At 51.3% G+C, this 113453-nt stretch carries 116 protein-coding genes, 2 pseudogenes and 2 riboswitches (2 of these 120 cut by a window edge); of the genes and pseudogenes, 37 read left to right on the forward strand and 81 right to left on the reverse strand.

The annotated features are described in order from the left end of the window. From NST23_RS22845 to cysK, 12 genes are all read right to left on the reverse strand, one after another. Positions 1-367, reverse strand: partial view of a peptide ABC transporter substrate-binding protein gene (locus tag NST23_RS22845; RefSeq protein ID WP_340964637.1) — the start only. The gene continues 1292 nt to the left of window position 1, outside the view; 367 of the gene's 1659 nt are visible here — the first part of the coding sequence; it begins with the start codon at positions 365-367; the stop codon falls past the left edge of the window. 94 nt (positions 368-461) lie between these two features. After that, positions 462-1445, reverse strand: a complete 984-nt coding sequence (locus tag NST23_RS22850; RefSeq protein ID WP_063227392.1) for an ABC transporter ATP-binding protein — start codon at positions 1443-1445, stop codon at positions 462-464. Further along, a complete protein-coding gene (locus NST23_RS22855) occupies positions 1445-2443 on the reverse strand; it encodes an ABC transporter ATP-binding protein (protein WP_122964517.1) in 999 nt (332 codons plus the stop codon). The genes NST23_RS22850 and NST23_RS22855 overlap by 1 nt, the downstream gene beginning before the upstream one ends. Positions 2444-2457: 14 nt before the next feature. Then, positions 2458-3327 (reverse strand): ABC transporter permease, encoded by an 870-nt coding sequence (locus tag NST23_RS22860; protein ID WP_122964744.1) that lies wholly within the window; start codon positions 3325-3327, stop codon positions 2458-2460. 120 nt (positions 3328-3447) lie between these two features. Next, positions 3448-4374, reverse strand: coding sequence for an ABC transporter permease (locus NST23_RS22865; protein ID WP_122964516.1), 927 nt, complete (start codon positions 4372-4374; stop codon positions 3448-3450). Positions 4375-4387: 13 nt separating this feature from the next. Continuing rightward, a complete protein-coding gene (locus NST23_RS22870; RefSeq protein WP_141254219.1) occupies positions 4388-5686 on the reverse strand; it encodes a hypothetical protein in 1299 nt (432 codons plus the stop codon). 420 nt (positions 5687-6106) lie between these two features. Then, positions 6107-6448, reverse strand: coding sequence for a hypothetical protein (locus NST23_RS22875; protein WP_063227388.1), 342 nt, complete (start codon positions 6446-6448; stop codon positions 6107-6109). A gap of 254 nt (positions 6449-6702) precedes the next feature. Beyond that, entirely contained in the window at positions 6703-7596 is an 894-nt protein-coding gene (locus NST23_RS22880) for a hypothetical protein (RefSeq protein WP_340964640.1), read from the reverse strand. Between the two features lie 200 nt (positions 7597-7796). Next, positions 7797-9011 carry a hypothetical protein gene (locus tag NST23_RS22885; RefSeq protein WP_340964643.1) on the reverse strand — a complete coding sequence of 405 codons (1215 nt, stop codon included), beginning with the start codon at positions 9009-9011 and terminating at the stop codon, positions 7797-7799. A 140-nt stretch (positions 9012-9151) separates the two neighbouring features. Beyond that, positions 9152-9487, reverse strand: coding sequence for a YuzD family protein (locus NST23_RS22890; protein ID WP_063227385.1), 336 nt, complete (start codon positions 9485-9487; stop codon positions 9152-9154). Between the two features lie 54 nt (positions 9488-9541). After that, positions 9542-10675: a bifunctional cystathionine gamma-lyase/homocysteine desulfhydrase gene (locus tag NST23_RS22895; RefSeq protein ID WP_340964645.1), complete on the reverse strand. Its 1134-nt coding sequence runs from the start codon at positions 10673-10675 to the stop codon at positions 9542-9544. A gap of 1 nt (position 10676) precedes the next feature. Then, the gene (gene cysK, locus NST23_RS22900) at positions 10677-11600 is read right to left on the reverse strand and encodes a cysteine synthase A (protein ID WP_063227383.1); all 924 of its coding nucleotides are present in this window, start codon (positions 11598-11600) and stop codon (positions 10677-10679) included. A 193-nt stretch (positions 11601-11793) separates the two neighbouring features. Here cysK and NST23_RS22905 point away from each other — a divergent pair, with 193 nt between their 5' ends. After that, positions 11794-12015: a NifU family protein gene (locus NST23_RS22905; RefSeq protein ID WP_122964743.1), complete on the forward strand. Its 222-nt coding sequence runs from the start codon at positions 11794-11796 to the stop codon at positions 12013-12015. Between the two features lie 52 nt (positions 12016-12067). Here NST23_RS22905 and NST23_RS22910 read toward each other — a convergent pair whose 3' ends face one another. Genes NST23_RS22910 through NST23_RS22920 form a run of 3 tightly spaced genes read right to left on the reverse strand, consistent with a single transcriptional unit; the run spans position 12068 to position 15016 of the window. Then, a complete protein-coding gene (locus NST23_RS22910; RefSeq protein WP_122964511.1) occupies positions 12068-13018 on the reverse strand; it encodes an alpha/beta hydrolase in 951 nt (316 codons plus the stop codon). Further along, a complete protein-coding gene (locus NST23_RS22915) occupies positions 13015-13974 on the reverse strand; it encodes a 2-hydroxyacid dehydrogenase (protein ID WP_340964649.1) in 960 nt (319 codons plus the stop codon). Before NST23_RS22915 ends, NST23_RS22910 begins: the two co-directional genes overlap by 4 nt. After that, complete coding sequence (locus tag NST23_RS22920) at positions 13931-15016, reverse strand: hypothetical protein (protein WP_274874328.1); 1086 nt, start codon at positions 15014-15016, stop codon at positions 13931-13933. Before NST23_RS22920 ends, NST23_RS22915 begins: the two co-directional genes overlap by 44 nt. A 120-nt stretch (positions 15017-15136) precedes the next feature. Between NST23_RS22920 and NST23_RS22925 the strand changes: the two genes are divergently transcribed. Next, positions 15137-15658: a phosphatidylglycerophosphatase A family protein gene (locus NST23_RS22925; RefSeq protein ID WP_122964508.1), complete on the forward strand. Its 522-nt coding sequence runs from the start codon at positions 15137-15139 to the stop codon at positions 15656-15658. Here the strand turns inward: NST23_RS22925 and NST23_RS22930 are convergent. The 4 genes from NST23_RS22930 to NST23_RS22945 form a co-directional block, all read right to left on the reverse strand. Further along, positions 15641-16420, reverse strand: coding sequence for a TIGR01457 family HAD-type hydrolase (locus NST23_RS22930; protein ID WP_340964651.1), 780 nt, complete (start codon positions 16418-16420; stop codon positions 15641-15643). The two genes, NST23_RS22925 and NST23_RS22930, sit on opposite strands and share 18 nt — an antisense overlap. A gap of 140 nt (positions 16421-16560) precedes the next feature. Further along, positions 16561-17187 carry a helix-turn-helix transcriptional regulator gene (locus NST23_RS22935; protein ID WP_122964506.1) on the reverse strand — a complete coding sequence of 209 codons (627 nt, stop codon included), beginning with the start codon at positions 17185-17187 and terminating at the stop codon, positions 16561-16563. A gap of 94 nt (positions 17188-17281) precedes the next feature. Further along, a complete protein-coding gene (locus NST23_RS22940) occupies positions 17282-17716 on the reverse strand; it encodes a DUF86 domain-containing protein (protein ID WP_340964653.1) in 435 nt (144 codons plus the stop codon). 10 nt (positions 17717-17726) lie between these two features. Beyond that, on the reverse strand, positions 17727-17843 hold the full coding sequence (locus tag NST23_RS22945; protein ID WP_007777847.1) for a hypothetical protein: 117 nt from the start codon (positions 17841-17843) through the stop codon (positions 17727-17729). Between the two features lie 111 nt (positions 17844-17954). Here NST23_RS22945 and glpX point away from each other — a divergent pair, with 111 nt between their 5' ends. The 3 genes from glpX (at position 17955) to NST23_RS22960 (ending at position 19614) form a co-directional block, all read left to right on the forward strand. Beyond that, positions 17955-18929: a class II fructose-bisphosphatase gene (glpX, locus tag NST23_RS22950; RefSeq protein WP_173596751.1), complete on the forward strand. Its 975-nt coding sequence runs from the start codon at positions 17955-17957 to the stop codon at positions 18927-18929. Between the two features lie 12 nt (positions 18930-18941). Further along, positions 18942-19211 carry a DUF3055 domain-containing protein gene (locus NST23_RS22955; RefSeq protein WP_122964503.1) on the forward strand — a complete coding sequence of 90 codons (270 nt, stop codon included), beginning with the start codon at positions 18942-18944 and terminating at the stop codon, positions 19209-19211. Positions 19212-19362: 151 nt separating this feature from the next. Beyond that, positions 19363-19614 carry a hypothetical protein gene (locus NST23_RS22960; protein ID WP_122964502.1) on the forward strand — a complete coding sequence of 84 codons (252 nt, stop codon included), beginning with the start codon at positions 19363-19365 and terminating at the stop codon, positions 19612-19614. Between the two features lie 62 nt (positions 19615-19676). Here NST23_RS22960 and NST23_RS22965 read toward each other — a convergent pair whose 3' ends face one another. Further along, positions 19677-20315 carry a YutD family protein gene (locus NST23_RS22965; RefSeq protein WP_229049743.1) on the reverse strand — a complete coding sequence of 213 codons (639 nt, stop codon included), beginning with the start codon at positions 20313-20315 and terminating at the stop codon, positions 19677-19679. A gap of 116 nt (positions 20316-20431) precedes the next feature. Here NST23_RS22965 and NST23_RS22970 point away from each other — a divergent pair, with 116 nt between their 5' ends. Beyond that, positions 20432-21337 carry a YhcN/YlaJ family sporulation lipoprotein gene (locus tag NST23_RS22970; RefSeq protein ID WP_229049744.1) on the forward strand — a complete coding sequence of 302 codons (906 nt, stop codon included), beginning with the start codon at positions 20432-20434 and terminating at the stop codon, positions 21335-21337. A gap of 75 nt (positions 21338-21412) precedes the next feature. On the opposite strand, the gene lipA is transcribed toward NST23_RS22970, so the two are convergent. The 3 genes from lipA to NST23_RS22985 all read right to left on the reverse strand — a co-directional run bounded on the left by lipA (position 21413) and on the right by NST23_RS22985 (position 25767). Beyond that, the gene (lipA, locus tag NST23_RS22975) at positions 21413-22318 is read right to left on the reverse strand and encodes a lipoyl synthase (protein ID WP_122964499.1); all 906 of its coding nucleotides are present in this window, start codon (positions 22316-22318) and stop codon (positions 21413-21415) included. A 99-nt stretch (positions 22319-22417) separates the two neighbouring features. Beyond that, positions 22418-24646 (reverse strand): ATP-binding protein, encoded by a 2229-nt coding sequence (locus NST23_RS22980; protein ID WP_173599629.1) that lies wholly within the window; start codon positions 24644-24646, stop codon positions 22418-22420. Beyond that, a complete protein-coding gene (locus tag NST23_RS22985) occupies positions 24643-25767 on the reverse strand; it encodes a metallophosphoesterase family protein (protein WP_287102604.1) in 1125 nt (374 codons plus the stop codon). Before NST23_RS22985 ends, NST23_RS22980 begins: the two co-directional genes overlap by 4 nt. Before the next feature lie 132 nt (positions 25768-25899). On the opposite strand from NST23_RS22985, the gene NST23_RS22990 reads away from it, so the two are divergent. Beyond that, complete coding sequence (locus NST23_RS22990) at positions 25900-26661, forward strand: LarC family nickel insertion protein (RefSeq protein ID WP_173596746.1); 762 nt, start codon at positions 25900-25902, stop codon at positions 26659-26661. A 74-nt stretch (positions 26662-26735) separates the two neighbouring features. Here NST23_RS22990 and NST23_RS22995 read toward each other — a convergent pair whose 3' ends face one another. Together NST23_RS22995 and larC are read right to left on the reverse strand one after the other, a co-directional pair. Then, positions 26736-27287, reverse strand: a complete 552-nt coding sequence (locus tag NST23_RS22995; RefSeq protein ID WP_173596745.1) for a DJ-1/PfpI family protein — start codon at positions 27285-27287, stop codon at positions 26736-26738. A gap of 47 nt (positions 27288-27334) precedes the next feature. After that, positions 27335-28369, reverse strand: coding sequence for a nickel insertion protein (gene larC / locus NST23_RS23000; RefSeq protein WP_340964654.1), 1035 nt, complete (start codon positions 28367-28369; stop codon positions 27335-27337). Positions 28370-28529: 160 nt separating this feature from the next. Here larC and NST23_RS23005 point away from each other — a divergent pair, with 160 nt between their 5' ends. The 3 genes from NST23_RS23005 to NST23_RS23015 all read left to right on the forward strand — a co-directional run bounded on the left by NST23_RS23005 (position 28530) and on the right by NST23_RS23015 (position 31815). Beyond that, complete coding sequence (locus tag NST23_RS23005) at positions 28530-29537, forward strand: M23 family metallopeptidase (RefSeq protein ID WP_340964656.1); 1008 nt, start codon at positions 28530-28532, stop codon at positions 29535-29537. Between the two features lie 109 nt (positions 29538-29646). After that, positions 29647-30270 carry a TetR/AcrR family transcriptional regulator gene (locus NST23_RS23010; protein ID WP_173596743.1) on the forward strand — a complete coding sequence of 208 codons (624 nt, stop codon included), beginning with the start codon at positions 29647-29649 and terminating at the stop codon, positions 30268-30270. A 15-nt stretch (positions 30271-30285) separates the two neighbouring features. Next, positions 30286-31815, forward strand: a complete 1530-nt coding sequence (locus NST23_RS23015) for an aldehyde dehydrogenase family protein (RefSeq protein WP_445662503.1) — start codon at positions 30286-30288, stop codon at positions 31813-31815. Between the two features lie 15 nt (positions 31816-31830). Here the strand turns inward: NST23_RS23015 and NST23_RS23020 are convergent, their stop codons facing one another. The 8 genes from NST23_RS23020 to NST23_RS23055 all read right to left on the reverse strand — a co-directional run bounded on the left by NST23_RS23020 (position 31831) and on the right by NST23_RS23055 (position 40514). Continuing rightward, the gene (locus tag NST23_RS23020; protein ID WP_340964661.1) at positions 31831-32952 is read right to left on the reverse strand and encodes a Ger(x)C family spore germination protein; all 1122 of its coding nucleotides are present in this window, start codon (positions 32950-32952) and stop codon (positions 31831-31833) included. After that, positions 32949-34037: a GerAB/ArcD/ProY family transporter gene (locus NST23_RS23025; RefSeq protein WP_287102607.1), complete on the reverse strand. Its 1089-nt coding sequence runs from the start codon at positions 34035-34037 to the stop codon at positions 32949-32951. Before NST23_RS23025 ends, NST23_RS23020 begins: the two co-directional genes overlap by 4 nt. Positions 34038-34041: 4 nt before the next feature. Beyond that, entirely contained in the window at positions 34042-35541 is a 1500-nt protein-coding gene (locus tag NST23_RS23030; protein WP_173596740.1) for a spore germination protein, read from the reverse strand. Between the two features lie 142 nt (positions 35542-35683). Further along, complete coding sequence (gene ribH / locus NST23_RS23035) at positions 35684-36148, reverse strand: 6,7-dimethyl-8-ribityllumazine synthase (protein WP_122964489.1); 465 nt, start codon at positions 36146-36148, stop codon at positions 35684-35686. A gap of 20 nt (positions 36149-36168) precedes the next feature. Beyond that, positions 36169-37362: a bifunctional 3,4-dihydroxy-2-butanone-4-phosphate synthase/GTP cyclohydrolase II gene (locus NST23_RS23040; protein WP_173596739.1), complete on the reverse strand. Its 1194-nt coding sequence runs from the start codon at positions 37360-37362 to the stop codon at positions 36169-36171. Between the two features lie 17 nt (positions 37363-37379). After that, entirely contained in the window at positions 37380-38042 is a 663-nt protein-coding gene (locus NST23_RS23045) for a riboflavin synthase (RefSeq protein ID WP_122964487.1), read from the reverse strand. A gap of 97 nt (positions 38043-38139) precedes the next feature. Then, positions 38140-39237: a bifunctional diaminohydroxyphosphoribosylaminopyrimidine deaminase/5-amino-6-(5-phosphoribosylamino)uracil reductase RibD gene (gene ribD, locus NST23_RS23050; RefSeq protein WP_274874338.1), complete on the reverse strand. Its 1098-nt coding sequence runs from the start codon at positions 39235-39237 to the stop codon at positions 38140-38142. 129 nt (positions 39238-39366) lie between these two features. Further along, a riboswitch (FMN riboswitch) is annotated at positions 39367-39513 on the reverse strand. A gap of 114 nt (positions 39514-39627) precedes the next feature. Continuing rightward, positions 39628-39774, reverse strand: a riboswitch (FMN riboswitch). 89 nt (positions 39775-39863) lie between these two features. Then, complete coding sequence (locus NST23_RS23055) at positions 39864-40514, reverse strand: HAD family hydrolase (protein ID WP_314304513.1); 651 nt, start codon at positions 40512-40514, stop codon at positions 39864-39866. A 112-nt stretch (positions 40515-40626) separates the two neighbouring features. Between NST23_RS23055 and NST23_RS23060 the strand changes: the two genes are divergently transcribed. Continuing rightward, positions 40627-40773 carry a hypothetical protein gene (locus tag NST23_RS23060; protein ID WP_340964663.1) on the forward strand — a complete coding sequence of 49 codons (147 nt, stop codon included), beginning with the start codon at positions 40627-40629 and terminating at the stop codon, positions 40771-40773. A gap of 86 nt (positions 40774-40859) precedes the next feature. On the opposite strand, the gene yunB is transcribed toward NST23_RS23060, so the two are convergent. Further along, the gene (gene yunB, locus NST23_RS23065) at positions 40860-41585 is read right to left on the reverse strand and encodes a sporulation protein YunB (protein ID WP_122964484.1); all 726 of its coding nucleotides are present in this window, start codon (positions 41583-41585) and stop codon (positions 40860-40862) included. A gap of 42 nt (positions 41586-41627) precedes the next feature. Next, positions 41628-42815, reverse strand: coding sequence for an MFS transporter (locus NST23_RS23070; RefSeq protein ID WP_340964666.1), 1188 nt, complete (start codon positions 42813-42815; stop codon positions 41628-41630). 334 nt (positions 42816-43149) lie between these two features. Between NST23_RS23070 and NST23_RS23075 the strand changes: the two genes are divergently transcribed. Then, on the forward strand, positions 43150-43629 hold the full coding sequence (locus NST23_RS23075; protein WP_173596735.1) for a cysteine dioxygenase: 480 nt from the start codon (positions 43150-43152) through the stop codon (positions 43627-43629). Positions 43630-43693: 64 nt separating this feature from the next. On the opposite strand, the gene NST23_RS23080 is transcribed toward NST23_RS23075, so the two are convergent. Further along, a complete protein-coding gene (locus NST23_RS23080; protein WP_122964481.1) occupies positions 43694-45010 on the reverse strand; it encodes a globin-coupled sensor protein in 1317 nt (438 codons plus the stop codon). A 181-nt stretch (positions 45011-45191) separates the two neighbouring features. Next, positions 45192-45980, reverse strand: coding sequence for a hypothetical protein (locus NST23_RS23085; protein WP_280648568.1), 789 nt, complete (start codon positions 45978-45980; stop codon positions 45192-45194). A 216-nt stretch (positions 45981-46196) separates the two neighbouring features. Between NST23_RS23085 and NST23_RS23090 the strand changes: the two genes are divergently transcribed. Both NST23_RS23090 and corA read left to right on the forward strand, forming a co-directional pair. Continuing rightward, a complete protein-coding gene (locus NST23_RS23090; RefSeq protein WP_141254221.1) occupies positions 46197-46382 on the forward strand; it encodes a hypothetical protein in 186 nt (61 codons plus the stop codon). Beyond that, positions 46336-47271 carry a magnesium/cobalt transporter CorA gene (gene corA / locus NST23_RS23095; protein WP_122964480.1) on the forward strand — a complete coding sequence of 312 codons (936 nt, stop codon included), beginning with the start codon at positions 46336-46338 and terminating at the stop codon, positions 47269-47271. Before NST23_RS23090 ends, corA begins: the two co-directional genes overlap by 47 nt. A 9-nt stretch (positions 47272-47280) precedes the next feature. Here the strand turns inward: corA and NST23_RS23100 are convergent, their stop codons facing one another. Next, entirely contained in the window at positions 47281-48375 is a 1095-nt protein-coding gene (locus NST23_RS23100) for an HD-GYP domain-containing protein (RefSeq protein WP_173596733.1), read from the reverse strand. Positions 48376-49501: 1126 nt separating this feature from the next. Continuing rightward, positions 49502-50413, reverse strand: a complete 912-nt coding sequence (locus NST23_RS23105; RefSeq protein WP_328140089.1) for a LysR family transcriptional regulator — start codon at positions 50411-50413, stop codon at positions 49502-49504. 208 nt (positions 50414-50621) lie between these two features. Here NST23_RS23105 and NST23_RS23110 point away from each other — a divergent pair, with 208 nt between their 5' ends. Both NST23_RS23110 and NST23_RS23115 read left to right on the forward strand, forming a co-directional pair. Continuing rightward, positions 50622-51086 (forward strand): DinB family protein, encoded by a 465-nt coding sequence (locus NST23_RS23110; RefSeq protein ID WP_217022236.1) that lies wholly within the window; start codon positions 50622-50624, stop codon positions 51084-51086. Positions 51087-51129: 43 nt separating this feature from the next. Next, positions 51130-51535: pseudogene (locus tag NST23_RS23115) on the forward strand (nuclear transport factor 2 family protein). A gap of 169 nt (positions 51536-51704) precedes the next feature. On the opposite strand, the gene NST23_RS23120 reads toward NST23_RS23115, so the two are convergent. The 5 genes from NST23_RS23120 to NST23_RS23140 form a co-directional block, all read right to left on the reverse strand. Then, positions 51705-52007 carry a YunC family protein gene (locus NST23_RS23120; protein ID WP_173599644.1) on the reverse strand — a complete coding sequence of 101 codons (303 nt, stop codon included), beginning with the start codon at positions 52005-52007 and terminating at the stop codon, positions 51705-51707. 70 nt (positions 52008-52077) lie between these two features. Next, positions 52078-52317, reverse strand: a complete 240-nt coding sequence (locus NST23_RS23125; RefSeq protein WP_122964475.1) for a DUF6154 family protein — start codon at positions 52315-52317, stop codon at positions 52078-52080. 17 nt (positions 52318-52334) lie between these two features. Further along, positions 52335-53792, reverse strand: a complete 1458-nt coding sequence (locus NST23_RS23130; protein WP_274874343.1) for a bifunctional metallophosphatase/5'-nucleotidase — start codon at positions 53790-53792, stop codon at positions 52335-52337. A gap of 28 nt (positions 53793-53820) precedes the next feature. After that, positions 53821-54645 (reverse strand): sulfite exporter TauE/SafE family protein, encoded by an 825-nt coding sequence (locus NST23_RS23135; RefSeq protein WP_122964473.1) that lies wholly within the window; start codon positions 54643-54645, stop codon positions 53821-53823. A 22-nt stretch (positions 54646-54667) separates the two neighbouring features. Then, positions 54668-55519, reverse strand: coding sequence for a DUF72 domain-containing protein (locus NST23_RS23140; RefSeq protein ID WP_242774449.1), 852 nt, complete (start codon positions 55517-55519; stop codon positions 54668-54670). A gap of 53 nt (positions 55520-55572) precedes the next feature. On the opposite strand from NST23_RS23140, the gene NST23_RS23145 reads away from it, so the two are divergent. Further along, on the forward strand, positions 55573-56076 hold the full coding sequence (locus NST23_RS23145; protein ID WP_173599646.1) for a M67 family metallopeptidase: 504 nt from the start codon (positions 55573-55575) through the stop codon (positions 56074-56076). Here NST23_RS23145 and NST23_RS23150 read toward each other — a convergent pair. Next, positions 55998-57410 (reverse strand): aspartate kinase, encoded by a 1413-nt coding sequence (locus NST23_RS23150; protein WP_173599647.1) that lies wholly within the window; start codon positions 57408-57410, stop codon positions 55998-56000. The genes NST23_RS23145 and NST23_RS23150 overlap by 79 nt on opposite strands. Before the next feature lie 174 nt (positions 57411-57584). Between NST23_RS23150 and NST23_RS23155 the strand changes: the two genes are divergently transcribed. Further along, a complete protein-coding gene (locus NST23_RS23155; RefSeq protein ID WP_122964469.1) occupies positions 57585-58340 on the forward strand; it encodes a polysaccharide deacetylase family protein in 756 nt (251 codons plus the stop codon). 55 nt (positions 58341-58395) lie between these two features. Here NST23_RS23155 and NST23_RS23160 read toward each other — a convergent pair whose 3' ends face one another. The 3 genes from NST23_RS23160 to NST23_RS23170 form a co-directional block, all read right to left on the reverse strand. Further along, positions 58396-59982, reverse strand: coding sequence for a flotillin family protein (locus tag NST23_RS23160; RefSeq protein WP_173599648.1), 1587 nt, complete (start codon positions 59980-59982; stop codon positions 58396-58398). A 19-nt stretch (positions 59983-60001) separates the two neighbouring features. After that, the gene (locus NST23_RS23165; protein ID WP_122964467.1) at positions 60002-60523 is read right to left on the reverse strand and encodes a serine protease; all 522 of its coding nucleotides are present in this window, start codon (positions 60521-60523) and stop codon (positions 60002-60004) included. A 109-nt stretch (positions 60524-60632) separates the two neighbouring features. Then, positions 60633-61988, reverse strand: coding sequence for an Nramp family divalent metal transporter (locus NST23_RS23170; protein ID WP_122964466.1), 1356 nt, complete (start codon positions 61986-61988; stop codon positions 60633-60635). 214 nt (positions 61989-62202) lie between these two features. Here NST23_RS23170 and NST23_RS23175 point away from each other — a divergent pair, with 214 nt between their 5' ends. The 3 genes from NST23_RS23175 to NST23_RS23185 are packed head-to-tail and all read left to right on the forward strand — an operon-like array spanning position 62203 to position 65848. Next, complete coding sequence (locus tag NST23_RS23175; RefSeq protein WP_340964669.1) at positions 62203-63606, forward strand: spore germination protein; 1404 nt, start codon at positions 62203-62205, stop codon at positions 63604-63606. Positions 63607-63608: 2 nt separating this feature from the next. Further along, positions 63609-64700: a GerAB/ArcD/ProY family transporter gene (locus NST23_RS23180; protein WP_274874344.1), complete on the forward strand. Its 1092-nt coding sequence runs from the start codon at positions 63609-63611 to the stop codon at positions 64698-64700. Continuing rightward, on the forward strand, positions 64697-65848 hold the full coding sequence (locus NST23_RS23185; RefSeq protein ID WP_340964671.1) for a Ger(x)C family spore germination protein: 1152 nt from the start codon (positions 64697-64699) through the stop codon (positions 65846-65848). The genes NST23_RS23180 and NST23_RS23185 overlap by 4 nt, the downstream gene beginning before the upstream one ends. Here NST23_RS23185 and NST23_RS23190 read toward each other — a convergent pair. Then, entirely contained in the window at positions 65841-66056 is a 216-nt protein-coding gene (locus NST23_RS23190) for a CLC_0170 family protein (RefSeq protein ID WP_122964463.1), read from the reverse strand. The genes NST23_RS23185 and NST23_RS23190 overlap by 8 nt on opposite strands. A gap of 59 nt (positions 66057-66115) precedes the next feature. Beyond that, on the reverse strand, positions 66116-67552 hold the full coding sequence (locus tag NST23_RS23195) for an aminotransferase-like domain-containing protein (RefSeq protein WP_340964673.1): 1437 nt from the start codon (positions 67550-67552) through the stop codon (positions 66116-66118). A 234-nt stretch (positions 67553-67786) separates the two neighbouring features. Here NST23_RS23195 and NST23_RS23200 point away from each other — a divergent pair, with 234 nt between their 5' ends. Beyond that, entirely contained in the window at positions 67787-68686 is a 900-nt protein-coding gene (locus NST23_RS23200; protein WP_340965211.1) for a DMT family transporter, read from the forward strand. Positions 68687-68871: 185 nt separating this feature from the next. On the opposite strand, the gene NST23_RS23205 is transcribed toward NST23_RS23200, so the two are convergent. After that, the gene (locus tag NST23_RS23205; protein ID WP_122964461.1) at positions 68872-69336 is read right to left on the reverse strand and encodes an NUDIX domain-containing protein; all 465 of its coding nucleotides are present in this window, start codon (positions 69334-69336) and stop codon (positions 68872-68874) included. Between the two features lie 16 nt (positions 69337-69352). Further along, entirely contained in the window at positions 69353-69889 is a 537-nt protein-coding gene (locus NST23_RS23210) for a suppressor of fused domain protein (RefSeq protein WP_122964460.1), read from the reverse strand. Positions 69890-70181: 292 nt separating this feature from the next. Between NST23_RS23210 and NST23_RS28500 the strand changes: the two are divergent. After that, positions 70182-70631, forward strand: a pseudogene (locus NST23_RS28500) (protoglobin domain-containing protein); the annotation flags it as partial. A gap of 159 nt (positions 70632-70790) precedes the next feature. After that, a complete protein-coding gene (locus NST23_RS28505; protein ID WP_420840588.1) occupies positions 70791-71153 on the forward strand; it encodes a methyl-accepting chemotaxis protein in 363 nt (120 codons plus the stop codon). 168 nt (positions 71154-71321) lie between these two features. Here the strand turns inward: NST23_RS28505 and NST23_RS23220 are convergent, their stop codons facing one another. The 3 genes from NST23_RS23220 to NST23_RS23230 form a co-directional block, all read right to left on the reverse strand. Then, the gene (locus NST23_RS23220; RefSeq protein WP_173596723.1) at positions 71322-71867 is read right to left on the reverse strand and encodes a hemoblobin-interacting domain-containing protein; all 546 of its coding nucleotides are present in this window, start codon (positions 71865-71867) and stop codon (positions 71322-71324) included. A gap of 228 nt (positions 71868-72095) precedes the next feature. Then, positions 72096-74426 (reverse strand): M56 family metallopeptidase, encoded by a 2331-nt coding sequence (locus NST23_RS23225; RefSeq protein ID WP_340964676.1) that lies wholly within the window; start codon positions 74424-74426, stop codon positions 72096-72098. 104 nt (positions 74427-74530) lie between these two features. Further along, positions 74531-74668 (reverse strand): BlaI/MecI/CopY family transcriptional regulator, encoded by a 138-nt coding sequence (locus tag NST23_RS23230; protein WP_141254154.1) that lies wholly within the window; start codon positions 74666-74668, stop codon positions 74531-74533. A 278-nt stretch (positions 74669-74946) separates the two neighbouring features. On the opposite strand from NST23_RS23230, the gene NST23_RS23235 reads away from it, so the two are divergent. The 5 genes from NST23_RS23235 to NST23_RS23255 all read left to right on the forward strand — a co-directional run bounded on the left by NST23_RS23235 (position 74947) and on the right by NST23_RS23255 (position 78617). Continuing rightward, positions 74947-76197, forward strand: a complete 1251-nt coding sequence (locus NST23_RS23235; protein WP_122964737.1) for a helix-turn-helix domain-containing protein — start codon at positions 74947-74949, stop codon at positions 76195-76197. 23 nt (positions 76198-76220) lie between these two features. After that, a complete protein-coding gene (locus NST23_RS23240; RefSeq protein ID WP_255679174.1) occupies positions 76221-76343 on the forward strand; it encodes a hypothetical protein in 123 nt (40 codons plus the stop codon). Positions 76344-76917: 574 nt separating this feature from the next. Further along, positions 76918-77514 (forward strand): matrixin family metalloprotease, encoded by a 597-nt coding sequence (locus NST23_RS23245; protein ID WP_280648572.1) that lies wholly within the window; start codon positions 76918-76920, stop codon positions 77512-77514. Between the two features lie 34 nt (positions 77515-77548). Next, positions 77549-78148 carry a hypothetical protein gene (locus NST23_RS23250; protein WP_122964453.1) on the forward strand — a complete coding sequence of 200 codons (600 nt, stop codon included), beginning with the start codon at positions 77549-77551 and terminating at the stop codon, positions 78146-78148. A gap of 133 nt (positions 78149-78281) precedes the next feature. After that, positions 78282-78617: a site-specific integrase gene (locus tag NST23_RS23255; RefSeq protein WP_233454093.1), complete on the forward strand. Its 336-nt coding sequence runs from the start codon at positions 78282-78284 to the stop codon at positions 78615-78617. A gap of 461 nt (positions 78618-79078) precedes the next feature. Here the strand turns inward: NST23_RS23255 and NST23_RS23260 are convergent, their stop codons facing one another. The 4 genes from NST23_RS23260 to NST23_RS23275 form a co-directional block, all read right to left on the reverse strand. Then, entirely contained in the window at positions 79079-80278 is a 1200-nt protein-coding gene (locus NST23_RS23260) for a restriction endonuclease subunit S (RefSeq protein ID WP_122964452.1), read from the reverse strand. Between the two features lie 2 nt (positions 80279-80280). Then, on the reverse strand, positions 80281-81834 hold the full coding sequence (locus tag NST23_RS23265; RefSeq protein ID WP_122964451.1) for a type I restriction-modification system subunit M: 1554 nt from the start codon (positions 81832-81834) through the stop codon (positions 80281-80283). Between the two features lie 26 nt (positions 81835-81860). Beyond that, complete coding sequence (locus tag NST23_RS23270; RefSeq protein ID WP_122964450.1) at positions 81861-82451, reverse strand: restriction endonuclease subunit S; 591 nt, start codon at positions 82449-82451, stop codon at positions 81861-81863. Between the two features lie 168 nt (positions 82452-82619). Next, complete coding sequence (locus NST23_RS23275) at positions 82620-85373, reverse strand: type I restriction endonuclease subunit R (RefSeq protein ID WP_280648573.1); 2754 nt, start codon at positions 85371-85373, stop codon at positions 82620-82622. A gap of 158 nt (positions 85374-85531) precedes the next feature. On the opposite strand from NST23_RS23275, the gene NST23_RS23280 reads away from it, so the two are divergent. Further along, on the forward strand, positions 85532-85966 hold the full coding sequence (locus NST23_RS23280; protein ID WP_280648574.1) for a tyrosine-type recombinase/integrase: 435 nt from the start codon (positions 85532-85534) through the stop codon (positions 85964-85966). Positions 85967-86005: 39 nt separating this feature from the next. Continuing rightward, positions 86006-86239: a tyrosine-type recombinase/integrase gene (locus NST23_RS23285; protein WP_280648620.1), complete on the forward strand. Its 234-nt coding sequence runs from the start codon at positions 86006-86008 to the stop codon at positions 86237-86239. 132 nt (positions 86240-86371) lie between these two features. On the opposite strand, the gene sufB is transcribed toward NST23_RS23285, so the two are convergent. From sufB to NST23_RS23335, 10 genes are all read right to left on the reverse strand, one after another. Continuing rightward, positions 86372-87769, reverse strand: a complete 1398-nt coding sequence (sufB, locus tag NST23_RS23290; protein WP_122964446.1) for a Fe-S cluster assembly protein SufB — start codon at positions 87767-87769, stop codon at positions 86372-86374. A gap of 39 nt (positions 87770-87808) precedes the next feature. Continuing rightward, positions 87809-88246, reverse strand: a complete 438-nt coding sequence (gene sufU, locus NST23_RS23295) for a Fe-S cluster assembly sulfur transfer protein SufU (protein ID WP_122964445.1) — start codon at positions 88244-88246, stop codon at positions 87809-87811. Next, positions 88233-89459 carry a cysteine desulfurase gene (locus NST23_RS23300; protein WP_063227330.1) on the reverse strand — a complete coding sequence of 409 codons (1227 nt, stop codon included), beginning with the start codon at positions 89457-89459 and terminating at the stop codon, positions 88233-88235. Before NST23_RS23300 ends, sufU begins: the two co-directional genes overlap by 14 nt. Further along, complete coding sequence (gene sufD / locus NST23_RS23305) at positions 89459-90757, reverse strand: Fe-S cluster assembly protein SufD (RefSeq protein WP_122964444.1); 1299 nt, start codon at positions 90755-90757, stop codon at positions 89459-89461. The genes NST23_RS23300 and sufD overlap by 1 nt, the downstream gene beginning before the upstream one ends. Before the next feature lie 21 nt (positions 90758-90778). Next, on the reverse strand, positions 90779-91567 hold the full coding sequence (sufC, locus tag NST23_RS23310; RefSeq protein WP_122964443.1) for a Fe-S cluster assembly ATPase SufC: 789 nt from the start codon (positions 91565-91567) through the stop codon (positions 90779-90781). 424 nt (positions 91568-91991) lie between these two features. Continuing rightward, on the reverse strand, positions 91992-93572 hold the full coding sequence (gene pckA, locus NST23_RS23315) for a phosphoenolpyruvate carboxykinase (ATP) (protein ID WP_340964679.1): 1581 nt from the start codon (positions 93570-93572) through the stop codon (positions 91992-91994). A 255-nt stretch (positions 93573-93827) separates the two neighbouring features. After that, positions 93828-94988: a M20 peptidase aminoacylase family protein gene (locus tag NST23_RS23320; RefSeq protein ID WP_217022226.1), complete on the reverse strand. Its 1161-nt coding sequence runs from the start codon at positions 94986-94988 to the stop codon at positions 93828-93830. Positions 94989-95076: 88 nt separating this feature from the next. Continuing rightward, the gene (locus NST23_RS23325; protein ID WP_233454092.1) at positions 95077-95556 is read right to left on the reverse strand and encodes an SCP-2 sterol transfer family protein; all 480 of its coding nucleotides are present in this window, start codon (positions 95554-95556) and stop codon (positions 95077-95079) included. Positions 95557-95603: 47 nt separating this feature from the next. After that, positions 95604-95996: a VOC family protein gene (locus NST23_RS23330; protein WP_063227324.1), complete on the reverse strand. Its 393-nt coding sequence runs from the start codon at positions 95994-95996 to the stop codon at positions 95604-95606. 28 nt (positions 95997-96024) lie between these two features. Further along, the gene (locus tag NST23_RS23335) at positions 96025-96459 is read right to left on the reverse strand and encodes a hypothetical protein (protein ID WP_063227323.1); all 435 of its coding nucleotides are present in this window, start codon (positions 96457-96459) and stop codon (positions 96025-96027) included. Between the two features lie 311 nt (positions 96460-96770). Here NST23_RS23335 and NST23_RS23340 point away from each other — a divergent pair, with 311 nt between their 5' ends. Further along, complete coding sequence (locus tag NST23_RS23340) at positions 96771-98825, forward strand: methyl-accepting chemotaxis protein (RefSeq protein ID WP_217022225.1); 2055 nt, start codon at positions 96771-96773, stop codon at positions 98823-98825. A 441-nt stretch (positions 98826-99266) separates the two neighbouring features. On the opposite strand, the gene gcvH is transcribed toward NST23_RS23340, so the two are convergent. The 5 genes from gcvH to NST23_RS23365 form a co-directional block, all read right to left on the reverse strand. Next, positions 99267-99647, reverse strand: a complete 381-nt coding sequence (gene gcvH / locus NST23_RS23345; protein WP_122964439.1) for a glycine cleavage system protein GcvH — start codon at positions 99645-99647, stop codon at positions 99267-99269. Positions 99648-99706: 59 nt separating this feature from the next. After that, positions 99707-100159, reverse strand: a complete 453-nt coding sequence (locus NST23_RS23350) for a redoxin domain-containing protein (protein ID WP_063227320.1) — start codon at positions 100157-100159, stop codon at positions 99707-99709. Positions 100160-100274: 115 nt separating this feature from the next. Continuing rightward, positions 100275-100823, reverse strand: a complete 549-nt coding sequence (locus NST23_RS23355) for a peroxiredoxin (protein WP_063227319.1) — start codon at positions 100821-100823, stop codon at positions 100275-100277. Between the two features lie 168 nt (positions 100824-100991). Further along, positions 100992-102179: an aminotransferase class I/II-fold pyridoxal phosphate-dependent enzyme gene (locus tag NST23_RS23360; protein WP_340964681.1), complete on the reverse strand. Its 1188-nt coding sequence runs from the start codon at positions 102177-102179 to the stop codon at positions 100992-100994. Positions 102180-102182: 3 nt separating this feature from the next. After that, positions 102183-102545, reverse strand: a complete 363-nt coding sequence (locus tag NST23_RS23365) for an arsenate reductase family protein (protein WP_122964437.1) — start codon at positions 102543-102545, stop codon at positions 102183-102185. A gap of 524 nt (positions 102546-103069) precedes the next feature. Here NST23_RS23365 and NST23_RS23370 point away from each other — a divergent pair. Continuing rightward, complete coding sequence (locus NST23_RS23370) at positions 103070-103960, forward strand: GNAT family N-acetyltransferase (protein ID WP_173596717.1); 891 nt, start codon at positions 103070-103072, stop codon at positions 103958-103960. A 75-nt stretch (positions 103961-104035) separates the two neighbouring features. On the opposite strand, the gene NST23_RS23375 is transcribed toward NST23_RS23370, so the two are convergent. Further along, a complete protein-coding gene (locus NST23_RS23375) occupies positions 104036-104209 on the reverse strand; it encodes a hypothetical protein (RefSeq protein WP_173596716.1) in 174 nt (57 codons plus the stop codon). Positions 104210-104266: 57 nt separating this feature from the next. Then, complete coding sequence (locus NST23_RS23380) at positions 104267-105079, reverse strand: DUF2797 domain-containing protein (protein WP_122964435.1); 813 nt, start codon at positions 105077-105079, stop codon at positions 104267-104269. Positions 105080-105220: 141 nt separating this feature from the next. On the opposite strand from NST23_RS23380, the gene NST23_RS23385 reads away from it, so the two are divergent. After that, a complete protein-coding gene (locus NST23_RS23385; protein ID WP_122964434.1) occupies positions 105221-105922 on the forward strand; it encodes a polysaccharide deacetylase family protein in 702 nt (233 codons plus the stop codon). A gap of 48 nt (positions 105923-105970) precedes the next feature. Here the strand turns inward: NST23_RS23385 and NST23_RS23390 are convergent, their stop codons facing one another. Further along, positions 105971-106699: an amino acid ABC transporter ATP-binding protein gene (locus tag NST23_RS23390; RefSeq protein ID WP_217365093.1), complete on the reverse strand. Its 729-nt coding sequence runs from the start codon at positions 106697-106699 to the stop codon at positions 105971-105973. A 184-nt stretch (positions 106700-106883) separates the two neighbouring features. Between NST23_RS23390 and sppA the strand changes: the two genes are divergently transcribed. The 3 genes from sppA (at position 106884) to NST23_RS23405 (ending at position 109484) form a co-directional block, all read left to right on the forward strand. After that, positions 106884-107855: a signal peptide peptidase SppA gene (gene sppA, locus NST23_RS23395; protein ID WP_122964433.1), complete on the forward strand. Its 972-nt coding sequence runs from the start codon at positions 106884-106886 to the stop codon at positions 107853-107855. A gap of 16 nt (positions 107856-107871) precedes the next feature. Continuing rightward, on the forward strand, positions 107872-108342 hold the full coding sequence (locus NST23_RS23400) for an RDD family protein (protein ID WP_173596715.1): 471 nt from the start codon (positions 107872-107874) through the stop codon (positions 108340-108342). Positions 108343-108473: 131 nt separating this feature from the next. Then, positions 108474-109484 (forward strand): CAP domain-containing protein, encoded by a 1011-nt coding sequence (locus tag NST23_RS23405; RefSeq protein WP_122964431.1) that lies wholly within the window; start codon positions 108474-108476, stop codon positions 109482-109484. Positions 109485-109616: 132 nt separating this feature from the next. On the opposite strand, the gene NST23_RS23410 is transcribed toward NST23_RS23405, so the two are convergent. From NST23_RS23410 to NST23_RS23425, 4 genes are all read right to left on the reverse strand, one after another. Further along, complete coding sequence (locus NST23_RS23410; protein ID WP_122964430.1) at positions 109617-109799, reverse strand: hypothetical protein; 183 nt, start codon at positions 109797-109799, stop codon at positions 109617-109619. Positions 109800-109895: 96 nt separating this feature from the next. Beyond that, on the reverse strand, positions 109896-111116 hold the full coding sequence (locus NST23_RS23415) for an MFS transporter (protein WP_255679265.1): 1221 nt from the start codon (positions 111114-111116) through the stop codon (positions 109896-109898). Beyond that, on the reverse strand, positions 111113-113209 hold the full coding sequence (locus tag NST23_RS23420) for an ABC transporter transmembrane domain-containing protein (RefSeq protein ID WP_173596714.1): 2097 nt from the start codon (positions 113207-113209) through the stop codon (positions 111113-111115). Before NST23_RS23420 ends, NST23_RS23415 begins: the two co-directional genes overlap by 4 nt. A gap of 28 nt (positions 113210-113237) precedes the next feature. Next, positions 113238-113453: the final stretch of an ABC transporter ATP-binding protein gene (locus tag NST23_RS23425; RefSeq protein ID WP_122964427.1), read on the reverse strand. Its footprint extends 1527 nt past the window's final position; 216 of the gene's 1743 nt are visible here — the last part of the coding sequence; its start codon lies off the right edge, out of view; the stop codon is at positions 113238-113240.

A 113453-nucleotide genomic window follows, 5' to 3' on the forward strand; every position in this document is an offset into this window, starting at 1 on the left:
ACCATTTGGCATTTTTGTCGATTTTAAAAGTGTACTTGGTGCCTGTCGCATCCAGCTCATACCCTTCGGCAAGTGACGGCACGGGCTTTTTTCCGGATTCATCGATTTTATAAAGACCGCGGAACAAGTTTTGCAACACGATGGACGAGCGCGCGTACACGTTCAGTGTCGGGTCCATCTCCTCCGGTTCTTTGCTCAACGCATAAATGATTTTTTGCTCGGCAGCAGGCTTCTCGCCCTCCGCTTTCGGCGCGGTCTGCTGTCCTTGATTCTCTCCCTGCGGTGCCGTGCCTGAGCTGCTACATCCGGCTGTGACTGATGTGATCGCAAGTAGCGCCGCCAAAACGATGCCCAACCTCTTTTTCATACTCGTCCCCCCATTTTTTGCATTTATATGAGCCGTCCGAAAACACGGCATTCATATCTCGCTGGTGAAAAGCGAAAAGATGGCGAAAAGACTGTCAATCGAGCAAATGGCAAGCAACGAGGTGGCCGTTGCCGCTGTCTTTTAAAGCAGGCTTCTCTTCTGCGCAGCGGTGCAGCGCATGTGGACAACGTGTCCGAAACGCACAGCCGCTCGGTGGATTCAGCGGGCTGGGCACATCACCCTGGAGGTGGATGCGCTCGCTCCCTTCTGCCGTGTCCGGGTCGGCAATCGGTACCGCAGACAACAACGCCCGCGTGTACGGATGCTGCATGTTCGTGTACAAATCGTGCACGCTCGCGTATTCGACCAGGCTCCCCAGGTACATGACGCCGACTTTGTGGGAAATGTGCCGAACCATCGACAAGTCGTGGGAGACGAACAAGTAGGTCAGCCCGAATCGTTCCTGCAACTCTTCCAGCATGTTGACGACCTGCGCCTGAATCGAGACGTCCAGGGCAGAAATCGGTTCGTCGCAAATAATGAACTCCGGCTCGACGGCCAGAGCGCGAGCGATCCCGATCCGCTGACGCTGGCCCCCGGAAAATTCATGCGGATACCGATTGAGGTGATCCGCTTTCAATCCGACCAGCTCGATCAGCTCCTTGACCCGATCCACTCGGTCCTTTCCGCGATAAATGTTATGTACCGCCAGCGGATCTCCGATAATCTGCGCGATCGTCATGCGCGGGTCGAGCGAAGCGTACGGGTCTTGGAAAATCATTTGCATTTTTTTGCGGTAGGGCAACATTTCTTTGTGCGTGAGCCGGGTGATTGGCTGGCCGTCGAAAATGATCTCGCCAGCAGTTGGCTCGTACAGCTTCAACAGCGTCCTGCCGATCGTCGATTTGCCGCACCCGGATTCTCCGACCAGTCCGAATGTCTCCCCTCTGAAAATCGTAAAGCTGACGTCGTCTACTGCCTTGAGCAGCGTAGAGCTGCGGCCGAGGAAGCTCTTTTGCACCTCGAAATGCTTTTTCAAATTCCGCACTTCTACCAGCGCCGAAGCGGGCTTTGCCATTAGCCGATCACCTCCCGCATATGGTTGGCCGCTTTTGGATGCATCAGCCAACAGGCGGCCTGGTGGGTTTCAGACAGCGCGACGGACTGCGGCGGCTGCTTTTCGCAAACTTTCATTGCGTACGGACAGCGCGACGTGAAGGCACATCCGGCAGGCGGGCGGAGCAAATCGGGCGGGCTGCCCGGGATGGAGATGAGCTTTTTCTTTTCCCCTTCCGTAAACTGCGGGATGGAACGCAACAGCCCCCACGTATACGGATGGCGCGGTTTGTAAAAAATTTCGCGAGTCGTTCCTTGCTCAACAATCGTGCCGCCGTACATGACGATGATCCGGTTGCACATGTTGGCAATTACACCGAGATCGTGCGTAATCATCACAATCGAGACGTTCAGCTTGTCTTTCAAATCGCGCATCAGATCGAGGATTTGCGCCTGAATCGTCACATCGAGCGCGGTCGTCGGCTCGTCGGCAATCAGCAGCTTGGGCGAACAGGACAGGGCGATGGCAATCATGACGCGCTGCCGCATGCCGCCGGAAAATTCGTGCGGATACTGCTTCAATCGCTTTTCGGGACTGGGGATTTCCACCATGCGCAAAATCTCGATCGCTCTTTGCCGCGCCGCTTCCTTCGACAGCTTTTGGTGAATGCGCAGCGGCTCGATGATTTGCTCGCCGACGGTAAACAGCGGATTCAGCGACGTCATCGGGTCTTGAAAAATCATGCCAATGTCGCGCCCGAGCATTTTGCGCATCGCTTTTTGACTCGTATTGACCATCTGCGCGCCGTCAAACAAGATGTTGTCCGCTGTCAATGTGGCGTTGTCCGGCAGCAGCTTCAAAAGGGAGAGCATCGACACGCTTTTGCCCGAACCGGATTCTCCCACGATGCCGATGGACTCGCCTTTTTCGACGTGAAAGGAAATCCCGCGGACGGCTTGCACCTGTCCTGCGTCGATGTGAAATGTCGTTTTCAAGTTTTCTACCTGGAGCAATTTCACGTTATCACCCGCCTTTATTTCTTTAGCCTTGGGTCCAGCGCATCGCGCAAGCCGTCACCGATGAAGTTCAGTGCAAACATCGTAATGCTGATCGCGAGTGCCGGGAACAGCATCTGATACGGCTGGGTAAACAAAGTCGGAATCGCATCGTTGACGAGCGTGCCCCAGCTTGCCATCGGCACCTGAATCCCGATCCCCAAAAAGCTGAGAAACGCTTCCGTGAAGATCGCCGACGGCACGAGAAACGTAACGGTCACGATAATCGGGCCCATGCTGTTCGGAATCAGATGCTTGAACAAAATGCGCATGTTGGAAGAGCCTGTAGCCCGCGCCGCCAGCACAAACTCCTGATGCTTGAGCGTGATAACCTGGGAGCGAACCATCCGCGCCGTCCCGATCCAGTACGTCAGCGACATCGCAATCAGGATGCTCTCGATCGTATTGCCGAGGAACATCATCAGCAAAATAATGTACAGCAGCTCGGGCACGCCGATCATGATGTCGACAATCCGCATCATCACCATGTCGACCTTGCCGCCGAGATAGCCGGAGATTCCGCCGTAAATAACGCCGATTACGAGATTGATCGCCGCAGCCGCTACCCCGATCGTCAGGCTGATTTGCGCACCGTACAGGGCACGCACGAAAATGTCCCGCCCGAATTTGTCCGTTCCGAACCAATGCTCCGCAGACGGCCCCTGATTTTGATTGGCAATATCCTGTCCATCGTACGTGTACGCGGAAAACAGCGGGCCGACGATCGCCGCAACGGCAATGACCACAATCGTGCACAAACCGATCATCGCCAGCGGGTCTTTCCGAAAACGGCTCCACGCGTCTTGCCAGTACGATTTGCTCGGACGCGAGATCGTCTCGCTTTGCATCGTGCCAGCGTCCAGTCTGGCGAAATCCTCATCGGGAATATCCGCCCACTCCTGCTCCCTGTCTCCGCGCAGATTGGCCCCCTCGCTCCCCTTCCAGGCGTAATTCATGTTCGTCATCACCTACTCCTCGATTTTTACCCGCCGGTCGATAATCGCGTACAAAACGTCCACGATAAAGTTTGCCACGATGATGAAAAGCCCGAGAAAGACGGTCAGCCCCAAAATAACCGAGTAATCCCGGTCGCTGATGCCCGTCACGAAGTCCCTGCCGATGCCCGGGATGGAAAACACGCGCTCCACGATGAAGCTCCCCGTTAACAAGGCGGCGACCAGCGGCCCCAAATACGTGACGATCGGGATAATCGCGTTTTTCAGTGCGTGCTTGAAAATGACGCGGTATTCCGGGACGCCTTTGGCCCGCGCTGTCAAAATGTAGTCCTGGCGCATCACTTCCAGCATGCTGGAACGCATCAACCTGGCGATATAAGCGATCGGGCCAAAGGCAAGACCGATGACAGGCAAAATGTAATGCTTCCAGCTGGACAATCCGTAGGTAGGCAAAAGCTTCAGGACAACGGCGAACAGAAACAGCATCAGCACGGTAATGACGAAATTCGGAATGGAGATGCCGACTGTGGCAAAGATCATCGATGCCCAATCCGCCCATTTTCCGCGCTTGATCGCTGACGTAATGCCAAGCAGCATCCCGACGATGAGCGCTACGACGATCGCCACCAGCCCGACTTTTGCGGAGACAGGGAAGCCGCGTGAGATCAATTCATTCACCGTCACATCGGACTGCTTGAAGGAAAAGCCGAGATCGCCCTGGGCAATGCTTTTCAAGTAATTCACGTACTGGACGCTCAGTGGTTCATTCAAGCCGAATTTTTCCTCCATCTTTTCCATGACGCTTTTGGGCACTTTCCGTTCCTCCGCCGGGCTGAAAGGCCCTCCCGGCACGGCGTGCATCAGAAAAAACGTGATCGTGATGAGGACAAACATCGTCAATATGCTCGCAAAAAACCGCTTCACGATATAGCCAGCCATCTCAAACCTCCTTTTAAACGTCTTTCGGGTCGTGCCGCACTTTTACTTCCAGAGACAGCTTGTGCAGATCGATGCGATAAATCGGCCTCGGCCTGCCTCGCTGACTCATCGATTCCGTGCCGATGACTTCGGCTATCCCTTTTTCCTTCATCTTCTGCACCATCCTCGCTGCATTGCGCTCCCCCGTGTTCATTCCGACGCTAATTTCCCGTGTCGTCACCTCGTTTTTCTGGATGAGCTGGAGCCAGGAAAACAGCTTGCGAATCGACGTCGAGACAAAATCGCCCCGCTCTTCGCCGATGAGGGAATAATCGAGCGTGTTGCGCGTGCCGAGCGGACCGAGCACCTTCATCTGGTCGTCGATGAGATAGGCGCTGTTGCCCGGGTTGCGAAAAGCAAATTCGACGGCGCGATTGGCATTGTACAAAGCCCGCTCGACTGTCTCGCCCATGCCGATGCCCAGGTTCATCGTTCCCAGCTCTCCGCTGCTGTTTTTCAGGACGGGAAAGCTGGAAAAGTCTTTGGTCACTTTTTCCACGATCCCCCGCGTGGTATACAACGTGTACTGCCCCGGATCGGCGCTCGTCATCGACGCAAACAGCCGTTTGCTGAACTCCGTCACTTTCTTTTGATATTTGTCGAGCGCATCGCCAAGCTGTTCGCCCTCGGCAGGCTCGATCCGAAATTGCAGCACCGTAATTTGCGCCAGTTGCTTTTTCTGATCCCGCGCCAGCCACAGTGCTTTATTGATCGTGTCGCGAATGAGCTGCTTCGTGCTTTTGATGAAAAAGACCGGGACGTGCTCACCCTTCAAGCGCTCGTAGACGGAGTGAATGCTGGTGGCAACGACTTGCGCCTTGCCCTCTTGCCATAGCGTCAGATGATGCTCGTACAGCTCCTCCGAATTTTGGAAGCCGTCCATGTTTTTCGAGAACCAATGCACTCCTTTCGCTTCAATCTCGTCAAAAAACTCTTGCAAGTGCTTGGCTGGAATACCGTCAAAGCTGATGGTCGGGAAAAAGTGATAGTGGCGATAAATCTGGAAGATCGCTCTGTACAGATCAGTTCCTTCGAAGGGGATGAAAATCGAGCACGAATGGGGCGGGATCAGGTCCTGGGAGAGAAGGAACGGCACATCGCCGCTGAAAAAGTAGACATCGTAAACTTCCATGCATTCCTGGAGCAGCTCCCGCACACTCTTTTCCGAATCGTAAATGAGCCTGATCGGTTCGATATGCGGAAACTCCGCGAGCACGGTGCAAATATCTTCGACTAGCAACCTGGGACCAATGACAGCGAATGTTAGGTTCAATTAATCACCTTCTACTTGTTCTTTAATTAGTCTGCTATTCGTAAAGATAAAAGGATTTGGCAATAAAATCCAATTTAACGAGCAGTCAAGCAGTGACTTTTCGACATTTTTCGTTCTGTAATATGTCTGTAATTCGAGTTAAATTAATATTATTTATAAAAATCAGAATTGTCAATCTATATTAGGTATCATTTTTTTGTTGGGAGGAGGGGGGTGGGTATAAGGAATTGCTATAGAAGAAAGTCGAGGGAGCACCCCTGCCTAGGGCGTCGCTCGCCTATTTGCCCACACAAAAAAAGCTTATTCTCACACGCTCATTGCGCTGGAATAAGCTCTTATCCGCTTTGCTGTTCCTTTTATAGTGCGCTTTTTAAATTACACTGTTTTTACCGCTCGCTGCTGCCTAACGGAAATTCCCCCTCACAACTTCTGCACCCGCAGCACAGGCACCTTTTTCTGCTCATATGTGCCTTCCAGTATCTTCTCGTGAATCACATTCAGTTTAAGCAGACTGGCAATTTTCCCGGTGTCCGCCCGCGACATGAGCCGCCAAAGAGACGGGTCGGGCAACGAATTGTACAAGCGATCGTCGCTGTAGTCTCGCCGCTCCTGGTAGCTGATCAACAGCTTGAAGTCACCTTCCTCGGCGCTTCCGGCTTCCGCGTAGGCGTCGAGCAGCTTGCTTCGCAGCGCGCCAAGTTCATCCTCTACCTGCTTCTGGATTTCTTTCAATTCATAAAAGCGGGCGATTAGCTGTTCCATCGGCTCGTCCTCCTTGATTTAGGCTCTTCCAAAGAAGGATATGTGCGACCGCTGGACGATAGAACACCAACACCTTTTGGCCGGGAAAAAGCAGCGAGGGGCCGCCCCAAAAAGACGAACAAAAAAGCCCAAAACCCGAACCACAGTTTCCCTACGTTTTGTCAGTTTTGTCACACGAAAAAAGGAGCGTCTCCTGGTCGGAAAATCGACTTTGGAGACACCCCCTCTGTTGTGGCATAGGCAAGGCAAGTATGTTATTTGCCGATCATTGTGTTGATCGCTTCGCCTGGATGCTTGATCAGGAAGGTAGAGTATTCCACTTCCCAAGGATTCCATTTGCCCTCGCCCTGATAGCCCCATACGGAGTTGATGCGGGACACGGTATCTGTGTTGTTCATGCCCACGATTCGCTGTTCTCCTACAAGTTCAAACGTTCCGTTTCCATCCATGTCGACTGGCGTAAGCGAGCCGAACGGATACGAAAAGACGTTTACATCGTCGCCGTTTGCCTGCACTTTGCCTGCTTTGTCGTACAGCTTCGCTGCGACATATACGTCCTGATTCGCACTCACGTCAATGGTCAGCGGCTTGTCCAGCTTGGAGCCTTTGCCCTCTACTTTAAAGCCATCCACGAACTTGCCTTCATAGCGGATGCCCTCGTTTTCCTTTTCGCCAAAAATGACAGCGGGCTTGTTGTTTGCGAAAGTGGCAATGACGTGGCTGTAAATGCCACCGCTGCCGCCCGTTGCGGTTTTTACAAACGCATCTGCTACGTGATCTCCGGTAAAGTCTACGAGAGTCAGTTCGCCTTCGTAGCCGCCCAGTTCCTTGAGGTCTGTTGTACTGTACGCTTTCGATTTGCCGTCTTGTACAACAATGTTCATGTTGGAAGCGTAGATGTCGTCTGCCTTTTCTTTTTGTCCAACCAGAAATACTTTATCTTCAACCTTGTCGCCGTTCACATCGGCGGACTTTACATCGATGACGTACGTGTTTTTGTCGAGCTTCAAGTCTGCTGCCGCTGCGAACAGCTTGCCTTTTTCCGAATCAGCGTGCGCCACTTTCGTTCCTGCCATATTCAAACCTGCAACTCCTACTACTCCTGCCAATACGAGGAATGCAGCGGGCTTCATCCATTTTTTATTCATTGTTTTTTCCTCCCAAGTTGTTCTTGTCTTCATGTACAACTATAGGACGAAGCCCATCTTAATTCGTTACAAACGGTTTACGAATCAAAAACAAAGAGGTAAAAACTTTCTGTGCAGGGGCGGGCAACCAGTTGCAGAAAGTGCGCCGCTTTCTCGCTCTGTTCCCTTCCCGGCAGGCAAAAAAGCGCCTGTGCCACAGCTTACTTGACGTTGTCGAGCACGCTTTTCACATTCGCAGCCGAGTCTTGGCGAATGCTCAGATTATAGTGCGCTCGCACCGCCTGATACACAGCGTTCAAGTTTTGGCTGCTCTTGTTTTTGCGGTAGGCGGCGACCTGCTTGGCGAATGTCGGATGGTGGATCACGTCCCGGCTCCAATCCCAGACGCGCGGCTTCAGCGCATCTTTGCGCGCTTGCTCAAGCAATTGCGGGAAGCGCTGAACGAAATGCTGGGCGATTTTTCTGCTGGCATTTTGGTATTCGTTCGTCTGTTCAATCGAGTAGTTCTCTGCTCCCTCTGCAAAAGGCTTGCCGTTGACCGAGATGATCTCTCGCGGCTGCACAGGCGCCATTCCGGGCAGCAGCTTCACTTGATAGTACGCCCAGCCGCTTGCTGTCTTTTTCCCTGGCAAAATCAGCTGAACAAACTGAAAGACACGGTCATAGGCATACGTCTCCGGGAAATTTTTCTCTCCTGGTTCCAGATCGAGCGGTGACTGCGGGAACACAAATCCTTTGCTGTCTACGGGAAAACCTGGCAGCCCACTCTCCACCGCCCAGCGCACGGCTTCATTCTCCGAGTCTTTCAGGTCAATGCCTCCGTGGTAAGGACGCACATCTTTGAATGCACGATAAAACACCGTCGCGACAAATTCTCTTGTCGCAATCCCGTCATCGATTTCCTCCGGTTTGACATACCCGGCATGGATGAGTGGCTGTATTCGGGCGTTCAGCTCCAGCTCGGCACGCGCCTTCCTCGCCTGTAGCCCTTCAGGGGAATAGCCATCCAAAGTATCGATTTGCCGATCCAGTTCAGCAAGTTTCCCACCCTCTGGATACGCAGGCGGAAAAATCCCGATCATCTGATAAAAGTTCCACAGGAAGCCTTTTTTGGATGTGACAAACTTTCGGTTGTCGTCAAACTCCAATTTGTAATGGTCGAGATTCCCCGTCGAGTCAACCAAATACTGTTTGATCGGATACTCCCGCACTGTCGCAGGCGTCTGCGGGTTCGCGAGCGAAACCATCTGCACATTCAAAAACAAATACTTCTCTGGATTAGCCGGGAGCTTGTATGTGATTTTATAACCAGGAGCAGCCGCTGCGGCTATGTCCAGAGCGGGCGACACAACTGACACAGCCGAGAGACAAAGCGTGCACGTCAGCAGGCTAAAAACAAACTGTTTTCCTTGCATGGTCAAAATCATCCTTTTTTCATGTCATACCAATATGGACGCGGAAAGAAATGGAAAGTAACATATCAACATAAAAAAACCGACCAGATGCTTCTCATCTGATCGGTTTGTATCCACCTGGTCGAGCTTTTGGCGATAGCTTATTCGCTCTCAGTCTGGACAGCTACCGGGGCAACCCCCATGCTTTCCAGCTTTTCGTAAATATCTTTCAGCTTAGGATTTCCCTCGCCGACAATTTCCCCGGAAATTACGACAAGCGGATACCATAAATCTTCCTCAATGATGCGTGTCGCCCAGCTTTTGTCATCGTCTGTCTGCGGCTGTTGAAAGTCGCTGTACACGATGCGGATGCTGTCGCTTCCGTATTTGCGAGAAAGGGCAGCCTGCAACCATTCTGCTGTCTCTTTGGCAGATGGCAAATTGACGCAGCTTGCGCAAAGCTGTTCGGTTCCGAATACCTTGATTTCCACACTCATCTCATCCGCCTCCTCGCGAGTCCGTCCGTAGCTGAGTTGCATTCGTTATGCGATTTAGGACAGAGCCTGATCCAGATCTTCAATCAGGTCTTGCACATCTTCGATTCCCACGGAAATGCGAACCAGTCCATCTGTGATGCCCAACTCGGCGCGGCGTTCTGCCGGGATGGAAGCATGCGTCATACGAGCAGGCACGCTGATCAGGCTTTCTACTGCCCCGAGCGATTCTGCCAATGTGTAATACTTCACTTTTGCCAAAACTTCATCGGCACGCTCTGCGCTGCCAACGTCGAAGGAGATCATGCCGCCAAAGCCGCGAGCCTGTTTTTGGATCAGCTCGTGACCGGAGTGATTGGACAAGCCAGGATAGATGACACGTTTGATGTCGCTGCGCTCAGACAGCCATTTTGCTATCGTGCGGGCGTTGTGCTCATGCTCTTCCATGCGGATTCCGAGCGTTTTCATCCCGCGCAGAAGCAGCCAGGAATCTTGTGGGCCGAGGACGCCGCCAATCGCATTTTGCACGAAATGCAGGTCTTCGCCAAGCTGCGCATCTTTTGCAACGACCAGACCAGCGACCACATCGCTATGTCCGCCCAAATACTTCGTTGCGCTGTGGAACACGATGTCTGCGCCCAGATCGAGCGGATTTTGCCAGTATGGAGTCATGAACGTGTTGTCGACTACGAGCAGCACGTCTTTTGCTTTGGCGATGTCTGCCAGCGCACGGATGTCGCTTACTTTGAGCAATGGGTTGGTCGGCGTTTCCATGATGATCGCCTTTGTTTCCGGGCGAATGGCTGCCTCTACCGCTTCCAGGTTGCTCGTGTCGACGTAGCTTGCTTCCAGACCCATACGGGAAAATACGCGGGTTACGACGCGATATGTACCGCCGTACACATCGTCACCCACTACAAGATGATCGCCTTTGCTGAACAAAGACAAAATCGTGGACAAAGCCGCCATCCCGGAGCCAAAAGCAAAGCCGCGCGCTCCGCCTTCGATCTCGGCAATGTACGTTTCCAGCGCGTGACGCGTCGGGTTGCCCGTACGGGAGTATTCGAAGCCTTTGTGCACGCCAATCGCTTCCTGTTTGTACGTGCTCACTTGGTAAATCGGAACGGAAACCGCTCCTGTATGTGGATCTCCATCGATACCGCCGTGGATCAGACGAGTTTTAATGCGCATCTTAGATTCCCCCCTGGTAGATTTTTTTGCTCAGATAGCGTTCGCTGCCATCGGCAAACAGCGTGACGATGTTGGTACCCGGCGCTGCTTCTTTCGCTTCGCGCAAAGCTGCTGCCATCGCTGCTCCGGCAGAGCTTCCGACGAGCAAGCCTTCTTTGGCTGCGAGCTGCTTGACCAGATCAAATGCTTCCACATCGAGAATCGTGTGAATCGCATTGAAATAGCTAGTGTCCATAAATGGCGGCAAAAATTCCATGCCGATCCCTTCCGTTTTGTGCGGACCGGATTCTCCCCCGTTCAAAATCGAACCTTCTGGCTCCACGATGACGGTTTTGACGTTCGGGTTTTGCTCCTTCAGGTAGCGGGCAGCCCCCATGAACGTACCACCAGACCCGGCGCCTGCAACGAACACGTCTACTTGTCCGTCCATCTGGCTCCAGATTTCAGGGCCTGTCGTCTTGTAGTGGGCGTCAGGGTTTGCCGGGTTAGCGAACTGCTGCGGCACGAATGAGCCCGGAATCGATGCTGCCAGCTCTTGTGCTTTGGCAATCGCTCCCTTGATCCCCAGTTCAGTCGGGGTATTTACAACCTCGGCTCCAAGTGCGCGCATCAACTCTTGCTTTTCCTCGGAAAATTTGGCTGGTACGCAAAAAATGACTTTATAGCCGGTTCCTACAGCGGCCAGTGCTACGCCAATCCCTGTATTCCCTGCTGTCGGTTCGATAATGGTGCCGCCTGGCTTCAGCTGGCCGCTCTCTTCAGCGGCGCGAATCAATTCCATGCCCAGTCTGTCTTTTACGCTGCCACCTGGGTTAAAGTATTCCAGTTTGGCGAACAAGCGCACTCCTTCTGGAAGCTCAAACTGTGTAATTTCGACGATTGGTGTATTGCCAATCAGTTCCTTCACATTGCGAAATACGTTCACGAAGATCTGACTCCTTATGTTGAAGTACTTGCTTTTTCATTATAACATGCTGCTATTGCAAAAAGTCCATGCCAGCCCACTTTGATTATACTTCTCCCAGGAAAGTGTCGACAGGGCATGTAAGCCATGGATTTATCACCGGCGTACGATTATAATAAAGGAGAGGTTGGAAAGGAGTGAATCGACCATGGATATGATGGATCAAGTACAAGAAGTTCTCGATAAACTGCGCCCTTACCTGCAACGTGACGGTGGCGACGTACAACTCGTTGACGTAGAAGAAGGCATCGTAAAGCTGCGCCTGATGGGTGCATGCGGCAGCTGCCCTTCGTCCACCATTACCCTGAAAGCAGGGATTGAACGTGCACTGGTGGAAGAAATCCCAGGCATCAAGGAAGTTCAACAAGTATTCTAATCCAGGCGCACAGCCATGAAAGCAGCTATCCGCTTACGCGTAGCTGCTTTTTTCATTTTCCCAAGATCGATGCCTTGCCACTTTGCCCCGTTTTCGCCATGCCTCTTTCCAAAAAGGCGATGACCCGCTCTGCGTACTCGTCGGGAATCAAAGCAAAGCTGCGTACGTGCCCAGCGTGCGGCACCAGCCAAATTTGCGAATCCTCGTCTTCTGCCAGAGCGTGCAGCCGCTTGCTGTTTTCCGCAGGCACCGTATGATCTCCCGTGCCATGAATGAACAGGATCGGCTTTTTCGCTTGGCGAACGATCTCAAAAGGCTTGACATGACGCGGATTCGCCCTGAGAAAAACCGGACTCAGCGTCAAGATCAGCCAGTTGAAAGGAAAGCGCGGGAGGCCCGTCCATTGCGGCAAATTTTCTTCCAAATACTCGCTGAGCGAATAAAAGGGAGAGTCCGCCACCACTGCCGCAATCCGCTCATCTCTTCCCCCGACGAGCAAAGAAGTCGCCGCGCCCATGGAGAAACCGACGAGTCCAATGGTTTGTTCGGGATGCTTCGCCGCCACAAAATCAATCGCGCCGAGCAAGTCATGCTGCTCGCGCAAACCGATTGTGGTCAAAGCCGGAGTCGACTCCCCGCTGTTACGAAAATCGAACATCAACACATCGTAGCCCGCCTGAACGAGTTTGCTTGCGAGCGCCAGAGCGGGAAGGTGCGGCTCTTGCCTGTTTTGGCTGTAGCCATGGGCAAAAATCAGCGTCCGGCCATTCGGCGTGCGCCCGTTTCGGGCAGCGGAATGATACCAGCCCGAGAGCGAAATAGTTGTCTCCCGACTGGGAAAAACAACCGCTTCCGCCGCCACCAGTCCGAAGTCCTCCGGGTTCATGTCAATCGGTTTGCGCACCGGATGCGTCAAGCGCCACGTCACATGCAAAGCGACGGCGGAAGCGGCCAGAATCCCCAGCAGCAAAAGGCTCGCCACGATGATCAACACGGTGCTCATAAAGCGGTCAACGGCTCCTTTCCACTCAGTACAGCGACAATATTGGCGGCGGCCAGCGACGCCATCTCATTGCGCGTCTGGATCGTGGCACTGCCAATGTGCGGGAGCGCCACCACATTTTTCAGCGCCAAAAGCGGATGATCGAGCGGAACTGGCTCCTGGGCAAATACGTCCAGCCCCGCCGCCCAAATCTGTCCAGTGGTCAAAGCATGATACAAAGCGGCTTCATCGACGGTTCCGCCACGGGAAACGTTCACGAAGACCGCCGATTTTTTCATCAGGGAAAATTCACGCGCTCCCATCAGGTGCTTCGTTTCCGCTGTCAGCGGCGTCAGCAGCACGACGTAATCCGCTTCCTGAAGCAATTCCTCCAGCCCAACCAGCCGCGCTCCCGTCTTGGCCTCCGCCTCTTCCTTGCGATTGCGGTTATGGTACAAAATGCGCATGTTGAACCCGGCTGCTCGCCGTGCGACCGCTTCCCCGATTCTCCCCATGCCGATAATGCCAAGCGTAGCTCCGTACACGCTTTGTCCTGCCATCAAGTACGGGCTCCATGACGTCCACTCGCCTGCGAGCAAAAAGCGGTTGGCTTCCGTCACTCTCCGGCCAGTCGCAAGCAGCAGGGCGAATGCCAGGTCTGCGGTCGCTTCCGTCAAAACATCTGGCGTATTGGTCACCGCGATCCCGCGTCTTTTGCAGGCAGGCACATCGATATTGTCATAGCCCACAGCCATATTCGCGACGACTCGCAGCTTTTTGGCACGAGCCAAAAGCTCCTCGTCCACCCGTTCCGTCAGCATGGTCAGCACCGCATCGGCGTGCTCGATCTCTTCGAGCAGCTTTTCGCGCGGCACAGGAGTGTCCTCCTCCCATTGCTTCACATCGGCTACCGTCTCCAGCATGGCTATGACTTCATTGGTCAGTTTCCTCGTGACGAATACTTGTGGCTTGCTCATTGTTTTGCCTCCACAGCCAATCGATTTGTGGAATGGTGACGCCATAATGATCTGCGACCAGACGGGGATAGCGCCGGAGTCCTTCTTCCATTTTCGCAAGCTCGTCTTCCAGTTGGGATTGCCAGCCTTCCGCGTTTACTTCCTGCCGCTCCTCCAGCGGAAGCTCCTTGTACGACTCCACGAGCTTCAAAAAACGGCCAGGGTAGAGCATGAGGGCGTAAATGACGGCGTACTCTCCTGTCAGCAACGGCGCAACACTGTTGTAGCCGTCCAAAAAGTGAATCACGGCTTCGTCGTCCCAACCGTTGCGCTTCGTTTCGGCTTTCAGCCATTGCCCAAGATCGCGAGCCCGCATGTCGAGAACCCAGTTCCATTCTCCCGCCATCAGGCGTACATCCTTCTCATTCCATAGCATATACCCTTGATCAAAATTTTGGTAGGCTACTTTTCCAAGTCCTGCCGTTTCTTTCACGACTTTGTCGTAGCCCGCTTCCAGCAAGTATTGCACAGATATTTCCCCAAGCTGATGCACGTACGTGTAGCAAGTCAAAAGCAGCTCATCCATCGGCGTCAGCTCGGCATCGGACTCATCCAGTTCATCGCGGTACTCGTTGTAATGCCGCAATTTCCGTCTCCACGTACTCGGCCAGTTTCCAAGCGAGCTGTACGGGATGAACAGTTTTTCGCCGGAAAAATTTTTCGTCGCCTGGTGGAACTGCGCCAACGACTGTCCGCTGGCGTAAAACGAATTTTCCGGAACCGACTCGCGCACTCCCCGATACAAGTAGTATAGCTGTTCATCCTCGACAAAATGGGGCTGCCCGCCCGTCGTCTTGACCAGCTTGAGCATCCGAATGTCTTTTTGCTGCTCCAGATGCTTGCGCACTTTCTCGATGAATTTGCTTTTGTATCGATACCCTGCCGGCGCTTCAAACATGTAATACAAGCCCTGGTCGGTTTCGAGCACTTTGCTGGCGCCCGTCACCCGATAATTTTGCAGTTGGAATCCATACTGCTCCTGAAGCAGTTCTTTTTCCTCCATACAGGTCAGCCTCCTTGCACACCTTCTCTAGGCGCATTGTATGTCGCCAAGCCGGGATAGGTGCCTATCTGGCTGCAGATACTAGGAGCACCCATGTTTGCCAGAAAAGGAGGAATACCGATGGTCGAACACCCGCTGAACAGCGAAAGCTGCCTGGAGGCGGTCATTGAGCTTTTGACGAAACGCGGCGTTTCCCTCGACGACATCGCCGAGATTGTCTTTTTCCTGCAAGAACAATACGTCCCTGATCTGACGATGCAGCTGTGTCTGGAGAGCGTGCAGGCCGTTCTGAACAAGCGCGAGGTGCAAAATGCCTTGCTGACTGGCATTCAGCTGGACATGCTCGCCGAACAAAAACAGCTGCTGCCCCCGCTCCAGTCGATTATTGAAGCGGACGAGCCTTTGTATGGCGTAGATGAAGTGCTGGCGCTCGCCATCGTGAATTTGTACGGCAGCATCGGCTTTACCAACTTCGGCTATGTCGACAAGCTTAAACACGGCAAGCTCGCCCAGCTCAACGACAAAAGCTTCGGCGTCCACACGTTTTTGGACGACCTCGTAGGAGCGGTAGCCGCAGCAGCTTCGAGCCGGATTGCCCATCGCCAAAAGCAGCAGGAAGAGTGTCTAGAGCGAGATTCGTAGCTGCCATTCCGGCAAATCGCTGGCGACATACGTCGGCTTTGCCGTATGGCTGGCGGCTTCCTCACGCGTAGAGTAGCCAGTCAAAACGAGCAGGCTGTCCAACCCGCTGTTTGCTCCGGCTTCAATATCGGTAAACAGGTTATCGCCGACAATTAACGTCTCGGAAGCTTTTGTCCCGAGCACTTCCAGCGCATAGCGCACGATGATGGACTCCGGTTTGCCAATCACAATCGGTTTGGTGGCGGATGCAACGGAAACAGCCGCTACCAACGAGCCGTTCCCCGGGAATAGCCCCGCGTCAGTAGGCAAAGCAGCGTCGGCATTGGTTGCGATAAAAGTGGCTCCTGAACGGATCGCGCGCGCAGCCACTGCGAGCTTTTCGTAGGTAAAGGCACGGTCGATTCCGACAATGACGTAGTCCGGATCAGCTTCGGTCAGGCGATAGCCTGCTGCTTCCAGTTGTGTCAGCAAGCCTTCCTCCCCGATCGCGTATACGTTTGCCCCGGCGGGCGCCTGCTCTTGTAAATACTGGACAGTCGCCATGCTTGTCGTGTAAACGTCACGGGCAGCCGCCTCGATTCCCATCCCCGTCAACCGATCCGCCACTCGTTCAGCCGATGTCGAAGAGTTGTTGGTTAAAAACAGGTACGGAATCTGCTTGTCCTGCAAATAGCGGACAAACTCGGCAGCCCCTGGGATCGCTTCATGACCACGGTAAATCGTTCCGTCCAAATCGAGCAAATAGCCTTTGTATGGTTTCATGTCTGATCTCCTCCACCCTGTTGTACCCATTTACCATACCCGCTTTTTCATCGTTTGACGAGTCGGCTGTATGTTTTTTCAACAGCAAAAAACCACCCTCGCACGCAATCGTACAAAAGTGGCTATCACTGACACTGTATTTACGCTTTTTTGATTTCAAACACGCACTTGTCTCCGCCTTTTGCCATGCAGGAGGTTTGCTCCACATCGGCGTTCAGCACGCGGCGGAACAAGGAAAGCTCACAGGTACAAGCCTGGTTGAACTCGCGCGCGACTTGGGCGATCGGACAGTTGAACTCCTGAATGCGGTACGTGTTGCCGTCGGCGTCCGCTTCCCATTCCACCATGTAGCCTTTTTCGTTTTGCAGCTCCGCCAGCTTCGCTACGCGGTCCTTCAACTCCCCTTGCACTTGGGAGCGATACGATTCCTCCAGGCGATTTTCGCGGCGGCGAAACAGCATCTCGACTTTGCCCATTCCGTCGATGTCTTTCAAATCTTGCAGGAAATCCAGTGTCAAATGAGAATAATTGCGCGGAAACAGCTCATCTGCTTCCTGCGACAAGGAATATACATTCGTCGGTCGTCCCATTGCTTGTCTTACAAGCGTGGACTTGATCAGATTGTCTCTCTCCAAAGTATTCAGATGGCGTCTGACCGCCATTTCAGTAATGCCAAGCTCGACGGCCATGTCGCTGACAGAGAGTGAGCCTTTTACCTTGAGCATGTGCAGGATTTGGTCACGAGTGGACGTCCCCTCGTTTGTCATACGTATCACCGTCCTTTCTACTTATTGTAGCGGATCGGCACGCTTTAGTAAACAAACGAAAGTGTTTTGTATAAAAAATCCGCTTCTCCATTTTCTAGAACAATTCTTTCTGCAAAAAAGCGCGAACTTGCGGGTCAAACTGGCGCATCGCTGCGACTGCCTCTTCTGCCAGCGCAAACATTTCTCCAGCCGGAACGCTTGTGTAGTCAATCACCAGATGCTTGCGGAAATCAACGATGCGCGTCAAGACGACCGCTTGCTCATCTGTAATGACTTGTTCGTCACGCAAAATTTCTACGATGTCGCTATAGCTGCCAGGGTCACGCATGATAAAGCCGTCGATCAACGCATTCCCTACATCGACAATTCCTTCGATGGACAAGTGCAGGGCTCGCTCCATCGCTGCAACAGCCACTTCATCCGCCAAAACCGCCTCGGCTCCTCGTTCCCTGAGCTTGTCCAGCAGATCAAGCATGAGAGACATATATGCTAAAACTTGGTCAATTCGCTTTGTATTCACGTCGTACATAAGATTCTCCTTATTTTCGCTTTTTGGCTTTTCGTTTCGCATAATAGGTAGTAAACACAAATGTCAGCACCAGGACGAGAAGGACCAATTCCCCTTCCTGCAAATAGGAATTGCTCACGGCTTTCACCTCTTTTCCTCCAACAGTATACCAAATTTGTCCCTGCTGTCACGAATCAGCTTGTACTTTGTGTTACAATGATGGGGTGAATTTTGCCGGCATAAAGGGAGGAACACAACTGTGGAACGCGAACTGGCATTGGAAATCGTGCGGGTGACGGAAATGGCTGCCCTCGCCTCGTCTCACTGGATGGGTCGGGGAAAGAAAAATGAAGCGGACGGAGCGGCGACAAGCGCCATGCGCGCCATGTTCGACACCATCAACATGCGGGGAACCGTCGTGATTGGCGAAGGAGAGCTGGATGAAGCGCCGATGCTGTACATTGGCGAAAAACTCGGTCACCCCGAAGCTGGCGGCCCGGAGGTTGATGTCGCTGTCGACCCGCTGGAAGGAACCACGATCGTCGCCAAAGGCCACAACAATGCCATGTCGGTCATCGCGATCGGTGACCGCGGAACGCTGCTTCATGCCCCTGACATGTACATGATGAAAATGGCTGTGGGCAAACGGGCTGCGGGACAAATCAACTTGCTTGATCCCGTGGATAAAATGATTGAAGTGGTAGCGAAAGCGAACAACAAGCGCGTTTCCGACGTGACTGTGATCGTTCAGGAACGGGAGCGGCACCAGCACATCATCGACACGGTGCGGGAAAAAGGCGCGCGCGTCAAACTGTTCGGCGATGGCGATGTAGGCGCAGCGATTGCCGCCTGTCTGCCACATACAGGGATCGACCTGTTTCTCGGGATCGGCGGAGCACCGGAAGGCGTCATTAGCGCGGCGGCGATCAAATGCCTCGGCGGAGACATGCAGGCGATGCTCAAGCCGCAAAATGACGGGGAACGCGAACGCTGTATCAAGATGGGCCTGACCAATCCGGAGCAGTTGTTGACCTTGAACGATATGGTAAAAGGAGACGACGCCATTTTTGCCGCCACAGGCGTATCGGACGGCGAGCTGCTTCAAGGAGTTCGCTACCTGGGCGACGATATGGTGGAGACGCATTCCATCGTCATGCGCGCCCAAACGAAAACGATCCGTTTTGTCCGCGCTTTGCACAATATCGAACACAAACCAAATCTGTTATGGAAGTAGAGGAGCGTATTTATGGTGAATGACCTGTTTTTCTTGTACGACGAACCGGAGGACACGAAAACCCGCTTCGTCAGCTTTATGGGCGAAGCTACCCGATTCGATCTGGCTATCACGACGACAAACCGTTTTTACGGCAAAAAAATCGTCATCAACATCCAAAACGGCCGCTCTGCCATTATCGGGCACGACGATCTCGAAGAAGAAGGCTACCTCGAATTTGCCTTCAATCTGAACGAGCGGGAAGCAGAAGAGCTGAAAACTTTTTTGGAGACTGTCGTTTAATTCCGCTTTTTGGGCCTATCCCGCTCTTGACACAAGAGCCCGGGGATAGGCTTTTTTGCTGCCCATTTCCATCGGGACAACGCTCCTTGCAGGCGGATGTCTCGTATACTGCTACTGCACATACAGACACTGAGAGGAGTGCAGTCGCAATATGCAACCGTATCAAGCTGACGAAAACCAGTTGCAGGGCCATCAGGCGGACGAACAATACCAGATGATTCCGGAAGACCAGGCGCATCCCGTCTTCTTTCGCCGAAGAAGAGACGAAGGAATTGGCCCTGTGATCATTCCGCTCCCTTATAGCTACTATCCGCCTTATTACTATCCATACCCGTATCCATACTCCTATCCCTACTACCCGTACCCGTATCAGCCCTTTCCGTTTTACGGCGGCGGCTTTTGATGAAGCAAGATTTATGTACAGCAAAACAGCCCCTAGTCCCGGGGCTGTTTGCTTTTGTCTTTCTATGTGTCACGCTTGGGCGTGTTCTGACCAGTCGGAACTTTGTCGCGCTCCCGGTTGGGACGCATCTGGTTCGGACGTTTTTCCCGCGAGGAAGAGTCCTTGCCGTTTTTGTCCTGCTTTTCTTTGTGGAACTTGGGCTTGTCTGACCGATCGTTGCGACCAGCACCGGAACGGTCGTGGGAAGCTCCGTTATTGTTTCGCTCCTGGCGATCCTGCTTGTTTTGCCGGGGGTTAAAACGACGTCGGTCCTTGCGTTCGACAATGACAGCCGAACTTTCTCCCCTTGACGCGTCATGGCGAATATCGAGAATCGTGTCCGGATTATCGTCGTTGCCTTCGTGCTCTCCACCGCTATGTCCAATGGCATCCTTCACTTTGCGCAAGACGAAGTACGGGCAGCCAAAGTTGCAAAACTCGTGCAGGTACTCATCCAAAGCGGCGATCCTCTGCTCGAACGGTACTTTGCGATTGGCATCTGTATAAAATCCCCGCAGACGAAGCTGTCCGTAGCCCCAGTCCCCTACGATGTAATCGTATTTATCGAGGATATCGCTGTAACGCTCCCTGAATGCTTCCGGATTCCAGCCGTCGCGATTTTCTTCCATGACTTCATAAGTACCGGCTTGCGTGCGAATCAAGTCCGCTTCCTCCTTACACTTGTTTACTTTTGTACATCTTACCATATTTCAAACAGCAAGAGATAAAATTCCCACGAAAACTGCACCTGCCCCCTGGACATTCTATCGTGTAGGGGGTGTTACCATTGAAAAAGACATGGTTGTATCCTGCGATTGCAGGCATTGCTCTCTTGGCTTCCGCTTGCGCAAACAACGCTGCGCCGAACTACACGCATCCGAATCAGGCTGCTCCTCACGTAACGAATGTTGACGGGCTGCATGTCCGCAACTACGACGGTGTGCGCTCCGCAAACTTTGACGGACTGCACGTGCGTAACGGGGTCGGTCTGAACAACGCGCCTGGCGTCGATAATGGCCTGCATCCGAACGGGACGTATCCACGGGCGAACGTCAACAATTACAATGCCTACACAAGTGGCATGCGACCGTACAACGCCTTTACCGACCACAACGCCGGAGCGTTGGGCACGCCGAATGGAATGAATCATTCCATTTATCAAAAGCGGGCCTGGAATCGTGCAGGAGCTGGCATCATGCAAACCGGCATGCCGAAAATGGGCTACGTCCAGACGAACCGGGCCAGCATGAAGACCGCTGGCGCCCAAAACGTCTATGTAGACCGTGATGCGCTGGCGCAAGCAGTCGGCAACGTCACAACGAGCTGCCCCGGCGTTCAGCAATCTACTGTCCTGGTGACGGATGAAGAAATCTTCGTCGGCCTGAACACGCAGGGAGCTGACGCCCGCACCGCCAAAAACCAGGCGAAAATGAATGCGCAGTCGATTTCACCACGTTACTACAAAGTGTACGTAACGGACAATCCGAACGACATTCAGGAAATCGCCCGTGTCGCCAGCCGCTCAAGCAATCTGCATACGGCGCGTAACGAAGACGCAGCCAGCATCGATACGCTGATCAAGCGAATGGGCGGCATGACGGATCGCGAGCAAGGAACCAGCACAAAAGCGCAAACGAACGCGCATGCAACCCACAAAGCTAACATGGGTACAACCAGTCGCTAGTGCGAATCTCCCCTGTACGTAAAAAGAACCCCTTTTGCCGCGACTCGTCTCGCTTGCAGGAGGGGTTCTTCCCTGTTATTGCGCCTGTGGCATTGCTGTTTCCTTGGCGATGGTTTCCTTCGCTGCATTGGCCTGTTCGTGGGCATGGTAAGAGCTGCGTACGAGCGGCCCTGCTTCGACGTGGCTGAAGCCCCGCTTCATGCCCTCTTCCTTCAGGCGGGCAAATTCATCCGGATGGTAATAGTGCTCTACCTTCAGGTGCTTTTTCGTCGGTTGCAGGTACTGACCGATTGTCATGATGTTGACATCTGCGGAACGCAAATCGTCCATTGTCTCGATCACTTCTTCGAGCGTCTCGCCTACGCCGATCATCAGGCTGGACTTCGTTGGAATGTTTGGCTGAAATTCCTTCGCCTTTTTCAACAGTTCCAAAGTCCGGTCGTACTTGGCGCGCGCCCGCACGCGATCGGACAGGCGGCGAACAGCCTCAATATTGTGGTTCAGCACGTCTGGCTTCGCGTCCATGACGAGCTTCAATGCATCCCAGTTTCCTTGGAAATCGGGAATCAATACTTCCACAGAGGCAAACGGCAGACGACGGCGAATCGCCCGGATCGTCTCTGCGAAAATTTGTGCGCCTCCGTCTTTCAGGTCGTCGCGGGCAACAGAAGTCACGACAACATGTCGCAAACGCATCTGCTCGGCTGCTTCTGCCACGCGTTCCGGTTCGGCCACATCAAGCTCCGTCGGCAATCCGGTTTTTACTGCGCAAAACCGACAGGCACGGGTACATATATCACCCAAAATCATGAACGTAGCTGTTCCGCTGGCCCAGCATTCATGAATGTTGGGGCATTTGGCTTCTTCGCAAACAGTATGTAGCGTCTTGCTGCGCATCGTTTGCTTCAACTCTTTGAAGCTGGCGAGTTCTGGTCCTGAAACAAGGTTGATCTTGAGCCACTCCGGCTTGCGTTGCGTCATAGGGCCCACTCCTCATGTATCTTGGTACGAGACATAATCAATCTCCATTATAGAGGTTGGATATACAAGGGGCAACCTCTTTCACAATTGAGGTAACAATTACCCGATCCGATGCACTTTATGCCGAGCCCCTCCAGACAGCAACGATTCCAGCATGCGCCGCTCGCGCTCGTGGCAAGTAAACAAAAACACTTGCTGCTCCGCTGCCAGCTCGGCAACGTACGCCAATGTTCTTCGCAGCCGCTCGTCGTCATAATGGACAAAATGGTCGTCCAAAAACAGCGGCAACGGTTCCGTCCGCTTGCTCACATGATGCAGCAGAGCCAGCCTTTGCGCCAAATAAAGCTGGTCGGCGGTTCCCGTGGAGCATTGCTCCTGGCTGACAATTTGCTTGCGGGATGGCTCCAGCAGGCGTACGGCAAAGCCTTCGCCCGGATCGAGCCTCACGTCGCAATAAGCCCCCGCTGTAATTTGGCTCATCACCTCGGAAGCAATCCGGTTTACGTCCGGCGTGACGTCCCGCTTCCACTCCCCTTGTGCTTCCAAAAGAGTATCCCGCGCCAGTTGCAGCGCATCTCTGCGTTGCTGCAGTTGGCGCAGCCCCTGCACGGCTTGCTCGTATTCGTCTCTGGCACTCGCTACGGATTCGCTTTCATGCGCATTCATTTCGCCATGCGCCCTCGCCGTTTTTTCCCGCAGCTCCTGCAACTCGGCTTCGATGTGCGCTAACTGCGCCAGACAGTCGCTCCCCGCTTCCTCGCACTGTCGCTTTTCCCGTTTTAAAATCGCACGCAGCGCCTCGCCCCAGCTTTCCGCAAGCAGTTCCTCCCGCCTTGTTTTGGCCAGATCGTTCTCCAGCGCAACAGTCCGCTGCTCCTGCACGCTTCGTTGTAGCTCTTCCCTTTTTGCCAGAAAAGTATCCCAATCCGAAACGCCATAACGCCCCACCAGCTCCGCCAACTCGGCGTCCAAGGCGGCGATCTCCTGTTGTAGCTGCTCTCCCTCCAGCGCTTGCTGGCTGTCGATGGCTGCGGCGGGACTGCTGCTGTTTGCGCCCCCTTTTGCCCGTAGCACAACTACGCCGAGCGCGGCCAAAAGCAAAGCCAGACCAATGGCACTGCCTCCAAGGACAGGATGCTCCGTCGCCAAACCGACTGCACCCAAGCTGGCAAACACCCCGGCGACACCCCACAGACGCAGGACGCCTTTCCTCCGCTTCGCCTGGTTCCCTTGCCTTTGCGCGCGTCCTTGCCCTTGTCCCTGCCCCCGGCTGCGCGTTCCCGTGGACAAGGCGAGAACCGCCAGCTCGGCGAGTCGCAAATGCCGCTGCTCCCGCTGTTTGCGAAGCGCAACCCCTCGCTCGTAATCGGCCGCAAGCTCGTTCAGCGCTTGGTCGGGCATCGCTTCTGGCGCGGCGGCAGTTCGCGGTTCGCCCCACTTTTCCACTTCTTTGCGCGCCTGATGGTGCAGTTGCCGCTCTTCTTCGCTGCCAGCAGACTGCTCCCACCAGTCCCACTCTTGCCTGTCGACTGCGGTAAAGCTTCGCTGCCAGCGCTCCTGCAAAAGCTGTTCCTGCTCCTGCCACTTTTGCATGCGCGCCTGCAACCTGATTCGCCGCTGCTCCAGCCCTTGGCGCTCCTCCTCCCAGCCGCGGATCGACTGCGCAAGTTGGGTAATCATGCGCCAGGCGGCTTCGGCATCAGCCAGCTCCTGTTCTTTGCGGGCGACCCGCGATGCTGCCTTGCCCATTTGCGTATTTTCCGCCCGCTCTTTTTTGCCGATGCTCGTCAAGTCGCGATCCAACTCCGCCAAAATCGTGTGGACAAGCGGGCTTGCCTCCTGCACATCCGCAAACGAAGGCAACAGATGCTCGGCGGCCTCCAAAGGCTCCCGTCTGATCCAGGTCAAATCGGTGAACAAGCTGCGGGTAAGCCCCAGATGCTTTTCGAGAAAGTTCCGTTCCTTGCGGCGATCCTCCAGGTAGATGTCTGTCAGCTCCGTCCATTCCGGGTCGAGAAAAAGCCGCGCCTGTTCCCGCTCTTTCAAAAGCGTCCGGTGCAAGCGGTACGTCTTGCCCCCGAGCTGGTACGTAATGATCGTTTCATACTCTCCCTGATGCCAGGGGCGGTATTTTTCGTATTCAGGCAAATACCTTGCCGTCTTCACGTAGTCGCGCTTCATCCCGTACAGGGCGGCGAAAATCGCTTGCAGCAGCGTGGACTTTCCCGCTTCGTTGGGGGCGTAGAACAAATTCAGCCCGGGAGCGAAGCGAAAAGCAGCTCCTTGCCATTTTCCGAACCCGGTTACGGTCAGCTCCTCGATTCTCATCGCATGCTCCCCCCAATCCGCGCAAGCGCTTCTTGCTTCGCCAGTCTCGCTATTTCCCGCTCTTCTTCGCTGCGGGCATTCGCCTCGATCTGCGCCAGCTTGGCGAGCCATTTTCCCCAAATGCTGTCCTCGGCCATCAGCTTCTGCGCATCGATGTCCGGCCACGTCTCATCCGTAATTGCAAACAGAAAAAACCGCGAAAATCGCTGCTCCAGAACGGGAATCGAGGGAACAAAATGCGCCGCTCTCTCTCCTGTCAAAGTCACATACACGAGATCACGGTCGGCGATCCTGCCAAGCTGTGCCTCCATCCCTGCGATTAGCTGTTCCGCCGTTTCCGCTCCTTGCGCGTGAATGGTCAGTTTATGAATCTGCCGCTGACTGACCGGGATCGCTTGCAAGGTCAATTTTCCCGCGTCGTCCAGCTCGCCGTGCAACACGCAGCGCTCTCCCGTTTCCTTATTGGTCAATCCTTCCGGCGAACCGGGATAGGCGGCAAGCGGCTGCTTTTTGAGCGGATGCACGAATTGTTCCGGCTTGTGGATGTGCCCGAGAGCGACGTAGTCTACATCCGCCTGGACAAGCTCCTGCAAGCTCATAGGTGCGTAAGGCTGGTGCTCGTCTTTCGTCGCGTTCAAGATCGTGCCGTGCAGAACCATCAGGTGATGCCGATAGCCATCCAGCTTGCCCGGAAAAGTCGCAAGCGGCGATTCGTAGACGTGCGGCTGTCCAAAGCCCCAGCCGTAGATGACACACGACTTTTCCGGAAATTCGTATACGCCCCATTCCGGGGTAAACCAGTAGACGTTGCCAGGCCAGTCCATCGTCTGGTAAAACGAATCCGCGCGCCACGGATCGTGGTTGCCCGGCGCGATGCAAACGGGAATCGGAGCGACACTTTCGAACAGATCGCGCAAAAATACAGCCGTCGCTCTTCTGCCCCCGTGGTATTCCAGCAAATCTCCGGCGATCAGCCAAAAGTCGACCTGTCTGGACACGACCAGGTCGCGAATCGTTTGCAGCGTGCGGCGAACATCATCCTGCCTAAGCTCGTAACGATCCGCCAGCATATGTAAAGGCGCGTCCAGATGGACGTCCGCCGTATGAATGAATGACAACACGAAGCGCTCAACTCCTTGCATGACAAACTGAATCGGCAAATGGTACACTTTGGACAAACAATCGCCAATCAGACGAACATACTTTCCCTATATGATACAGAGGAAATCATTGGTTGAAAAGGAGTGTTTCTTGTGCGCATCGCGTATTTGGACTGTTTTTCGGGGATCAGCGGAGACATGCTGCTCGCCGCATTGGTGGACGCAGGAGCCAATCGCGAGCGGATCGAACAGGAGTTGCGCAAGCTGTCTCCGGGAGATTTTCGCCTGGAGTGGAGAACCGTCGTCAAAGCTGGCGTTTCCGCTTTGAAGCTGGACGTCATCGATGAAAGCCACGCTCCCTCGCTGCCGCAGAAGCCTTTGAAAGTGCTGGGAAACGACCACACACACCGCAGCCACAAAGACATTGTGGCGATGATCCAGGCTGCCGGACTGGCGCCGCGCGTAACTCGCCGCTCTCTGGCTATTTTTGAAAAAATCGCGATCGCCGAAGCGAAAATTCACAATGTCCCTGTGGATACGGTCCATTTTCATGAGGTAGGCGCACTCGATTCCATCGTCGATATCGTCGGGATCGCTTTAGGACTGGAAGAGCTGGACATCGAGCAGCTTTACTGCGGGCCGATCCCGACCGGAAACGGCTACGTGCGCTGCGCTCACGGACTGTACCCGGTTCCCGCTCCGGCGACCATGGAGCTGTTGCTCGGCATACCGCTGCGCGAGACGAGCATCCAAAAGGAATTGACCACCCCTACCGGAGCAGGAGTGGCTGCCGCCCTAGTCGAACAGTTCGGTTCGTTGCCGTCGATGACCGTGGAGTCCATCGGCTACGGCGCAGGCACACGCGACCTGCCCGATCAGCCAAACGTGTTGCGGCTGTTGGTCGGACACAAGTAAACGAAAAAAACTTCCGCCGATGTGCTTTGTCGGCGGAAGTTTTTATTTAGGCAAGGGCAAAGGCTAGGATAGGCTTATCGCAGCAGACGCAAAAACTCACGCATAAAGCCGGGCAAATCCGGCCACGCATGACCAGAAACTAGGTTGCCGTCTACGTGAAGGGTTTCTTTTTCGTAAATCGCCCCCATCGCCTCGACGTCTGGCCTGCATGCCTGATAGGCCGTCAGCGTACGGCCAGCGAGATGCTCGGAGACGATTGCCAGCACCTGTGAACCGTGGCAAATCGCGGCAACAGGCTTGTTCGCTTCAAAGAAGTGCGAGACGATCGGCTTCAAGTTTTCGTTCAGCCTGATGTACTCGGGTGCTCTACCGCCCGGAATGATCAAGGCGTCGAACGCTTCCGGATTGACGTCGGCAAAAGCGGCGTGCGCAGGCAGCTGATAAGCCGGCTTTTCCGTATACGTCTCGCTGTGTGCTTCAAAATCGTGGCAAACGGTGTGCAGCGTCTTCACGCTGGGCGCAGCAATCACGGCTTCGTAACCCTCTTCCAGCAAACGGTAATACGGGTAGAACACCTCCAAGGCTTCTACGGCATCCCCTGTAACGATCAACACTTTTTTGCTCATCACACAGCCACCTCCATACGGTTTTGGGGTTTGGATACTCCACGTTTTCAATTCTTTGGCGGCTCGGCTTGCTCCTGCTCGTCTGCCCATATTTTTACAGAACTTTTACGGGCGGCCAGTTCCACAGCTTCCTGATAAACTTGCTGCAAAGGTACGCCGTTGGCTCTGGCAAGCTGCGCGCAGTGCTCGTATTCCGGCGCAATCTGCACCCGCTCGCCCCTGTGATAGCCGAGTTTGACCGCAACATCTCCCCACCTCGTCTGGACAGTGATGAATCGCCTTGCCAGACGGTGACACGCTACAGGAAAAGAGCGAATGCCAAACGTCGTCGTCTCCTTGAACAAAATCGTTTTCATCGCCTCAAGCTGGCTCTGATAGCACATGACTTGCACCAGTGTCGCGGCTCTGCTCTTTTTCATCGTCACCGGCAAAAAATGCACATCGTTCGCCCCTGCCCAAAAGCATTGCTCCATCAGATAGGAAAGCCACTCCGGGCTTGCGTCATCTATGTTCGCTTGCAATATCACCATGCCTTCGTCGATATGCTCGTCGGCGTGCTGCCTTTGCTCGTACCCGACAGGTATGCCGTCTGCTCGCGCTGTTTCAACGCCTGGCTTCAGCAAAATTGCTGCCACGTTGTTTTCGCCTTCCACCTGCACCAGTTCGCCTGCAAGCCCGCGCATCGGCTTTGCTCCCACTTCCTTCAGCCAGAGCACGGCGAGCGGCGAAAAGTCGCGACGCGGCTCCAACTGTTCCGTCTCCCGGATCGCCAGCCCGGACAGAAGCGACAGGGCGGCGAGCGGCAAACCGAACGGGACGGCGATTGTTTCCACATACAGCTTGCCCCGGCACCAGTCAGTCAAAGGGCTTGTCATCAGCTCGCGCAAGGCTGCTGCTTCCCGTTGCCAACGTTCCTGATCCATGCCCTCCCGATACCACTCCGCCAAATCGTGCATGCACCCGGCGAATTTCGCGGCGGCAGGCTCAGCTGCACCGATCCCTTGCTTGCTCGCAATCCGTTGCAGCGGCTTCACCAATGATTCCAGCATGATCGGACCTTCTGCCCGAATGACCAGCTTCATTTTTTCCCCTCCGAACTTTGCTTGTTTCTTCTTGCATCATACATCAAATGCCCGTGCCTCCGGAGAAAAGTTGCTCGCCTGCTTCCAAAAAGTATCGTGGATAATCCGCTCAGACTGGCAGAAACTACAACGGAAACTACCCTGGCTGGAGGGAGTCGGCATGCGAGTTTTCCGCCTAATCATTCAGATCAGCTTGTGCGTGGCAGCAATCTTTTTGCCGCTGGAATCAGGCTTTGCCAAAGGCTCTGCTGCCAAACAGACAGATCCTCTGCTAAAAGAGCGCCTGCAGCTTTTTTTGCGCATGGAGTCTTTGTACGGCATTCCGTGGAACTATTTGGCCGCGATTGACCAGTACGAGCGCACGATGAAAATACGCAAAAAACAAGCCAATACGCAAGAATCGAACGCGCGGCTCACGGCTGTTGATATCCCGCAGGAGTGCTGGTCAGGCGTGATGAACCCCGATCCGGAAGATACCAACCCGGCATCGATTCAGTTTTTTGACGGGCTGGGAATGGACGGCGACGGAGATGGGATCGCCGACCGCAACAACGATTTGGATGCACTCACTACGCTTATTCATTACCTGTCCGCTTACGGCTTTTCGGCGGATGACTGGCAAATCGGCGTCTGGTCTTACTACCAGCGCGATCGCTCGGTAAAAACGATCCGGCAATTCGCCCAGGTGTACGACAAATACCAGCACCTGCAACTGGACGAGCGTCATTTTCCCATTCCTGCCCGGTACGACTACAGCTACCGCAGCACATGGGGAGACGCTCGCGGCTGGGGAGGACGCCGCATTCACGAAGGCACAGACATTTTCGCCAGCTACGGCACGCCCGTCCTGTCGACCGCCTACGGAGTCATCGAGGTCATTGGCTGGAACCGCTACGGCGGCTGGCGAATCGGCATGCGGGACATGGGCAACGTGTATCATTACTTCGCGCATTTGTCCTCGTTTAAAAAAGGGTTGAAGCCAGGCGACATCGTCGAGCCAGGGCAATTGCTCGGGTATGTCGGCAGCTCCGGCTACGGAAAGCCCGGGACGGCGGGTAAATTTCCGCCCCACTTGCATTACGGCATGTACCGGGAGACAGGGGGAGCCGATTGGGCTTTTGACCCTTATCCGTATCTCAAGCGTTGGGAACGTCAAAGGAAGCGGTGATGCAGCCGCTTCTTTTTGGCATGTTCTCGATTTCCATTGACAGAGCGCACAGCAGCGAATTACAATCAAATCAAAATTTGGACGATCGTCCAAAAACGAGGTGCACAGCATGACTCCCCCTTCCAAAAGCCAAGCGAAAGCAGAAGCGAAGCGAGCCTTCCTGATCGAACAGGCAACGGCCTGTCTGGCGGAAAAAGGCTACGCCAACGTGTCTTTGCGCGATATCGCCAAGGAATCCGGCGTCTCGCTCGGCATCCTGCATTACTACTTCGCCAGCAAGGAAGATTTGCTGCTCGCTGTCATCGCAAGCTACAAGGAACGCTTGATCGACGAGTTGGAACGCGAAGTAGTCGCTGCTCCCCTGGACAGTTGGCTCCCCGCACTCGTGACGGTTCTCGGGCGCAGTCTCCAAGAAGACCGCAAGCTGCATCGGCTCTGGTACGATTTGCAAGCGCAGGCTTTGTACACCCCCGTCTTTCTCGAACAAGTCCACCGCATTCGCGCCCGGCTGCACGACTTGATTGTGCGCATGCTCAGACGGCTGCAAACAGAGCGGCAAGCACCGCTCGCAATGGACGAGAACGCTGCCAGCTCGATCGTTTACTCCTTGATTGACGGCATGATCTTGCAAAGCTTGCTGGACGAAGACAAACCCGCAGCCGAAGCTTTGGCCCTTTTCCAGTTTGCAGTGCAGCATTTTCTTGCGTCGCTTTTTCCGCTTGATCAAAAATGAATGAGGTGATCCATGATGTCCGTCCTCTCTTTGCGCAATCCTGCGACTGGTGAAGTTTTTGGTTCGGTAACGGAGGCCAGCCCGGCCGAGGTTGATGCCGCCGTAGCAAAAGCACGGCGCGCCTTTGCTGCCTGGTCCGCTACATCCCTCGCTGAGCGGCTGCGCTATCTCACTTCCCTGCGCCACTATCTCGTCGAGCACGGCGAGGAGCTGGCGCAAAAAATCAGCCAGGCAACGGGAAAAGTAACGCTTGAGGCGTACATGACCGAGATTTTTGTCACCGCTGATACGATCCGTTTTTACGAAAAGCACGCACAGCAAATGCTGTCTCCCCAGCCTGTTCCCACCCCGCTCGTGCTCTGGCCGAAAAAATCGTACATCCACTACAAGCCGATGGGCGTTGTCGCGGTCATCTCGCCGTGGAACTATCCGTTTCAGCTTGCCATCATTCCGATGCTATCCGCGCTTGTCGCCGGAAATATCGTCATTCTCAAGCCGTCAGAAGTCACCCCGTCCACTGGCCTGTTGATCGAAGAACTGTTCGGGATTGTTGGACTGCCTGAAGGCGTCGTCACTGTCCTGCACGGCGGGCGGGAGGTCGGCAGTCGGCTTGTATCCGCCCGGCCTGACAAAATCTTTTTCACAGGTTCGGTCGCCACTGGCAAAAAAATCATGGCAGCCGCAGCGGAGCATTTGATCCCCGTAGAATTGGAATTGGGCGGAAAAGACCCGATGATCGTTTTCGACGATGCCCATCTGGAGCGCGCCGCAAACGGAGCCGTCTGGGGTGCTTTCACCAACTCCGGTCAAGTATGCATGTCCGTCGAGCGCCTGTATGTCCACGAGCGCGTGTATTCCGAATTTTTGCGCTTGGTCACCGAAAAAACAAAAGCGCTGCGCCAAGGCTTTCCCGAGCAGGCAGAAGTCGGTTCGATGACGTCGCCGCAGCAAATCGGGATCGTCCGCGCGCACATCGACGACGCGCTCGCCGCGGGAGCCACAGCTGTCACTGGCGGAGCGATCCAAACGGACAGCATGTTCCTTGCCCCGACCATCCTGACAGGCGTCACACCGGAAATGAAAATCATGCGCGAAGAGACATTCGGCCCTGTCCTGCCGATCGTCACCTTTTCCGATGAAGCAGAAGTCATCCGTCTGGTCAATGAATCGCCCTACGGCTTGAATGCCTCTGTCTGGTCAGCCGACAAAGCAAAAGCGCAGCGCGTGGCGGAAAAGCTGTTGAGCGGAAACGTGTGCATCAACGACGTCATCATCAGCTATGCCAATCCGCACCTCCCTTTTGGCGGGGTCAAGGATAGCGGCATCGGCCGTTACCGCGGCCCGGTTGGACTGCAAGCTTTCACCCACAGCATCTCGATCATTCACGATCCCGGCTCGAAAAAGCGCGAGTTCAACTGGTATCCGTACACGCCAGACCAGCAGCTGATGTTTTCCGGGCTGACCCATCTGCTCTACGGAAAAAGGCCAAAATGGAATCTTCCCACGCTGAAAGCCATCTGGCGGGAGCTGAAACGACTGCGTTAGCAAGCCTGCTCCCCCTTATTTGATGGTTCCGTAGCCGAGAATGTCCAGTTTGACCTTGATGTTGAGATCGGCCTTCTTGTAGAGGGCCAATCCTTTTTCCCGCGTCCATTTCCCATGGTATTTCTGCCGGAGGCTTTCCTCCAAGCCAGCCGGATCGACGCCCCATTTTTGATAGTTTTTCAGCATGGTTTTCGTTTCACTTTGAATCCGCTTTTCCATTTGTTTGACCAGCTTGGTGATCTGCGGACGCTTATCCAAGTTTTTCTTTCCATCATAGCCGACGACCACGCCGCGCAGTTCCAGGTCGATATGAATGACCGGCTTTTTCGTATTGCCATTGCTCCGCACTTTTGATTTCGACCAGACGAAGTCGAAAATGATCTCTTCCATGTCGGCGTTCTCCTCCGCAGCGTCCGGGTCGCCAAACCCGAACTTGACGCGGGGGAGCCGCTTGCGTCCCAACAAACATTGCACCAGCTTCCCTTCGCGCTGCGAGTACAGGCCAATCATCTTGTCCTTTCGCAATAACGCAACTTGGGCAATCTCGATGCTCCCGTCTTGCTTGACCAAATACGGCAAATTCGGATCGCCTATATTGCTGGTCATCATGAAGACAAAATCGTGAATCGTGGAAAAAGACGAAAACGCCGTCTCCACTCTCGGACGCAGCAAGTCGTTCAAATACGTGTTGATTTCCGGCTTGTTCTTGTACTTCCCTCTGATGACATCCTCTACTTTGCCTTTGACGATGGCGATAAACACGTTTTCGCCCACAATCGGATTCCGGTACAAATCGAGCACGACTTTGCCAATCCCGCTTTTTCGGGCAAGTTCCTCGCTGAACAAAATGACGCGCAGCTGCGATAAAGTAATCGTCCGCTCCACTTTGGGAGCCAACGCCAGCATCGCTTCACTGGTCATCGAAGCCTGGGTCGCATAAATTTGCGTCGTTTCCTTGCCTTTTGCCGGAACCGGAATGGAGACCAGCACCTTCATTTGCGTATCATCGACATAGTCGAACCCCATCACGCCGATCATCGCCATGTCTTCAAGCGCCGGACGTTCATATTCGGCGGCACAGCCCGCAAGCGTGCAGGAAAGGAGTGCGATCAAAAAGAGCCAGCTGCCCCATCTCATGACACCTTCTCCCCCTTTCCTCGCCGCAAAGCGTGCAGCATCAGCAAAAAGATCGGCCACAAGATCAAGCCGTACGCGAAGTAAACAGTCAGCTGGTCATACAGGTAGCGTTGCGCTTCCACGGACAGAGGGCCGTGAATCATAAAGTAAGAAATCGCGGACGGCAACAAGAGATGCCATAAGCGACGTTTCCCCGCCAATTGTTCCATCCCCGTACGCGCCATCCACAAGTACGCGGTCGACGTGCTGAGAATGAGAAATACCCACAGACCGATTCCCAAATTTTCTACCCGCTCCAAAAAGGACAGCTCGACAGCCTTGAACAGATTCAAAATCGGGTAGACGAGATTCGCCACCTGCCATTCGGAAAAATACGCCACACTCGTGAGCAGCACCAACACGTAGAAGAAAACGACCGTCCATACGCCGATCAACACATGGCGCCGCGCTCTGTTCTTTTCGATGATAAACGGGTAGTAAATCAACAAAATTTCGTACCCCAGCATACTGCCTGAGGATTGGTTAAGCGCATCAAGCACACTGGCCAGATCGGTATTGAAAAGCGGAAAAATATGCGACAGCCCGCCTTTTTGAAAACCGTAATGCAGCAACACCAGCATCCACCCCGTAAAAAACAAGGCCAGCAGGCAAAATCTCGCCACGAGCTTGATTCCGCCGTTCGTAATGTACATCATGACGAGTGTCAAGCCAAGCAACGGCATGGTGATCGTCTGGTTGTTGAGCATCGAGGTTTGCAAAAGCCGGACGTATCCTTCATTCGCTGTCGATGTGTTCAGGATGGCGTAGACGATGACCAGGACGTTCAGGCAGCTGCCCAGCCACTTCCCCAGCAACTTTTCATGAATCCCGAACAGCGTATCTCCCGGGTAGCGGCTGCACAGCGCGATCATCGGAAAGACCGTCAGCGTCACAATGATTCCGAGCAAAATCGGCGCCATCCACAAGTTATAGCCCATTTTGCTGGCAAAATGAGAAAGCGACAGCAGATTGACGCCGACCATTGAATTGATGATCAGCCCGATTACATGGATCGGATTCAGGCTGTGAATCTTTCCTCTGTCCATCTATCTACTCCTCACCAACGGGCCGCGCCTGTTTGCGTTTTGCTCTGGACATGCGGTTGCGATAGACGATGAACTTCATCGGCGCGCGCACCAGGCCATTAAACAAATCCGTCCACTGGCGCGGCACACCCGGAGCCATGTAAGGAGTGCCCAAAGAGGTCAGGTTGAGCAAATGCGCAAACAAAAAAGCAAGCATCAGCATCTGACCGTACATCCCCATCATGCCTGCCATCAAAATAAAACCGTAACGAACGAGACGAATCGCGTTGCTCATCAAAAAATTGGGCGGAACAAACGAAAGCAGGGCCGAGACGGAGACGAGAACAATCAAGATGTTGCTGGCCAATCCCGCTTGAACGGACGCTGTTCCGATGACAATCCCGCCCACGATCCCGATCGTCTGACCGATTTTCGTCGGCATGCGTATCCCGGCTTCACGCAAAATCTCGATAACCAGCTCGATGAAGATCACTTCGATGACCGGAGGAAAAGGCACCTGGCTGCGCGATTCAGACAAAATCGTCAGCAAGGCGGGAGGGAGCATTTCCGGGTGAAAAGTCAGGACGGATACGTAGCTGGAAGTAAGCAAAATCGTCACAAACAGCCCGAAAAAGCGGATCATTCGCAGCAAGCTCGCCGTTAACCAGCGATTGTAGAAATCCTCGGGGCTGCTGAACATCTCCAGAAAAGAGGCCGGGCAGATCGCCGCTTCAGGGCTTCCGTTCAGCATAATGATGATTCTGCCATCCAGCAGTGCCGCTGCCACATTGTCCGGGCGACTGGTCAGCCCGAACTGGGGAAACGGCGAGTACGGCTTGTCTTCGAGCATTTGTTTCAAAACAGGCAGTCCGACGAAGCCCTGATACTCGACGTTTTGGATGCGTGTCTTCACGCGTTCGACGTTGATCTCGTTCGCGATATTTTCCAGGTACAGGACCGCTACCCGGTTTTGCGTCTCTGTGCCGATCGTGTAGGCGACAATTTTCAGGTTGGGCGTCGTCAATCTGCGGCGCAAGAGCGACAGGTTGATCTCCAGCATCTCCACAAACGAATCCTGCGGGCCGAGAACCGTCGCCTCGCTCTCCGACTTGGTAATCGCACGATGCTCGACCTGAAACGTATTGACGTGCAAAATAAGCTCCCGTTCCAGAAAAAACAGGATCGTATGGCCGCGCAGCAAATTGGCAAGCAGCAAGTCCAGGTTGCCTTCGCGACACGGCTGCGCGTAAGGAAGCACGGTCAACGGATCTCTGCCGTCCGAGCGCTGCAACGGCAAAAACACGTTTTCATACAACTGCGCCAGTTCCACCATCGTATCTAGAAAAAAAACGTGAACCTCTTCGTCATTGATCGTCAAAGCCAGGCTGCTGAGGTCATCCACGTTGTGCATTTGCTGTTTGATCATTTCCGGCGTGATTCGCTCGCCACGCGAAGGCGACGCGCCACCGCTCTTGGCTTGTGCCACTTTGAATACTTGCGCTCTCCACCAATCTGTCGGCTCCATCTTGAATCCCCCGATCTACAGGAAAATCCTTCTTACTTTGACCGATAGGTGGTGATTTTATCCATCCATAGGCGTTTTTATCCATGCAAAAACGGGAGCCTCAGCCCCCGCTTCTCGCCTTCTCATGCTATACTGTTCTCGTTTAGGCAAACTGCTTCGACAGATTCGCCATTTCAATCGCAGCCGCAGCGGCCTCCCAGCCTTTGTTGCCTGCTTTCGTTCCAGCACGCTCAATCGCTTGCTCAATATTGTCTGTCGTCAGCACGCCGAAAATAACCGGAATCCCTGTGGACAGCGACAAGGAAGCAACTCCTTTGGCCGCTTCGTTGCACACGTAATCAAAGTGCGGAGTTGCGCCGCGAATCACGGCGCCCAGCGTCACTACCGCGTCGTAACGGCCGGATTCCGCCATTTTTTTGGCAATCAGCGGAATTTCAAATGCGCCTGGCACCCATGCCACATCGACGTTTTCCTCTTCCACACCGTGGCGCTTCAAAGCATCGAGAGCGCCGCCAACCAGCTTGCTGACGATCAGTTCGTTAAATCGCCCTGCTACAATCCCTACGCGCAGTCCTGTCCCTACCAGATGTCCTTCAAATGTTCTCATTCCGTTCACTCTCCTTTGCATTATAGGTGGAGCAAGTGCCCCAGCTTCGTTTGCTTGGTTGTCAAATATCGCTGATTGTGCGGTTGCACCTGCATTTGCAACGGCACTCTTTCTTCTACTTTCAGCCCGTAGCCGTCCAGCCCGCGAATTTTGCGAGGATTGTTGGTCAAAAGGCGCATCCTGCGCACTCCGAGGTCGCGAAGAATTTGCGCACCAATCCCGTACTCTCGCAAATCGGCCGCAAAGCCCAGCTTTTCGTTTGCTTCCACCGTATCAAGCCCTTCCTCCTGGAGCTTGTACGCCTTGAGCTTGTTAATCAGCCCGATGCCGCGTCCTTCTTGGCGCATGTACAAAAGAATGCCCGCGCCCTCCGCCTCGATTTGCGCAAGCGCAGCATGCAGTTGCGGCCCGCAGTCGCATCGCTCGGAGCCAAAAATATCCCCGGTCAGGCATTCGGAGTGCACCCGGACGAGAACCGGCTTGTCCGAGTCGATCTCGCCCTTGATGAGCGCTACGTGTTCTTTGCCATCTACTTCGTTCGTATAGGCCGCGATCCGAAAATCGCCGAAGCTCGTCGGGAGATTCACTTCGATTTCTTTGTGCACATGCGATTCCGTGCGCATCCGATACGCGATCAAATCGGCAATCGTGATCAGCTTCAGCTCAAACCGCCGCGCAATCTCTACCAACTGCGGCAACCGGGCCATCGAGCCGTCTTCATTCATAATCTCGCAAATCACGCCTGCCGCAGCACTGCCAGCCATCTCCGCGAGATCGACGGCCGCCTCCGTGTGACCAGCCCGGCGCAACACGCCGCCCGCTTTTGCTATCAACGGAAAAATATGCCCCGGCTTGCGGAAATCTTCGGCTGTCTTCTGCTCATCCAGCATCGCCAGCACTGTCTGCGAACGCTCATGGGCTGAGATTCCCGTATGCGTGCTCGCCTCATCAATCGAGACGGTAAAAGCCGTCCCTTGCTTGTCTGTGTTGTCTTCGACCATCGGAGCAAGCTTCAATCTGGCCGCGCGCTGTTGCGTAATCGGCACGCAGACCAGCCCGCGCCCATGCGTTGCCATGAAGTTGATCATCTCCGGTGTCGCCGCTTCCGCCAGGCAGACGAAATCGCCTTCGTTTTCCCGATCTTCGTCATCCACTACGATAATCGCTTTCCCTTGGCGCAAATCTTCCAATGCCTCTTCTATCTGATGAAACATGGGACTTCCCTCCTCGTTCAGACAAATCCATTTTCCTGCAAAAAAGCCATGCTGATCGTCGAGCCTGCCGCTTGCCCGCTCCTTTGCTGGCCGCGATCGCCCAAAAGCCGCTCTACATACTTGCCGATGACGTCTGTCTCCAGATTCACCTGATCGCCTGCGCGCCGATCCTGCAAGCTGGTCTGCGCCAGCGTGTGCGGGATGATCGACACGCTGAAATGCGTATCCGCAGCTTCCACCACAGTAAGACTGATGCCATCCACGCAAATCGAGCCGCGCTCGATGACGTATTTCAACAGCTCCGCGCTCGCTTCGATCGTAAACAGCACAGCGTTGGCGTGCGGCTGTCGCGACACGATCGTGCCTGTCCCGTCCACGTGCCCGGAGACGATATGCCCGCCAAAACGGTCGCCCAAGCGCATCGCCCGCTCCAGGTTGACTCGCTGGCCCGCTCGCAGATGGCGCAGGCTCGTCTTTTTCATCGTTTCCGGCATGACGTCGACCTGAAAATGCCGCTGCGTAAACGAAGTAACCGTCAGGCAAATCCCGTTGACTGCGATGCTGTCGCCCAGTTGCACACCTTCGAGCACCCGCTGCGCCCGGATCACGAGCTGACTCGCCTGATCGTTGCCCGTGAGCGATTCCACCGTGCCCAGCTCTTCTACCAGTCCGGTAAACATCGGCTTTCCTCCTCTTTTTACACGGTTTATAACATCGGAAAGCAGCCATCGGCCTCGGCAAAACAAAGCCGTCTGTCTCCGATTCGCTTTTTTGTCCTCACTCCCACTGTGGATAGCCGCTGATCCGCAAGTCCAGCTCATCCAGTTGCTCAACGGTCGGATTCGCCAGCTTGACCGCCTGATCCATCGTGGAAAAGCCTTGTCCTCCAAACGGTGTCGGCGCCTGGCCACCGCCAATCATTTTCAGCGACACGTAGCTGATCACTTTTTGAATCGCCCGCGCCTGCAAAAACGCTCCGTTGACCGCGGCCCCGCCTTCGACGAGAAGCGAAGTGATTCCCCATTCGCCCAGCGTGTCCAGCACCTCGTCCACCCTAATCTGCTCATCTGCCACGAACAGCCGGATACCTTTTTCCGCAAAAGCCTCCTGCTTCGCTTGCGCCGCAGCTTTCGTCGTAAAAATCCAGGTGGGCGCATCCGCATTTTGAATCACGTTGGCCCCGAGCGGCGTGCGCAGCTGACTGTCCCAGATGATACGCACAGGCTGTCGCCCATGCGCTTGCCCGTCCAGTCTCGCCGTCAAAAGCGGATCGTCCGCAAGCACCGTGCCTACTCCGACCAGGATCGCGTCGTGCTGTCTGCGCAGCTCGTGCACTTCCCCCCGCGCCCGCGCACCCGTTATCCAGCGACTGTGCCCGCTTTCGGTAGCGATCTTGCCATCCAGCGTGCTCGCTGTTTTGATCGTCACAAACGGACGCCGCGTCGTGATGAAGTGGAAAAAGACTTCATTCAGCTTTTTCGCTTCCGCTTCATGCACGCCGACAACCACTTCCACGCCTGCTGCCCGCAGCTTCTCCGCGCCTTTTCCCGCGACGAGCGGATTCGGGTCCAGCGTGGCGATCACGGCACGCCGGATGCCAGCCGCGATCACCGCTTCGGCGCACGGAGGCGTTTTGCCGTGATGACTGCACGGCTCCAATGTGACATACAGCGTAGCGCCAGCCGCTTTTTGCCCTGCCATCCGCAGAGCGTGCACTTCTGCATGAGGTTCGCCTGCACGCAAATGCGCTCCCATGCCTACTACTTCTCCGTTGTTTACCAGGACTGCACCGACGAGCGGATTGGGGCTCGTCTGACCGTTTGCCGAGCGCGCCAAATCCAGTGCCAGCGCCATGAACCGCATGTCCTGCTCCATGTAAACCTCCTCTTTCATGCACGGATTCCAGCCAATGCAAAAAGCCCTCGAAACCACTAGCGGCTCAGGGCATAAGGAAAGAAGCCTTATCGCATCCGTTTTTTGCAAAAGGGATGCCAAAAAGCATGGTCAGCTCTTCTTCCATCCGGACTTTACCGTCGGCTCTGGATTTGCACCAGATCAGTCGCTGACCGTAACGATCAGCGAGTCGCGGGCTTTAGACGTACATACGTCATTACCGCCGGTCGGGAATTTCACCCTGCCCTGAAGATTTTTGCGCTATGCAGTTTTCCAATAAAAAACGCCCACGAGCAAACGATACTCAGGGCGTAGGGAAACAAGCCTCGTGACAGTTCTGTTTTTGAAAAAACAGCCGCCGAAGCTATTGTAAGACACCTTCTCCCATCCGGACTTTACCGTCGGCCTTGGATTTGCACCAAGTCAGTCGCTATCCATACAGCAATAGCGAGTCGCGGGCTCAGACGTGCGTTCGTCATTACCGCCGGTCGGGAATTTCACCCTACCCTGAAGGCTGGTATTCAGTTAGGCACAGTATAGCACACATTTCTCGTCAACTGTCACTTTTTTAGGTGGAAGTGTCCTTTTCCTGCTCTCCGCGAGCGCGGCTACAAAATGTCCAGCAGTTCGCGCAAGTCCGTGATGTACGCTCGCGGCGAAACTTCGTTGCGCTCCATGTCCGCCCGCTCTCCCTGATACGCGATAAACGCCACTTCCCCGCCGTGCGCCGCTTTTCCGTCAATCCAGGAATCTCCGACCATCGTCCAGGCCGTGGCAGACCAGTTGGGGTATTGGGCGCGGATGTAGTGAATCCCGGACGGATGCGGTTTGAGTGTCGTCATCTGCTCGCGCGCGACAATCTCCTGGAAACAATCGGCGATTCCCGTATGATTCAGCGCTTCCTCGGCGGCTGCGTAGGCATTGTTGGTCAAAATGAACAAATGATACCGTTCCTTTAGGTGGGCGAGCACTTCCTTGACGTGGTCTTCCAGGACAGCCTCGTGCATCCCTGCTTTTTCAATCGCGGTTACAGCCTCCCACATCGTTTGCTCAAGCTGACTCGTCATCCGGCCCGACTTTCTGCCCATTTCGATCAATTGCGAAGCGGTGTGGCTGCGCCAGTCAAAAGTCGGCTCGCACAGCCCGTGCTCAGCCCACAAGCGAAAAATGGCCTGCTTCATTTCCAAAAAGTTGATTTTGGATTGCAGCAACGTATTGTCCATATCGAAAATGATGCCTTTTATCGACGCTCTGGTCATTGTCGGATCTCTCCCCCTTTTGCCAATGATTATTTGGTCAAGTATACCAAATTAATAACGTTCGACTAGATGCGAAAACGGGAATCAGGACTTTTTCCAATCGCAAAAGCTCGTGAACGACGCCCAGACGATCGACGATAAAAACATCATCATCCAGGGACAGGACCAGGAAAAAAACACATCATGGAGCATGATCGACGGACCGCTCAGCAGCCAGGAGGGCGTGATTGAGCTGACCGTCACCTGGGGTGAGCCGTAGATTTCCCCGACACCTTTTCACGGAACGAAAAAAGCGACAGCCCGCTGCTGCCGCTTTTTTGTTTTTCCCGCCATTCGCCAAGTCCGCTATGGCGCATCGTCTGCCCCTTCCATTTGCGCCCGGGGCACATCCGGCTTGCCCTCCGGATTGTTGTACAAATACTGCGGCACATCCCCGATAATCAGTGAATGCGTGATCGGGATTTTCGTGGTGATCGTCTGCTCCTCGGTGGCAAACGGGATGACGATCTGCAAGTCGACCTCCACGAAAATGTAGACGGTTGCGAGCACCATGTTGATGCCCGCCTCCTTCAACTCTGTCTCCAGCTTTGTTTTCACAGAGCCGATCGGTACAAAAGTGACAGGCAAATTCGGTCCCATCTGCGCCAAAAACGTATTTCCTGTCGCCAAGCCAAGCGGAATGGTGCGATCGACTTTTTCCGTCTCAAATTCCTGAAGCTTGTTCTGCACTCGTGAAGTAGTCTCGCCGACAATTCTCGCGTATTCCCTGAAGTTAAACTGGTATGCCTGAATCTGCCCTTCGTTGTTCTTCTCGATCTTGACGATCTGGTTGAAATCGACGCCCTGCTGGGAAATTCGTTTGGTGACTGCGTCCGTAATCGCTTCTTTTGCCAATTGCTCTGCTTTTTGGGTTGCCAGGATCAAGAGCGTCGGTTCCAGCCGTTGCTGCAAAAAGACGAGCGACTGAATCGACAAAACCACAAAAATTACCAGCGCAATCAAAAACGCTTTCGTTCGAGAAAGCGGGTTCCTCCAACGCCGACGGGGTCGAAATATGGCCAATCCCGTCACCTCCCAATTGGTACATCCTATGGTAGGAGAAGGGAAAAAAGACTATCCGCGACGAGAGTCGGCAACACCCCCGCTTTTCTGCACGTACACGCCCAGTCCGACGAGCGCAAAAATCAGCAGCACCTGTGCACAGACAACCAATCCGAACAAGCCGCACGCCGCCGTTAACAGCGGTGCGCCAAGAAAACCGATAAAAAAGCCGCTGCGGCCGAGAAAGCCCTGCACCCCGAGCACCTTGCCGCGCACTTCATTTTTGGCCTGCTGCAAAAGCGTGCCCTCGTACACCTGTGCCGCCCCGCTCAAAAGCCCGGCGCAACCGAGCAACAACAGCACCGCCGCCGTCCAATCGGCAGCAAACGCCGCCACGACCAGCAGCGCCATCAGCCCGTATGCGCCAAGCAAGCCACGCCAAAAATCAACGGAAAAACGGACGGCGAAGTAAGCGCCAACCAGCCCGCCTGCGCTCATCGCGGACCACATCAGCCCGTGCAGGGTAGCATCGCCACGGCTTAGCCCATCGGCCAAAAACGGCAAGCCGTAGTTGTGCGCGGCCGTACTGATCGCCAGCGGCGCAGCCAGCAGACTGACCGCGAGCAGCACAGGCGCTCCTTGCAAATACACAAAAGCTGCGCGCATCCCGCCGCTTGCCGTTTCTTTCTCTTCGGCTTTTTCCGCCTTGTCCGGCGTAGCTCTGCTCTCCCAGCGCATCCGCGTCAAAATTGCTGCCGAAAACAAAAAGCTCGCAGCGTCTGCTCCAATGACGAGTGCATAGCCGGCATGATCGGTTAACAAGCCGCCCAAAAGGAAGCCGACAATGCCGACAAACGATTCCAGCCTCACCTTGAGACTGTTCACCCAAGCCAATTTTTCCGGTCCAAACATCTGCGGCAATGACGCCTGGAAGCTGATCGCAAACAGCGTGTACAGCATCCCTTTGAGAAAAGCCGCCGCGACGACAACGTATGGATGCGGAATGAGCAAAATCGCCAGCAAAGCCAGCCCCGCTCCGATGTCGCTTGCGATCATCGCCTGTCTTCTGTCCATCCGGTCTGCCAATATGCCAGCAAACGGGCTGAACAGCATTCCGCCCACCTGTCTGGCGACAAAAAAAGCCATCAGCCAAAACGCGCTATGTTCAAACGTAAAAATCAAGGCGCTGCACGCGATCAAGTCCATTCGCGATCCGAGCGAGGACAGCGCATTGACGTACAAATACTTTTTCATGTTCATGTGTACCAAACCTCCTGGTGATCACAGGCGGTTCAGACTGACGCCCCCATCTACGGGGTGCGTACACTGATTATGGCAGTTGACATGCGCATGCCTCCTCGTGTGTAAGTGTGTAAAATCATGACTCGTTTTTGTTCTGTCACTGTCGACGGGGGCCGTTCCTTAACCGTCTATGTGCGGCAACTCATGCCGTACTCTCATCATAACGAGACGCTCCTATCTTGTCATGAAAAACGGGAAAACCTTCGCAAAAAAATGGCGCTTCTCCTACGTCAGACTGCATCTGTCTTTCATATGGTAAGGGGGAAGATCTTTTTTGCCCTGGAGGTTTGTCATGAATCTGGAACGATTGGAACGTGCCTTTGGCTCCCTTGTTTGCCCCAGTCCTACCGAATTGAGGCAGGCTGTCGCTTCACTCGCGCTCTGCCCAGACGATATCGCGTCACTCGTTCCCCAACCGGAACAGCTTCCATATGGCCGCAAAATTTTGTATCTCACGCCTCACGTAGAGGTCGTTCTCATCCATCTTCCTGCCAGGCAGGAGTCCATCCCGCACAACCATGGCGACTCGTTTGGCTGGGAGTGGGTCATATCCGGCACGCTCACCAATGTCGTCTACCTCCCGGCTGACCGCGAAGACGAAGTTTTTCGGGCACAAACGACCCATGTCAGCGCAGGAGATTGCTATTACGTCGCTCCCGGCGAGATTCACGCCATTCGCAACAACACAGACGGACCTGTCCTCTCGCTCAATGTGTATACGCCCCCGCTGCAAAACTCCCGCCAGTACCGCGCCGTCCAATCCCCCACGTAGGATTGGAAAAGTTACAAAAAAACCAGTACACCGCCAAAAGAGCGGTCGTACTGGTTTTTCGCGTCTACAAATTTTCCGTAATCTCGGACAGCTCATCAGCAGAGCTGGCTACTTGCGCCACTGCCTGGTTCATGTCTTCCATGACTTTGAAGAAGTTTTCCAGTTCTTTTTGAATGTGCGTGCTTTGCTCCTTGCTGTCTGCTACAGCGCCGATAATTCCTTCGAAAAACGCGTTCGTCTCATCGGTCATTTTGCTGCTCGACTGAACAAGCCCTTGAATTTCCAGAACGACCGAAGACAGCACTGTTGTTTGCTGGTTCGTTTTCTCAATCAGCTCCCGCACGCCGAAGACAGACTTCTTCGTCTGCTCCGCCAGCTTGCGCACCTCGTCGGCCACGACCGCAAAGCCTCGTCCCTGTTCGCCCGCTCTCGCCGCCTCAATCGCAGCGTTTAGGGCAAGCAGATTCGTCTGCTCGGCTATCGCCGTTACCACATCGACGATCCCGCGAATTTTTTCGGCATTGTCCTCCAGCGTGTTCATTTCCCCGGAGATTTGCCTCACGCTTTGCTGAATCAATCCCATCTGCTCTTGCTGCTTTTCCAGCTTTTCCTTGCCCTCCCGGGACAGCTCCTGCGCCTTGCTGGAAAATCCGGTGCCGTTTTCGGCATAGCGCAGCATCTCGCGCGACTGCTCCGTCAACTGCTCGACGGACGCGCTGTTTTCTTCCGATACCGCTGCCAGCTCATGGGCGGAATTGGTCAGCATGATCCGCAGCTCATCTTTTTTGTCCTGCTCGGCACGCCGAACACGCTCATGTTCGTTCTCGTACTCTTCCAGCACAATTTGCTGCTCGATGTTGAGAATTTTGGTCACCGCCGTAAGGGCCACCATCAGCTCGTTCTTGTCGGCAATATGCTTGTTCAAGATGTCCATAATCGAAACGAGCAGATTTTGGAACGCGCTCATGTACCATTTCGGTTCCAGTCCGATTCGCATATGTATGATGGCAATCTTGCTGCGCTGCTCGATGTAAGCAGCATCTATACAGCCATTGAACATTTCGGTGATGTGCCGGGTCAGTGTCCCTTTCAGTCTTTGAATCGTGCTGTTCTTGTCCACAATGTCCATGAGCAATGGCTCAGTTTCGATATTCGAATAAAAGAAATCTACAATTTTGTCAATATTTTGAATGATGAGCGGTTGAAGCGCTTTGACGATCGACAAGTCCTCCTCTGTCAGATGAATCAGAGCCAGTTGCCTGGAGAGGGTGTTTTGTCCTTGAAGCTTTACCTTCCCTTGTTCCTTGTGATCCTGGAAAAACGACTCCTTTTTGGCTTTTCCTTTTAATCCAAACAGGCTGGAAAATGGACATGTACTCATACGCCGAACTCCTTTTGACCGATTAAAAAATGGCTGGAATTACCATATTAGGTAGAGTAAACGAATTATTTCCAATTGGCATATCCTTTCAATTATATACCCGTTTGATCTAGAGTGTAAACCAAATGAGCAAGAAAAGAGGGCAACCGCGCTTCCGAACGGGAAGTCGGCGCCCTCATTTTTACATCTCTGCTTTCTTCACTTCCGCTTTTTGCAGCTTCCAGCTCGTCTTGTCCCATTTCCAAAGCGACTCGACGTAGGCAATCGTGTCAGCATTCGCGACACCGCTCACCCGCTGCACACCTTTCAGCTCGCAGACGCCATCGCGGTTTTCGTCGACAGGCGCAAGCACGCTGAAGCTGTTCGGCATCACGTCTGTGGGCGTCACCAGCTTGCCGTTTTTGTAAACGCCGTTTTCTTCGTATATTTTTTTGCGATCGGACAAATCGAGAACCGTGGTCTGATTCGTCTCTTTGATCAAAATCGGAACCTTGTAGTTGTCCTGATACGAGCCAGAAATCGTCAAAGGCTGCGGCACGGGCAGCACAACAGGCTTGTTGTCCTTGTTGCTGAACAAATAAAAGTCGGACGTTCCCCCGCTTCCGCCCGTAGGCGCTTGCACCAAAATTTGTTTGGTGCCGTTTCCGATAAAATCGCAAAAGGCCATGTCCGGCTGATAACCGCCGTACGCCGTCGTGAAAAAGGTCGTCTTTTTCGCGACCGGATCTTGGACCATGACCTTCAGCTTTTCAAAATACGGGCTGTCCGCAGCAAAGCGTTGACCGAGCAGCGTCACGACATCCGGCTTTCCGTCTCCGGTCACGTCCTGTCTTTTGATCTGGATTTCCTCAAAAACGCCTGGTTGCTGCTGAGGCTGGCGCACTTCCTCTGCCAGAGCAGGCCCCCCTCCTCCCGCGATCAATACACAGGCCAAAATGACTGCCCAGCCAAATCGTTTTCTTTTTTCCATATCCATCCACCTTTGCTTTTTTGAACCTTAGGCGTAGTATGCAAAAAAAGCTGTGCTGCCATGCCTTTTTGTTGCGCGCATCGGCTGGTCAAAATGGCTAGATGAATTTATGGAAAGTGCGGTACACTATTCCAAGAATGTTGACCGTTTAGGCAAGCAGACGAGCATGTTTTCATACGTATGAGAATGACAGTCCAATCAGGAGGCGATGCAAGCGTGAGTACGCCAGAAAAACGGCGGGTCGCACAGGCTCCGCCCAGCCGCGAAGCGCTGCGCACGGCTTATGAGCTGATTCTCACACGGATTTTGCCGCGTCTGCCGCCGACCTCTCAATCTACTGGCAGGAGATGCGAACATGAAGATACGACTGATCGAAAACGGGATCATCACGCAGATCGATGACATAGAGGACGCTACCCAAGCACCCGGACAAGGCTTTTTTTGGATTGACGCTTCTCCGTTTGATCTGGATATTTTACAGCCGCTGTACGATCTCCACCCTCTGGCAATCGAGGACTGTATCGACGAAGAAGAACAGCGGCCCAAGCTGCAAATTTACGACGATCACTATTTTCTCGTGCTAAACGGCATTGCTTTTCACAACCAGGATATTTTTTTACGCGAGATCAATATTTTTTTCGGCAGTCATGCGATTATTACGGTAACGAAGCAGGAAGCTCCCGAATTTGCCTCCATGCTTCCGATTATCCGGGAAAAAGAAGTGAATCACCCGGACACGTTTTTGTATCACCTGATTGACCAAATTGTCGATCGTTATTTTGATGTGACGGAAAAAATCGAGGACTTGATTGAAGCGCTGGAAGAGGAAATATTGATGAAGACGCGCAAATCGCACCTGGAACAGATCATCGGGCTGCGAAGCGAGATTTTGTACGCGCGAAAAATGCTGTTGCCGCAGCGCGATTTGATTGACGCTCTGCACAAAAAAGAACTCCCGCTGATTCGTCCGAAGCTGCGGAAGTTCTTTGGCGATATTTGGGAGGACGCGAGTAAAATCGTGGAAAACTTCGAGACATTCCGCGACCTCATCGGGAACTTGCGCGAAGCTTATCAGGCGGCCCTCGCCGGACGGGCAAACGACATCATGCGCGTGTTTACGGCTTTGACCACCATTTTCATGCCGCTCACGATCGTGACGGGCATTTACGGCATGAACTTCGACTTCATGCCAGAGCTGCATTCGCCCTACGGCTATTACGTCGTGCTCGGGTGCATGGCGCTCATCGGGCTGACGATGTTCATTCTGTTCAAGAAAAAAGAGTGGCTGTAAACGAACAGGCTAGACGAGATCACCGCAGGCGACGATCATCAGCGAAAGTATTTTAGACAAGTCGCACTCATACGGCTGTGCCAGCTCCTGCCCATCTTCATCGACCAAAATGCGAATGAGCGGGCGGCTTGGCATGCCTTTGTTAGAATCAATCACGATGCCTGACACCCCTGTATTGAGCGTGACGCTCAACCCGACCGGGTACAGAGCGATGGTGTCGCGCAGCGCTTCTACATAAAACTGGTCAAACAGTCTTCCCGAGCCGGAATAGAGCACTTCCATCGCTTCGTGGGGCAGCATTCCCCGGCGATAGATGCGATCGGAAGTCAAGGCGTCGAATACATCCGCTACCGCCATCAGGCGACCGAACGGGTGAATTTGGTCTTGCTTCAGATGGCGCGGATATCCGGACCCGTCCCAGCGCTCGTGGTGCTGAAAAGCGCAGTGGGCAGCAAGCAACGGGATGTCGTCTTGCCTGCGCAGCATTTCAAAACCGATTTCGGTATGTTTTTTCATCACTTCAAACTCTTCTGGCGTCAGGCGGCCCGGCTTTTTCAAAATCGTGTCCGGAATTTGCACTTTCCCGATATCGTGAAGCATGCCGCCAATAGACACATCGAGAATCTCCCGCTCTGTACAGCCTGTATTAATCGCCAGAGCTGTACTGTAGAGGGCGACGTTAAAGGAATGGCTGAAAATATAATTATCGAAGGCGCAGGCATCCGCCAACAGGTTGATCGCCGATTTGCTGCCTTTCAGCTCGTCGGCTACCGCAGCCATGACCTGTCTGAGCTGACGGCCCAGGTTCTTGTCCGTGAACAGCTGCTGCCATTTTTGCGGTACCTCCTGGACACTGCGAAACGTATCGTGAATAATGGACATCGCCTGTCTGCGCGTGCCCTCGGAAATGACTGTATCCACCATGATATCGTCCGTGCGTTCATCTTGTATGTACAGGCTGTTGATGTTCTTGCTCATGAGGCGTCCGATCATTCGCTGGGTCAGTTCAACTCCCGCCCCAACGAGTACCGTTCCGTTTTCTGCATAGATGGAACGGGCAAGCTTGTCGCCCGGCTGGCATTTTTGAATGGATTTCAGTCTCATTTCCAACCTTCGCCTTTCATCAGAGTATCCCTATTATAGCGTGATTCGACGTAATTCTACATGAAAAATTTTCAAGTCTTTCAATTAGACATATGGACGGGAGACACAGGTGAAATAGCTTGGAAGAAGCTGCTGTATGTTTTTAGGTTATCGGTACTTCCGGGGGGAATTTTGAGGAAAATGCGGAATGACAGAAAGCTTGCTTGGGAGATTGCGTTATCGGTAGGTACTTTTTGCTGTGGCAGGGAAAGATTGAATGCAGGAAGCTTGTTTGGGTGACGCTTTGTAGAACGCGTCATCGGTAGGTACTTTTGCTGCGGCGAAGAAAGATTGAATGCAGGAAGCTTGCTTGGGCGCCGCTTTGTAGAATGCGTCATCGGTACTTTTGCTGTGGCGAGGAAAGAGACGAATCGCTGTAGCTTCTTGGGATACCCCCTGTGGGTCTCGACTGCACGGCTCCGGGGAAAAAGCGAAACCGCGTCAAAAGCAGCTCGCTCACAGATGCGGGGGCACGTTGACGCTTAAAACCATGTTTCGCTTTTTCCTCGGAACCTCGGTCGGTATCCCAAAGAGCTTTCGCGCATTTCGTCTCTTTCCTCGTCAGGGGCTGGTGGTGGTGGTCGCGCGGGTTTTAAAGACAATACCAAATGCCACAAAGCTTGCTTGGGCTGACCCTTTGTAGTCCGCTTCATCGGTACTTTAGGCGGGGCGAGGCAAGGGCTGGTGAGTTGGACGTAAGTAACAAAAAGACATGAAAACATGATGAAGTTTTTTCATGAAGTCAATTGCTGAATGCACCTCATCCATGCAAAAGATCGTTCATTAGCCGCACTGGATTTCCCCCAGATCATCCCTCAAAAATCCCAATCTGACCAAAGCTAAACGCTGGCCGAGGAAACAGGAGAAACAAGCGGCAGGGCTTTCCAAGCTTCCCCGCAAGATGCCAGTTGTTCTGAGAAAATAAAGTTTTCAACTGAAAATGATCAACACCTAATTTAAGAAAACTATATAAATGAAAGCCTCAAACATATTGTGTACATCTAATATGTTTGAGGCTTTATGTGTTGGATTGGGCATTTATTTTGTATAGAAACGCTTTTTAGGAATCTAATGCTGTCAACTACGTTCAGCCTAACGATCGGTTGCTGTTTTCCATGACTCTCTGAATATAAGACTCCAGTACCTCGATGAACAATTTGGCCGCTTTCCCCATAAACCTGTCCGCATGGTAGATGATACAAATATCCTGGCTTGGCGTAGGATTCAAAAGGGTGACGGCGGTGATCGTATCGCGATTGAGATTGTCCACTAACAAGCGGGGGAGAATGCAAGCTCCTACGCCTTGCTCGACCAAGGATAGCAATGTCGAAAGGGTGGAAGTTACAATCGGGCTATCGATCTTGATCCCCTTTTGCTGACAGCAGGCATTAATGACCTTTGAAATTTGATGTTCCGAACCGAACATGACCAGCTTCATATTCTGCAGTTGCTCGAAGGGAATGGCTTTCGCTTTCGCAGCGGGGTGATCCGAGCGTAGTGCCAAGACGAACTCCTCATGGAACAGCGGTATAACGGCGATACGATCATCAGGTTTGTCAGGAGTTGTGGTAACGCCAAGATCCCGGATACCGTCGACAACCTGTTCGTACACATCTGTCGACTCCGTGACTTTAATCGACAACTTCGGGTACGAGCGATGAAAGTCGATAAGAAGGGCGTCAAACAAAAGGTCTCCGTCACCAGGAAGAATCCCGATATCCAGCTTGCCACCATCTACCTTCTTTAAGTCCGCAATGGCCCCCTGAATGTAGTCAATGCGTTCGAAGATGATCTTGCTCTGCTCCAAAAGGATTTGCCCCGCATCAGTTAAAGCAATCCGTCTCCCAATGCGATCAAATAGCGGAAGTCCCAGTTCATTTTCCAAAAACTTAATTTGTTGACTGAGGTTCGACTGAGTCGTACAGAGATTTTCTGCCGCTTTGGAGAAGTGCATCTCCTTGCAGATGGCAGCAAAATACTGGAGTTGTCTAAGTTCCATACCGTCATGCCCCTTTTCCATTTTTTGCACGTCTTAGAAGCGAATGACTCCTTTACAGTATACCCACTATATGGATGATTTGCACGAATCGGTAATCGATCGATTAGTGAGACCGATCAATTGCATCGGAATCGTGTGATTGTTGCGTATTCAGGGGAGAGCTACACTTGCATTAAGAGAGCAGCAACAAAAAAGGAGGCATGATCTTATGAGTCAAACCATTATCCACACTGCTAACGTACTTCGTCAGGTTGTCATTGGTCAGGTTCAAGCCATTTCCGAGGAGCAGCTCGACATACAACCGATGGGCTTCCACAACACAATCCGCTGGAATGTCGGTCACATCATCTTTTGGATGGATCGGTACTCCACGCTTTGTTTCGATTCTCCATCCTTGATTCCGGATCAGTATGAAGCGCTGTTTACGTCCGGTACGAAGCCAGCTTCATGGACGATAGCTCCCCCGAGCAAGGAAGAATTGCTTCAATTGCTGACGATGCAGCTTTCCCGGCTATCCGAGCTGACGCCTGAGCTGCTCGATGCACCATTGAAATCGCCGTATGTCATGGGGCCATTCCAATTCGATACCGCAGGCGAGCTGTTCAACTTTGCTCTGGTCCACGAAGGGATTCACCTTGGTACAGTTTCAAGCCAGCTTAAGCTTATAAAATGAAGCCCTGCATCTAGATGCATAAAGCGATGGATCACACAATGAAATGAGGAGGCTTGTTATGACGAAAATCCATGAAGTATTTGCTGCTTTTAGGCGTGCTTTCGAAACAGGGAATACAAGCGATTTCCTGAAAAAGGTTACGGATGATTTTCATTTCCTCGTTCCGCTGCCGCTTGAAGGCTGGAATCAGAAGCAGCAAGGCCGAGAACGGTTCGAGGAATTAATCAGGTTTGAGCGCTCGGTATTTCAGATGAGCCTCACGCCGCTGATCGAGCTAGAGAAATGAGAGCTACGGGATGGTCGTATTTCGCTCGGAAGGGTTGCTGTACGGCAGGCCTTTCCAAAATGAGCTTTCGGTCGTCTTCGAGTTCGAGAAGGATCAGGTCCGCTCCTTCCGAGAATACGTAGGAATGCCGTTAAAAAATTACGAGGCACCGATGGTTGATTAATCTAACGAGAGCGATAGTTCAATAAAGCAGCGGCGAGTCTAAGACTTTCTTTTCCGGTCTTAGGTCGCCGCTGTTTCATTTATTGGGGTCAGTCTAAAAACAAAAAACACCTTCGTCTCATCGACAAAGGCGTTCCGCTGTCCATTTCTGAACCGTTAATTCATCATCGCTACAGCATTTTGACGACCGCTTCCCGTCCGATCATCCCCGCTTTGATGCCTTGCGCCTCCGCTGTTGTCGTCACCGATTCCAGCGGCGCATCCAGCAGCTCCTCAATCGTTTTCACCCCGACAGCCCTGCCAGCCAAAATCTCCCGGCTCGCCAGCCGCTCATTCAACAGACCCACGTCCAATGCTCCGCACATGATGTACCCTTTGTCTGTCGTCACCGCAAGCAATGTCGTCTTGGGAAGCCGTACCGTGACGGCAATCGCCGTCCCTTCCGGAAAGTGGATAGGCAATACCTCGACCATCCTGCTCCCTCCTTTTCTCTCCTGCCTTTTGCGTTACCATCCTATGACACAGGAGCGAAAAGTGTGTGAATCAGTGCAAGTTCACAGCCGGGAACTGCTCGTCTTCCATTGCGACCTTGCGCTTCATCACTTCAATCATATAAGTAGCCATCATGTGAAACAGCTCTTCCTCGTCCATTTCTTCCGCCAGTCCGAGCAGGGCGTCGCGGTCCTGCTCGTGCAAAACGCCAACCACCACGGCCGTAATGTCCTCTTCGTCACCGTTGAAATGACCTTTGTACAGTTCGTATACTTCGTCGATAAATCTCATGGCTCATCCCCCCTGCTTCATTCGATAGCATGCCCAGAACTTTCAGGGGACACCTTTTCCCATCTCGGCAAAAAAGCGCTTTGCACCAAAGTTCGGTCTGTGATCGTACTGGCAATCACTTCGCGAAGCATTTCCGGGTGGAAAAATTCAATCTCCCGCCCTTGCAGCAAGTCGGGAAACAGGCGATTGTACATGAACATGTCAACCGTACCGACACGATACTCCCGTTCGCGAATCAGCGGTTGTCCGTTGACTTCAATCGCGAGGATGTGCGGCTGCCCCGACTCTTCATAACGAATCCGCAGCCCGTCCACTGCCATCCAGCCTTCGATTTTGCCGCGAAAACCGCAGCCGCGCAGCTCGCGATGCACGATTTGCGGCTGGATCGCCTGCTCCAGCACACTGGCGAGCTGCTCCCCCGTCAACGTGACAGCGCAGGCGTTGATCGGGTGCGGCACGCTTTCCAAAAGCTGGGCAAACGTCAGACGGCCCTGATGCAAGTCGGACAGCAACAGTCCTCCGTTGGCGATCCCCACTTCTGCTTTGGTCCATCTGCGAATGCTCGCCGCCAAAAACGAGCCAAACGGCGTCTCCTCCGTCCAGTTGACGTGCAAATCCTGCTCCAGCTCAGCAATCGGCTGAAACAGACTGGCATCTGCCGCTGCCTTTTCCTTTTGCAAAAAATCGCGCAGCGCCTCATCCGGCGCGTAGCTGGCGGTGTCAAACAACTCTGCCGAGACATCCGCAATCTGTTTGCCGTCGCGATCCCACACAAGCCGGATGTGGCCTACGTGCTCGCCAAAACGCCCCGTCTGGGCAATCAACGTGTTTCCGACCCGTTCCCCGTGCGGAAGCGTATGGTGCGTATGACCGCCCAAAATCACGTCCAGCCCTTCGACTTCCGCGGCGATCCGGCAGTCCGTCTGATAACCGAGATGAGACAGCAAAATGAAAATATCCGCCGAAGAGCGCAAGGCAGCAACCTGCTCACGAATAAGCGGAAGCGGATCGAGAATTTCCCAGCCCAGGCTCTGATAAGTAGAAAAAGGAATCGTCATGCCAAGCAAAGCGACCCGCAGCTCTCCAAACGTATGGATAGCATAGGGGACAGCCCACTGTGGAGGTGCCGAGGTAGCCTTATCCAGCAAGTTGCCGACGATGACCGTGAAGTCCGCTTGCTCGTACATCTCGTCGAGCTTCTCTTTTGGCAGCGTGATGCCCTCGTTGTTGCCGATCGTCGCATACTGGTAGCCGCATCTGTTCATGACTTGGACATTCGCTTTTCCGAAGCTTGCCTCCGAGCGGACATCCATGCGATCCATATGATCCCCGATATCGACTGTCAGCACATGTTCCTGTTGGGCCTCCCACAGCTGGCGGCTTGTTTTCAGGCAAGTCGCAATCTGCGGCATTTTTTCGAAATGACTATGCAGGTCATTCGTGTGCAGCAAGTGCAAGGTCCAGGTGTCCGCCACGACTTTCCCCTCCCTTTTGTCTCTAAGGTCAACCGATGATCGCTTTTATGATCATTTGTACAGCTATCGCCAAAATCAGGATGCGCAAGAACAGCACAATCGTGCGTCCTTTCAGCTTGCTGGCTATGACCGCGCCCAGCTTGCCGCCCGCCCATGCGCCAGGTGCCAGCATCGCCGCATACAGCCAGTTCACATGATCGTGAAAAATGTTTGTGACCGAGCCGATCACCGCCGAGAAAAAAATGACCAGCATGGAGGTCGCCGTGGCAATGTGCGGAGGAAACCGGAACAACAGCATCATCGCCGGAACCATCAACACTCCGCCACCCACGCCAAACAAAGAAGACGTGATCCCGACAAAAAAAGCGATCGTAATGACACTCACCCTGCTATATCCATACTCGTATTCATTGCCCTCGTTGTCGACAAACTGCCGCTTGATTTCCCAGTTGATCTGGCGCGGCCGGAGTTTGTCCTTGACCATCAGGATGACGAACATGCACAACTGAAACAAGCCAAAAAGCAGTGTAAAATCTTCTGTTGCTAGTAATGTATTAAGGTAGACACCCACGATAGCACCAGGCGCGCTGCCAATAAAAAAAAGCAGGGCGCTTTGCATATCGACTTTTTTTTGCTTGATATACGATATGGACGAGGACAGCGCCGTCACCGCAATCACAAGCAGCGAGGTCGCTGCCGCTACTTGCGGAGACATGGAGTTCGGCTCATACCAGTTGGCGAAAAACAGCAACGCCGGAACAAAAAAGATGCCGCCGCCAAGCCCGGCGATACTGCCAATGACTCCGGCGACCACCCCGATCACCAAAAACAAAACAGCGATGGCTACAAGCATGTCTCCCCTTCTTTCTTCCTTGTTAAAACAACTCCATCTGTCTGGGATTCAAACCGCTCGGATCAAGTCCCAGCATGTCTGAAAACTGCTTGGCGTTCGCTGCCGCATCGCCTCCAGAGTTATTGTTGAACAAAATGCAAACTTCATCCGCTTCCTGCTCAATCTGCCGGATGTGGACAAGCCACTCTGCCAGTTCTTCCTCGCTGTAGCGGTACAAGTAGCGCACATCGCGCCATTTTTGACCTTCTCCCGGATCGCGCCACCCCGATTTGTTGCGCCCGTGAAACCGGACGAGAGCCAGCGAAGAATGCGTGACGGCGGGCACAATCGGAACCGATCCTTGCCCCGCCTGTGGTTCATCGCACAAGACGTGCACGGCTTCGATTTTATGTAAAAAGTCCAGCGTGCGCTCTCTAAACCGCGCTTCGAACCAGCTCTGATGGCGAAATTCCACCGCAAACGGATACGCCTTCATCGCTTGCCGGCAAGCTTGGACATAATGAACATGTTCCCTGGTGCAGTCAAACCAGGGCGGGAATTGAAACAGAAGCGACTTCAGCTTCCCGGCCTCGACAAGCGGCTGGATGCTCTCCTCAAACTGTTGAAACAGCTCGCGCCGGTTCACAGGCGCATCTCCCCGCTGATGGCCCGTCATCGCCTGGTGCGGCTTCACGATAAATCCAAAACGGTCCGGAGTGTCCCGGACCCACGACTCGTAGTTTCGCTGTGGTAAAATGGCGTAAAAAGAGCTGTCTACTTCCACAATCGGAAAATGGCTGGCGTACACCGCCAATTTATCGCCGCTGCGCACCCCTTGTCCGTACAGCGTGTCATGATCGCCCCAGCCACAGACACCCACATGTATCGTACTCATGGCAAACACCCCTAACAAAATCAAGCGAAATCAAACAGGAGGAGTCCCTTCGCATGAAAACAACTGACTGGTTGGGTGACCCCTTTGCGTTTAAGGATAACAAATTATACATGGGCCGAAAAGTAGCGAACCGCCTCCTGCGTGACGCTCAGGAGGCGGTTCCTTATGAGTTTTCCGCTCTGCTTGCGGGCAGAGACGCGACGATTACCGATGCGGTTGCCATGCCGATCTCTTCGGACACAGGCAACTTTTCCTGGGACGGCCCTGCCTTTCTCCAGGCGCTTCACTCCATTCGCAAGCGCCAGCTGCAATGGCTGGGCGTCCTGCACACGCACCCGCATACCGCTCCCATCCCGTCCAGACAAGACGTTTTGGGCTGGCACTACCCTACGCTTTCCTACTGGATCGTCAGCTTGGCGTCTGAGACACCGGAGTGGCGCGTCTATCAATGGAAGAACGGGGCATTTCTGTTGCGCGATTACACCGTGACAGAAGCGGCGGACGAAGCAGTCAACAGTTCTGCTGCTGTCTCCCCTTCGTCTCCAAAAAACTCCTGATACAAGGCGATTACGGCGCGGTCGGCTTCTGCCGCTTTCACCCCGAACATCATGCTGACTTCAGAAGAGCCTTGATTGATCATCTCCAGATTCACCTTCGCCGCAGCCAAAGCAGTAGTCGCTCTGGCTGTGGTGCCCACCGATTGGCGCATTCCTTCCCCGACGATCATGACGAGTGCGAGACTGTGCTGCACCGCGACGTCGTCCGCTCCCAGCTCGCGAAACATGCGCTCGATGATCCGCTTTTCCTTCTCTTCTGTCAGGTCTTTCTCGCGCAAAATGACCGAAATATTGTCGATCCCGGAAGGAGTGTGCTCGTACGAAATCCCTTCCTCCTCAAAAATTTGCAACAGCTTGCGGCCAAAGCCGATTTCTTTGTTCATCAAATACTTGCTGACGTAAATGCTGCAAAAGCCGCTGTCGCTGGCGATTCCCGACACCCTGTTTGTCGCAAACGGACGCTCGGCAACGATCATGGTGCCTGGCGCAGACGGATTGTTCGTATTTTTGATGCACACCGGAATGTCAGCCTCGTAAGCCGGAATTAGCGCTTCCTCATGAAACACGCTGAATCCCGAATAAGACAGCTCCCGCATCTCGCGGTACGTGATTTCCTTCACTTCCTTCGGGTTGGCAATCAAGTTTGGATTCACGACGTACACCGAGTCGACATCGGTAAAGTTTTCGTACACTTCCGCAGTCACCGCTGCTGCCAAAATCGAGCCGGTAATGTCCGAGCCGCCACGCGAGAACGTCACCAACTCACCGCTTTTCGCATACCCGAAAAAGCCGGGAAAGACAGTAATTCCGCTACGTTCCCGCAAAGAAGCAAGCTTCGCGTAAGCTTCCGGCAAAACGTGGGCGTTGCCCGCTTCGTCGGATACGAGCATCCCCGCGTCCTGCGGATTGACGTAGCTCGCTTCCTCGCCCAAGCTTCGCAAGTAGTGGGCCACGATTTTGGCGCACGTATCCTCTCCCGCTGCTTTGGCAGCATCCATGAAGCGCTCCGCTGACAAGCCTTGCCGATTGCTCAGCACGTCATCCAGCTCGCTTTTGATTTGCTCTGCGACAGCTTCTCCCAGCCCCAGCTCAGCGATGATCTCCTCATAACGCGCAAAAACAGCCTGCTTTTCTTCCTCGGCCTGTTGCTGCTGCAAAAAACGGTTCGCGCAGCTGATCAAGAGGTCTGTTACTTTTGTATCTTCCTTATGTCTTTTGCCAGGGGCTGAAACGACGACGAGACGTCTGTCCCGATCCGCCATGACGATGCTGCACACTTTTTTTATTTGCTCGGCATTCGCCAGGGAAGTGCCACCAAATTTTGCTACCTTCATTCTTTACTCCTCCATCTATCCGCTCTTGTCCGGTCTTTTTCTTTCATGAATTATGTTACTAGCTTAATGCATCCACCTAAAAAGAACAAGTGTCTTTTCCACAAGTACACAACAGAATAATTTGGACAAGTTGACGCATAGTAACGGGTGAGAGATTCCACAATGAGGTGTGTTATGAAAAAACATGTACGCTTGCTCCTCCTCACCTGTGCCGTGTTCCTGCTTCTCTCCTACAGCCAAACGGCGTCCGCGATTCGCGAAAAAAATCGCGAATACTACGAGACGCGCGGGGAGATCGTCTGGGAAGTTCCCACGAAAAGCAAGATCATTGCCCTCACTTTTGACGACGGTCCGGACCCGGGCTACACCCCGCAAATTGCCGCCCTGCTGAAAAAGTACGAGGCCAAGTCTACCTTTTTCGTGGTTGGCTCACGTGTAAGCCAGTACCCGGAAGTCGTTCGCTTACTGGCTCAGGATCAGCACGAGATTGCCAACCATACCTACAGCCACCCCGATATTCGCCGCCTTTCCCCGGAGCAGTTGCGAGAGGAAGTCGAAAAGACTCAGGAAGCGATTCATTCGGCAACAGGAATACGACCTGCGCTGTTCCGTCCGCCTGGGGGATACTACAGCGAGTCCATCGTGCATACGGCGAAGCAGTCCGGCTTTTTGGTCATCATGTGGTCGTGGCATCAGGATACGCGCGATTGGGCAGACCCCGGCGTCAAAAAGATCGTCGACAAGGTGCTGAACAACGCCCGCAACGGCGATATTGTCCTGTTCCATGACTACGGCGGAAACCGGAAACAGACGGTGCAGGCGCTGGAACAAATTTTGCCCGAGCTGAAAAAACGCGGCTACAGCTTCGTTACCGTCAGTGAGCTGATGAAGCACTCCGGTAGACTCAAGCAAGTAGACCGAGCGGATTAAACAGCACAAATCCCCCTTGTGGCTGAAGGGGGATTTGTGTTTTGTCACCTTCGCATTATGCTTTGTGATCCGTTTTGTTTGCTGGTCGTGCCTTGTCATCTGCGGGATTGCCCGCGAGCAAGTGGGAGATAGACGGAGCAACAGGCTGACTTTGGTTCGCCGTTGGAACAGACTGCGCCGCACTGCCCTTTTGCATGAAATCGGAAATCATTTTGTTCATATCAAGCCCGGATACGTCTTTGAGCATCTCTGGCAGTTGGGCCATCAGCTTCGTGACATTGCCGCTCAGTCGGTTGACGCCGTCTCCCTGACCGCCGCCCGCATCCACAATCGTTACTTTGTCGATCGCCTTCATCGGCTCGGCAATTTTTTCGGCCAGTTCAGGCAGCATTTTGGCGATGATGTCCAAGATGGCGGCATGACCGAACTTCTCGAACGCTTCCGCGAGCTTTTCCTTCCCTTCCGCTTCGGCTTCCAGCTTGAGGCGCGTTACTTCTGCCTCCGCGCTTCCTTTCGCCTTCTCGGCTTCGGCAATCGCCAGACCTTCCAGTCGCTTCTGCTCCGCCATCGCTTTCGCCTCTGCCTCGATCCGGTATTTGAGCGCATCGGCTTCGCGCAGTTTTTTCGCTTTTTCCGCTTCCGCCGCTTGCTCCACGGAGTAGCGATCCGCATCGGCTTTTTTCTTCACTTCCGCGTCATATTGCTTCTCGCGGCGCAAAATTTCTTTTTCTTCCAGCTCGATCTCTTTTTGCTTGCGCACCAGATCGATTTTCATTTCTTCTTCCGTAACCTGCTGCTTGGCGACAGCTTCTTGCAGCTTGTAGGCTTGGTCCGCGCTTGCTTTCGCCCGGTCCTGCTCCTGTTTGAAGGCAGCTACCTTCAGCTCTTTATCTTTCTCCGCTTCCGCGATGTTCGTTTCTTTCAGCAGCTCGGCTTTGCGCGCCTCTTCTTCGGCCTGGGCCTGTCTGATCCGCGCTTCCTTGTCTGCGTCGGCTTGCGAGATCGTCGCATCGCGCTTGACTGCCGCGATCTGCGGAATCCCCAGCGCTGCCAAATAACCGTTTTTGTCGCGCACATCCTTGATCGTGAAACTGACCACGGACAGCCCCATTTTTTTCAAATCTTTGGTCGCGACCGATTGAACTTCCTGGGCAAAGCGCTCGCGGTTTTTGTAAATTTCCTCCACCGTCATGCTGCCGAGAATCGCCCGCAGGTAGCCTTCGAGCACTTCCTGCGCCTCGGCACGCAGAGCCTCATCTTTTTTGCCCATGAACTGCTCGGCAGCGGTGGCAATATCCTCGATCGAACCGCCGACCTTGATAATCGCCACACCGTCCGCCATGACAGGTACACCTTGCTCTGTATATACTTCTGGCGTGGACACGTCGAGCTTGTGGGACAGAAGACTCAGAAAATTTGCTTGTTGAAAAATCGGGAGGATGAACGCACCGCCGCCGCGGACGATTTTCATTTTGCGGCCAGACTCGTCGCTCAGCACATTTTTCGTGCCCAAATAACTCCCTGTCACGATCATCGCTTCATCGGCACCAACGGTTTTGTACCTTGCCCAAAATGCGATCCCCAAAACGAGAAAGACTGCGACTACGATACCGACCGTTACTAAAATGTCCGGTTCAAACATGCACTCTCAGCTCCTTTTTCTATGATTCAGGCTGGAAAGGAATAACGTACAAGACATGGTCGCGCACTTCTACCACTACGACGCGCGTTCCTTGCGGGATGCTTACCCGCTCCAGACTGGCAGCCATATGGTAGGTCGTCCCGCTGAGCATGGGCAACAGCACTTCGCCCAAGCCCTCTGCCGGAATCGTCGTGCCCACCTCGCCCAGCTTTCCGCCCAGTTGGGTCATGGAATAGCCTGTTGAGTTCTCTGCCTGGCTCATCGGCTTTACCCAGAGAAAGTACGCGAAGACTGCCAAACCCGCACCGATGACCGCGGCCAACACAAACACGACGAGGTCAGACAAACTGGTAAAGCGGGACAAAATATACCCGGCGCCGCCAAAAGCGGTGAGGCCGCTGACAAAAGTGATTGGCTGAAACAGCGGCAGATGAAAATGATCGAGCCAATCCGAGACCGCATCGCCGAATAAAAGCGATAAGACGGTATAAATAATGCCACTCACAAGGCAGACCATGTAGACGGTTTCAAGTACGCCCACGCTTGTCACTCCTTTCCAAGATTGCATCTATTTTTCATACGTTTCAGCTCGGAAAAGGTTTCATAATTAAGGAAAATCCTCCCTGTATACAGAGAGGATTTTCTCGCTTTTATCCGATAAATGTTTGCACGAGCAAATACAGATTCAGCCCCATAATGATCGTCGCCACGATCCAGGCCAGCCATTTCAGCCACCCGGCGTTGGCAAACTCGCCCATTTTGGCCTTGTCGCTGGTGAATTTAACGAGCGGCACGACAGCAAAGGACAGTTGGAGGGACAAAATGACCTGGCTCAAAATCAGCAAGTCGGTAGCCCCGCTCTCGCCGTACAGCGCGGTGACAATGACGGCTGGCACGATGGCAATCAGGCGGGTAATCAACCGGCGCAGCCATGGGGTAATTCGCAAGTTCAAAAAGCCTTCCATGACGATCTGGCCTGCGAGCGTTCCTGTCAATGTGGAGTTCATCCCCGCCGCCAACAGAGCGACCCCGAACAAAATGCTGCCGAGCGTCGTGCCGAGCAGGGGGGCCAGCAGATGATAAGCGTCTGCGATATCGGCCACATCTGTCATCCCCGCCTGGTGAAATGTCGCGGAGGACAAGATCAGGATCGCTGCATTGATCGCCATGGCGAACACCAGGGCAATCGTCGAATCGAGCGTTGCGTATTTGATCGCTTCCTTTTTCCCCAACGTCGTCTGGTCGTACTGTCTCGTTTGCACGATGGACGAGTGCAAGTACAAGTTGTGCGGCATGACCGTCGCCCCCAAAATCCCGATCGCAATGTAGAGCATCTCCGGATTTTTCACAATCTCTGTGCTGGGGATGAAGCCGCCGAGAATCCCGGCGATGTCCGGCTGCGACCAAAACATCTCGAATGCGAAGCAGGCACCGATCGTCGCAATCAGGGCAATCACGAGCGCTTCAATATAGCGGAATCCTTTGTTTTGCAAAAACAGGACGATCATGACATCAAGCGCGGTAATCAACACACCGTACACGAGCGGTATTCCGAAAAGCAAATTCAGGGCGATTGCCGCCCCGATGACTTCTGCCAGGTCGCACGCCGCGATGGCAAGCTCGCACAGTACCCACAGTCCCATGGCTACCGGCTTGCTGTAGTGATCCCGGCATGCCTGCGCCAAGTCTCTTCCTGTCACAATCCCCAGCTTTCCAGCCAGCGCTTGCAGCAAGATCGCCATCAGGTTCGATAGCAAAATAACGGAGAGCAAGGAGTAGCCGAAAAGGGAGCCGCCCGCAATATCCGTCGCCCAGTTGCCCGGGTCCATATAGCCGACCGCCACGAGATAGCCGGGGCCAGCGAAAGCTAGAAACTTGCGAACCCACGAGCCTTTGGTCGGAACTTTCATAGAGCGGTGGACTTCCGGCAACGATGGCCCATCCGCCTCTTTTCTCCATGCTTGCTGATTTTGGGCAGCTTCGCCTGAGTTTGATCTGGATAGCATAACCCTTCACCTCAATTTGTGGATCAAGTCACCTTTTTTGCCCCAAGGCAACTCTTGGTCAAAAAAATATAGAAATTTGCCTCCACCAAAAATGTTTACCTAGCGAAATATATGTTTTATTATACTCCGATTCCGCCCTTTTGCAATGGTTGCCCTGCATATATTTGGGCGCTTGTTGAACACTACTCGTATTCCTTTTCAGGAGGGCTTGATCGTGAATCGGGAACAGGAACTGGCCGAGCAGATGAGCGGCAGCTCCGATTACGTCCAGCAACAGCTGCGGATCGGAGAAAATGTCTACACGGTATGTTATTTAGAGTGTTTGGTCGAGGCCAACTATATTCAGGATGAAATTGTGGAAAAGTTGGCCGATCCAGCCTGCCGCTTCCCCTTTCATACTTTGGAGACAACTCCAGAAGCCATCGAAGCGATTTTATACGGCAATCTCGTAATCTACAGCCATGCAGAGCAAGTCTTGTATGTCGCGAGCGGAACCGGGATGGAGACGCGCAACGTTCAGGAATCCGAAAATGAGAGTTCGCTTCGCGGCCCCCGCGACGGGTTTGTGGAATCCGTGAGCACCAACCTCTCGCTGATCCGCCGCCGCTATCCTGACCCGGAATTGAAAGTGGACATCCGGCAAATAGGCCGGCGGACCAAAACAAAAGTCGCGTTGGCGTACATAAACGGGATCGTCAATCCGGTTATTCTCGATGAAGTGAAAACTCGTCTGTCGACCATGGATATCGATGGCGTCATGGATAGTGGAACCGTGGAGCAGTGGATTGAAGACAGCTGGTATTCGCCTTTTCCGCAGACACAATACACAGAAAGCCCGGCAAGAGTGCTGCACATGCTGCTGGAAGGGCGCATCGCGATCATCGTCGACGGTTCTCCCTTCGTGCTGATTGTGCCCGTCACCTTTTCGATGCTGTTCCAGGCTCCCGATGATTATTACGAGCGCTGGATGATCGGGTCGGCAATCCGCATCATCCGCATAACCGGTGCCAGTATTGCCCTGATTTTGCCTTCCTTGTACATTGCGCTTATTTCTTACCATCCGGGAATGATTCCAACCCAGCTTGCGCTCACCATCTCCGCAGCCAGGGCGGAGGTGCCGTTTCCTTCGTTCCTGGAAGCCGTTTTCATGGAAGCGACGCTGGAAATGCTGCGGGAAGCCGGACTGCGCTTGCCGAAGATCATGGGCCAGACGATCGGCATTGTCGGCGGGCTGGTCATCGGACAATCAGCCGTTGAAGCCGGGATCGTCAGTCCGGTACTCGTGATCGTCGTAGCCATCACCGCGATCTCATCCTTTCTCGTGCCTGCCTACAACGGGGCCATCGCCCTGCGTCTGCTACGCTTTCCCCTGATGCTGCTCGCAGGCAGCCTCGGGCTGTTCGGTCTTATCCTCGGCATTCTCGCTATTCTCGCGCATCTGGTTTCATTAAAATCGTTTGGCATCAACTACTTTTCTCCGCTCGTTCCCTACCGCCCGAGCGACTGGAAAGACATGTTTGTCCGGGCACCCCTGACTTATTTGCGGGACAGGCCGGAAATTTTGCACCCGCAAGATAAAAAGCGGATGGATCTGCACAAACGAAAGAAAGGATGGTAGATGTGATCAAAGACAAGCTGACTGCCCCACAAATAACCGTACAGTTGTTTGCCGCAATCGTGGGAGTCGGCATTTTGTCCTTGCCGGAAACCGTCGGGAACAAGGCTGGCGTCGACAGCTGGATCGTCATCATGGTTTCCGGCCTGGTTGCGATGGTTGCTGTATCGATGATGGCTTATGTCGGGTCGCGATTCCCCGGGAAAGGGATCATTGAATACGGTCCTTTTCTGTTCGGCCGCTTTCTCGGCCTGGTGACCTTGCTTGCTTTTCTGGTCTATTTTTTGATGTTCGTCGGGACAGTCGTCCGCATCTCTGCCGATGTAACCAAGCTGTTTTTGCTCGACCAAACCCCTATAGAAGTGGTCATTATCGGCATGCTCAGTGTGAGTACCTATTTGATCATGCACGGAGTCAATGCCATTGCCCGGTTCAACGAGGTGATTCAGCCGATTGCGGTGTTGATTTTGCTGCTCGTCCTGACCCAAACCGTCCGCGACACCGACATCGGCCGCCTGCTCCCCATCATGGGTGACGGGATCGCCCCGTTGCTGCACGCCTTTCCGACCACCTTTTTTTCCTATCTCGGATTCGAGATTTTGCTGTTCATTCAGCCATTCATGGAAAAACCGGCCCTCGGGCAAAAAAGCGCCCTGATCGGAGTTGCCGCTACTCTTTTTCTGTACACGCTGGTCACAGCCCTCTGCCTTGCCGTGTTAGGCGGTCATGAAGTTACGCTGGTTGAATACCCTACGCTGGCGATCATTAAAAATATTGAGGTGCCTGGCGCTTTCATCGAAAGGCTCGATTCCATCATGATGATGGTCTGGATTCCTTTTGCCATCACCACGATCGTCATGTTTCATTTTTGTGCCAGTCTGATCGCCTCCCGCTTGCTCAAGCTCCAGGAGCACAGAGTCATTGCCTTGCTGCTCATGCCTATCGTGTTTTTGATTGCCGTCCTGCCACGCAACACGCTGGAAGTGGACGAATGGAGCAAATGGTCCAGCTACCTTGGCTTCGGCCTGATTATCGTCATTCCGCCTTGTCTCTGCCTCATGTACAAATGGAAAGCAAGAAGGCAGGCACGTGCATGAGAAAAAGTCCCGTCTCCCGTCTGTTCGCACTCCTCATGCTGCCAGTCTTGCTCACCGGATGCTGGGACAGGGTGGAAATTCAAGATCGACTGTTTGTGTTGGCTGCTGGCATTGACAAGAACGTGCAAAAAGAACAGAAACGGTCTTATTATGAATTTACCGCCCAGTTGGTCGAGCCACGCGCCTTGTCCGGCAAAGTATCCTTGCCGAACGTCTCTCCCGTCTGGAATCCGACTTCCTCCGGGCCGTCGATTTTTGAGTGCATTCGCCTGATGGCGACGCGCGTGGCGAGACAGCCGTACTATGAGCATCTGCAGGCAATCATTATCGGGGAGGAGCTGGCGAAGGAAGGCATCGACAGGTCATTGGATCTCTTTTACCGCGATCACGAGTCGCGCCGCAAAATCAAGCTGATCATCGCCAAAGGAAAGGCAAAAGAGGCTCTTTATGTCAAACCGCGGCTGATGCCCTTGCCTGGTCGCTACATTAGCAAGCTGACGGAAGAAGGAGAGTCGAAAACAGCCAGATTGCCTGCGACCACATCCATCGGGGAATTTTCCCGCAACTTCCACAACGGAGAAAACAGCATCCTCCCCGCTATTCGAGTCGAGCAAAACGAGGTGAAAATGGCGGGAGGCGCGATCATGAGAGGAGACCGACTGATTGGCTGGCTAAGCGATCATGAAATAAAAACGCTCCGCTGGATTAACGGAACGTTTTCGAAAGGCGATGAGGTGATCGTCAAGCTAACGGACGCGGATGAACGGCCCTCTTTCATCACAATGGAAGTAAAAGGCGCCCGTTCCACCGTGAAAACATCGGTCGAAAACGGAAAGCCCGTGATTACCCTTTTGATTCGCGGAGAGGGCAACATCGCAGAAGACGGCTTTGGCAATAAGCCTACCATGGAGAAAATCAAGAAAAAAGAGGAGCAGATCAATCATGCGCTCAAGCAGAGAGTGGAGAAGCTGATCGCCTTGATGCAGCAAAAACACGGGATCGATATTTTCGGCTTTGGCGAAGAGTTCCGCAGATTTCAGTATGCTTACTGGAAAGCCCACAAACATGAGTGGGATGCCTTGTTCAAAGAAGCAGAAATCCGCGTAGACGTGCAAACGTTCATCCGCCGTTACGGCCAATTCAAATAGCAATGAAATGGGCGACAAGCACGATTCCTGACAAGATCAGCAAAAGGTAGCCGCCACCTTTGGCAAAGGCCGCATCACGGGTCAGCTGCCGATTGCGGTAGGCGACATAGTACCGAAAACGCAAAATCAGGCCGACCACCAAAAGCAAAATGACCAAATAATAAGAGGTCAGGGATTCGAGAAATCCGATAACAAGCGAAAATCCCATCGTACTCCCCCTTTTCCATCCTGGTGTGATTTTCCTAGTATGGTCCAGGGGGACGCTCCTTATCGCTTGCTCATTTGAAGCACCTTTTTCATGCGGCGAATCCCTTCCCTGATTTTGTCCGGCTCTTCCCACGAATACGTCAGCCGGAGCCAGCCCGGCTCGGCACCATACACCCCGCCCGGAGTGAAGACGACTCCCTCCCGGATTGCACGATCCAACAGCTCCTGTTCCTCTAGCGGCTCATGCAGTTGGCACCAGATGTGATAGCTGCCCGCTGGTCTGTTCCAGGCAGCATATTGTTGCAATTCGGTTTCCAAAGCAGCGTTCATCGCCTGTTGCTGCTCTCGCAAGTAAATGGCGAGTTTGTTTATTTGCTCCTGCCAGCTTGCTTCCTGCAAAAAATGACGCGCAAGCTGCTGCGAGATACTGCTTGTGCCGAAGTCCATCTGCTGCTTGGCGTCAGCAAGCCGCTCCACGACAGAACGCGGCCCCACCAGCCAGCCGATCCGCAGCCCCGGAGCTACCGTCTTGGACACACTGTTGACGTAAAGCACATGTCCCGCTTGGTCAATCGCCTTGATCGGTCGCGGAGGAAGTGCCGCTCCTGCCAGACTGAGCGCCCCGTAGGCGTCATCCTCCACCAAAGGAATCCGCAAGTCCTGACAAGCGGCCAAAAGCTGCGCCCGCCTCGGTTCACTCATCACAATTCCGGTCGGATTATGGTATGTCGGATTGGCGAAAACCATTTTGATCCGCTGTTCTCGATGCAACGCAACCAGTGCCTCCGGGATGATCCCTTGCTCGTCTTGCGGCAACCGAAACAGACGCAGCCCGGCCGAGCTGAACAGCGGCAAGGAATACGAGTAAGACGGCCCTTCCATCGCGACCGCATCGCCCGGATTCAACAAGCACTGCGTAATCAGATGCAGCGCCTGCTGCGCCCCGGAGGTCACCAAAATTTCCTCGCTGTCCGCTTTGATCCCGTAATGCTGCGCCAAATGCTCGGACAGCACGGCCCGCAGTCCCGGATCTCCTTTTGGCTGCGCGTAGCCAAGCTCCAGGTGCATATGCTTCAAACCGCCCAACTGCTCGGCAGACATAGACGGAATCATCGACGTATGCAGCTCTGCTTTCGCCAGGTTAATGATCGAGGAATCCAGGCAAGCATCCTGGATGCGTTTGGCAAGCGGATAGGCAGGCAAAAATGCGCCTCCGTTCGTGTATTTGTACCAGTTCGGCATTTGCTGGACTCCCCACAAATGTCGGCTGACCCATGTACCGCTTCCTTGCCACGATTGCAACAGCCCTGTTGCCCGCAATTCCTCATATGCCGCTGATACCGTTCCCCGGTTTACGCCGAATCTTCTCGCCAACACCCGCTCGGGCGGCAAAGAAGCGCCTGGCTGCAGCTCCCCGGATACGATTTGCTGCTCCAATCTTTTCACAATTTGCTGATACACCGGAATCCCCGCAAGCTTGTCAGGCTTCCACTCCATCTCGCTCCCGCCTCTTCACCGTCTTTTTTTCCATTGCTTCGACAAATTGGCCTACTCATCCTGCTGCCAATTGGCCCTACCGTTCCCATCCGTCCTCTACTAAGCTGAAAGCACACTGTTCGCATTTCTCATCAACAAAGGACGGGATCACAAATGAAAGCAGACTCTCTACCTGAGGAAGCACACACAAAACGGGCGCAAGACACGCCCGCACACGCAAAGCCTGACGGCGGCATGACCTTGGAAAAGGCGGGCATGCTATACGGCTTGCTCGGCGTATGCAGCTTCAGCCTCACCCTGCCTGTGACAAAAGTGGTCGTCACTGCGCTCTCGCCCGCATCGGCCGGACTTGGCCGTGCGCTGATCGCTGCCATCTTGGCTGCATTAGTTCTCGTGTTCAAGCGCGTTCCGCTGCCGTCCTTGGCCCAATTCAGCCAGCTCGTCCTCGTTTCCGCTGGCGTGGTGATCGGCTTTCCTTTTTTCTCCTCATGGGCAATGGAGCGCGTGCCCGCTACCCACGGCGCGGTCATTATCGCCCTGCTGCCGCTCGCAACAGCAGGCGCAGCCGCCTTTTTTGCCGGAGAGCGCCCGGGAAAAACGTACTGGCTTTCCAGCATAGTCGCGTGCCTGACGATTATCGGCTACGCTGTTCTCTCCGGGTTTGGCGCCTTGCAATGGGCTGACCTCGCGTTGCTCGGAGCCGTCGTGTCCGCTGCCATCGGCTACGCCGTCGGCGGGCAGCTCTCCAAAACGCTTGGCGGCTGGCAAGTGATCAGCTGGTCGTTGATTATCGCTTTCCCGTTTCTCGTCGTGCCGATCGCGGGTCCGCTCCTGACGGAATTGCAGCATGCCTCCTGGACCGTCTGGGCTGGCTTTGGCTACATCAGCGTCGTCAGCATGTTTCTCGGCTTTTTTGCCTGGTATCACGGCCTTGCGCTTGGCGGCGTCGCCCGCGTCAGCCAGACCCAATACTTCCAGCCGTTTTTGTCGATTATCGCCTCCTGGCTGCTTCTCTCCGAGCCTTTTACATGGGGAGCCGTGCTGGCGACCGTCATTGTCGTGCTCGCTGTTGCCAAAGGAAAAAATGCCTCTGTCACCGTAAAACAGCCAGCGCCGTCCACGCCTGGCAGATAACAACTGCTTCCGCCAAGCTCACAAGCATCTTGTCTGCGGCACATAAAAAAGCACCGCCCACAAACAGCAGGCAGCGACTCCTTTCCACCAAGCTCACAGGCATCTTGTCTGCTGCGCATAAAAAAGCACCGCTCCCCGATGAAAAGGACGGTGCTTTTGCTGCTATCGTTCCATTAGCCAACTGGTCAATTCGTCTGATCCAGCATGTTTCCCATATATCCCGGGCGATAGACTGGATCACTTAACGCTTGCAAAACCTGATCGGGCCGCGCGCTATGATACTGTGGCAACGTTCGCCACTCCTCCAGCGTCACCCAGCCTGCCCAATCGATCTCTTCGTCCTCCAGCCCGCCGGGAATCGGCGTCTTGTCCTCTCCCACCAGCTTGGCGAGGACAGCAATCCCCACCGTATGCTTGCCAGTGCCTTCCTGATCAATCCGGTCGTCCACCCAGAGCAGACGCTCCATTTCGACCAGCAGTCCGGTCTCTTCCCATACTTCCCGCCTCGTGGCGTCCGGGATGGCTTCCAAATACTCCACATTTCCACCCGGCAAGCTGTAACAGGTTCCGTTTTTGCCCTTTTCTCGAATCACCAGCACTTTTCCTTCGTGCCAGACCACTACTGTGACTCGCAAACGTATTTCTTTCATCCCGCTCGCTCCCTTCTCAGATGGCAGGGGTACGCATAACATGCAGGGAATCGACACCGGAGTGCGCAAAACATTCCTGCAAGGCATCCAGTCCAAAACGCTCGACATACCCGGCTTCCGATTCTGCGATCGCATGCAGCATCATGAAGCGGATGACGTCGGCGCCGTTCGTATAATATTCAAAGCCGACCTCTTCAAAATAGGCGGGGGTAAGCACGGCGTGATTCAGCACAGAGCCTTCGACAATCGCCTCTTCCAGCTTGAACAGCTCTCCTGCCTGCACGCGCTTCTGCTCCTGTTCCCACTGACGGATCACCGCCGACGCAATCGTCGCCAGATGCGCGATCATTCCTTTTTGAAACTGATAGGAATACAGCATGCATTCGCTCGCTCCGGTCTTGTGCAACTCCAGCGTCACGTATGTCCACCATCCGCGCCTGCGCGATGCCGGATAAACCGCAATCAGCACATCCGCCGCTTCGAGCTGATACAATTCTCCCCGACACCCGAAAAAACGCTCGCAATGATCGATCAGTTGCCCTGTTACTAGCATATGTATATCCTCGCTTCAACAAGAAAAAAATGTGCGGTTCACCCGAAAAAAGCATGCTCCGAATCGCAAGCATACTGAGCGTATCTTATTTCCGATCCAGCCCCTTGACCATACCTATTTATTTTATCATTGCCCCAAACGAATGTACATGTTCCCCAATTTCTTTCAGCAGCGGAACATTATGCAAAGTATTCACAAAATCATCGCATTTTCCTATAGATTTTCTGGTAAAATTTGAAAAGTGTTTTCTTAACCTATCAGACAATCAGACAAGAAAAAGGGGTCGGCAGCATTGATTGAAGTAGAAAAGAAGTGGAGAGAACTACTGGATTTTTACGCTTTGACGGAGGCGGATCTGGATTTGTTAGCTCGTCACAAAGAGTACGTCCAGACTCACCTGCACGAAATTGTTGACTGTTTTTACGAAGAACTGGAAAAGCATTCGCATCTGCGCAAGTTGATACAGGCGAATGCAGCGGTCGACAGACTGAAAAACATGCAGTATGACTACGTGGAATCGCTGACGAGCAATGTCATCGACGCCCACTACATCGCAAGTCGCCAACGGATCGGCTCCACTCATGCCAGAATCGGTTTGTCCGCTTCCTGGTTTTTGGGGGGCTATTCTCTTTATTTGCGGCTGTTTTCCCAAAGGCTGCACTCCCTCAGCGATCCGGATGCCTTTTACCAGGCGCTGTCCAAAAGGGTGTTCTTTGATTCCGCGATCATTCTGGAACAATACATAGGCGAAACTATGCGCGAAAATGCGATCTACCGCGAGAACATGGAGCAAATGGCTGCCGAGTTAAGCACGACTACCCAGGAAGCGTTGCGCATCTCCTCTGTGTTTGCCGAGTCTGCAACCAATCTTGCCGTATACAATGAAGAGATCGCCCAATCCATGCGCGTGCTCAAAGAGCAAAACGAAGAAATCGAGAAATTGAGCGGCTTCGTATCCGATGTGTCTGTGCAGACGAATTTGCTGGGCTTGAATGCAGCCATCGAAGCGGCGCGGGCGGGAGAACACGGGCGCGGCTTTGGCGTCGTCGCCGATGAAGTGCGCAAGCTCGCGGACAAGTCAAACGCTTCTTCCAAAGAAATCAATCATTCGCTTGGCAGCATGGTTTCCCAACTGCAAAAAATCGAGCAACAGGTCACGCTTTCCGCGCAATCAGCCGATCAGCTCGATTCCACTTCCGAGCAATTATTATCGATTATCCAAGCCTTGGATGAGCTGTCTTGCCGCTTGCAAAGCAGGCAATAGTCTTTTTCAGTCAACAGCCGAGCGGGGCGAATATGTCCCGCTTGGCTGTTTTTTTGCTCACGGTGCGTCCCATTGCGGCTTTCATCGCAATCCCGGCAAGCCTTTTTCGGCAAAAGAAAACCCCCGGACTTTTCCCGGGGGCCGCTGATGGAGCTTTCATGCACAACATTATCGACGTTCTATGACCTCAAACTCCACGATGGCATTCGTGTATCCGTCTACCGTGATAGCAAATTCATACGTACCAGGCGCATAGTTTCTCCCCTGAACATTCATGATAACTTTTCCTGGCTGAGTGGTATCCAGCCGGAATCCGTCAATCCATCTTTCGTTCGAGCGATCCCATACTTTCGTGATGTGTTCGCGCCAGCTTGGATCGTCCGAAAACGTGATGTGAAATTCATGCTCACTCACGACCGTCCCTGTTAAGGCAGGGGGCGCCACTGGCGGAGCCACGTCAATCTCGACTGTCACATCCTGGTAGCCTGTTGCGGAAATGACAAATTCGTATCTCCCCGGCTCATAGACGTAGTTCGACTGATTCATCATGATTTTTCCGGCTTGTGTCGTATCGATGTCACTCTCAGCGATGATCCTGTTTTCTGTTTTGTTGCGGATACGGAAAATGTTCTCGCGCCAATTCAAGTTATCGGCAAACGCGATTTCAAACATGCCGTTGCTTTTGAGCACAACGTTCAAAGCAGGTGCCGGCAATCCGCTATTCTCGACTTGCTCCCATCTTTTGCGCGGGAGTTTTGTTCGAGCCTACACCGTGCGGGCGACTTTCATCGCACACGGCGTTCCATCAGCGGATAAGAAAAATTTTACAACGGGCACGATTATTGTAGGAGAAATCATCATTTCCCCTCCACTATCCAAGGTTAAGTGTTTGTTTGTTCATTGAAAAAGGAGCGTCCAGGTCGACGCCCCTTTTCTCCTGCCTTACTTCGGATCGGCGAGGTTCATCTTTTGTTGCTTCATCAAGTATTCCACCAACGCAGATTGATCGATATTCTTGTCCCAATCAGGATTGTTCTTCGATTTGACCAGGTTAAATCCGATTGCGTAGTATGCATTTTGCTCTGCCCAAGTGTAGCTGACATGAAGCAGCTGTTGAGAGGCATTCTCCTGAAGCACTTCTGTTTTGATCACTTCTTTTCCAGCAATGGAGACAGAACTGGTTTTTCCTGTACGTTTCTCTGTGGAGCCGTCCAGGACCATTCCGGTCTTTTTGAACTGCTCCAACAGGTTAACGTCTTTGAACTGCACAAACCAGAATTGGTAAATCCCTTCTTGGTTAATATCCGCTCCCATGTACTCCATATTGAGCAGATGGCTTTCACTTGCCTTGCCGTCCTTCTCCCCTAGATAAATTGCTGCTGGTTGAAGTTGAGCACGTTCGATCCGATACTTCCCGAGGGGCTGAACGGGAAATTTGGGTGCAAATCCGATCGCTTTTTGCACTTGCTGCAAATCGTCGGTGTCATAAATATCGCGGGACGCGCCTTTTCGTTGCACGGTGTATTGTTTGTAGGCCTGCTGATCAGGAGCTGTCATGCTAGTGATCATTTTGGCGAAATCGGCATCCGTGATGTCTTTTCCAAGAACGCCATCCAGACGATTATGGATGCGATACTGTACGCCGTTATCCAGCCAGACGCTGTATTTGTCCACTTCCTTTTCCCTGTGGGCAGCCGCCTTTAGCACATTCACTCCTTGTACATTCAGCGTTTCCTTTTTCATCTCTTTGATGCTGCCGTCCCGGATGGGCCAGCCCAGCTCTTCTTCTTTGACAATTTCCGTGTAAGCGGCATCCAGCCCCGCTCCGCCATGGATTGCGGTAATTTCCAGGCCGCCGTCAATGTAATCATGCTCTCCGTCATTTCCCATCTTTTGCAAATACATGCGAACCATTGTCCGTTTTTTGCCTGTATGTTTGTTCTCGTCTGATCCGTGCTTCATGACATCCTCAGGTCCTACATCGATGCCTAGCAACATATAGCCTTTTGGTAAAGCAGCGGGAACTTTAAACGGAAAATCCGCGACCTTGACTGCTCTCTCCAATTCCGTATAGCTTCGAATCGGGGCATCAACCAGCACTTCCTTTTTGTTCGCCGCCAAACTGCTCACAGCATGGCTCCCCTGTATGCTTCCTGCTCCTGGCTGGGCCGCATGGGTCAACGCCGCTGTCCCAATGCAAACCACGCACATGACCGCAATAGCCGACAAGCGGTAAGAGCCTTTTTTAAACGATTGGATCATCGTAATCCTCCTGAGAATTTCCTTTTTATCGTTCGATTCGAAAAAGAACAGCAACGGTTGCCGGCTCTGTTTCGTCGATGCATGCTTGAGAAACTCAATCATGGTCAGTCCATAAGGGATCGCTTCGGCTTCTCCCAAAACTTCCAGCGCACATGCGTCACACGCAAGCTCTCCGTCTGTTTTCATCTGTTTGACGCACAACCAGACAAGCGGATTCATCCAGTGAATCGCCAGCGCCCAAACACTCAGCGTGTTCCACAGTGTATCCCGTCTTTTTACGTGGGCTACCTCATGCGCCAGAACGTGGGCGAGTTGAACATGGTCCAACTCCTTTTCCATCGCTTGTGGCAAATACACCCGCGGAGTGACTATTCCGAAAACGTACGGGCCGATCAAATCGCTTCCCGTATACAAAGGAATCGGCTGCCTGATGCGGAACTTCCGGCGGCAATTGTTCATGACAGCCAGAGTCTGCTCGTCCGTAATCCGTTTGTATGTCCGAAACCGTCTCTTTATTTTTTGCGTATAGGCGAACAATGCGGCGATGATCGTCACGGAGCCGATCAGCCACACCAGCGAAATCAATTGCAAGGCAAGACCATGCCGGGATGCAGCAGGGGCTTGTTGCTGTTGAGCTTGTTCGGGAAGAACAGGCTTCGCGATCCCATGATTTTTCTCGTTCATCGTGGTAAAATGGTTTGGAGTAGATACATTCTCTTGGCTGTTTTGTGGTAATTCCTTGGACGTTTGCCCGTCCGCAAAAGGATTTAGCGCAAGAACAGCTCTTTTTATGTCGGAAGCATATGGCAGTCCGTGAAACATGCTGACAGGGCTGTCAGGGAAGTCAGGAAGCAGCAACCGAAGCAAGACGATCATCCACAGCAAATGGCGAAAGCGTGCACTCATGCGGCGATGAAACATTTTTTGCACAGCCATCACCAGCAAGGCAACGACGCTCGCAGTCAGTGTGGAATAAAAGAACCATAAAAAAACGTCAACTACCATATCCATGTCTTTTCCCTCTTTTTATAGTTTCCAGCCTTTGCTTAGGTCTGAGAACCGTTTCCTTTTTCTCTTTCTTCTCCTGTAGCACCTGTTGCAAAAGTTCGATCACCCTATCGAACCGCCTGGTCGCTCCACTCGCTGGAGTCGGACAAATAAATCGCAATCTGCTCAGCCGTGATCGGGCTTCTCTTCCAAATCTCTTTCATGTTTTCCGGTTCCGATTCAGATATTTTCGGCAATTCTCCCATGCATTCACTCCTTTAAATTTACAGTTGTAAATGATACGTTGATAATATTACATCTGTAAATTTAAATTGTCAATATGAGGAAATCGAAAATTTGCGAGTATAACCAACTTCAAAGTACAGTCCGCAAGGGAACAGCCGGGTGTCTTCTCAGCAAAGACTTCCCTCCCCCTTTTTATTTTCTGATACGTTTGCCTATACTGGAAATTTATTGACCCGTCCAATTTATTTTGTGGTAAAGTGGGTATAGATACAGATAATGGAAAAGGAGGCTCGGTGTGGTGTCGCTTTCATTAGGTGAACTCATTAGCAGCCATCGTAGTCGACGCAATCTATCTCTTTCAGATCTCGCAGAAATGTCCGGGGTCAGCAAAAGTACCTTATCCTCCATTGAATCGGGGGAGACGAAGCGGCCCAGTTATACCACGTGGAAAAAAATAGCGGACGCTATGGATATAGCGCCTAGCACGATCATAAACGCTTTTGTAGACACGACCTATCATCCGAAAACGCTGGAAATTGTCCTGGCAGAGGTGATTCGGGAAGGCTGGGAAGCACTTGTCGCGAAAGTTGCCATTCGCTATTTGGAATCTCCCCGGATTGATACATTCAGAGCGTTGGATCATATCGACGGCACCGCCAGAGATACGGAGAACAAGCGAATCAAACGTATTTTATGCGATTCGATTATTACATTCACGAGAAGTCGGGGCATACCATCCTATCTCGCCAGCGCCCTGTATGAACGGTATTTGATCGAACGAGACGACTTCTCCCGTTTCGAGGAAACGTATCGTCGCGGGAAGGAGCTGCTCCTCTACACCGAGCATCTCTATACAGAAGATCGCATCGACTACTATTACAAAATGGGTGTTCACGCCAACATTCTGGGACTGCACGACGAAAGCATCGAGTTATGCAGGCTGGGCTTGCGCGAGGATCGGACGGATAGCAAGCAAAAAGCATCGGCCTACATCTCGCTGTTCAACTCATGTGTCTACTTCGGAGACATCCACGTCGCTGCCATCTACTTGAAAGAATACGAAAACAGCCAATACGCCGATTTTCGCAAAAATCATTTTCGCGCCACCCTCTTGGCGAAAAAAGGCCAGCACGAGGAAGCGATCGAATTGTTTCGCGTCTGCTTGCAGGAGGCGAAAAAAGAAGGGCGGATATCCATCGTCGTCGACCTCATGGCATCTTACCTGGAGGCTGGAAAAACAGACGAGCTTTTGCGGTTGATCGAATCGGAAGATCAGTTTCTCCCGGAAGCCACGCCGCAACATCCTTATCGAATGAAAACATTGGCGCAATACTACAGGCGCAAGGCACTCTGCCTGATCTCGCTGGAGAAGTTCGATCAAGGATTTCACAGCCTGAGCGAAAGCATCAAATATTTCAAACAACTGGGCACAACTTCCGAAGTCATCGATGGCATCCGCCTGTTCCTCCGCCACCATCGCACAAACAACAAAAATCTATCTTTCAAAAATATGGAAATTCTTGAAGATATATGTGATAATATTATATAAACATAGAAAAGGAGGAAAGCTTCATGAAAAAGATTCTTTGGATTCTTGCTCTTGTCTTGTTCTTTTCCTCGCCCGTCGTATCAGAAGACGTCAGTGCCGCTGCAAAGCCAAAAGCGAAGCCTTATCTGGTGGAGCCGGATTGGTAATCGTTGTGAAAAGAGAGGCGATATTGCCTCTCTTTTTTTTGTTTCGTGTCATTGTTATGTACGGGTTTGGTGGGGGTTTTGTCACGAGTGTTCTCGACTCGTTGCACGATGATTGTTCACGGGGCATGTGGGGCATGATGCGTACAATCCCGAACCATCATCCATTTTCCTTTCAGGTCCAGTAAATAGGATTTGCGGTCTTTCGCCAACATCTTTTAAATCGCAGGTCATTTTATCACCTCACTTTTTCACAATCATACATTTGTCCCAATAATAGAAAAGCCCTACCTCGGACTCAAAATCCGAAGCAGGGCTTCCGCGCTTATGTTGTCGCTTTTTCTGTTACTTGATCCAGCATTGTAGCATGATCCAAGACTAAAAAGCATTCTAGTGGCACGATTTTTTTTTAAAGAATAGATTTTTCGGATTTCCCATTAATTGATACACAATAACCAAAAGAATAATATGTAATATATTGTAGAAAAATGCAAAAAACATATACTTACAAAATTTGGTATTTGTTGGTATATTTTAAATTGTGCTGTTTTTATTATTATTAAAAAGGAGAGTTACCATGAATTTGTTTAAGAAATCAATCTTGTTAACATCGTGTTTAGGAGCTTTTTTTGCTTTGGGTTATGGTTTTGCAGAAGCAAGTAATGCTGATGTTGCATTTGCAAAGTGGGACCCTAATAAGGATTATGAATACACATTGGATAAATCAATCACTAAAAGTGAGAGAACTGCGATTATAACAGCTGATAACCAATGGAACAATGTTGATGATCCCGTCTATTATCTAAAGGAAAGTCCTGTAAAAACAGACATTGCTTCGTCAAAAAAAGATGCGATAAACATAATCTACACAGCCTCTCTTGGGACTACTGGTGGTAAACTTGCCGAAACAAGAGCTTATATCAACCGTTATGACTATGTTATCGAAGCAGATATAGTAGTCAACGAATCTTTTGCCTATTCGACCGGATCTAAACCTGATTCAAATACATTCCACCTACGAACCATCATGACTCACGAAATGGGACATGTACTTGGGATTGGTCATTTAGCAGATAAACCGGCTGTTATGTATGCAACTTTAGATAAGGATCAAGTGAAAATTCCTCTCTCAAAATATGATAAAGATGCTTATGTGATTAACCACTCTAAATAGCATCTAGGATTAAAAATAACAGGAGGTAAAAATAATGAAAATGAACATTAAAAGCGGAATAATCGCTTCTTCTATGATTTTAGCTTTTGGCCTTGGTTATGTGGTTTACGACACATATAATGTAACCAAGTCAACAATTCGTGTTGAAGGTACGTTAATCGAATTATCACCTGAGGAACTGGCTGCAGCAAGTTCCTTAATCATTGAAGGTAAAATTAATCACATTACACAGCCACAATGGAATACAGAGGATGGAAATGAGCCAGAAGTGATTGAGGATGCAGATGCAATTTATCGAGATATCACAATAAAAGTAAACAAAACGCATAAAGGTAAGGAATTAGACGAAGTCGTAGTTCGTGTTTACGGTGGAGAAACAGAAAACGTAATTATGGATATGGAAAATGCACCAGAATTTACTGAAAACGAGAAAGTCCTCCTATTTCTAAATGTTGATGATTCACCAGCGAACAAAACAAACTCTACTGATCACTATGCAATAGTGGGTTCCTACCAAGGAAAATTTAAAGTTAAAAATGATAAAGTTGACAATAAAAGAGAGAAATTCCAATTAAATGAGATAGTCGACATAATTGAAAGTCATAAAGATGACAAAAATCCTTTGCAGCAGTAAATCATGACGTTTTAACAGGAGTAACCCGCTAGTTGAGAATCTAACTAGCGGGTTACTCTCTTTTTACAAAAGTTCATATCGACAGGTCATTCTCTTTTCTTTATGAACTCCTTGTATAGCCTTCCAATCCACGATGACCCGCACCGGTCTTCGGATCGATGAAGCGCTGACGTTAACTTGGGATGACATTGACACCGAAACCGGCCGCTTAACGATCAATAAAACGCTGGTTTATCCGCTCAACTCGACGCCTTACATTTCGACGCCAAAGTCAAAGAACAGCGTGCGAGAATACTTCAAAGAGGTATGCAAGCGGGCCGAGCTTCCGGTTCTGTCTCCGCACGCTTTAAAGCACTCCCACGCGGTCCATCTTCTCAAAACCGGCGCAAATATAAAATACGTGTCCGAGCGACTAGGACACGCACGCAAGCGTCAAAGTCACAGCGGACACGTATTTACACATCACTAATAAGATTGAAAACGACGCACTCGCCCTTTACGAGAGGTACGTCCAAAATGGGCAAATCATGGGCAACCAGCCCAGCAGGAGCAGGAAAAGTCTATAATATTAAGCTTAACCGATGCTTCCCTCCATCTCGAACTTGATTAATTTTGCTCGAAATGACACGAACTGATTAGCAATAAATCCGGTCAGACCTTTGATATAAAGCCGTTCCTTCAAATGGTTTAAAATGGATTATAATTTCAACTTGGCACGGAAATTTGACTAATAAAACCATGTAGAAAGGATTAAAATTTTAGAACTCAATGTTTGCGAGGAAGGACAAGAACAATCATAAAAAGATACGGGTTTTTCTTCCTTACATTAGTCGTGATGAAACGTATCATATGTAAATGGGGTTTTTCACGAAATTTGGAACAGCACCTTTTCTAAATAGTAAAAGAGGTGCTGTTTTTGTTTTTTTATGATTAGATTAACATTTGTTGCATGAAAGCTTGTTTTTGTTTTTGTAATAAATATAATTTTTCTTGTTCATTTTGAATTTTATTATCCAATAAATTTAGAAACTCAGCAATTTTTCTTTGCTCTTCTAGAGTAGGAATATTGAATTTAAGTGTAGCGAAATCTTTATAGCTAATTGCTTTTCCATCTCTAATACCATAAGTTGTCGTGTTTAATCGCTGGATAAAAGAATCTGTTTTAAAAAATTTCGCGAAATATGGTTCGTAAATCTTTTTACCTTTTTTACGAAATACTGTATAAGCAGGGCTTACTAGACCCTGTAAATTGGAAATCTCAATGCCGCCTTGGAAAGAACGCAAACTAATAATAAAATCGTTCGTTTCTACAAGTTTGTATGATTTTAAATTCTCATTACTGAATGCCATATGTCTTTCTAAAGTATCTCTTAAGACCATCCCATTATCTTGAGTAGCAGAAAGGACAGGAAAATCACCATTGTGGTTTTTATTAGAAACTGACTCAAATAATTCATCAGCTTTAATATTAGTTTTCCACTCAGGGAAATCAGCCCCATTTTCATCCTTAAATCGCAATTTCTTACTAAAAAGCTTCTGCATATAGCCTTTTTTCTGTTCTTTCAGCAAGTTGATTTTTTCTTGTTGAAGTTGGATTTTCGAATCAAATTTCTCAAGAAAGCTACTTATTTTCACTTGTTCCTCTAAACTAGGTAGATAGAAATGATAGGATGCATATTCCTTAGAATTGATACCAGGTTGCCCAGAACGCATAGACATTACTTTAACCCAATTATTATATGATTGAGTCATTGTTTGATAATAAATAAATTTGGCATTATGTTTTTCTTCAATTCGTGCTCTAATTAAAAACCCTGCAAAGTATAGTTTTCCATCTTCCTTTTTATAAATGTAAGATTTACCTGTGCTTGCCCCGGTTCGTGCAAATACTATATCGTTTTCTTTTAATAAATACTCATCAGTTAGTTCCCCATCTGGTGAAACCCTATTATTCTTTATATATTTTCTACTTTCATCATCAATATCTGTTATACGAATGTATTGATTTTCACCATCGAATGGCTTGGCCGCAGCATTTAAACCGTATGATATTGATTTACAACAGTTTCCCAATGTAGTAAAAATCCATTCATCTTCAAACTCCTTAAATCTTAACGAAGGAATATGCATTTTTATACCTCCAACTCTTTGAAGTATTTCTCTAACTCTCGATCCACTTCTGCAATTTCATCATCAATTACTTTCAAGCGTTGTGCTACTGCTTGCAAATCAACTGTTGTTTCTTCTTCAAATGTATCCACGTAGCGAGGAATGTTTAAGTTATAATCATTTTCTTTGATTTCTTCTAATGTTGCTGCGTAAGAATACTTGTTGATTGTCTCGCGACTTAAGAATGTGGCAATGATTTTCTCAACGTGTTCATCTGATAAAAGGTTTTGATTTTTCCCTCTTTCAAATTCATTAGATGCATCAATAAATAATACATCGTCATCATGCTTACGGCATTTTTTGAATACAAGGATGCAAGTTGGAATACTTGTACCATAGAAAACGTTTCCTGGTAAGCCAATTACAGCATCTAAGTAATTTTTTTCTTCTATCAGATATTTACGAATTGTTCCTTCTGCTGCACCACGGAATAGGACACCATGTGGTAACACAACAGCCATTTTACCGTTATCATCCAATTGATGAATAAAATGTTGAATAAATGCAAAATCAGCTTTGGATTTTGGTGCTAATTTAGCATAAGCACTAAAGCGTTCATCTTCTTTGAATTTGTCGTCAGCACTCCATTTTGCTGAGTATGGAGGATTTGCAACGATCACTTCAAAGCGTTGCTCGATATGTTGTGGTTCTTCTAATGTATCAGCATTCCTAATATCAAAGCGTTGGTAGGGAATACCATGTAGCAGCATATTCATTCGAGCTAAGTTATATGTTGTCGAAACTTTCTCTTGTCCGTAATATTTGTGTACCTTTGCCTCTTTTCCTACACGTAATAGTAACGAGCCAGATCCACAAGCCCCATCATAAACATCACGAATTTCTGTTTTTCCAGCAGCCACAATCTTCGCTAAGATTTTAGACACTTGTTGAGGCGTATAGAACTCTCCCGCCTTCTTCCCAGCGTTTGCAGCGAACTGAGAAATCATGTACTCATACGCATCACCTAATACATCGATTTCTGCATTGTCTTGTTCAAATGGAATTTCTGCAATATTGACGATGACTTTACTTATAAGATTTGAACGGTCTTTAACTGTGCGACCTAAACGTGATGATGTTAAGTCCATGTCATCAAATAAGTTTTGGAAGTCGTCTTGACTTTCTGTACCTAATGTTGATGATTCAATTGCTTTTACACCGTTTTGAAGCATTTCTACGTCAAAATTGCCGTTTACTCCTTTTTCAATTTCTTTAAGGAAATATGAGAACAAAAATTGTGGTTCTACTATATAACCTAACTCATCAATAAGATATTCTGCTAAGTCCTCGCGGTACTCTTCATTTTCCCATGCTTCAGCATAAGAAATGTTGTCTTCCCTTAATAATTGGTTTGCACGTGCTTCTACTTTTTCTGATAGGTAACGATAGAAAATTAACCCTAGAATATAATCCTTGAATTCACTAGCATCCATTTGACCTCGAAGGTCATTAGCCATCGCCCATAATTTTTTATGTAATTCAGCCTGTTGTTGACGTTGTTTTTCACTTGTTGTCATCGTAAGTTCCTCCTCAAGTTTGATGATTAATTCACGTTGATACTCTGAATTAGCCTCTGTTGAATATATTGCTGTTGCAATTCACGTTTTTCAGTCATTAACGATTCTTTTCTCTTTTTTAACTGAGCTATTTTGCCAATAATTATTTGCTTTCGGATAGGTGGTAAGTCAATTTCTAAATCCTTTAAATGAGACAGCTTCAATAATGAAATAACTGTTCCCTCACTTAATACTGACAACTGCTTTCGAATGGATGGATATTCATTAAAGTACCATTCAAAGAAGGCTGCATCTACATCACTTGTTAATTCGATTTTTATGAAATTATTTGTTAACAATAGTCCGCTATATTTCTCGGGTAACAGAGCAATTTTTTGTGTATGCGTGTGTAAAATAAGACTGACTGTGTCAGTTAGCAGTTGTGGTACCAATTTTTCTTTCGGTACAGCAATTTCCACATTTTTTTCATTTGAAATTCGATAAGCTAAGCCCAGTGTTTCGTTAAATTCCTTTAATGATAATGGTTTGACTTTTGTTGTCTCAACGTTGTCAGAAAAAGCTTCCAACCGATTCGCAAAAGCACCTTGTGTAAATTTTGCAATTTGATATAGTTTCACAACACTCCTCCTTTGATATTTTTTAATATATCAACACCTATGAATATAATGTAAATGATATTTCAAAAAATATCAATGTTTTCTCATTTGATTTTTGATATTTTTTAAAATAACAAGAAAAAGCGCTAATTTAGCGCCCTCTCATTTATTAAATGGGTTATGTGGTAACTACGCACCGTATTTTTCGGTAAAGTCACGAATGAAAGTAATAATTGCTTTGATTGCTTTATTCTTTTTCAAGAACGAGCCTGATAAAGAATCCATAATTGCATTTTTTTCAATTAAAGTGGAATACTCATATGTTGATACTTGTTCACGTAATATACTGTCTTCAATGTTTACTTGTTTTGCAAATGTTGTGAGTTCTTGCTCACTCATTTCTTCTTCGTAACGGTTATATGCATCCATCACAGATTCATTAGGGGCTAATATTGGTGCAACCTTATCTAAGAACCCTTTTATCAATTCAATTTTTAGACGTAACTTCGGATCAGATGCATGGTCTAATTCTTGTTTGATAAAACGAATCTCTTTGTCACGTTCTTTTTCGTTTTCTGTGTTAAGGTTCGCAATTAAATTCAAAATGTAGCTGACATTAATCTTGTCTGTATGCATTAGCTCTAACTCAAAGTCGATGTCATGCAAGATCGATTCTTTTGGCACTTCACTACGCTTAAAATCTTCGTAAACCTTGAAATATTTGCTCTTGTAATCTTCATATGATTGTTGTGAAATTGTTAGCTCTGATTCATCAAACTCAAAATCAGAAAATGACTGTAAACGTTGAAGGAATTTCGTCACATTTTTGAATGCAATGATAAATTGCCGCTTATCTTCCTCGCTTTCTAGCTCGTCTACTTCTTCAGGAATGACTGCAACATTTCGTAAGTTTTTCACTGCTTCCTTAAACGCTTTTAAATATTCATCGTAGCTCCCCATTAAAACGGTATCAACGTTGTCCGTTCTAGAGAATAACTTAATTGCTTCATCTGTTTTTTCTTTTAAATTTCGATAGCAAACAATATTTCCGTATGGTTTAGTAGATTTCTCTACACGATTTGTACGGCTATATGCTTGCAACAAATCATGATATACCATGTTCTTATCCACATAGAGTGTATTAAGTGGCTTGCTATCAAATCCAGTTAAGAACATCTTTACGACAAGTAAAATATCTATTTGGGCATTTTTCACTTTTTTTGATACATCAGAAAAATAACGATCCCATGTTTCTGTCGAGAAGTCTGTATCACAAATTTGGTTATAATCTGAAATCATGCGGTCTAATGCTTCACGAGAATGTTCACCTGTACCATCACTTTCCTCGTTTTGCCCATATGAAAAAATTCCAGCAATCTTTAAATCATGATTCTTAGAGTTAAAAATATCGTAATACTTAATTAACGTAGGAATAGAATCAACTGCAAACATAGCGCAATAGCCTTTGCTCTTCGAACGTCGTAGATGATTACTAATTATATGGTCAGCTACTAAGTTTAAACGTCGTTCCTCATGCCAAACTTCATCTGTATCAATCGCTTGTACTTTTGTATCATCTGTTTCATCGATATTAGCGTTAAAGGTACGAATGTATTCTACTGAGAAACCAAGTACGTTCCCATCACGGATAGCATCTTTAATAAGGTAATAATGCAAGCATTTTTCAAAAAGGTCGGCAGTTGTACGTCCATCTTGACTTTTATTCTCGATAAAGCGTGGTGTTCCCGTAAAACCAAAGTATTGAGCATTTTGGAAGTGACGATCAATCTCTTTTCGCATATCACCAAATTGGCTACGATGACATTCATCAATAATAAAAACGACTTTTTCTTGTTTATATGGTTCCATAATCTTAGCGTACTTTGGACTTTTGATTGCATTGTTCATTTTTTGAATTGTTGTCACAATGAATCTCTTCATAGGATTCTGTATTTGCCCAATAAGGACTTCGGTTTTGTCTGTGCGGTCAACCGCTCCCTTCTGGAACTTGTTGAACTCAGCAATGGTTTGACTGTCTAAGTCTTGACGATCAACGAGGAAGAATACTTTTTTGATGTTTTCCTCATCAGCTAAAATTTGCCCAGCTTTGAAGGAAGTCAGTGTTTTACCCGAACCGGTTGTATGCCAGATGTAGCCGTTGTTGTTTGTTTCGGTTGCTCGCTTTACAAGTGCTTCAATTGCATAAACTTGATATGGACGCATAACCATTAATGCTTTATCTGTATCATTAATGACCATATAACGACTAATCATCTTCGCAAGATGGCATGGATTTAAAAATGTACTACTGAAACTTTGTAAGTTTGAAATCAGTTCATTTTTTTCATCTGACCAAAAGAATGTAAATCCAAATTGAATGTCATAATCAGAATTCGAAAAATACTTTGTATCGACACCATTACTTATTACAAATATTTGTAGAAAACGATATAAACCTGGAAATGTATGGCGACGATAGCGTTGGATTTGGTTAAACGCTTCTTTAAAGTCTAACCCTCGTCTTTTTAATTCTATTTGAACGAGAGGTAATCCATTAATTAAGATAGTGACGTCATAACGATTGGTGTACTTTCCAGTCACAGTGGTTTGTGTTGTAACCTGAAAAAGATTCTTACACCAATCTTTTGTGTTTAGCAACTCTACATATAATTGAGTACCATCTTCACGTTCGATTAATAATTTATCACGTAGGATTTTGGCAGAATCGTAAATGCTTTTGCCTTCTATTAATGTAAGAATCCTTTTAAATTCTATATCAGATAATGGTTGTCCATTTAGTTTATGTTCATTAAATAAATTAAGTTGTTGCTTAAAATTAGCTAATAATGCATCATAGTCCGCAATCTTGACCGCATTATAGCCTTGATTTACAAGTTGTTTATGTAAGTTTTTTTCAAGTTCTGCTTCAGGTTGGTATGCCATTTGGTAGGAACCTCCTTAATACCATCGTCCCTTTTATTATACTTAAAAATTAATGTTTAAGTTTCATTTTTATTTTTAATATTGTTTGTGGAACAGTAACCATCGATTCAGGCATACCTTAAAACATAGTGTCAGCGCGATTAAAATATCTTTCTGTTATGAAAAGCATTTTACATTATGCCGTTCATGAACTTGAAGTGCTTGAAAAAAACCCGGCTGATAAATTAAGAGTTCCAGTTCAGGATTCTGTTGCCATAAAGAAAGAAAAAGTGAAATATTTTAGCCTTGAGGAATTAAACCAGTTATTAGATTTTATGAAAAAATACAAATATCAACGCTTTCCTAATCATCAGCTTTACTACATACTTATGTACTTTTTAAGCAAAACCGGTTTAAGGATATCTGAAGCTTTAGCTTTAAGATGGGTAGATATTATTGGTGATAAAGTAACTATAGATAAACAAGCAAGCCGTGATGATAATAACAGTGTAAAATTAACGACATTAAAAAATTCTTCTTCCTATCGCACTATCAAAATAGACCCTGATTTAGTACGTGAATTAAAGAAGTTTAAGATGAAGCAAAATGAATGAATTCTAGGAAATACAAGATTCCGCAAAAATGAAGATGGCATTGTATTTCAAAATTATAACGGGCATTATTTAACACCTTCTACTTTTCGTGAAACCATGCAAGATTACTGCAAAAATGCCGGTGTTGATTATAAAGGCACCCACGGCTTTAGACATATTCATGCGGTGCTGCTGCTTGAATCAGAGGCGAGCCTTAAATATGTATCAAATCGCTTGGGGCATAAACCATCAAAACAACAGCGGATACTTATCTTGATATTACCGAAAAAATAGAAGAAGACGAACTTCAAAAGTTCGCCTCCTATGCTAAAAGATAAGTTCAACTTGGCACGAATTTGGCACGCCACCAAGTTGGCACGATATATAATCCCCTCAAACCCGCAATATATAAAGGTTTTTTTGATATTATCCGATACTACCTTCCATCTCAAACTTAATGAGACGGTTCATCTCCACCGCATACTCCATCGGCAATTCTTTCGTGAATGGCTCGATGAAGCCCATGACGATCATTTCGGTCGCTTCTGCTTCCGACAGGCCGCGGCTTCGCAGGTAGAAAAGCTGATCCTCGGACACTTTGGATACAGTCGCTTCGTGCTCCAGCGTGATGTTGTCGTTCATGATCTCGTTGTACGGGATCGTGTCGGACGTGGACAGTTTATCGAGAATCAGCGTGTCGCACTTGATGTTGGACTTGGAGCCTTCCGACTTGCGCCCAAACTGTGCCAGACCGCGATAGGTTACTTTTCCGCCGTCACGGGAGATCGATTTGGAAATGATTGTGGACGTGCAATCCGGTGCCAAGTGAATCATTTTGGCGCCTGCGTCCTGGTGCTGTCCTTTTCCTGCTACTGCGATGGAAAGAACCGTACCTTTGGCGCGTGGGCCTTTCATGATAACTGCCGGGTATTTCATCGTCAGCTTGGAACCGATGTTGCCATCGATCCATTCCATGTTCGCATCAGCGTAAGCAACCGCACGTTTGGTTACGAGGTTGTATACGTTGTTGGACCAGTTTTGGATCGTGGTGTAACGGCAACGAGCGCGCTCTTTGATGATGATTTCTACAACAGCGGAGTGCAAGGAATCCGTGCTGTAGATCGGAGCTGTACAGCCCTCTACGTAATGCACGAACGAATCTTCGTCCGCGATGATCAGCGTACGCTCGAATTGGCCCATGTTTTCCGAGTTGATACGGAAGTAGGCTTGCAGCGGAGTTTCCACTTTGATGCCTTTTGGCACATAAATGAAGGAACCGCCGGACCATACTGCCGAGTTCAGTGCCGCAAACTTGTTGTCTGCTGGCGGGATTACGGTCGCGAAGTATTCCTTCACGATGTCAGGATACAGCTTTACTGCCGAATCCATGTCGCAGAACAGAACGCCCAGTTTTTCCAGGTCTTCCTGCATGTTGTGGTAAACTACCTCGGATTCGTACTGAGCCGATACACCTGCGAGGAACTTTTGCTCCGCTTCCGGGATACCCAGCTTGTCAAAAGTTGCCTTGATTTCTTCCGGCACCTCATCCCAGCTGCGGCCTTGCTTTTCCGAAGGCTTTACATAGTAGGTGATGCTGTCGAAATCGAGGTCGTCCAGATCGCCGCCCCATTTTGGCATCGGCATGCTGTTGAAAATATCCAAAGCTTTCAAACGAAACTCCAGCATCCACGCCGGCTCGTCTTTGATCTTGGAAATTTCCTCGACGATCTCGCGGGTCAAACCCTTTTTCGTACGGAATACAGAAACGTCCTTATCGTGAAAGCCGTACTGGTAATCCTGTATCTCAGGGGCTTTTTTAGCCATCGTTGCTCACTCCTTCTTCATTCATGTCCTTACCTGATGCTATTTTTGCTCTGCCTGTTTGATGCCTTGCTCCAGCGCTTTCCAGGCCAGAGTGGCGCACTTGATCCGCGCAGGGAACTTGGCTACGCCTGACAAAGCTTCGATGTCACCCAAATCAATCGAGTCGTCGATTTCTTTGCCCTGCATCATCTCGGAGAACTTGTGCGCCAGTTCAAGTGCTTCCTCCACTGGCATGCCTTTGACCGCATCCGTCATCATCGAAGCCGATGACATGCTGATCGAACAGCCTTCGCCGAGAAACTTCGCATCTACCACCTTGCCCTCTTCTACTTTCAAAGAGAGCGAGATGCTGTCGCCACAAGTCGGGTTATTCAAATTAACAATGAGTCCGTCGGATTCTTCCAGCTTGCCGCGATTGCGCGGTTTCTGGTAGTGGTCCATGATCACGCGGCGGTATAAATCATCAAGAGAAGACATTGCCGAAATACTCCTTCGTCTTCTTCAATCCCGCTACCAGCACATCCACTTCTTCCTCTGTGTTGTACAGGTAGAAGCTTGCCCGAGCGGTAGCCGTCACATTCAGCCAGCGCATAAGCGGCTGTGCGCAGTGATGGCCTGCACGAACTGCGATCCCGTAGCTGTCCAGCACAGTAGCCAGGTCATGCGGATGCACCGTATCCAGATTGAATGTAATTAAACTGCTGCGGTCTTGCTGCGGTCCGTAAATTTTCAGTCCTTCGATCTCGCGCATTTGCTCCATGGCGTATTTCACCAGGTGCTTTTCATGACGCTCGATGTTTTCCATCCCGATTTCTTCCAGGAAGTCGATCGCAGCACCAAGTCCGATCGCGCCTGCGATGATCGGCGTTCCGCCCTCGAATTTCCACGGAAGCTCTTTCCACGTAGAATCGTACATATCCACGTAGTCGATCATTTCACCGCCAAATTCCATCGGCTCGACTTGCTCCAGCACCTCGCGCTTTCCGTACAAAACGCCGACTCCGGTAGGGCCAGCCATTTTGTGGGCAGAAAACGTGTAAAAATCGCAATCCAAATCCTGGACGTCGATTTTTTTGTGCGGAGCGCCCTGAGCGCCGTCCACGAACAAAAGGGCACCGTGCTGATGGGCAATCTGGGCAATTTCCTTGATCGGAGTAGTATCTCCAAGTACGTTGGAAATATGGTGAATGGCAACGATCTTGGTATTGTCTGTTACTGTTTCCTTGACCGCTTCGAGAGTGACGGTACCGTCCTCTGCCAGCGGAATGAACTTGAAGGTCGCTCCGGTAGCCTTGGCTGCCTGCTGCCACGGAATGAAATTGGCGTGGTGCTCGACCAGTGTGGTCACAATCTCATCCCCGGGCTTCAGAACCAGACGCGCGTAGCCGTAGGCAATCGTATTGATCGCCGACGTCGTGCCGCGCGTAAAGACGATCTCCGCCGCTTCGCGGGCGTTGATGAAGGCGCGAACCTTCTCTCTCGCGCCCTCGTAGCCGTCTGTCGCCCGGTTGCCCAAGGTGTGCACGCCGCGGTGCACGTTGGAGTTGAACTCCTTGTAGTATTTATCCATCGCCTCAATTACCGGAAGCGGTTTTTGAGAGGTTGCTCCATTGTCTAGATAAACGAGCGGATGGCCGTTTACCTCTTGGTGAAGGATGGGAAAATATTTCCGAAGCTCCTTGGCGTTCATTAGCCTAACTTCCTTTCAAGCGCCTGACGGAGTTTGTTTCTCACTTCTTCCACCGGAATCTCGGAAACGACCGGATCGAGGAAGCCGAGAATGATCAGACGTTCTGCGCCCTGACGGGAAATTCCACGCGACATCAAGTAGTAGATGGACTCTTCACTGAAGCGTCCTACCGAAGCAGCATGCCCCGCTTTGACGTCATCCTCATCGATCAAAAGGATCGGGTTGGCATCGCCACGAGCTTTTTCACTCAGCATCAGGATATTTTCCGCCTGCACACCGTTTGCCTTTTCAGCGCCTTTTTCGATTTTGGTGATACCGTTCAAAATGCTGACTGCTTCACCTGTCATAACAGCCTTGCTCACCATGTCAGACTCGGAGTGGGTTCCGATATGCTGCACCTGGGAAGTCAAGTTTTGACGCTGGGAACCTGTCCCTACCGAAATGGACTTGGTCAGTGCGTTCGAACCTGTTCCTTTGAGAACAGTAGTATTGTTGGCAACCGTGTTGCCATCGTTCATTTCGCCCAAAATCCATTCCATGTTTCCGTCACGATCAACGATTGCGCGACGGAAGCTGTAGTCGTGAACTTCTGTGGACAAGGAACGCACGGAAGCTACCTGCACGGATGCGCCAGCTCCTACGAACACTTCCACAATGCTGTTCGCTACCATGCTTTTGCCTTCGCCAGATACGTATGTATCGACGTAGGTTACTTTGCTGTTCGCTTCTGCCACGATCAACACGTGAGGAGCCAACAGCGCATGGTCACCAGCGATTTCGTATACAACCTGAAGCGGTGCATCTACTTCTACATTTTTCGGAACGTAGAGGAAAACGCCGCCGTTTGCAACTGCGGCATGCAGCGCACTCAGTTTATGCTCGTCTTGCGCGATAACTTGATGCATGTATTTTTGAACGAGTTCGCCATGATTTTGCAAAGCGTCAGCCAGCGTTGTAAAAATCACGCCTTGTGCTTTCAGCTCGTCTGTCACGGCATGAAAAACGGTGGAGGCATTTTTTTGCACAACCAGGTTTTTCACGCTGTCCACATCTATTTGCCCTTTTACCAATTCGCTCAGCTCATTGGCCGACGCTACCTTGGCAGTGGTTTGAAACGGATCGAAATCAACAGTATTCCACTTGTCAATCTTCGTTTTCTCCAAAGCGGGAAGCGGAAGCTCTCCCGCCGCCTTCAGTCCGGCGAGGCGCTTTTCCAGGAACCAGGCAGGCTCCTGATTAGCTTTGGAGTACTCGGTGATCGCTTCGGAACCGAAGCGGAGCTGTACATCCACACTCATTTCACTGCTGCCTCCTTCTTCCTACACGTTGGCGTTTACGGTTTCGTCCTCAATGCCGAGTTCTTCTTTGATCCAGTCGTAGCCTTCTGCCTCCAGGCGCTCAGCCAATTCAGGACCACCGGACTTCACGATACGACCTTGCATCATGACGTGTACGAAGTCAGGCTTTACATAGTTCAGCAAACGTTGGTAGTGAGTGATGATCAAGAAACCGCGGTCAGCGGAACGCATTTCGTTTACACCATTGGCTACGATTTTCAGCGCGTCGATGTCCAGGCCGGAGTCAATCTCATCGAGGATACAGATGCTTGGCTCCAGGAGCATCATTTGCAAAATTTCATTGCGCTTTTTCTCCCCGCCGGAGAAACCTTCGTTCAGGTAGCGGTGAGCAAAAGAATCGTCCATTTCCAGCGTGTTCATTTTTTTGTCCATCTCGCGGATGAATTTCATCAGGGAGATTTCGTTGCCTTCGCCGCGACGAGCATTGATTGCGGAACGCAGGAAGTCAGAGTTCGTTACGCCACTGATTTCGGACGGGTATTGCATAGCCAGGAACAGACCTGCGCGTGCGCGCTCGTCTACTTCCATTTCCAAAAGGTCGTCGCCATTGATCAGCACTTCGCCATCTGTTACCTCATATTTCGGGTGACCCATCAGCGTAGATGCCAGTGTCGATTTACCGGTACCATTCGGTCCCATGATCGCGTGCACTTCTCCGCCCTTGATTTCCAAATTCAGACCCTTGAGGATCTCTTTTTCTTCGATCTTGGCGCGAAGGTTTTTTATTTGCAAATGCGGTACTGCTGTCATCTGAATTCCCTCCATACACGTCAAAAGTGAGTTGGTAAATTCTCAATCCATTCTCAATAACTATCTTATAATAAGAATAATTATAAATCAAGGAATGAAACATATCTGTATTTTTTATATCATTATATATAGAAAGTACGCTTTTGCTTCCTATTTCCTTTCCAAATAGGGCACCCACCCAAGCATTTTTTCCCAGTTCGCTTCTTCCAATACCCTTTTCCAAATTCCTGAAAAAGTTTCTTGTCCTCAGTTGCCCGAGATTGTTCCCGAAATGGAAAAAGCCACACCCGATGGCTCGTGTAAAAGCCTGCCATTGGAAGCTTACCCGAGTGAATATCGCGCGTCAAATGGAAAAGCTGTGCCTGCCACAAAAAAACCCGTCAGCGACAAACTGACGGGTTTCGCAATCAAGCTGTATGTGCGCTTACGCTTTTGGACCTGCCGTAGCGATATCCGTTGCGTTCGGGAATTTCTTCTGGAAGTTCTCGATGAAACATGCAGCCAAGTCAGCTGCCTGTTTGTCGTAGTCTTCCTTGTTTGCCCATGTGTTGCGCGGTTGCAGCACTTCTGCCGGCACGTTCGGGCAAGAAGTCGGCACGTGTACGCCAAAGATTGCATCTTGCACGTACTCTACTTTTTCCAGCTCGCCGTTCAAAGCTGCGGTAACCATTGCACGCGTGTAGGAAAGCTTCATGCGCTGTCCGACACCTACAGGGCCGCCAGTCCAGCCAGTGTTTACGAGGTAAACCTGAACATCGCGCTCATCGATCTTTTTACCGAGCATTTCGGCATAAACAACCGGATGCAGCGGCAGGAAAGGAGATCCGAAGCATGTAGAGAACTCGGTTTGCGGAGCCGTTACGCCGCGCTCTGTACCTGCCATTTTGCTTGTATAGCCGGACAGGAAGTGATACATCGCTTGCTCTTTGTTCAGCTTGGAGATTGGAGGCAGAACGCCAAACGAATCGGCAGTCAGGAAAATAATGACGTTTGGTTGGCCGCCCACTCCAGGAATCACTGCGCCGGAGATTGCCTCTACCGGGTAAGCTGCGCGCGTATTTTCCGTATATTTGGTGCTGTCGTAATCTGCTGCGTGAGTCACAGGGTCTACGTCTACGTTTTCCAGAACCGTACCGAATTTGATGGCGTTCCAGATTTGCGGTTCGCCTTCTTCGGACAGCTTGACGCATTTTGCGTAGCATCCGCCCTCGATGTTGAATACGCCATTGTCAGACCAGCCGTGCTCGTCGTCACCGATCAAGAAGCGGTTCGGGTCAGCGGACAAAGTCGTTTTGCCTGTACCGGACAATCCGAAGAACAACGCTACGTCGCCGTCTTTGCCTACGTTTGCCGAGCAGTGCATGGACAGTACGTTGCGCTCAGGTAAGAGCATGTTCATGACGCTGAAAATCGATTTTTTCATCTCGCCCGCATACTCGGTGCCACCGATCAATACGGTTTTTTGCTCAAAGCTCATCACGATGAAAGTTTCGGAGTTGGTTCCGTGAACCGCCGGATTTGCTTTGAAGTTCGGCACGTAGATGACAGTAAACTCTGCTTCGTGCGCTGCCAGTTCGTCCGCAGAAGGACGGATGAACAGCTGATGCGCAAACAGGTTGTGCCAAGCGTATTCGTTTACGACGCGGATTGGCAGACGGTAAGTCGTGTCTGCGCCAGCAAAACCGTCAAACACAAACAGCTCGTTTTTCGTTTGCAAGTAGTGAAGTACGTCCTGCTGGAGTACCTGGAATTTTTCCGGGGAAATCGGCTGGTTAACCGACCCCCAGTTAATCTTATCGTGTACGGAAGCTTCGTCCACCACAAATTTGTCCTTTGGCGAACGGCCGGTAAACTTGCCTGTTAGCGCATTGAGCGCCCCCTTGTCGGTCAAAATCCCTTCGCCACGCTTTACTGCCATCTCAACGAGTCCAGCTACAGGCAGGTTGCGATGTACCTGAGTAGCTCCCAGAATGTCAGAAAGCTTGTGAACCGTATTGGTCTCCATGTGTGAACGATCTCCTTCCCAAAATGTATATCCAGTTAAGTTAACTTTTTCATTGTCGTTCGATTTGTAATTAGTATATCACATTTAATCAAATAAGCCACATAATTTTATAATCTGTTGTGGAGAATGTGTGAATAACCTCCCTTGTAGTTTTCCCATCCTACAGTATTTCAGTTCTTCCTCTTCATGTCCACCCCCTAGTGAAAGAATGGATGCAAAAAACCCGCTGCATCAGCGGGTTAGACAGTGCATTTTTTAGCCCAAAGTCTTGGCAGCAGCATGCTCAAACGTGCGAACGATGACGCGGCTGAGGATTCCGACACCGTCTTTTAGAGCCGACTGCTCGAATTGCATGTGCGGGTGATGCAATCCAGGCTGCAAGTCGCAACCGAGAGCGAGCATTGTCGCTTTGATTCGCGGCCGCTCCACTGTGTAATAATGGAAGTCTTCCGCTCCCGGGCTGACTGGCGCAGGCTTCAGGTTGTCCGCTCCGAGCACGTCGACGATCGCCTGTTCCATCAATCCCTTCGCTTCCTCATCCACTTCCGCGGCAACCATTCGCGAACCTTCTTCCAGCTTGATTTGCGCTTGATAAGACGCAGCAATTCCTTCTATCATCTGGCGGACGCGGGCAATCAGCTCGTCCATCGCCTGATTCGTTTGCGCGCGCAAATCGAGGGCGAATCTCGCTTTGTCGGGAATGATGTTGTAGCTCTCTCCTCCCGCTTGCAGCATCGTCATTTTGACAGTGGCCGGGACCATCGGATTCAAATGGATTTGACCGATTCCCGAGATGATCGCTCCTGCCACTTCGATCGCATTCACCCCGAGGTGAGGTCTGGCTCCATGCGCTGACACTCCCGTGATCTCTCCGTACAAAAACATCGCCCCGCCGTTGTAAATGGCTGGCCCTGCTGTGCCATTCGCCATTTCCTGAATCGGACGGAGATGGACGCCGTACAAATAGTCGATGTCGTCCACGACACCTTTTTCCACCAGCTTCAAAGCGCCTGTGCCTTTTTCTTCTGCCGGCTGGAACAAGATTTTCAGCTTTCCGGGCGGCTGGTAGCCGGATGCAATCAACGCCTCCACGGTTTCGACAATCATGGTCATGTGCGCATCGTGCCCGCAGGAATGATTGGCGCGCCACTCCCCGTCCACTTCTTGCCACAGTGCATCAATATCGGTTCGAAGTCCTACGACAGGCTTGCCTTCTCCCCATTCGGCGACAAGTCCCGTACAATCGGCAAAAGTGGTTACCTTAAGCCCAAGCGCCTGCATCCTTTCGACCAGATAGCGTGTCGTCTCGACCTCTTGCCAGCTGATTTCCGGATTCGCATGCAAATAACTGAATGTTTCGTCAATGGTTTGCCCACGCGAAACAATCGCCTCTTTCAACGCCAAGCTATTAGACATGATTGCGCCTCCCCCAATCGTTTCTTCCTCATTATACCACATTTTCGCTATTTATTCGGAATCGTTCGAAAGTGGGGCGGCTGGCCGGCTACTTGCACGTCAGCCGCAAAATCGCATCGAGCTTCAACTGATCGCGCAGCGTGCCTATTATTTTCACCTGCTGCTTGGCTAGTGCATATACAAGCTCATCCCCGCCAAACAGCATCTCCATCTGATGTTCGCCTCCCCTGACGATCAGGTCGGCAGATTGCTCCTCCTCCCAAACTCCTGCCGAAACACCGCCTTTTGATATCGTCAACTGCCAACGCGATGCCGTATCATCAATCACGATCCCGATCCGTTTTTCCCAGCCAGTCGTTACAAACCGCAGGTGCGTCTTCTTTTGCAGCCGTTCGCCAACCTCGTCAAGCAATTTGCCGATCCCGATCATAGGTACGCCCCCTCTCTTTTCCAATGGGTTCGTTTTTTGCTCCGTCGAATCCTTTGGCGAGGAATAAGAACCGTTGTCGGGTCTTGTCACGGCGGCTGCCTTTTTCTCGACACTGTTTTTTTCGCCTGTCGAAATCATAAAAAAAGCACCTGCGATTGCCGCAGATGCCTGTTTGCCTTTACCTGTTATTCATCAAATTCGTCCTTGTCCAGTCGAACCTCCAGATGATGGCCATCTGGCGTCTCAAAGTACAAGTTAAAACTCGTAGGCTGCGTGATCGGACCTCGGTAGCAAATGTTTTCTGCTTCCAGCTTGTCGACCAGATAGTCCAGCTCAGCACGGCTCGTTACGGAAAAGGCGAGGTGATCTACCTGCCCTACGCCACCCTTGCCTTCCGCCCCGCCATGCGGATGGAGACCGATCCGTGTGTATGTGCCAATTTGAAAGTAGACAGGTGCTCCTTCCACCATATTCTCTTCCGGGATGGGGACTTCCAAAATGTCCTTAAAAAACCGAGCTACCTTCACGACATCGCTGCAATTCAACGCGATGTGGTGAACGCCTTTCAAATGAAACATTCACACTGCCTCCCACGTCAACTAAAGGTCATGCGCTTTTTTGCGACACTTGCTTGCGTTTATTGTACTGCTTCAGTCGTTCGCTTAACCGTTTCAAGCGATTCATAAGGGCTTCGCGCCACTCGTCATCCTGCAACTCCTTCGCGACTCCGAGCAAATCCAAGGAAATATCGATCTGCTGCTTCAAAACTTCTGCGAAGCTTGCAGCTTCATCCGTCATGGTACAATTCTCAAACAACTCGGATGTATTGTCAACATTGACAAAATCAGCGAAATCGACTTCCGGCGCCTGATCTCCCTGAGCATATTCTACTAAAATTTCGTACTCTCCCTCAATAGCGGGATGAACCTCAATTCTGTCACATACAGGACAAAACATGATGGGGACATTGTGTACAAGCGTTTTATAATGACGGACTGAGCCTACGGAACCTACCATTCCAGCACCACAACAAAAACTCATAAATAGTCTCCCTCCTTGTTCTCCAGACTTCAGAACAACTGCGTCTGGCCGAAACTATCTGTCTGTATCCGCATTGTAACCCGTAATCCCATGAATGCTCTACCCGCAAAAAGATACCAATCGGTTTATGGTAAAACAATTAGTTATCCCATTGTACTCGATTTGCCACTGTTTGAACACCGTTTTCTGATTAATTTGAAACTTTTCCCGCATTCACCTAAATTTCATACAGATTTCATACAGAGAAGTTTGAATCAAACCGATATAGGGAATAGTTATTCAGCTAGTAAACGAAAAAGGAGAGCGGATGTATGTTTCGTTTTAAAAGCCTACGAGCCAGGACTCTTACCATTACCCTTCCTGTCATTGTCATTACCTTGGCACTTCTCATGGGCATGGCCTTTATGTTCTCCTACACGCTGTTGAACAAGGAACTGACGGACAAAATGAACTATCAGTTGGACGTGCTTAGCGGCAAAGTGGAGAAAGAACTGGAGACACACAGCAAAGTCACAGAGCACATGGCACGGACAATTGAAATGACTCCTCTTACGTATTCGCTGGAGCAACTAGATTCCCTGCTGAACAAAACAGTTCCCGTGAACCAGACCTCGGTCGGGATGGGAATTTTCATGGAGCCGTATGCCTTCGATCCGAGCAAACAGTTCGTTTCGACTTATGGCGCAAAAAAAGACGGCAAGGTGGACATTACGTATGAATACAGTACACCCGCCTACAACTACCCTAGTCAAGAATGGTACAAAATCGGAAAAGCAACATCAAAGGTAACCGATTACACGCCGCCTTACTATGATGAGGTTTCCAAAATTTCTATGATGACTGTGGTGGCTCCGTTTTACTCCCCCGACAAAAAGCTTTTGGGTGTAGCCACAGACGACATTACGCTCACAGACATTCAAACGATGGTTTCCGGCACGCAAGTAGGCAAGACTGGCTGGGCTTTCATGCTTGATCAGGACGGCAAATTCCTGTCTCATCCGCAAACGGACAAGCTGATGGTGCAATCCGTGCAAAGCGACAGCAACACGTCTCTTGCCGAAATTGGCCCGGCGTTGCTTTCAGAAAAGGAAGGCGCGAAAACTTTTACCGATGAGAACGGGATCAATCGCTTGTACTTCCAAAAAATCGCTGGCACAAACTGGACAATTGCTCTCGTCATGCCGGAAAATGAATTTTTCGAGCCTTTGAGCATGCTGTTTTATCAGCTTTTGGCAGTCAGCCTGTTTGGGCTTTTGATTCTCATCGCCGTCATTTATTTCTTCAGCAAGTATTTGACCGGACAAATCAACAAGGCAAACCAGCTCTCGCAAGCATTGTCCGCTGGCGATTTCACCGCTTCGATGGATGTGAAAACGGCCGATGAGATGGGCGTCATGGCCAGCCGCTTCAATACGATGACCGCCAATCTGCGCGACACGCTTGGGCAGGTCAGCTATAACGCACAGCAGGTCGCCGCTACTTCCGAACAACTGATGGCTAGCGCCGAGCAGACGAGCAAAGCGACAGAGCAGATCGCCCAGTCTGTCCAGGAAATCGCCTACGGGACAGAACTGCAAGTGGACGCGACCAATCAGGGCAGCGATGTGATCAACGAAATTGCCCAACATATTTCTTTGATGGAAAAAGGAATCGAAGAAGTCAGCTCCTCCACTCGCGATGCAAACCGTCAGGCGACAGAAGGCAACCAGATGGCCGCCAAAACGGTAGAGCACATGACCGTGATTCACGACCAAATGAAGCAAACGGCAACGACTGTCAACGCACTGGGTCAACGCTCTCAGGAAATTGGACAGATGATCTCGCTCATCACTTCGATTGCCAACCAGACCAACCTGCTTGCCCTGAACGCCGCCATCGAAGCTGCCAGAGCAGGCGAACAAGGTCGCGGCTTCGCCGTAGTAGCCGACGAGGTGCGCAAACTGGCTGAACAGTCCAGCTCGGCGGCTGAACAAGTAAGCGACATCGTCGCCGACATTCAGCGCGATACGGAATCCGCCATCGCTGCCATGAGTCACGGCTCCGTCATCCTCGGAGAAGGCATGTCTTTGGTGAACTCGACGGGAACGGCATTCGAGCAAATTACTGACTCCACCTCGCTCCTGCTTACCCGCACAGACGAGGTATCGGCTGAAATGAGAAAAATCAGCCAGGAAATGCAAGCGATCGTCTCAGCCATCGACCACATTTCGCAAATCGCGATGCAATCCGCGGGCAATTCCCAAACCGTCGCAGCCGCAGCGGAAGAACAAAACGCTTCCATGGAAGAAATCTCGGCAGCAGCGACCATGCTGGCCAAAATGGCCGAAGAGTTGAACGACAACGTGCGTTCGTTCAAGCTCAGTTAGTTGGTTTACGGCTTCCGTTTTTGCAACAAAAGACTTCGCCACGTTTTGGTGGGCGAAGTCTTTTTGTTTTTGTGGTGAAGGCAATTGGGGGTGACGCTTTGTAGATTACGTCATCGGTGCTTCAGGCGTGGCGAGGAAAGAGACGAATCGTTGATCGAGGAAACAGGAGAAACAAGCGGCAGGGCTTTCGGACTCCTACCAAGCCGGAGGCGAAAAAGGAAAACACGCCGTTAAGCGGCAACGTGATTCCACTTCTTCGAGCACACTGCTTTTGCCGCGGTTTTCCTTTTTCACCGCAGGCGGCCAGTCTCCGCTTCCCCGCAAGTGGCAAGGTGCCCTGCAGCGGTTTCTCCTGTTTCCTCCCTCCACCGAAGCCCCGAGCAGCAGCCATTTTCAAATGAAAAAAGCCAGAGCATGCGCCCCGGCTTTTTGTGTTTGCGACTATTCTTTTACCATTGCCTCGTATTTGTCGGCATCCATCAGCTTGTCAAGCTCAGCTTCATCGGACAGCTCGACAGCGATCATCCAGGCTTGCTCGTATGGCGAGGAGTTAACCAGTTCAGGAGCATCTTCCAATTCGCCGTTTACTTCTACTACTTTTCCGGTTACAGGAGCGTACAGCTCGGAAACGGTTTTTACGGACTCAACGCTGCCAAATGGCTCATCTTGCTGGATTGTCGCGCCTACTTCTGGCAGCTCGACAAACACGATGTCACCCAGCTCTGATTGAGCAAAAGCGGTGATTCCGATGTACGCTTTGTTACCTTCTACTCGCACCCACTCATGCTCTTCACTGTAACGTAGATTTTTCGGGAATTCCATCGTTTACATATCCTCCTATCAGGTACAATCCATTACACATACATAATTAGACGAACATTCTAGGATTCCTCTTCGATCCCCAAAATTCTGAACAGACGTTTTTTTACCAGGTTAAGACCCTTCTCGCCAGCCTGGAAGTGACGCAGCTGGAGGTTCTCGTCAAACAGGTAAAAAGCAGGAACGTACTCGTTCTGGAAAGCATCAACCGTCTTCATGTCGTTGTCGATCGCAATCGGATGCGTCAGGTTGTGCTCGGCAATCGTCTGTTTGATCACTTCAATATCTGTATCTTTTTCCGAACGCGGCATATGAATACCTATGACTTTCAGGCCATTGGCAGCGTACTTGTCGCGCCATTCGTTAATGTTCGGCATTGACTCTTTACACATGTAGCAACTAACCGACCAAAAATGCACCAAAACAGGGCTGCCTGCCAGATCCGCTTTGCTTACTTGTCCGTTCACCCATTCGGTAATTCCTGGGAAATCCGGCAATTCTTCGCGCAAACGCATGGAAACTCATCCCCTTTTTACTCAGCTTCGTCTATCTAAAGTGGATTATATGCTAAAAAAAGGGTCTAACAGCAAGAAGTTAGACCCTTTTACAGCCTGTTCGTTCAGGCAAAAATTATTTCGCAGACAGTTGAGCTTGACCTGGGCGCCAGTTAGCTGGGCACAGACCGCCAGATTGCAGTGCTTGCAGCACGCGCAGTGTTTCGTCAACGGAACGACCTACGTTCAGGTCAGTTACTACTTGATATTTCAGGATGCCTTCTGGATCGATGATGAACAGGCCGCGGTGAGCTTGGCCGCCTTCTTCATCCAGTACGCCGTAGTCACGAGCTGTTGTTTTCAGGAAGTCAGCAGCCAGCGGGTAGTTCAAGCCACCCAGACCGTTTTGGTCGCGAGGAGTGTTGATCCAAGCGCGGTGGGAGTGAACGGAGTCTACGGATACACCGAGAATTTCTGCATCGAGGTCTTTGAAGTCTTCGATAGCATCGCTCATGGAGATGATTTCAGTTGGGCAAACGAATGTGAAATCGAGTGGATAGAAGAACAGTACCAGCCATTTTCCACGGTAGTCAGACAAGGAAACCTTGCCAAAATCTTTTCCGTTACCCAAAGCTGTTTCCAATGTAAAGTCAGGAGCCGGGAGTCCAATCAAACGTTGAGCCATTATGTAAAACCTCCTTAGGAATGTGTTCTTGCCTACCTATTTCATGATAACAAACGAGCCACTTTATAGTCAATACAATGTAGGAATGATTTCAACCTGTAATTGTTTTTCATTTATACCTGTGATCTTTTCATGCCCAAAAACTAGATTAACCGTTTGACCTGCCGCTTATTCGCCCGCTTTTCTGCTCAAAATGCCCGAGTCGGCCACAGAGCGCGCAGCTTGGCGCAAAATTTCCGGTTCTTGTACAAGCGCGATCCTGACGTAGCCCTCGCCTTCGTCGCCAAAAGCACTGCCCGGGATCACGACCACGCCTGCCTCTTCCAGCAAGGCAATCGCAAACTCGCGGGATGTCCAGCCTGCAGGGACAGGAGCCCAGACGAACATGGTCGCTTTCGGCGGAGTGATGTTCCAGCCCGCTTCTGCCAGGGCAGCCAGCAGGACGTCGCGGCGTTCCTCGTAAATCGGTCCGACTTGATTGGCGCCGCCTGACTCCCGATCCATCCGCAGCGCTTCCACCGCCATTTGCTGGACAGGCAAAAAGACGCCGTAGTCGACATTGGACTTGACGATCGCAAGCGGCTTGATGATCTCGCTGTTTCCGACTACATAAGCAACCCGGCAGCCTGCCATGTTGAAGCTTTTGGAAAACGAGTTGAACTCGATCCCGACCTCTTTGGCCCCCGCCGCCTGCAAAAAACTCGGCGGCCGATAGCCGTCAAAAGCCATTTCCGAGTAAGCCAAATCATGCACGACGATGATGTCGTGACGCTTCGCAAAAGCTACCACCTCTTCGAAAAAAGCGATCGTGGCAACAGCCGATACCGGATTGTTCGGATAGTTCAAAATCATGAACTTCGCCCTTGCCGCGATCTCCTCCGGGATATCGTCAAGCTTGGGCAAAAAGCCGTTTTCTGCGCGCAGCGGCATCCGGTACGGGATCGCCCCCGCCAAATGCACGCTTCCTTCGTAAATCGGATAGCCAGGGTCGGGCACGAGCACGATGTCGCCCGGATCGGTCCAGGCCAGAGCAAAGTGCGCCAGCCCATCCTGCGAGCCCATCAAAGAATGAATTTCTCCGTCCGGCGACAGCTCGACGCCGAAGCGGAATTGGTACCAGCGGGCCACCTCTTCGCGAAAAGCAGCCGTTCCTTCGCTCAACGCGTAGCCAAACGCGCCCGGCTGCCGCGCAGCATCGAGAAGCGTATGCAGCAGCTGGTCCTCCGGCGCTTGGTCAGGACTGCCGATGCTCAAATCGTACACGGTCCGTTTTCGGGCAACTTCCTTTTTACGGGCAGCCATCTCCGAAAAAATAGCGGCAGACAACTTTTCCAGTCTCTTCGACGGTTGGCGCATTTCTTATTTGCCTCCCCAAGCCTTTTGCAACTCGTCTTCCTTGAAGCCCAATGTAACGGTGTTGTCGCTCGCGATCAGTGGGCGCTTGATCAGCTTGCCGTTTGAAGCCAGCAATTCAAGCATTTCCTCGTCCGTCATCGTCGGCAGCTTGTCCTTCAAGCCAAGCTCGCGGTATTGCACGCCGCTGACATTGAAAAACTTGCGCAGATCAAGCCCGCTCGTTTGCCAAATCTGGCGCAGCTCTTCTTTCGATGGCGGCGAGTCGACAATAGGCACTTCCTCGAAGCTGACATTTTGCTCGGTGAGCCATTTTTTCGCTTTGCGGCATGTATCACATTTGCTGTACAAATAAGCTTTCGTCGTCATGGGCGTCTTCCTCGCTTTTCATTCGTAATCGTCTTCCTATTTATTGTAAGAGAATACCAACAAAGAACACAACGTTTGCAAGCAACACCACCGATTAAATATGATTTTGCTATCAAATAAAATCAATGCTATAGTGAAAAGAAACTGTTAATTGTTAGGAAACGAGGTTTTAGCAGAATATGATGAAACTTATTAATCGCTAAATAAAATTCCAATGAATTTTATACGGAAAAAGGTCAAATGAAGGGCATGCCCTCCGTTTCTTTTGTATTCCCTTTTTCCAACAGCGATTAAGAAGACATCCAATCTGATCAAAACCAGATTCCAGCGTTGTTCATCCGCCCTATTGTTTACTTTGGAGCAGGCGTTTGAAGTATACCTATATCTGGAAACGAGACCACGAGGAGATTTTTCTTCTTGTGGTCTTTTTTATGCAGCACTTGCTCTGGTGAAAGGAGGTGATGGCTACAAAACATTGCTGCTGCAACAATGACAGGGCTTGAGACAAAAAGGAGGACTGCAAAATGCGTGAGTATCAACTGATCAGTGACTACAAGCACAATCAAACCTATAAAGAAAGCTTTAACGAGCTGGCAAAGCAAGTATTCGAGCTTGATTTTCACGAATGGTACACGAGAGGCTGCTGGAATGACGATTACATCTGCTATTCCTACGTGGACGGAGAAAAAGTCATCGCGAATGTTTCCGTCAATAAAATGATCGTGACTTCCAACGGCAGAACTTATCAGGCACTGCAACTAGGGACGGTGATGACGCATCCCGATTACCGTCAGCAAGGGCTGGCAGCAAAGCTGACGAACCACGTCATTACCAAGTACGAACAGGACTATGATTTTCTGTACTTGTTCGCCAATCCGTCCGTGCTCGACTTTTATCCCAAGTTCGGTTTTCAAAAGGTTCAGGAAAGCCGGTTCAGCTTGCTGGCATCCCGCGTAAAAGCGACTGTCCCCTCCAAATCCGCTCTGCACAAGCTTGATGTCGACAGTGCAGATGATTTTGCCTTAATGAAGGAATTTGCGGCCAGCCGCGTTCCGGTATCGACGCGCTGGGGTGTGCAAGCAAGCGAGCATTTGTCCCTGTTTTATTTTTTGCTCGTCTTTCCCGATTCGCTCTATTACATCGAGCAGGAAGACGTCATTGTCTTGTTCGAGCGCGAAGACGACCAGTTGCATGTCTTTGACATCGTAAGCAAAAGAGCAGTCGATCCAGAGCGGATCATCGGGCATTTGCTGACTAATGAAACGAATGTCATTCAGTTTCACTTCATGCCTGAGAGTGACAATGAACACATCCAGGCTGAGCTGATCACCGAGACGGATGACACCTTGTTCGTCCGACCATCGCTTCCAGAGCTACCGGAGCATTTCTTGTTCCCGCTGACATCGCATGCCTGAGCCTCCGTTTCGGGAGCAGATGCAAACAAACCTCCAACTCCACACGAGCTCGTGGGCTGGAGGCTTGTTTTTTGTTCATGAATAAGCATCTTCGCTCTCTTCATTTTCCACCGCTTCATTCCCGGGGTTTACCTGCCACATGTTGGCAAGCGGCGAATAAGGAACCCCCAGCTGCTTTGCATTCTGCGTTTCCACCGCTTCAGCCAACGTTCCGGTCAGCGGCTGCGTATACTCGATTTTCTGTTCCATGCCCGCTTCCTCCTCGCTCATCGGCTTGCTTTTTCAGTGTGAGGAGTTTGCGCGAACTTATGCAGAATGAGCCGTTTTGATTTCCACCTGATAGCCGGCGTGCTTTCTCACCTGGAACACGCCGTTTTCGAAAATCAGGTACTGCGCTTTAACGCCAATCAGTCGTCCGCCGAGCTGTTCTTCTTTGTCCAACGTTTTCGAGTTGATTTTGTCCAGCGATTCCAAAATCGGGTATGTAATGTCCACCCATTCGTCTTCTCTATATTGGAAAGCTTTGAACGGTTCGGGAAAATGGCTGTACACTTCATCGCGCATCGCAATCAGGTCGATTTCCTTGACGTCGCCCTTGAGCATTTTTCGCCAGTTGGTCTTGTCCGGCAAAAATTGGCTCAGGTGATACTCCAGCTCGCCTGCCATCCGGCGTGTCGGCACTTCCGCAATCGGAATCGCCCGAATCGCTCCCTGATCCACCCAACGTTTGAGCTGATTGTGCTTGCGCGTCAGCCCGACCTTGATGTCGCTGGAAACTGCCAGATAGACGTAGTGCGGGATCATGCAATACTGTTCGCCGAAGCTTTCATCCCGGCACGTTCCCTGGTCAAAATGACATTCGTGCGGCTTGACGATGCACAAGTCATTTTCCGGCAGTTTGGTAAAACAGGGGTAGCAGTACCCGCTGTTGAATGTTTTGTTCGTCTTCCGCCCACAGGCGATGCAATTTTTTTGCCCCAAAAAAGCAATGGACAGTTCACTGCCCAGCCATTCGTTCAAGGGCATGCGTTCTTCCCCGATGTTCAAATAATAGTCGACAGGCTTGTCTTTTCCATGATAGTCATGGGTCAGCCCATGCAGGATACCGCGGAGTTCCACTTCATTCTCTCCTCTCCCCATTACAGTTCTTTCATTTTACCATATTGTCTGTCTGCGCCGGGCGCTGTTTTCTTTTGGCAGCATGTTTTCTCCAGCATGGGTGAACCTAGAAGCATCTTCAGTAAAAAGGAGGCATCCGCCATGAGCCGCGGCTCGCTCGTTGCATTGCTGATCGTCTGCCTGCTCGGCTTCGGGAGCACTCCTGCTTTTGCGAAGGAACTGCTCCCTTCCTATGAGCCGATTCACCGCATCGACACGAACAAAAAGGTAGTCGCCCTGACCTTTGATGACGGCCCGGACGCTACCTATACTCCGAAAATTTTGGAAGTGCTCCACAAAAACGGGGTGCAAGCTACCTTTTTCGTCCTTGGCTCCCAGGTAGACAAGCATCCGAAAGTGCTCCAATGGATTTACAAAGCCGGACACGAAATCGGCAACCACGGCTATCATCATTTTGACCTGAATAAACTGACGGAGCACGAGGTGTACGAGGATCTCAAGCACGCTGAACGCTCCATCCTGAAAACTACTGGCATTCTCGCCCAATATTATCGTCCGGCTGGCGGCGTCATGACCCACGACGTCATGAACGCGGTTCAGGCAAGCGGCTACGACATCATCCACTGGTCTGTCGATCCCAGAGACTGGTCACTGGCCAGAACTGCCTCGGTCATTGCCAAAAGCGTGAAAAGCAACGTCTCGTCCGGCGATATCATTTTGTTTCACGATGGTGGCCTGAACCAAAAGCAGACGGTGGCTGCCCTGCAAGAATTGATCAGTGATCTGCGCGCGCAAGGCTATCGCTTTGTCACGGTCTCTCAGCTGCTCGACGCGTCCAAGTAAAAGGCACCGTCGCGATCGCTTGCGGCGATGCAGCAGGTGCCGTTGCTTTTAAGCAAGCACTTTTCCCAGGAAAGAACGCAGGCGTTCATGGCTGATGTTGTCAAAAAACTCTTTGGGACTTCCTTCAGCCATGATAATGCCTTGATCCATGAAAATGATGCGGTCGCCCACTTCTTTGGCAAATCCCATTTCATGCGTGACTACCACCATGGTCATTCCTTCCTTGGCCAAGCTTTTCATCACGGCCAACACTTCTCCTACCAGCTCCGGGTCAAGCGCGGAAGTCGGCTCGTCAAACAGCATCACTTTTGGATTCATCGCAAGCGCTCTGGCGATGGCGACCCGCTGCATCTGCCCCCCGGACAGCCGCTCCGGATAAACGTCTGCCTTGTCCTGCAGCCCCACCTTTTCCAGCAATGCCAGTCCTTGCTTGCGAGCTTCCTCATGCGCGAGCTTTCTGACCTTGATCGGAGCGAGCATGACATTTTCCAAAACCGTTTTATGCGGAAACAGGTTAAAGCGCTGAAAAACCATGCCTACTTCTTCCCTGACTTTGTTGATGTCTGTCTTGGGGTCCGACAAGTCGTGACCGTTGATGACGACTTTTCCGCTGGTCAATGGCTCCAACTGGTTCAGACAGCGCAAAAAGGTGCTTTTGCCCGACCCGGACGGCCCGATGATGCACACGACCTCCTTTTCCGCCACCTGTGTCGTAATTCCTTTCAAAACCTGAAGCTCTCCGTAGCTTTTGGTCAAATCAGTCACTTGTATGATCATTGTCATCCCCCTATTGCAGTTGCTGCGTTCGCTGTATTCCACAATCATATTGTACCGCAATATAGAAGCAATTGCATGAATACTCTTACTTCTTTTTGGTATTCCCAGCAATCCGCATTTTTCCAACGCCCGTCCCAGCGTAATGATTCCCTTCGCTGCTCATCCTAAAGGGGAGGTGGTTTTCATGCATCGTAAAAAATGGGTCGCCCTCCTGATCGTGCTGGTTGTCTTTTTCGCAGGCATTACCGTGGAAGGCTTGGCTGGAGGGTATGAAGAGCTGGCCGACAATCCCGGATTTGCCTGGGAAGAAAATATTGTGTACGGCTCAGGCAGCAGCAAGATCGTGCAGTTGTTCGTAAACGGCGTCATTTCCGGGGAGCCAAACGCAACCGGGATGCCCTCCATGGCAGAGCTGCTCGCCGAACAGTTGCGGAGAGTCGAGGAAGATGAGCTGGTCAAGGCGTTGGTGCTCAGGATCGACAGTCCCGGCGGCGAGGTTGTCGCTACCGATGAGCTGCACACCCGTCTTTTGCGGCTCAAACAGCTCCGCGATATTCCGATTGTCGTCAGCATGGGCTCCACGGCCGCGTCAGGCGGGTATTATTTGGCGACGGCTGGAGATTCGATTTTCGCCAATCCGAATACATTGACCGGAAGTCTAGGCGTCATCTTCTCGCTGGTGAACTACAGCGAAGCGGCTGCCAAGCTGGGAGTCAAGCAGTTTGCGATCAAAAGCGGGCGGTACAAGGATATCGGCAGTCCGGCGCGTCCTTTGACCGAGCCTGAGCGGCAAATTTTTCAGTCGCTGGTGAATGAAAGCTACGGCAAGTTCGTCGACGTGATTGCAAAAGGCCGCAATCTCTCGCGCCAACGCGTGCTGGAAATTGCCGATGGACGGGTGTATTCCGGCGAGCAAGCCAAAAAGCTCGGGCTGATCGATGAGTTCGGCGATTTGGAAGAAGCGACCCGGCACGCGCTCTCCCTCTCCGGGGAGCAAGACGCCATGGTCGTGCGCTACAGTGATCAGCTCTCCATCAGCAAGCTACTGTTCAGCTTGAAGCAGCATTGGTCCAATCCGGACCCGCTTGGAATCGGGAACATTTTGCAGCGCCAAAGCTCTCCCCGACTGTTGTACCAATTTATCCCTTCGTTTTGATAAAGGAGTGAAACGAATGAGCGATCCAGATGCCATTCAAGCTTTGGAAAACAGTCAGGAGCCGCCGCGCGAGCATCAGTTTGCAGGCTTTTGGATTCGGGTAGCTGCTACTCTCTTGGACTCGCTGTTTTTGGTTGGCGTGAGCATGCTGTTTTTCAATCCGCTTCGCCGCAATCTCGGCATATCCGGCGACTTTCTTTCGCTGATCGATCTGTTGGAAGCGCTGTTCGGTCTGCTTTATTTAGTTCTTTTGACATGGTGGACAGGTCAGACGCTGGGGAAGCAAATTATCGGCATCCGCGTCATCAGCGCCAGGCACGCTCGCGGCAGGCTGACTGGCGGACAAGTCATTTTGCGCGAGGTGCTTGGCAAGCTGCTTTCCTCGCTCGTCTTTTGCATCGGCTACATGTGGGTGGGCTGGAATCCGCAAAAGCAGGGCTGGCACGACTTGCTCGCCAAAACGTACGTCATATGGGATCGCAAATGACAAGCCTCCACTCTTGCAGTGGGGCTTGTTCCTTTTTTCGACATAAATTGCATCCTTAGCCTCTGTTTTTCGCCTGTGCATACACCGATACTTGTATCAACCAAAGCTTTTCCATCCGAGGAGGTAGACAGATGAACAAGAAAAAAGTAGCCAGCATCCTCGCCTTTGGCCTTTCCCTGGCGCTGTTGGGTCAGCTGCAGCCCACTTTTGTGACAGCGGCTTCCCCTGTCTCCACCCAGCAAGCTGCCGTCAAATCCGTGTCGACCTACGGGATTGCGCTCGGAATGACTGCCGCGCAAGTCGAGCAAAAGCTGGGCAAGCCAGCACGCAAAGACCCGAGCCACACAGGAGTGGAATGGTGGATTTACAATCGGGACTTGAACCATTACATACAAGTAGGCATCCAGAACGGCAAAGCCGTCACGCTGTTTTCCAACGGAGCGAATGTAAACGTCGGGGGAGTGACCATCGGTTCGACCACGAAAGCTTTGCAAGATGCGTGGGGAGCGCCGAAAAGCACTTTGCCGATCACGTCTGGCTTGCGCATTCAGGAAAATACGCTTAGCCATCCGACCTATATGCAAAACAATCAGGTATTCACCTTTTCCATCGACCAATTGGGCGGAAACAAGGTCGCAGGTGTCCGCATCTCTACGCCCGAGCACTTTGCCACTATTGCCATGGGCTTGATGTATCCGATTGTGTACACGGAATTGCCCGCTGCACCCAAGCTGACGGATGCGCAAATCAAGCAAGTGGCAATCGCCTATGAGAAAGAAAATTTCGACTTGCTGAACGTAGCGCGGCAGCGTGCCAAGCTGCCTGTCCTGACGTGGGACGAGCAGGTAGCAGTCGTCGCCCGTGCGCACAGCAATGACATGGCGCAGCATAATTATTTCAGCCACAATTCGCCGACGACCGGAAGCCCGTTTGACCGCCTGAAAAAAGCGGGCATTCGCTACAGCTATGCGGGAGAGAATATCGCCTACGGCCAGTTGGACGGCATTGAAGTCCACATGGGCTGGATGAACTCCTCCGGGCATCGCCAAAATCTTTTGAATCAAAACTACAAGCAATTGGGCGTCGGTGTCGTGATCAAAGCCGGTCAGCCGTTCTACACGCAAAACTTCGTCACCAAATAAACGCTATAGCCAAGAAAAACACGCCAAGGACTGACCTGGCGTGTTTTTTGTGGGCAAAACGTCGCGACGTCCTGCCCCAAAGTTCATGTAACGGAGCGTGTCTACATCTGCAAAAATCGCTCGCCAAGCCAACTACGGCTGGGCAGCAGCGTTCGCAGCAGGAGGATTCGCGGGCGGTGTCTGGCCCTCGTCAGAAAAGAACGGGATAACGACCAGACTGAGAACGAAAAACAAAATCCAGACGAGTCCCCGCTTGAATATGCACGGAGTCAGCATCGGGTCAACCCCTTCCACAAGCATTTCTACTTTATTCATACGCTTCCCTCCCCTGCGCCCGTTTATGCTTTTTTCCCACAGAAAAAAACCATCCCTCGAACAAACACGAGAGATGGCGATCTGGCTTGCCCCCTGTCACCCTTGTTTTTGCAAAGGCAACGAGCATTGTGTATCTTGCGACTTGCTGTTTTTCGCAAACAGGCAGGCTGCGGCAAAAACAACCAGCAGCGCCCCCATTACCCAAAACATCGTCCACGGCTCCCACCACTCCATGAGCACGCCGTTGACATTCGGCGCGAGAATGCTCGCCACACCGAAATTGATTCCGGCAATGATGCCTGCGGTCGGCACCATCGCCGCAGGCAAAATATCGGCGGAATAGGCCAAACCGAGCGAATAAAATGAACCGACTGCTGCTCCGGCAATCGCCAGCAAAAGCATCATCAGCCAAACGTTTTCCCCGGCGAGCGGGAACAGGAAAAAAGCAACTCCGCCGACGATGGCGCAAGCGAGCATGACTTGCCTGCGGCCGATCCGATCGCTCAAAGTGCCAAGCGGCATTTGCAAAATGATGCTGCCTACCACAAACGCCGGGAGAATAAGCGATACCCATTCAATCGACAGCCCGGTGCGCAGCGCGTAGACCGGGAAGCTGCCGTTCAAAGAAGTCTCCATGAATCCGTACAAGAAAGACGGAATCAGGGACAGCCAACCGATGCGCAAAACCGTGGCGTACTTGTTCTGTTTCTTTTCCGCCTGCACAATCGCTTCGGGAAACTCGTTTTGAATCCGCAAGATGAGCAAAAAAGCGATGGCGTACAAAAACAGCAGCACGCCAAAAGGCACCCACAGTCCCAGCGGCAACAAATTCAAGCCCAGCGGCCCGATACTGAAGCCCACTCCGTACGCCAAACCGTACAGGGACAAGTCGCGCCCGCGCGTTTGCGGCGAGGCGATCTTCGTTACCCACATTTGACTCGAATAGTGCAAGCTGGTATCCCCGATCCCCATCAGCATCCTGAGCACGAACCACACGGCCAGATGGCTGAACAGCGGAATCAGCCCTGTCGCGACGGTAAGCAGCAGCATCCCCCACAAAATCGTGGATCGGTAACCAATCCGCCGGAGCGGAATTTCCAGCAAGGGCGAAACCAATACCATCCCGATGTACAGGGCGGCGGCGTTCAGTCCGTTCATGACAGATGACACGCCCTGCTTTTCCAACAGCACAGCCAACAACGGAATGCTCAACCCTTGGCTCAGTCCAGCTATGGCTACCACCAAAATCAACACCCAGAAGGTGTAGCGCGATGAAGACATGGTGTTGAAGCTCCTTTCTCTCCAAAAAACCTCTATCCACCCAGTTTAACAGAAACACTGCCCTGTTGAAGCTGGTACATTTTTTGATACAGTCCATCCTGCGCCATCAGTTCCTCGTGATTGCCCCGCTCCACAATTTCTCCCCGGGAGAGGACGAGAATCTGGTCGGCATGCTGAATCGTCGAAAGCCGATGGGCAATGATAAACGTCGTACGTCCACGCGACAGGACGTGCAAAGCTTCCTGGATCGCCAGCTCTGTTTCGCTGTCGATACTGGCGGTCGCCTCGTCGAGAATCAGAATGGCCGGATCGGCAGCCAGCGCGCGGGCAAAAGAGATGAGTTGCCGCTGACCAGCTGACAGCGTCATCCCGCGCTCCACGACTGGTTCCTCGTAGCCGTTCGGCAGGCGGGTAATAAATTCATCAGCCCGCACCGCCTTGGCTGCCTGCACGACATCTTCATCCGAGATCGCGTCGTCGTACATGCGAATGTTGAAGCCGATCGTACCTGTAAACAAAAACGGATCTTGCAGCACAAGCCCTACATGGCTGCGCAACGAATGCGTATCGATCTCGCGCATGTTTTGCCCGTCAATCAAAATGCTTCCTTTTGTCACCGGATAAAAACCGAGCAGCAGGTTCATCAGCGAGCTTTTTCCCGATCCGGTATGACCGACTAGCGCAATCGTCTGACCAGGCTTTGCCGTGAACGAGACGTTTTTGAGCACGTAGTCATCCTCGTTGTAAGCGAATGATACTTGGTCGAAAACGACTTCCCCGCGCGGCCGCTCGATTTGCTTGCCGGCCTGCTCCGTTTCCGGCGCCGTATCCAAAATATCGAACACGCGAGCCGCGGCGATCGTTGCCTGCTGCATTTGCGACAGACGATTCATGATCATGTTGATCGGCTCGAAAAAACGTCCCATGTAATCGACAAAGGCAAACAGCGCCCCAAACGAGATGACACTGTGAAAAGACGCGGAACCGTAATACCAGATGATCACCGTCAGGGCGATTTTCCAGATCAAGTCGACAGCAGGCCGCAGCAAAAGAGATTCCAGGTTGATCTCCTTCATCCGCATCTTGAAGTAGCTCTCGTTCACCTGCGCGAACTCTTCCTGCACGCCTTTTTCGCGGCGAAACGCCTGGACAATCGTCATGTTTTGAATCATTTCATTAATAGTGGCATTCATGTCGCCCAGCTTCGCCCGAATCACCGCATAGTAGCGCGAGCTGTACTTTTGGTATACATAAATCAAAGCGACGAGCAGCGGAACCGTCAAACAGCAAAACAAAGCGAGCTGCGGCTGGAGCACGAACAGCGCGATCAAAATCCCGACCAAATAAATGCCGTTCTGGACAAAAGTAGCCAGCACACTCACGTAAAGCTCGCGGATCGCTTCGGTATCGTTGCTGACGCGGGAGACGAGCGAGCCGACAGGTGTCTTGTCAAAAAAGGACACCGGGAGCTTTTGCAAATGAACGAACAACTTCATCCGCATGCGCTGAATGATGCGCTGGGCGGTCGTCTGCAACCACAAAATCTGGATGTAGTTGAAGCACGCCGACAGCAAAATCAGCGCCCCGTACCCGACTGACAGCCAGATGATCGGCTGCACGTCGTTTTGATACAGCGCCAGCACTTCGTCGGCTGTCAGCTTGATGCCCGTCAACGTCGTTTCCGTTCCGTCAGCAGCTTCCGTCGTTACCGCGAAGCGCTCCCGGCCATTTTCCGGCTCGACTGGCGCAAACTTCTTTTCCGTATTTTGGGCATTCTCACTGAGCTTGCCCTCCATTAAATAGTACGTAGCTCCTTCGGAAAGCACGGTCATTTCTGCGCCTCGGACGCTTTCCCGAGTCAACCCCGCCTCCTGGAGCGCATCTTCGCGCATATAATACCGATCCTGGATGGCGACCGCTTTTTCGGCTGACGCTTGCGGCCGTTCTTCCAGCTGATACCACGGCTTCTGGATCGCCAAAATGTGATTGTCGATCATCACCTTGGCGAGAAAAGGGCCTGCCAGCTCCGCGCTGGTTCCAAGTAAAAGCAGGAACAGCGCTCCCCATATTTGTTTCTGAAACGGCCGGGCAAATTCAACCAGCCGCTTCCAGCTTTTTTCTTTACTCACGAAACGCTCTCCCTCCCACTATGCCGATTTATCCAGCAACGTCTTGCTCCATCTGCTGCCTGCGATACTGCTCGGCGTACCAGCCGTTTTGCTGCATCAGCTCGGCATGTGTTCCCCGCTCGACAATTCGCCCCTCATCGAGCACGAGGATCAGCTCGGCATGCTGGACGGCAGACAGGCGATGCGCCGTAATGATCGTCGTCTTGTTGGCACGCTCCTGGCGCAGATGGCGCAAAATCGCCTC

This window comes from Brevibacillus sp. FSL K6-0770, assembly GCF_038000275.1.
Lineage (GTDB): Bacteria > Bacillota > Bacilli > Brevibacillales > Brevibacillaceae > Brevibacillus > Brevibacillus parabrevis.

Excerpts from the sequence above, each read along its gene's own strand:
- NST23_RS23105 (WP_328140089.1), bottom strand. The coding sequence starts at position 50,413 with ATGGAACTTAGACAACTCCAGTATTTTGCTGCCATCTGCAAGGAGATG.
- NST23_RS23250 (WP_122964453.1), top strand. The coding sequence starts at position 77,549 with ATGAAAATGAACATTAAAAGCGGAATAATCGCTTCTTCTATGATTTTA.
- NST23_RS22960 (WP_122964502.1), top strand. The coding sequence starts at position 19,363 with ATGCAACCGTATCAAGCTGACGAAAACCAGTTGCAGGGCCATCAGGCG.
- NST23_RS22930 (WP_340964651.1), bottom strand. The coding sequence starts at position 16,420 with ATGAAACCATACAAAGGCTATTTGCTCGATTTGGACGGAACGATTTAC.
- larC (WP_340964654.1), bottom strand. The coding sequence starts at position 28,369 with ATGAAGCTGGTCATTCGGGCAGAAGGTCCGATCATGCTGGAATCATTG.
- corA (WP_122964480.1), top strand. The coding sequence starts at position 46,336 with ATGAAGATACGACTGATCGAAAACGGGATCATCACGCAGATCGATGAC.
- gcvH (WP_122964439.1), bottom strand. The coding sequence starts at position 99,647 with ATGGAATTCCCGAAAAATCTACGTTACAGTGAAGAGCATGAGTGGGTG.
- NST23_RS23025 (WP_287102607.1), bottom strand. The coding sequence starts at position 34,037 with ATGGACAGAGGAAAGATTCACAGCCTGAATCCGATCCATGTAATCGGG.
- NST23_RS23360 (WP_340964681.1), bottom strand. The coding sequence starts at position 102,179 with ATGCGCCAACCGTCGAAGAGACTGGAAAAGTTGTCTGCCGCTATTTTT.
- NST23_RS23020 (WP_340964661.1), bottom strand. The coding sequence starts at position 32,952 with ATGAGATGGGGCAGCTGGCTCTTTTTGATCGCACTCCTTTCCTGCACG.
- NST23_RS28505 (WP_420840588.1), top strand. The coding sequence starts at position 70,791 with ATGCGCGTGCTCAAAGAGCAAAACGAAGAAATCGAGAAATTGAGCGGC.
- NST23_RS23405 (WP_122964431.1), top strand. The coding sequence starts at position 108,474 with ATGAACAAGAAAAAAGTAGCCAGCATCCTCGCCTTTGGCCTTTCCCTG.
- NST23_RS23075 (WP_173596735.1), top strand. The coding sequence starts at position 43,150 with ATGAATCTGGAACGATTGGAACGTGCCTTTGGCTCCCTTGTTTGCCCC.
- NST23_RS22850 (WP_063227392.1), bottom strand. The coding sequence starts at position 1,445 with ATGGCAAAGCCCGCTTCGGCGCTGGTAGAAGTGCGGAATTTGAAAAAG.
- NST23_RS23370 (WP_173596717.1), top strand. The coding sequence starts at position 103,070 with ATGCGTGAGTATCAACTGATCAGTGACTACAAGCACAATCAAACCTAT.
- NST23_RS22920 (WP_274874328.1), bottom strand. The coding sequence starts at position 15,016 with ATGGAGGAAAAAGAACTGCTTCAGGAGCAGTATGGATTCCAACTGCAA.
- NST23_RS23145 (WP_173599646.1), top strand. The coding sequence starts at position 55,573 with ATGAAAACAACTGACTGGTTGGGTGACCCCTTTGCGTTTAAGGATAAC.
- NST23_RS23240 (WP_255679174.1), top strand. The coding sequence starts at position 76,221 with ATGAAAAAGATTCTTTGGATTCTTGCTCTTGTCTTGTTCTTTTCCTCG.
- NST23_RS23100 (WP_173596733.1), bottom strand. The coding sequence starts at position 48,375 with ATGAGACTGAAATCCATTCAAAAATGCCAGCCGGGCGACAAGCTTGCC.
- NST23_RS23205 (WP_122964461.1), bottom strand. The coding sequence starts at position 69,336 with ATGAAAGAAATACGTTTGCGAGTCACAGTAGTGGTCTGGCACGAAGGA.
- NST23_RS23005 (WP_340964656.1), top strand. The coding sequence starts at position 28,530 with ATGCGAGTTTTCCGCCTAATCATTCAGATCAGCTTGTGCGTGGCAGCA.
- NST23_RS22955 (WP_122964503.1), top strand. The coding sequence starts at position 18,942 with ATGGTGAATGACCTGTTTTTCTTGTACGACGAACCGGAGGACACGAAA.
- NST23_RS22880 (WP_340964640.1), bottom strand. The coding sequence starts at position 7,596 with ATGAATAAAAAATGGATGAAGCCCGCTGCATTCCTCGTATTGGCAGGA.
- NST23_RS23350 (WP_063227320.1), bottom strand. The coding sequence starts at position 100,159 with ATGCGTTTGCGCGAAGAATTGCCGGATTTCCCAGGAATTACCGAATGG.
- NST23_RS23280 (WP_280648574.1), top strand. The coding sequence starts at position 85,532 with ATGAAAAGCATTTTACATTATGCCGTTCATGAACTTGAAGTGCTTGAA.
- NST23_RS22890 (WP_063227385.1), bottom strand. The coding sequence starts at position 9,487 with ATGAGTGTGGAAATCAAGGTATTCGGAACCGAACAGCTTTGCGCAAGC.
- NST23_RS23260 (WP_122964452.1), bottom strand. The coding sequence starts at position 80,278 with ATGCATATTCCTTCGTTAAGATTTAAGGAGTTTGAAGATGAATGGATT.
- NST23_RS23185 (WP_340964671.1), top strand. The coding sequence starts at position 64,697 with ATGAGAAAAAGTCCCGTCTCCCGTCTGTTCGCACTCCTCATGCTGCCA.
- sufU (WP_122964445.1), bottom strand. The coding sequence starts at position 88,246 with ATGTCTTCTCTTGATGATTTATACCGCCGCGTGATCATGGACCACTAC.
- NST23_RS23190 (WP_122964463.1), bottom strand. The coding sequence starts at position 66,056 with ATGGGATTTTCGCTTGTTATCGGATTTCTCGAATCCCTGACCTCTTAT.
- pckA (WP_340964679.1), bottom strand. The coding sequence starts at position 93,572 with ATGGAGACCAATACGGTTCACAAGCTTTCTGACATTCTGGGAGCTACT.
- NST23_RS23300 (WP_063227330.1), bottom strand. The coding sequence starts at position 89,459 with ATGAACGCCAAGGAGCTTCGGAAATATTTTCCCATCCTTCACCAAGAG.
- NST23_RS23055 (WP_314304513.1), bottom strand. The coding sequence starts at position 40,514 with ATGACCAGAGCGTCGATAAAAGGCATCATTTTCGATATGGACAATACG.
- NST23_RS23335 (WP_063227323.1), bottom strand. The coding sequence starts at position 96,459 with ATGAGTTTTTGTTGTGGTGCTGGAATGGTAGGTTCCGTAGGCTCAGTC.
- sufC (WP_122964443.1), bottom strand. The coding sequence starts at position 91,567 with ATGACAGCAGTACCGCATTTGCAAATAAAAAACCTTCGCGCCAAGATC.
- NST23_RS23155 (WP_122964469.1), top strand. The coding sequence starts at position 57,585 with ATGAAAAAACATGTACGCTTGCTCCTCCTCACCTGTGCCGTGTTCCTG.
- NST23_RS23325 (WP_233454092.1), bottom strand. The coding sequence starts at position 95,556 with ATGATTTCGACAGGCGAAAAAAACAGTGTCGAGAAAAAGGCAGCCGCC.
- NST23_RS23320 (WP_217022226.1), bottom strand. The coding sequence starts at position 94,988 with ATGTCTAATAGCTTGGCGTTGAAAGAGGCGATTGTTTCGCGTGGGCAA.
- NST23_RS23080 (WP_122964481.1), bottom strand. The coding sequence starts at position 45,010 with ATGAGTACATGTCCATTTTCCAGCCTGTTTGGATTAAAAGGAAAAGCC.
- NST23_RS23230 (WP_141254154.1), bottom strand. The coding sequence starts at position 74,668 with ATGGGAGAATTGCCGAAAATATCTGAATCGGAACCGGAAAACATGAAA.
- sufB (WP_122964446.1), bottom strand. The coding sequence starts at position 87,769 with ATGGCTAAAAAAGCCCCTGAGATACAGGATTACCAGTACGGCTTTCAC.
- NST23_RS23245 (WP_280648572.1), top strand. The coding sequence starts at position 76,918 with ATGAATTTGTTTAAGAAATCAATCTTGTTAACATCGTGTTTAGGAGCT.
- NST23_RS22940 (WP_340964653.1), bottom strand. The coding sequence starts at position 17,716 with ATGTACGACGTGAATACAAAGCGAATTGACCAAGTTTTAGCATATATG.
- sppA (WP_122964433.1), top strand. The coding sequence starts at position 106,884 with ATGCATCGTAAAAAATGGGTCGCCCTCCTGATCGTGCTGGTTGTCTTT.
- NST23_RS23045 (WP_122964487.1), bottom strand. The coding sequence starts at position 38,042 with ATGTTTACCGGACTGGTAGAAGAGCTGGGCACGGTGGAATCGCTCACG.
- NST23_RS22860 (WP_122964744.1), bottom strand. The coding sequence starts at position 3,327 with ATGCAAAGCGAGACGATCTCGCGTCCGAGCAAATCGTACTGGCAAGAC.
- NST23_RS23265 (WP_122964451.1), bottom strand. The coding sequence starts at position 81,834 with ATGACAACAAGTGAAAAACAACGTCAACAACAGGCTGAATTACATAAA.
- NST23_RS23120 (WP_173599644.1), bottom strand. The coding sequence starts at position 52,007 with ATGGTCGAGGTATTGCCTATCCACTTTCCGGAAGGGACGGCGATTGCC.
- NST23_RS22885 (WP_340964643.1), bottom strand. The coding sequence starts at position 9,011 with ATGCAAGGAAAACAGTTTGTTTTTAGCCTGCTGACGTGCACGCTTTGT.
- sufD (WP_122964444.1), bottom strand. The coding sequence starts at position 90,757 with ATGAGTGTGGATGTACAGCTCCGCTTCGGTTCCGAAGCGATCACCGAG.
- NST23_RS23160 (WP_173599648.1), bottom strand. The coding sequence starts at position 59,982 with ATGTTTGAACCGGACATTTTAGTAACGGTCGGTATCGTAGTCGCAGTC.
- NST23_RS22980 (WP_173599629.1), bottom strand. The coding sequence starts at position 24,646 with ATGAGAATCGAGGAGCTGACCGTAACCGGGTTCGGAAAATGGCAAGGA.
- NST23_RS22935 (WP_122964506.1), bottom strand. The coding sequence starts at position 17,187 with ATGACAAACGAGGGGACGTCCACTCGTGACCAAATCCTGCACATGCTC.
- NST23_RS23195 (WP_340964673.1), bottom strand. The coding sequence starts at position 67,552 with ATGGAGTGGAAGCCTGACAAGCTTGCGGGGATTCCGGTGTATCAGCAA.
- NST23_RS23375 (WP_173596716.1), bottom strand. The coding sequence starts at position 104,209 with ATGGAACAGAAAATCGAGTATACGCAGCCGCTGACCGGAACGTTGGCT.
- NST23_RS23340 (WP_217022225.1), top strand. The coding sequence starts at position 96,771 with ATGTTTCGTTTTAAAAGCCTACGAGCCAGGACTCTTACCATTACCCTT.
- NST23_RS23070 (WP_340964666.1), bottom strand. The coding sequence starts at position 42,815 with ATGAACATGAAAAAGTATTTGTACGTCAATGCGCTGTCCTCGCTCGGA.
- NST23_RS23210 (WP_122964460.1), bottom strand. The coding sequence starts at position 69,889 with ATGCTAGTAACAGGGCAACTGATCGATCATTGCGAGCGTTTTTTCGGG.
- ribH (WP_122964489.1), bottom strand. The coding sequence starts at position 36,148 with ATGAGAACATTTGAAGGACATCTGGTAGGGACAGGACTGCGCGTAGGG.
- NST23_RS23355 (WP_063227319.1), bottom strand. The coding sequence starts at position 100,823 with ATGGCTCAACGTTTGATTGGACTCCCGGCTCCTGACTTTACATTGGAA.
- NST23_RS23410 (WP_122964430.1), bottom strand. The coding sequence starts at position 109,799 with ATGAATAAAGTAGAAATGCTTGTGGAAGGGGTTGACCCGATGCTGACT.
- NST23_RS23170 (WP_122964466.1), bottom strand. The coding sequence starts at position 61,988 with ATGCTATCCAGATCAAACTCAGGCGAAGCTGCCCAAAATCAGCAAGCA.
- NST23_RS23255 (WP_233454093.1), top strand. The coding sequence starts at position 78,282 with ATGACCCGCACCGGTCTTCGGATCGATGAAGCGCTGACGTTAACTTGG.
- NST23_RS22925 (WP_122964508.1), top strand. The coding sequence starts at position 15,137 with ATGGTCGAACACCCGCTGAACAGCGAAAGCTGCCTGGAGGCGGTCATT.
- NST23_RS22905 (WP_122964743.1), top strand. The coding sequence starts at position 11,794 with ATGATGGATCAAGTACAAGAAGTTCTCGATAAACTGCGCCCTTACCTG.
- NST23_RS23085 (WP_280648568.1), bottom strand. The coding sequence starts at position 45,980 with ATGGAAAAAAGAAAACGATTTGGCTGGGCAGTCATTTTGGCCTGTGTA.
- NST23_RS23150 (WP_173599647.1), bottom strand. The coding sequence starts at position 57,410 with ATGAAGGTAGCAAAATTTGGTGGCACTTCCCTGGCGAATGCCGAGCAA.
- NST23_RS22865 (WP_122964516.1), bottom strand. The coding sequence starts at position 4,374 with ATGGCTGGCTATATCGTGAAGCGGTTTTTTGCGAGCATATTGACGATG.
- NST23_RS22875 (WP_063227388.1), bottom strand. The coding sequence starts at position 6,448 with ATGGAACAGCTAATCGCCCGCTTTTATGAATTGAAAGAAATCCAGAAG.
- NST23_RS23030 (WP_173596740.1), bottom strand. The coding sequence starts at position 35,541 with ATGGAGCCGACAGATTGGTGGAGAGCGCAAGTATTCAAAGTGGCACAA.
- NST23_RS23040 (WP_173596739.1), bottom strand. The coding sequence starts at position 37,362 with ATGTTTCATCAGATAGAAGAGGCATTGGAAGATTTGCGCCAAGGGAAA.
- NST23_RS22915 (WP_340964649.1), bottom strand. The coding sequence starts at position 13,974 with ATGAGCAAGCCACAAGTATTCGTCACGAGGAAACTGACCAATGAAGTC.
- NST23_RS23125 (WP_122964475.1), bottom strand. The coding sequence starts at position 52,317 with ATGAGATTTATCGACGAAGTATACGAACTGTACAAAGGTCATTTCAAC.
- ribD (WP_274874338.1), bottom strand. The coding sequence starts at position 39,237 with ATGGAGCAGGACATGCGGTTCATGGCGCTGGCACTGGATTTGGCGCGC.
- NST23_RS23110 (WP_217022236.1), top strand. The coding sequence starts at position 50,622 with ATGAGTCAAACCATTATCCACACTGCTAACGTACTTCGTCAGGTTGTC.
- NST23_RS22895 (WP_340964645.1), bottom strand. The coding sequence starts at position 10,675 with ATGCGCATTAAAACTCGTCTGATCCACGGCGGTATCGATGGAGATCCA.
- NST23_RS22995 (WP_173596745.1), bottom strand. The coding sequence starts at position 27,287 with ATGAGCAAAAAAGTGTTGATCGTTACAGGGGATGCCGTAGAAGCCTTG.
- NST23_RS23275 (WP_280648573.1), bottom strand. The coding sequence starts at position 85,373 with ATGGCATACCAACCTGAAGCAGAACTTGAAAAAAACTTACATAAACAA.
- NST23_RS23010 (WP_173596743.1), top strand. The coding sequence starts at position 29,647 with ATGACTCCCCCTTCCAAAAGCCAAGCGAAAGCAGAAGCGAAGCGAGCC.
- NST23_RS23400 (WP_173596715.1), top strand. The coding sequence starts at position 107,872 with ATGAGCGATCCAGATGCCATTCAAGCTTTGGAAAACAGTCAGGAGCCG.
- NST23_RS23390 (WP_217365093.1), bottom strand. The coding sequence starts at position 106,699 with ATGATCATACAAGTGACTGATTTGACCAAAAGCTACGGAGAGCTTCAG.
- NST23_RS23015 (WP_445662503.1), top strand. The coding sequence starts at position 30,286 with ATGTCCGTCCTCTCTTTGCGCAATCCTGCGACTGGTGAAGTTTTTGGT.
- NST23_RS23330 (WP_063227324.1), bottom strand. The coding sequence starts at position 95,996 with ATGTTTCATTTGAAAGGCGTTCACCACATCGCGTTGAATTGCAGCGAT.
- NST23_RS23385 (WP_122964434.1), top strand. The coding sequence starts at position 105,221 with ATGAGCCGCGGCTCGCTCGTTGCATTGCTGATCGTCTGCCTGCTCGGC.
- NST23_RS23135 (WP_122964473.1), bottom strand. The coding sequence starts at position 54,645 with ATGCTTGTAGCCATCGCTGTTTTGTTTTTGGTGATCGGGGTGGTCGCC.
- lipA (WP_122964499.1), bottom strand. The coding sequence starts at position 22,318 with ATGACGCAACGCAAGCCGGAGTGGCTCAAGATCAACCTTGTTTCAGGA.
- NST23_RS23225 (WP_340964676.1), bottom strand. The coding sequence starts at position 74,426 with ATGGATATGGTAGTTGACGTTTTTTTATGGTTCTTTTATTCCACACTG.
- NST23_RS22910 (WP_122964511.1), bottom strand. The coding sequence starts at position 13,018 with ATGAGCACCGTGTTGATCATCGTGGCGAGCCTTTTGCTGCTGGGGATT.
- NST23_RS23140 (WP_242774449.1), bottom strand. The coding sequence starts at position 55,519 with ATGAGTACGATACATGTGGGTGTCTGTGGCTGGGGCGATCATGACACG.
- NST23_RS23365 (WP_122964437.1), bottom strand. The coding sequence starts at position 102,545 with ATGACGACGAAAGCTTATTTGTACAGCAAATGTGATACATGCCGCAAA.
- NST23_RS23200 (WP_340965211.1), top strand. The coding sequence starts at position 67,787 with ATGACCTTGGAAAAGGCGGGCATGCTATACGGCTTGCTCGGCGTATGC.